We start from the raw sequence: 83788 nt of genomic DNA, 5'->3' as shown, positions 1-83788 counted from the left end.
CCACAACCTGGCACAACCCATGAACTAACACGCACCTGAACGGGACGTCCTCTGAGGGCTCCGCAGGGCAGGGAGCGGTCCCGGACGCGGGGACGCCCTTCGCGGGCGGGGAACCGGGGGGGGCGTAGTGCCCGTGGGCAGTGGGCGTGTGCGAGGTGGCGGCCCGCTCAGGTGCCGGTGCGGGCGTCAGCGAGAACGGCGGTGAGGACGGTGCGGAGCCGTTCGACGAGCGGGTTGGGGTCGTCGGCGCGCCAGACCAGGTGCAGGGTGGTCGAGGTGCCGGCCAGCGGCCTCGGGGTCACGCCGACGCGGCGCAGCGCACGGTGCGAGTCGGCGAGCACCGCGGCCCCGAACTTGGCCGCGACCAGGGCCAGCAGTGTCTGCACACTGCGCCCCTCGGCGCTGATCTGCGGCACGATGCCGGCGCCGTTGCAGAGCGCGATGATCTCGTCGTAGGAGCGGGGGGAGACCTCCCGCGGCCAGATGACCAGGGGGATCTGGCCCAACGCGGTGAGCGGGGCGGCTTCGGAGGGGTGGGCCAGGGGGTGGCCCGCGGGCAGGAAGAGGGTGAGCGGTTCCCGCCACCAGACCTGGGTGGCCAGCCGGGCGTCGCGCATCGGAAGGCGCTGGACCGCGAGGTCGTAACGGCCCTCCAGCACGCCGGTGGACATCTCGGCGTCGTTGAAACTCTCCTCCAGTTGGAGGTCCACCCGGGGTAGTTCGCGGCGTACGCGGCTCAGTGCGCCGCCGAGCGGTCCGTTGATGCCCGACCCGGCGAAGGCGACCGTCACGCGCCCGGTGATGCCTTGCGCGGCCAGCCGGACGTCCTTCAGGGCGGCCGCCGCCTCGGCGAGCACGGTGACCGCTCGCCGCACCAGCACCTGTCCGGCCTGGGTGGGCGCCAGCCCGCGGCCCTCCCGGACGAACAGCGTGACGCCCAACTGCCGTTCCATCTCGCGTAGTTGGCGGCTCAGCGTGGGCTGCGTCAGATGCAGCCGCCGGGCCGCGCCGCTGATACTGCCCTCTTCGGCGATCGCGACCGCATAGCCGAGCAACCGCAGCTCCATCCATACCTCCCAGGCATGGCAAGTATAGCCAGTCATGCCCACGGAGCAGCGTCGGACGCTTTCCGCGCCAGGCTGGAGTCATCGCGGATCGCACCGGCCGACCGGAGCGACCGTCCACCCCAGAGGGAGAGAACCATGAACCGCGCGGAGCGCTACGAGTACGGCATGAAGGTGCTGGAGCAGGTGGACGGCGAGGCGGGACAGCGCATCGTGGACTCCCTCGCGGACACCTCACCGGAACTGGGGCACCAGGTGGTCGCCTGGGCGTTCGGCGACATGTACGCCCGGCCTGAACTGGCGCCGCGGGACCGCCAGTTGGTCACCCTGGGCGTGCTCGCCGCGCTCGGCGGCTGCGAGATCGAGCTCGACGTGCACATCAACGCGGCCCTCAACGTCGGCCTGGCCCCCGTCGAGATCACCGAGGCCCTGCTGCACTCCGCCGTCTACTGCGGTATGCCGCGCTCGATCAACGCCACCCTCGTCGCGAAGAAGGTCTTCGCCGAACGCGGCCTGCTCCCCCTCACCAACCTCGGCTGAGCGCCCGCGGCGGCACCGGCGACATCCGCGGCACCGGCGCCACCGGCCCGCGTCGGCCGCCCCGGCAGCACCGTCCGGCGTCGGCCGCCCCAGCGACGCCCCCCCAGGCGCGGTGCACCCACCGGCCAATCCCTCCGCCCAACCCACCCCGCCCCTCCCCCCCCCGCGCCCATTCCACGGATCAGCCCATGCCCCCCATCCATCCCGCCGCGTCCAGGCGGAACGCCCCGGGGGCGACCACGGCCCGCAGGTCGTCCTCCATCGCGGCCAGGCGGTCCTCGCCCAGTGTCGCGGCCCACTCCGCACGCAGCCGCTCGAAGATCGCGGCAGACCGGGCCAGCACGTCACGCCCCCGCTCGGTCAGCCGCACGATCCTGCGCCGGGCGTCGGCGGGATCAGCGGCGCGTTCGGCATAGCCCAGCTCGACCAGGCGCTCGACGGTCTTGCCCGCGGCCTGCTTGGAGATGCCCAGGCGGCGGGCGAGGTCACTGGCGGCGGCCCCGTCGCGTCCGATCGCCTGGAGGGCGAACCCGTGCGCCGGGCGGACGTCCGGGTGCCCCTGCGCGGCGAGTTCGGCATGTACCGCGTCGATGAGCGTGCGGAACCCCGCGAACAGCAGCAGCGGAAGGTCATGGCCGGCCCTGGGCCGGCCGGCGTCCCGGTCCTCCACATCTTCCCGCTTCCCTCGAAAGACAACCTGGTTTACCATCTCATCGTCAACCACGTTGACCATCTTAGGAGGATCCATGTTCGCTGCACACAGCGTGGAGAGCGCTCCGCCCGCGTCGCGCCCGGCGATGCGGGCCACCGCCGAAGCCTGGGGCGGCACGGTGCCGGACGCGGTGGCGCGGCTGGCCACGTCGCCGGAGCTGCTCAACGGTTTCCTGTCCCTGAGCGCGAGTTTCGAGCGCTGCACCCTGGACCCGCTGTCCAGGGAGGTCGTCATCATGACGGTCGCGGCTCGCAACGAGTGCCACCTCTGCCTCACCCTCCACACCGGCAAGCTCCGCGCACTCGGTGCGGAGACCGCACTCATCACCGCCCTCCGCGAGGAGCGCACACTCCCCGACGAACGGCTCGACGCGCTCCGGACGTTCACGCTCGACGTCCTGGCCACCACCGGCGCCGTGCCCGACGACTCCCTCGACGCCCTGCTGACCCACGGATACACCGAGCGCAATGCGTTGGAAGTCGTGATGGGGATCGGCACCTACACCCTGTCGACGTTCGCCAACCGCCTCGTCAGGGCGGCGTGACGGCCGAGCCGCGTCCGCGCGCGGCGAGCCGGCACCTCGCCGCGCCACACCCTGGCCGTCGCGCCGGACCCTTCAGCCACAGCCGGGGCTCTGCCGCGAACCCTCCCACCGGGCCGGTGAATCCCTGCGGGCAGGGGCCTCGTAGACGAGTTCGAGGCCGTCCTCCTCATCCCACTGCTCTCCGACCCGGGCGAACCCGAAGCCGGAAAGCGTGGCCAGTGACGCCACGTTGTCGGGACTGATGGTTGCCCGCACGGTCACGACTGCGGGTTCGGCCGCCGCCCGGCGAAGCAACTCGATCAGCGTGGACCGGGCGTATCCCCGACGGCGGAAAGGCGGAGCGATGGAGTAACCGATCTCGACCGTGCCGACCTCATCGGGCGGCCCGTGGAACCCGGCGTGCCCGACGACGAGGCCCTCGTCGCCGACGACCGCCTGGCGCGCCATCCATCGCGCACGACCGGGATCGGCGGCCATCTGACCGAGCCGGAACCGCCACAGCCATCGAGCTCGGTCCGTCACGAAGTACTCGGTCAGCGTGACCCCGGCCGTCGTGCCGGCTGCGGCCAGATCGCCGTCCAGCAATGCGGACATCACCTCCCCGGAGAGCTCGACAAAACGCACATTCCGCGGGCTCCGCGTGAGCGGCCTCAGGCGCTCGGTCTCCTCTGTCACCCGCGGATGCTCGCCCACCGGCCTGAGGAGTGTCCAACGATTTCGCTGCAACGGGACAGTCGGTCACGGCTTCGGTGCCCGGCAGGACGAGCGGGCGGGGGCGTAGCCCCGGGAGAATGATCCAGTCGAGGACGGCCGGGTCCCAGAGGGTCAGGGTGGCGAAGGCGAGGGCCGCGCAGGCCACCGCGGGCAGGGATGCCAGGCCGTGGGGCAGTGCGCCGTCGGGGCCGATCACGGCCGCGGTCAGGTTCCAGGCAGGTCCCATGCGGCAGCGAGGGGGCCGGCCGGGCGCCCGGGGGGGGCGGGTTGGTGACGAGGTTCATCCGCGGGACCGGGTCCTGCCCCGCCGAGCCGGCGGCCGGCCGTCGGCGGTCGGTCTGCTGCTTTCGCCGGCGTCGGTGACGACCAGTTGGACGGCGCCGCCCTGGCCGTGGTTGACCGTGCGGTACGGGGAGACGCGGGCGAAGGCGCCGGCCACGTGGCCGTCGACGAGGAAGACCGAGAGGTCCCCGTAGCGGCCGTCGGGCAGTGTGCGCAGCCGGCACCGTTCCTGGACGATCCAGGCATCGGGGGACGCGGTGTGGAGGCCGGCGAGGTGGTCGGCCCAGGCGGCGTCGGTGAAGTCCGCGCCGTAGGCGACGCCGTCGCCGCGCATCCGGTGGGCGGGTTTGACGACCGCCCGGGCGCGGGTGATGCCTGCGGTCTCGCCGTTCAGGTAGCGGGGCAGCGGCACGGTCGCGGGCACGACGGGCCGGGGGCAGTGGCGCTGGACCTCGCTGAGGAAGGTCTTGTCGTCGGCGATGAAGAGGGACGGGAACTCCGGCACCCGCGGCAGCGGCAGACCGGCCAGCCACCGGATGAGGTCGGCGTGGCGGACGAGCAGTTGCGGGTCGCAGACCTTGAGCAGCAGCCCGGAGGGGGCGAAGGCGCGCAGGCGGGCGCCCCCGTCCGGCAGCGGGTCGATGATTTCGGCGGCGGCGCCGCGGCGGGCCAGTCGCCCCGCCAACTCCTCCAGTTCCGCCAGGACTTGGGAGCCCGCGGCGATCAGGGCGATGCGCCGGCCGAGCCGGTGGAGGAGGTGGGACACCAGGCGTTCCGGGTCGGGGGCCAGGGAGTGGTCCTGCCGGGACGGCAGGGTGCGGGCGGCCATCGGTTCCAGGCTGAACCAGCCCCACTGCGTCCAGGCATTGAGTTCCAGGGTCCGCGGCTCGCCCTCGTCGGTCCAGCCGAGGTCCAGGCGCATGGTGTCCAGGCGGGGGTCGGCGCCGGCGCCGTGCCACAGATCGCGCAGGGCGCCGTACTGGTCGGTCATCCAGGCCGGCAGGTCGGCGGCGGGGGTGCGGAGGTGGGCGGCCAGCGCGTCCGCCGTGGCCTGCCACACGGCGGCCGCGAAGCCCTTCAGACGCTGCCACTCGGCGGCCGGGAGCTCCAGCGGGGTGTCGAGACAGGGCGGGTCACCGGCCATGCGGGGCTCCGATCCGGGGGGGGCGGCGGGATGCGGGGGCGTGGGGGTCAGTGGTCGGGTTGCAGGATGGCCGAGAGGTCGCGGCACAGTTCACCGGCGGCCCGGTCGGCGCGCGGCGCGACCGTTCCCATACCGAAGAAGGCGTGGACGAGGCCGGGGTACTCCCGGTAGAGCACGGGGACGTCGGAGGCCGCCAGCGCCTCGGCGTACGCGCGGCACTGCGGGCGCAGGGCATCGTGGCTGCCGACCCCGATCACCGCGGGCGCGAGCCCGGCCAGGGTGGGGGTACGTAGCGGGGAGACCCGGGGGTCCGCGGCCTGTGCCGGGTCGCCGCCGAGGTAGTGGAGCCAGGCCCAGTGCTCCCCTGGGGCCACGGGTCCGGCGCGGTCGCCGTCGGGGCCACAGTCAGGATCGCCGCCGGGGTCACAGTCACGGTCGCCGTCGGGGGCGCCGTTGAGGGCGGGGTACAGGTCGAGCGGTGGGTGGACGAGCAGGTGGGCGGCGAGCGGGAGGCCGGTGTCGCGGCAGTGGACGGCCACCGCGGCCGCGAGGTTGCCGCCCGCGCCGTCGCCCGCCAGCGCGAGGTGCCGCCGGCTGCCGCCGAGCGCGTCGAGGTGTTTCCACACCCACTCGGTGGCGGCGACGCAGTCGTCGTAGGCGGCGGGGAAGGGGTGTTCCGGGGCATTCCGGTAGCCGACGTGGACGACGACGGCGCCGGTGGTGTGCGCCAGGCGCCGGGCGTGGCTGTCGTACGCGTCGAGGTCGCCGAGCACCCACCCGCCGCCGTGGAAGTAGACCACCGTGGCCTCCGGCCGGCGGTCGCCCAGCGGCCGGTACACGCGGACGGGCAGGTCACCGGCCGGTCCGGGCACCGGCACCGTTTCGATGGCGGCGACCGGGTGGCTCGCCGGGCGGTAGTACTTCTCCCGGACGGCGGCCTCGCGCGCCCGTGCCTGGTGGACGGAGACGCCGTCGAAGGACGGCAGGCCGGGATCCTCGCGGATGGCCCGCAGCACGGCGTCGATTTCAGGATCGATCATCAGTTGTTCCCTGCGGTTGCGGGACCGCCGCGGATCAGGGCTGCCGGGGTTCGGGGCGCGCTTCTCCCTCACGCCGGCGACGCCTTCGTCGCGTCGGCGCCATCGGCCGCGCCGGGCCCGTCCGGTCCCGGGCGGAGCCGCGCGAGACGGTGGCAGGAGGCGATGCGGAGGTCGGGGGTCGGGGTGGACGGGACGGCCGTCGCCCGGTCCGGGGCGGTGCGGCGGAGGGTGAGCGGCAGGCGGGGTGGCCGCGGGCGCGGTGACGAGGTGTGGCGGGGTGACGCGGTCCGCGGGCCGAGGCCCGGCAGGTGGTCGTCGCCGTCGGCGGCGGCGCGAGGGAGCGTCACGGCGGCGACCTCCGGCTGGTGGGGTGGTGGTGGACGGCGCCCAGTCTGGCCGAGGGCGGCTGGGCGGCGGCCGTACGGCGCGGACCGGCCGTTCCGTGTCATCCCAGTGGTGGAGGGGCACGGTCCGGAGCGCGGGGGTCGCGTTGAGCCGGACGGGTGAGGCGCGCCCAGGCGGCGGTGCGATGCGGTGCGGGGGCGGCGGCGCGGGACCGCCAACGCTCTGCGGCCTGCTCCTGCGGGGGCCCGCCCCGGCCCGGGCATCCACCGCCCGGGCGCTCCACTCCCGCTGGCTGCCGCTGGGCAACGACTTCGCGGACCGGTGCGGGCGAGGGGTCGCGGCGCCGAACGCCGGAGGGGGCCCAATGAGTCAGCGACTGCCGACGTAGACCGACAAGGCGCACCAACTACCTTGACGCGGCGGCCGGTTGCCCCCTTTCAGGACCCAAGGGGCACACCCCGTCCACCACTCTCGCGCCAGCGCACCACCATTCGCTGAACCTGCGCGCCGGTTCGAGGCCGGTCCGCCGGGCAGGCGACGGCGTCGGCGGGACCGCCCGCGCACCCGGCCCACCCGGAGCCGCGCCGCGCGCCCGATTCGGCGCTGGGCGGCGCTGGCCGTCCTGCTCGCCGGCACCTTCCTCGCCAATCTCGACGTGTTCATCGTCGTCGTCGCGATACCCGCACTCCAGCACGGTCTGCACACCACCACCGGCGAGGAGCAGCTCGTCCTCGCCGGGTACCAACTGGTGTACGGGCTCGGGCTGATCGCGGGCGGGCGCCTGGGGGACGCCTTCGGGTGCTTCCGGGTCTTCGGCGCCGGTATGGCGGTCTTCACCGCCGCGTCGATCGGCTGCGGCCTCGCGCCCTCGGCGCCGGTCCTGGTGGCGTCCCGCCTGGCCCAGGGCGCCGGTACCGCGCTCCTGGTTCCCCAGGTCTACCTGGCCGCGCAGACGCTCTTCCCGGACGAGGCGGAGCGGCGCACCGCGTTCGCGGCGACCGGTGCGGTGATGGGGATCGGTGCGGTGTCCGGGCAACTGCTGGGCGGCTGGCTGCTGGCCGCCGATCTCGCCGGTCTCGGGTGGCGCGCGGTCTTCCTGGTCAACGTCCCGGTGGGGGGCGCGGCGCTGGCACTGCTGCCGTGGGCCGCCGCGCGCCGGTGCCACTGGCCGGCGTTCCGGGACGCGCCGGGCGCGGAGGGGCTGGACCCGCTCGGCACCGTCCTGGCCGCCGGGGCCCTCGCACTGTTCACCGTCCCCCTGGTCATCGGCCGGGCGCACGGCTACCCGCCCTGGAGCCTGCTCTGCCTGGCCGGGTCGTTCCTGGTGGCGGCCGGCTTCCTCCGGTACGAGCGGGGGCTGCGGGCGCGCGGCGGCGCGCCGCTGCTCCCCCCGGAGCTGTTGCGGCTGCCCGGATTCCGCCGCGGACTGGCGTTGGTGGCCCTGCTCAACTGCGGTCTGAACGCCTTCGTACTGATCCTCGGGCTGCTGCTCCAACAGGGCCTGCACTGGGGTCCGTTGGCGACCGGCGCCGGCATACTGCCGTGCGCGGGCACCTTCGCCGTCACCTCGCTCCTCGCTCCGCGGCTGCTGCGGCGGCTCGCGGACCGGCTGGCGCTCTGCCTGGCCGCCGCCCTCGCGTCGGTGGGGTACGCAGGGTGCGTGCTGAGCGCGTCCTACGGCTCGGTGCCGTGGTTGCTGGCGGCCCTCGGGGTGGCCGGTGCCGGGCTGGGGCTGTTCGTCACCCCGGTGCTCGCGGTGACCCTCCGCACCGTCCCCCAGGCCGATTCCGGGGCCGCGTCGGGGGTGGTCTCCACCGTTCAGCAACTCGGTGCCGCGCTCGGCGTGTGCGGTTTCGGGGCGGTGTTCTTCGCCCGTGTCCAGGCAGGCGACCCGCACGGCCGGGCGTTCGCCGTCACGACCGGCGCCATCGCGCTCACCTCGGTGGCCAGCGGCGCGCTCGCCCTCTTCATACCGCCGGCCGCCGAACCGCCCGCCGCCGCGCCAGGCACCCCCGCCGCGGCCACCACCCACGCACCCGCGGACCCCAGCGCTTGACCCGCCCCGGGCCACCCCCCGACTCCGCCAACCACCCGCCCCGGCACCACATTTCGGAGACCAGATTGTCCCCCAATCCCCCCAATCCCCCCAATCCCCCCACTCCGCAGACTCCCCCCACCACCCCTGCTTCGCCGTCCTCACCTGACGAGAGCGCCCGCACCACGCCCCCTCCGCCCCCGCCCGGTCAGCAGTCCGAGCCGGCCGGCCGGGACCCCGAGGAGCACATCCGCAGTCTCTTCCCCCACGTACGGCGCCACCTGGCCGATCTCGTCCAACGGCACTACGGGGCGCGGCACCCGGTGCTCCGCACCTCCCTGGCCGCGCTGGTCGAGCACGGGCGGCGCGACCCCCAGGAGGCCGCCCTCCCGCTCCTCGTCCACGCGGCGATCAGCGGCCGCGCCGCGCCCGCGGTGCCGGTCGCCGCGGCCCACGCCCTGTGGTGGCGGTCGGCCAACACCTTCGACGACGTGGCCGACGGCGACGCCGGCACACTGATGTACGGCATGGACCGCGGCGCGGCCATGACCGCCGCCCTGGAGTGCGGGTACGGGCTACCGCTGCGCGCCCTCGCCGAGCTGCCCGTCCCCCAGGCACTGTGCCGGGCCCTGAGCGCCGATTACCTGGACGCCTGGGCCGCCGCCAGCGATGGGCAGATCCGCGACCTCCTCCACGCGCCGCAGCAGGTGGGACCGGAGGCCGTGTACGAGGTGTACCGGAAGAAGAGCGGCGCGGTGTACGCGATGGCCTGCGCCATGGCCGCCCGGTTGGCACACGGCACCGGCGCGGGGCCGGACGGCGTCGCGGCCTGGCAGGAGTGCGGCGAAGCGGTCGCGGCCTGGTACGCATTCGGCGAAGTGCTGGGCGCCCTCGCGCAATTCCGCAACGATCACGACGACTTGTGCGGCGGCCCGGGAGCGGATCTGCGCAACGGTACCGCCACCTACCTGCTGGTCCACCTCCTCACCCAGTCAGCCCCCGCCACCCGGGAACGTGCGCTGCCGCTACTGGAACAGGCCGCCCAGGCGGAATCGCCCCGCCGGCAGCTGACCGACCTGCTGCTCAGCCCGCCCGTGCTCGACCCGTACAACCAGGTCCTGGCGGAGCTGCGCCGCCGCGCCCACACCCTGCTGGACACCCTCGCCCCCGCTTCCCCGTACGCCGAACCACTCCGGGCCCGGGTGGACCTCAATGCCCGGCCGCTCCGGCCCCGCGCCGTCAGCCTGGCTTCGCAAGGCCGCGCGCCGCACGGTTCACTCGCCTGAACGTGCACGGATCGGGTGCGCGCGACCGGTCGGCCGCCCCCGGCGCCGACCGGCAGGCCGGTGCTGACGGGCCACTCCTGGCCGTAACCCGTCGCGAGTCGGCCGGTGTTGGGCGCCTTGCAGGAGGCCGGTGCTTCGGGGCGGTCGCCGAGGGGCAGCCTCACCGGCGGGCGGGGACGCGCGGGGCTCGGGGTGGCGCGGGACCGGACAGGGCCAGCCCCCTAGGCATCGCGTGCCCACTGCGGCCCGGCAGCCGACGGCCCGGGCGTGCATCGAGAAGGAGGGGACATCGGCATGCGGCAGGATCAGGGAAGCGGAAACGGAAGCGTGAGCGACAGCGGCGGCGACGGGACCGGCAACGGGAACGGCAACCTCGACATCGGCAGCGGCACCGACACCGACACCGACAGCAGCGGATGCGGTCACGGCTGGAGCGAGGGTGAGGGGGCGTCAGGACCGGCGGATGGCCCCTCCCCGGCGGACTCCCCCTCGGACTCGCCCTTCCGCCGGTCGGCCGCCTTCCTCGTGGACGAGGTCCTCGGCTTTCTCTATCCGGCCGCTCTCCGCGCGGCGGCCGACGTGCAGGTCGCCGACCACCTCGCCGACGGCCCCCGCTCCCCCGCCGACCTCGCCGCCGCGACCGGCACCGATGCCGGCAACCTCTACCGGGTGCTGCGCCTCCTCGCCACGCGCGGCGTACTGGCGGAGGACGAGCAGGGCCGGTTCCGGCTGACGGAGGCCGGGCAGGCGCTGCGCAGCGACGCCCCGTACTCCGCCCGTACCGCCATCCTGATGCTCACCGACCGCACCATGTGGCTGCCCGCCAACGACATGAGCCGCTGCCTGACCGAGGGCGGCTCGGCGTTCGCCGGCATCTTCGGCATGCCGTTCTTCGACCACTTCGCGCAGGCCCCGCGGACCGCCGCCGTCTTCCACGACGGCATGGCGGCGATGTCCGACGCGGAGAACGGGCCCCTCGCCGCCGCCTACGACTTCCCGGCGGCCGGAACGGTCGTCGATGTCGGCGGTGGACACGGCGGCCTGCTGCTGGAGGTCCTGCGCCGCCACCCCGGCCTGGAGGGCGTCCTCCACGACCGGTCGCACGTCCTGGCCGGACACCGCCTGGGCGGCGAGGAAGCGGTAGCCGGGCGGTGGCGGACGGCGGACGGCGACTTCTTCGCCTCCGTACCGGCCGGTGACCTCTACCTGATCAAGCGGATCCTGCACGACTGGGACGACGAGCAGAGCGCGGTCATCCTCAGCCACTGCCGTCGGTCGCTCCGGCCCGGCGGCCGGATCCTGGTCCTGGACGCGGTGGTGCCGCCGGGCAACGCGCCCCACCAGGCCAAGGCACTGGACCTGATGATGATGGCGTCCTTGACCGGCCGGGAGCGTACCGAGGCGGACTTCGCCGCGCTCTTCGAGACGGCGGGCCTGCGCCTGTCCCGTGTGGTGCCCACCAGCACGGTCCTCTCGATCGTGGAAGCGGTGGCTGCCTGACAGGCGGGGGCCGTGGCGCTCGGCTCGCTTTCCCCCCGGCCCGGCCCCCCAGCTCCCCTCCCCTGACCTGCGGCATCGCCCCGGAACCGGTGACCGGCCGCGCCCTCGCATCCCGACCGGACATACTTCTCGGAGCCGGTCGGCCGGAGTCGGCCGACCGGAGCCACTCGGACCCGCCGGTCGCACCGGTCACACCGGTCGCACCCGGTCGCGCCGAGCCGGTCGGCGACGCGGACGGGGATCGCCAGGGCGGCCCGCCTGCCGCGCGGGGCGCGTCGGGGCGACGCCCGCAGAGGAGAGGGAGACAGATGAGCAAGGCCACGAGCACAGGCACGAGCACGGGCGCGCAGTCGCCCGGGTCGCACGTCGCCGACAGTCACGAGGTGATCCGCGTGCACGGCGCGCGCGAGAACAACCTCAAGGACGTCAGCGTCGAGATCCCCAAGCGCCGGCTGACGGTCTTCACCGGCGTCTCCGGCTCGGGCAAGAGCTCGCTGGTCTTCGACACGATCGCCGCCGAGTCGCAGCGGCTGATCAACGAGACGTACAGCGCCTTCGTCCAGGGCTTCATGCCGACACTGGCCCGGCCCGAGGTGGACGTGCTCGAAGGGCTGACCACCGCGATCATCGTGGATCAGCAGCGGATGGGCGCCGACCCCCGTTCCACGGTCGGCACCGCCACCGACGCCAACGCGATGCTGCGCATCCTCTTCAGCCGGCTCGGCAAGCCCCACATCGGTCCGCCCGGTGCGTTCGCCTTCAACGTGCCCTCGGTCCGGGCGAGCGGCGCGATCACCGTCGAGCGCGGCACGCAGAAGGCGGAGAAGGTGACCTTCACCCGCGCCGGCGGTATGTGTCCGCGCTGCGAGGGCCGGGGCACGGTGTCCGACCTGGACCTCGGCCAGCTCTTCGACGACGCCAAGTCACTGGCCGAGGGCGCGCTCACCGTTCCCGGCTACAAGCCGGGCGGCTGGAACTACCGGCTCTACAGCGAGTCGGGCTTCTTCCCCGCGGACAAGCCGATCCGTACGTTCACCGAGAAGGAGCTCCAGGACTTCCTCCACCGCGAGCCGACCCGGATGAAGATCGCGGGCATCAACATGACCTACGAGGGTCTGATCCCGCGGATCCAGAAGTCGATGCTCGCCAAGGACCGGGAGGCGATGCAGCCGCACATCCGGGAGTTCGTGGACCGCGCGGTGGCCTTCACCGCCTGTCCCGAGTGCGACGGGACGCGGCTCAACGAGGCCGCCCGGTCGTCCCGGATCGGCGAGCTCAACATCGCCGATGCCTGCGCGATGCAGCTCAGCGACCTGGCCGACTGGGTCCGCGGCCTCGCCGACCCTTCGGTGGCGCCGCTGCTCACCGCGCTGCGGCACACCTTCGACTCGTTCGTGGAGATCGGCCTCGGCTACCTCTCGCTCGACCGGCCCTCGGGCACCCTGTCGGGTGGCGAGGCGCAGCGCGTCAAGATGATCCGCCACCTCGGCTCCAGTCTGACCGACGTCACCTACGTCTTCGACGAGCCCACCACCGGTCTGCACCCGCACGACATCCAGCGGATGAACGGCCTGCTGCTGCGGCTGCGGGACAAGGGCAACACGGTGCTCGTGGTCGAGCACAAGCCGGAGGTGATCGCGATCGCCGATCACGTCGTGGACCTCGGACCCGGTGCCGGTACGGCGGGCGGCACCGTCTGCTTCGAGGGCACCGTGGCGGGGCTGCGGGCCGGCGGCACCCTCACCGGCCGCCATCTCGACGACCGGGCCGCCCTGAAGGAATCGGTCCGCAAGCCCACCGGCACACTGCCGATCCGCGGCGCGACGACGCACAACCTGCGCGATGTGGATGTCGACATCCCGCTCGGGGTGCTCACCGTCGTCACCGGCGTCGCCGGGTCCGGTAAGAGTTCGCTGATCCACGGGTCGCTGGCGAACGGTTCGGCGGGCGCCGACGCGGGTGTGGTGTCGATCGGCCAGGGGGCGATCCGCGGTTCGCGGCGGAGCAACCCGGCGACGTACACCGGGCTGCTGGAGCCGATCCGCAAGGCGTTCGCCAAGGCCAACGGTGTCAAGCCCGCGCTGTTCAGCGCCAACTCCGAGGGTGCCTGCCCCACCTGCAACGGCGCCGGCGTCCTCTACACCGACCTGGCGATGATGGCCGGTGTCGCCACCACCTGCGAGGACTGCGAGGGGAAGCGGTTCCAGGCAGCGGTGCTGGACCACCGCCTCGGCGGGCGCGACATCAGCGAGGTGCTCGCGATGCCGGTGACCGAGGCGGAGGAGTTCTTCGGCGCCGGCGAGGCCCGCATTCCGGCCGCGCACAAGATCCTGACGCGGCTGGCCGATGTCGGGCTCGGCTACCTCACGCTCGGCCAGCCGCTCACCACGCTGTCCGGCGGCGAGCGCCAGCGGCTCAAGCTGGCCACCCACATGGGGGAGAAGGGCGGGGTGTACGTCCTCGACGAGCCGACCGCCGGCCTGCACCTCGCCGACGTCGAGCAGCTGCTCGGCCTCCTCGACCGGCTCGTGGACGCCGGCAAGTCCGTGATCGTCATCGAGCACCACCAGGCGGTCATGGCGCACGGCGACTGGATCATCGACCTCGGCCCGGGCGCCGGGCACGACGGCGGCCGAGTCGTCTTCGAGGGCACCCCCGCCGAGCTGGTCGCCGCCCGCTCCACCCTCACCGGCGAGCACCTGGCCGCCTACGTCACCGCCTGACCCCCAACGCCCCACCGCTGCCCAGCCGTTGCCTGGCCGAGCCGCGGTGGGGCGATCGGCGTGGTGCCGGGCGGGGGCGGCTGGGCAGGGGCGGCTGGGCGGACGCGCCCCTCAGGTGGCTCGGACGCCGGGGCCGCCAAGGGGCAGCTCGCCGCCCGCTTCACCAGTTCGGCGATGCGCGCCTCGTCGGCGGCGGACAGCTTGGTCAGTTCGGCAGGCGGCGGACTCGCTTCAGCTCGCGGTCGACGGCCCAGGCATCGGCGACCGGCCCCAGGTGACCGAGCTTCTCGGGGTTGATCACCGCGCGGATGGTCTGGATCTGCCCGTCGAGCACGTCCAGGGCCATGATGTGGAGCACCTTGCCGTCCCGGCCCCGGAAGACGGCGCCGGGCTGGCGGTTGATCTCCCGCGGCTCGCAGGTCACGTCGATCCGGTCCAGCCAGGGGAAGACCGTACCCAGCAGCCGCGCCACCCTCTCCGCGCCCACCAGCGCCTTGGCCAGTTGCGGTGCCTTGCCGCCGCCGTCCCCGACGAACTGCACATCGGCGGCCAGCAGGCTCTGCAAGCCACCCACGTCACCGTCCTTGAGCGCCTCGAAGAACCGCGTCGCCAGTTCCTGCCGCTCCTGCCGGTCCGCCGCGAAGCGCGGCCGCCCGTCCGCCATGTGCCGCCGCGCCCGCACCACCAGTTGCCGGCACGCCGCCTCCGACCGTCCCACCGCCGAGGCGATCTCGTCGAACCCGAACGCGAACACCTCCCGCAGCACGAACACCGCCCGCTCCAGCGGACTGAGCCGCTCCAGCAGCAGGAGCGCCGCCATCGACACCGAGTCCGCCAACTCCACCGACCGGGCCGGATCCTGGTACGGATCGCTGAGCAGCGGTTCAGGGAACCACGGGCCCGCGTACTCCTCCCGCCGCACTCGTGCCGAACGCAGCACGTCGATGGAGATCCTGGTCACCGTGGCCGACAGGAACGCCTTGGTGGACGTGGGCCGGGTCGCCGAGGCGTCGTAGCGCAGCCACGTCTCCTGCACCGCGTCCTCGGCCTCGCCGACACTGCCCAGGATCCGATAGGCGATCGAGAACAACAACGGCCGCAGTTCCTCGAATTCCTCGACCTTGCTCACGCCGAACCCCTCCCCCTGAAACGATGCCGACCGGCCGTACGCACCGGCGCGGACCGCGGACGGCGATCAGCCGCGCCACCGGCACGTCAGAGTAGCGCCGCCGGTGGCCGGGCCGAGGTCCGGGCGGCCGGGCACCGAGGCCCAGGGCCCGCGACCCCCACGTCCCCGACTGTGGTGGCTCAGTGGAACTGCCCCGGCTCGTAGTCACCGGCCGGCTGCCGGGTGAGGACGTTGAGCCGGTTCGCCGCGTTCATGAAGGAGACGAGGACCACCAGGGCGGCGAGCTGTTCCTCGTCGTAGTGCTGGGCGGCGTTGTCCCACACCTCGTCACTGACGCCACCCGCCGCATCCGCCGTCCGGGTCCCCTGCTCCGCCAGCTCCAACGCGGCCCGCTCCGCGTCGGTGAAGACCGTGGCCTCCCGCCACACCGCCACGAGGTTCAGCCGCACCGAGGTCTCGCCGGCCGCGGCGGCCTCCTTGGTGTGCATATCGATGCAGACGGCGCAGCCATTGATCTGGCTGACGCGCAGGGCGACCAGTTCCTGCGTCGCGGCCGGCAGCGGCACGTCCCTGAGGGCCTTGCCGGCCGCCATGAAGTGCTTGAGCGCCTTGCCGGCGGTCGGGGTGGCGAAGTAGTTCAGTCGTGCGTCCATGGTCTGCTCCCTACGGGCCGCTCAGTGCCTACACCCCTTGAGACGAGACAGCCCGGCCCCCTGTGACACGTACGGATGTGACCTGCGTCGCCCACTGACCTGCGTCGCCCACTCCAACACCACTCGCCCGAGCGGCCCTTGCCCACCAACCGGAGCACCGCTCACCTCACGGAGCAGCAAATTCCCAGGATCTGGCGCCAAACATCCTTGGCTGGTGCATGGTGATCAAGTGAGGAGCCGCCCGGGCTCCCCGGCTCCCCGGCGGCCCGTTCCGGCGCCCCGCCCACGCCGTACCGACTTCCCCTCAGGAGACACCATGACCGACCCGCACAGCGCCCTTCTCGTGATGGACGTCCAACAGGCCGTCGTGGACATCGCCCACGCCGACTCCGCGTACCTGTCGCGCCTGCGCCGGGCGATCGCCGGGGCCCGGGCCGCGGACATCCCCGTGATCTACGTGGTCATCGCGCTGCGCCCCGGCTTCCCCGAAGTCGGCACGCGCAACAAGGCACTTGCCGCCATCGCCCAGGCCGGCCTCTTCGTCGAGGGGGAACCGGGCACCGAGATCCACCCCGATATCGCGCCCCGGCCGGGCGATGTGGTGGTCACCAAGCGGCGGGCGAGCGCGTTCTCGGGCAGTGATCTGGACGCGGTACTCAGGTCACGCGGTATCGACCACCTCGTCCTCACCGGCATCGCCACCAGCGCCGTGGTGCTGTCCACCCTGTGCCAGGCGAACGACCTGGACTTCGGCCTCACCGTCCTGGCCGACGGCTGCCTGGACCTCGACCCCGAGGTCCACCGGGTCCTCGTCGAGCGGCTGTTCCCGCAGTGGGCGGATGTCCTGCCCACCGACGACTGGCTCAAGACCCTCGCACCCCAGTAGCGGGCCGGTACAGGGGGAGCGCCGCCCCGACGGCGCGCCCCAGCCCCTCCCAAGCCCAAGACCCTATGCACAACCACGCTTATGAACGACTCGTTTACAACAACTAGTTGACAGGGTTTCATGTACTGCCTCATGCTGCTCTCATGACATCGACCAACTCCGCCCAGGACACCGACCCCTTCACACCCCCGCACCCGGAGCAGGCGCGCGCACATCGCGTGTACGCGTCACTGCTCCACATCGCCGAGCGGCATGCGGCCACCGATGAGCAGCGCCGCCGGCAGGTGCACCCCTCGATGCTCGGGCCGCACGAGGCCGTCCGACTGGTGTCGTTCCTGCTCAGCGGTGCGGCACGGCCCGCGGAGGGCGAACCGGAGGTTGACCACGCCGACATCACGGCCGCGCTGAGCCTCGTTCCGCTGGTGCGGGGGGAGTTGGACGAACTGGAGGCCGGGCTGCTGGAGATGGCCCGGGGACGCGGTATGACGTGGCAGGAGATCGCGTTCGGCCTCGGCCTGGGCACGCAGCAGGCAGCCAGGCAGCGCTACGAACGCCTGGCGAGCCGTGTCAGCACGGACGCGGAAGACCAGACGTAGGCAAGTCGGCCATCAGGACAAAGGGGAGGGCCGTGGTGCGACGAAGCACCACGGCCCTCCCCTGTGCGCGCGCCGGTCAGCCGCGGCTGAGGCGGCGGCTCTGCCACTCGACGGCGGCGACGGTCAGCGACAGGCCCCACGCCGTGCCGGCGAAGCGACCCAGCGCGTCCACGTACGTCTGCTGCCCGTCCAGGTACATCTGGAGGGCCATGGCGAACAGCACGGCACCCAGCGCGGCGAGCGCTATCGCAACGGGCCCGGAGGAACGGCTCTCGGACAAGTGATTCTCCCCTGTGAGCGGGCCGGGCGTCACCGCCCGGCAGCGGTCATCACCACCAGCAGCGGCACGACCCGGTCGGCCGGGATCTCGTACCGGCCGCGGGCGGTCGTGTGCAGCCAGCCGGCGGCGGTCAGCTGCCGCAGATGGTGATAGATCTGGCCGGTCGTACCCGTGCCGTCGAGCTCGGTGAGTTCGGCGGCGGTGCAGCGACCGCCGAGGATCTCGCGCAGCAGCCGCAGCCGCACCGGCTGGCCGAGCGCCGCGAACACCTCGGACGCGTCGGACCAGTCACCCTCCAGTACGGTGTCGGTGGCCAGGCCGTACTGCCACTCGTAGCGCAGTCCCGCCGGCGTCCGTACGGCACCGGTGAACAGCACTCCCCCGTTGGCCGCGCCGAGCTCGGCGAAGCGCTCCTTCAGGCCGTTCAGGGCCCACAGCGCGTCGCCGGGGTCCCCTTCGGGTGCGGGCGGCCGAGCGGGAGCCGGCCGGTCGGGGCCCGCTTCCGCGGCGACCCCCGCCGCCCGCTCCAGGGCGGCCAGCCGGCGCTCCAGCTCGACCACCCGCCGTTCGAGATCCATGCCGGTAGATTACGTAATTACGTAATCACGAGCAAGTGGACGGGCGGCGAGCCGCGGGGCGTTCGCTCACCCGGCCGTCCGGCCGAAGCAGCGCTCCAGTTCCCGCAGGTCGTAGAAGTGACTGTGCCGGGCAACGGGCCGGCAGCCTGCCTTGAAGGGGGTTTCCCGCTCGTTGTAGAGCATGCGGACGAGGAAGGTGCCGCCCTTGCGGTACATGTCCCACTGGATATTGGTGGCCATCGGGGCCACGGTCGCCCCGCGCCACGGGTTGTCGGCGTAGGTGTAGGGCGTGCCGGGGGCGGCCGCCTCGGTGCTGCCGGGGAGTCCCATCAGCGCGGCGAGCGGGATGATCTCTTCGGCGTGGGTGAACCGCAGTTCCGCGCCCAGGGTGCTGGTGCCGTCCCGCTTGGCCTCGGCCTGCTGGAAGAAGTCGTCGAGGAGGACCTCGGCCATGCGGTAGGTGATGTCGCTGCCGGCGAAGCTGGGGCCCTTCTCGTAGAACTCCTCCGCGTCGTTCAGGTAACCGAACCGGTCGGCGTCGCGCTGCGCGAGGTACCGGTCCAGGCGCCAGCCGCCGTCACGGCGCGACGCGGCGTGTGAGCCCTGCTCGCGCGGGCTTTCGTCGCTCATCGCCGGGGCGGTGCTGTAGAGGTTGTAGACGGCCCGGGCGGCGCTGACGTCCGTGCCGAGGGCGGCGAACTCCCCGTCCGCGACGCGCCGTACGAACGCCGGCCGGAAGAGCTTCGCCAGCACCCGCCGGGCGGCGGCGCGGGTGGCGGGCTGATCGTCGAGCTTCTTGAGGGTGTCCGCCAGGCGCTGGTCGTGGGCCAGCCAGTCACGGTACGCGGCGCCGCCGGCGGACTTGTGGAAGTAGAGCAGGTCCTTGTCGGTCCGGGCCCGGCCGATGTGCGGGGTGAGCGCCGGATCGGCCTCGGTGAGGGCGTCGGTGAAGACGGTCCCGCTGTCGACCGCGCGCCCCTGGCCGGAGCTGACGACGTCGACGGACTCGCCGTCCTCAACGATGGTCGTGAACAGCTGCGGCAGCCGCTGCACCATCCGCAGGGCCGTGCCGCGCAGCTCCCGCTTGCCGCGCCCGCTGAGCTTGCCGTAGCCGGTCTGCCGCACGGCGTCGAGCAGGGCCCGCACGTCCGGGCCGAACTCCCGCCCGAGCGGGGTGAGTTGGCCCTCCTTGCGAGCCTCTTCCCAGAGCCGGAGGATCATGTCGCCGTCATCGCTGTCGGTGGCGGACCGGGACCCGTGGCGGGAGACGATCTCGGTGAAGACCGGGACGAAACCGTCGGGTGCGGGTTCGTAGGTCCGCGGGTTCTGCCGGGGCTCGTACGGCGTCTTGGTGCTGTAGGCGGCGCCGGCACCGGCGGGGGTGCGCGCGTCGCGGGCGCTGCCTGCCTGGGCGGGAAGGGCGGTGGCCGTGGTCGCGGCGAGCACGACGCTTAAGGACAGGGCGAGGGCGGAAACGGTTCGTCGCATGGGCCCATGGTTTGCAACGAACTTGAACGGCGGGTGACCGGGGGTCTACGGGGGTTCCCCCGGTGGGGCGGGCGGGGGGCCCGGGCCCGCCCTCCGCACCGCTCTCCCCCCTTCTCCAGAAATGGCATACCAAAATCTCCCGTCGAGCCCCCTCTTGCAAGCGTCGAGCCCCCCTCTTGCATGCCCCACAGGCAAGAACCTTGTCCCGGCCTCGCATTTTGGTATACCAATTTGGCAGTCGGTCGGCTGGTGGCGGTGATCTGTCGGCCCTGGCCGGCCGTCCGCCGAGCAGCGTTCAAGCGTTGAGGAGTCCGCCATGTGTGTCGAATCCGTGCCGCCCCCGCCCAGCCGGGTCACTCGCCGCGGGGTCCTCGCCGGGGCCGCCGCCCTGGCCGGAACCGCCGCCCTCTCCACAACCCCCGGCGCCGCGGCGGCGGCCCCGGTGCGGGGCGGTGCCGACCCCGACCGGGGCCCGCGGCACGGCGGTGACCTGGTCGTCGAGGGCGGCACGCTGCTCGATCCGGCGACCGGCGAGGTGACCGAGGACGCGGTCGTGGTGATCCGCGACGGCGTCGTACGCGCCGCCGGGGCCCGGGCGCAGGTCACGGCGCCGGACGGTATACCGCGGCTGGACGCCCACGGCCGGTGGGTGCTGCCGGGCCTGATCGACGCGCACATCCATCTCAACACCGCCGCCGAGGCGCGTGACGCCGTCCGCAAGGGGGCCACGAGCGCCCGCAGCGGCTCCACCAGCTTCTACCAGGACATCGCCGTCCGCGAACTGGCCCGTCAGGCTCCCGGACTGGCGCCCCGGCTGCGCGCCGCGGGCGTGTTCGTCACGCCCGACCTGGGCGACACGGTGCTCGCCGATCCCGACCTCACTGCACTCGCGCGCCTGAAGGACGGGGTGCGCTCGGCGGAGGCGCTGCGCCGGGTCGTGCAGGTGAACCTGGCCCGCGGTGCCGACGTGATCAAGACCCGGGTCAACGAGCGCGCCGGTCTGCCGGAGCAGGATCCGCTGACGCAGGTCTACTCGTACGAGCAGCTGTCCGAGGTCGTGGCGGCGGCGCGGCGCGGGGGCAAGGGCGTGCTGTGCCACAGCTACAGCGAGCGGGGGTGCGACGACGCGGTGCGGGCCGGGATCAGGTCGCTGGAGCACGGGGTGTTCGTCGGGGAGCGGACGCTGCACGACATGCGGCGCAGGGGTACGTACTTCACGCCGACGCTGACCGCCATCGCGGGGCTCGTCGACGAGACCGATCCGGTGCTCGCCGAGCGCGGCCGCCGGTATCTGCCGGTCCTGAAGGAAGCGGTGCGCGCGGCGCACGAGCTGGGCGTTCCGCTGGCGGCGGGTACGGACTCCTCGGGCGGTGCAGTGGAACCCATCGGCCGGGAGGTGGAACTGATGCGTGCGGCAGGTCTGCCGGCGCTCGACGCGATCCGCACGGCCACCACCCAGGCGGCCCGGCTGCTGGGGCTGGAGCGAACGGCGGGGCGTCTGGTGCGCGGCTTCGCGGGAGATGTGATCGTGGTGGACGGTGACCCGCTCGCCGAGGTGTCCGTGCTCAAGCGGCCGGTTCGCGTGGTGCGCGCCGGGATGCCTGTCTAGCTAGGGGGTGTCCGCAAAGTCGCGTCGTTCGCCCGGAGGGCGGCCGGGCGCCGGACGGCAGACGGGACTTTGCGGACACCCCTTAGGGCTGCGGGTCCGCCGCGACCCGCACTCCCGGCGTGCCAGGCAGCCTCTGGGCACTCTGTCGGCCACGGCTCCGCTCCCCCGCTCCTCCCGGTCGAAGCGCCCGCGACCACACGCAGCCCACCACACGCCCGCCGCAACGCAGCCCCGCACGTGACATCCGCTCAAGACACGTCCCCTCAAGACGCGTCCCCTCAAGACGCGTCCCCTCAGGACGCGTCCCCTCAGGAACGCCTGCTCAAGACGCGCCCGCTCAAGACGCGCCCGACGCCCACCCGAGGAAGACCATGACCCCCTCCCGTTCGCACCTGCCCCCGGCCACGGTCACGGCCACGGACCCGGCCACCGCGTCAATGCCCTCGGCCCCCGCGCCCTCCCCGGCGCAGGCCGGGTCCCCGGCGCGGGCTGCACGTCCCGTGGTCTTCCGCGACGTACGGCCCTTCGGCGCGGAGGACCCGGTGGACCTCACCGTCGTCGACGGCCGCATCACGGACCGGCCGGCGCCCCGCGACGCCGAGGTGATCGACGGCGGCGGCCGGATCGCCCTGCCGGCGCTGGTGGACGCCCACATCCACCCCGACAAGACGACGTGGGGCGGCCCCTGGGTGTCACGGGCCCAGGCGAGCGGTATCGCCGACTTCGCGGCCCAGGACGTGGAACTGTTCCGCGGCCGGCAGCGGTCCGTGGCCGAGCGGGCGTACGGGCTGATGGCGCACGCCGTCACGCGCGGGACGCGGGCCATGCGTGCGCACGCCGACATCGCTCCCGCCTATGGCCTGACCTGCCTGGAAGGCGTCGCCCAGGCACGCGACCGGTTGGCGCACGCGCTCGATGTCCAGCTCGTGGCGTTCCCGCAGCACGGCGTGATCCGCGCGCCCGGTACGGCGGAGCTGCTGCGGGAAGCGGCCCGCAGCGGGCTCGTGGACCTCATCGGCGGGATCGACCCGACGGGCTTCGACCGGTCGCCGGACGCCCACCTCGCCCAGCTCGATCTGGTCTTCGACCTCGCCGACCGCTACGGCGTCGGTCTGGACATCCATCTGCACGACCGGGGCGAGCCGGGCCTCACGGCGCTGCGCGGCATCATCGACCGGACCCGCGCGCTGTCCCTGCGGGGGCGGGTGACGGTCAGTCACGTCTTCTGCCTCCCCGGCCTCACGGAATCACAACTGGCCGACGTGGCAGCCGATGTGGCGGACCTGGACATCGCCCTGACCACGGTGGCGCCGAGCGCGTCCCTGGTCCTGCCGGTCACTCGCCTGAAGGAGCACGGCGTACGGGTCGGACTGGGCTCGGACGGGGTGCGCGACGCGTGGAGCCCGTTCGGCAACGCGGACATGCTGCACCGCACCCATCTGCTCGGCTGGGTCCGGGACGTCCGGCTCGACACCGAGCTGGCCGGCTGTTACGAGACGGGGTCGCACGGGGGCGCCGCGGTGCTGGGCCTGCCGCGCGCCGACCTCTCCCCCGGCTCGCCCGCCGATTTCCTCCTGGTCCGCGGCGAGTGCGTACCGCAGATCGTGGTGGACCTGCCGGCGCGGGACATGGTGGTCCACGGCTGCCGGGTGGTGGCCCGCGACGGCGCACTGACCTGTTGACGACGGACGCAGCCACGGCTGCGCGGCCCCGCCCCCTCTCTCCGGCACACGGAAATGACCATGTCTGCCCGTCCCCACCCCATGTCTCCCGGCCACGCCCCGCCAGCGCATCCGCGGCGGTGGTGGGCGCTGTGCGTACTCGGCTCGGCCCAGTTGATGATCTTGCTGGACAGCACCATCGTCAGCGTGGCGATGCCCTCGCTCCAGACCGAACTCCGCATGGCGGACGGCGACCGCCCCTGGGTCGTCACCTCGTACACCGTCGCCTTCGGCGGGTTGCTGCTGCTCGCCGGGCGGATCGCCGATCACACGGGGCGCAAACGCGTCTTCGTCTCCGGGCTGCTCGGCTTCGCCGTCGCCTCCGCGGCGGCGGGCGCGGCCCCCACGGCGGCGGCGCTCTTCGCCGCGCGGGCCGTGCAGGGCGCCTGCGCGGCGCTGCTCGCCGCGTCGGCCCTCGCCCTGGTCACCACCAGCTTTCCCGATCCCGGAGAGCGCCGCCGGGCGATCGCCGTCTTCGGTGCGCTCGGTGGCGCGGGGGCGTCGTCGGGAGTCGTCCTCGGCGGGGTGCTCACCCAGTGGTTCGGCTGGCGTTGGTGTCTGCTGGTCAACGTGCCCATCGCGCTCGCCGCGGTGCTCGGCGCGGCGGGGATGCCGCGGGACCGTGCGCCGCGCGTCGAGGGCCGCATCGATGTCTGCGGGGCCGTACTGGGCTGCGGCGGGCTGATCGCGCTCGTCCACGGTTGCAGCCGCGCGGAGGCGGACGGGTGGTTGGCGCCCCCGGTGCTGGGCACACTGCTCGGCGGCGCCGTGCTGCTCGCCGCGTTCGCCGTCCGGCAGACCCGTGCGGCGGTGCCGCTGCTGCCGCCGGTGCTGGTCCGCGACCGGGGCAGGGTGGCCGCGCTGCTGGCCGGCGGGGCGCTGATGATGGCGCAGCTGTCGGTCTCGCTGTTCCTCACGTACTACCTCCAGACGGTGCTGGGCTGGTCCGCGCTCGCCGCCGGGCTCGGCTTCCTGCCGATCAGCCTGGTGACGACCGCGACGGCCACCCAGCTCGGCACCCGCTTGCTGCCCCGCCTGGGCCCGCGCGTGCTGATGACGGCGGGCCTGTGCCTCGCGGCCTGCGGGTTGTGCCAGCTCACCCTGCTGGGGCCGGACTCCGCGTACGCGACGCGCGTCCTGCCCGCCCTCGCCACCTTCGGCATCGGACTGGGCGGGAGCTTCCTGGCCATCATGAACGGTGCCACGGCCGGGGTGCCCGACCGGGACTCCGGTATCGCGTCCGCGGCCGTCAACTCCGTTCAGCAGGTGGGGGGTTCGATCGGCTCGGCCGTCTTCAACACCGCCGCCGCGAGCGCGGCCGCCGCCTTCCACGGCGCTGCCGGCGACAGCGTCCGGGCGGCCACCCTGCACGGGTTCACCACGGCCGTCCGGTGGCCCCTGGCCGTCCTGCTCCTCGCCGGTGCCACCACCGCCCTGCTCGCCCGCGCCCCCGACCGGCCTCGGCCGTCCCAGCCCCGGCCGCCCGTCGCAAGCGGCCCGCCCAGTCATCCCTTCTCCCCGCCCCGACAGCCGGGAACCTGAATCCAGGAGCCGACAGCCGGGAGTCGGAAACCAGTGGCCGGGAGCCGCGAGGCGGGAGTGTCCGCCGCCGCGCAAGCCGGTGAGAGAATGAGGTCATGACAGGGTCTGGAGGGTTTGAGCCCGAGTCGGAACGCATCACACGGCAGCTGCGCGACGAGATCATCGACGGCGTCCGCGAGCCGGGCAGCAGACTGGTCGAACGCGACCTCGCCGCCGAACTGGGAGTCAGCCGGCTGCCGGTCCGGGACGCACTCAAGGCACTGGTGACGGAGGGCCTGGTCACCCCGCGCCCCCGGACCTGGGCCGTCGTACGGGAGTTCACGCCCTCGGACATCACCGATCTCAACGAGGTCCGCTCGGCGCTGGAGACCCTGGCCTTCCGCCTCGCCGCACAACGGCGTACCCGCGCGGGACTGGCCAGACTCCGCGCGGACCTCGACGCCGAACTGGCCGCGGCGCGTGAGGGCGACGCCGTACGCGCCCGCCGGGCCGCGGCGGACTTCCACGAAACGGTGATCTCCCTGGCCGACAACGAGCTGCTGAACGAACTGGAGCGCACGCTGCGCAGCAGGATGCGCTGGCTCCTCGGGCAGCACGACGACCTGATGGCGATGGCGCAGGAACACGAACAGCTCTACGGGGCCCTCGCGGACCGGGATGTGGCGCGGGTCGAGGAGCTGGTCAGCCAGCACTTGGCGAGCGGCCGCAGCGCGGTCACCGCGCACCGGACGCAACACCGGGCCTGAGCCCCGGGCCGGCCCCGCACCGGCTCCCCGGGCATGAAGGCGCGGGTTTGAGACTTTCCCACCCCTCCAGCGGCGGCAGCCGTCCCGACCTTCAACGAGTGCTTCAACGATACGATTGAGGCACATGAGCCAGGACATCGGAGGCTTCCTCCCTCCCTCATGCCAACTTTTGGCCGTCGGTGAACCCACCCATCAGGAACCGGCCTTCGGGCATCTCCGCAACGCGCTCTTCGCTCAACTGGTTGACCGCGGATTCCGGTCCATCGCCCTCGAAACGGACCGCGTGGCCGCCCTCCGCGTCAACGAGTTCGTCCAAGGCGGAGCCGGAGACCTCGACACCGTGCTGAGCGACGGTTTCACCCACAACTTCGGAGACCTGGAACCCAACAGGCAACTGGTCGCCTGGATGCGCCGCTACAACCGGAACCGCCCGCCGGAGGAACGCCTGGCCTTTCACGGCTTCGACGCGCCGACGGAGAACACCACCGCGCCCAGCCCGCGGCGCTATCTGGAATACGCCCGCGACTATCTGCGCCTCGTCCCCGACCTGGGCTTCGCCCTCGACGTCGACCACGATCTCGACCTCACCGGCCTCCTCGGCGAGGACGAACGCTGGCACCGCACGGAAGCGATCATGGATCCGGCCAGGTCGGTCGGGGCCACCCCTGAGGCCGAGCGGCTGCGGGTGTTCGCCGACGACCTGCTCACCCTGCTCCACGCCCGCGCGCCGCTGATGATCGCGGCCACCTCGCGCGCCGAGTGGCGGCAGGCCAAGACGTACCTCACCGCTGGTATCGGCCTGCTCCGCTACCACAAACAGGCAGCTCAGCAGGTGGACCAGACCGCACGGATCTGCCGTCTGCTCGCCACTCGGGACACCTTGATGGCGCAGCACCTCCTCGACATCCGAAGCGAGGAGGCAGACCGGGGGCCCACCCTGGTCTCTGCCCACAACCTGCACCTTCAGCGCAACCCCAGCACCTGGCAGATGGGAGAGAGCGACATCACCTGGTCCGGCGCCGGCTCCATCCTGGCATCCCTGATGGGCAAGCACTACGCCTTCGTCGCCGGCACGCTGGGACGCAGCGAGGCCCTCGACCTGCCCGACCCCGCCCCGGACACCTACGAGGGCACCCTCCAGACCCGCGTCCCCACGTGGGGCCTCACGGAGAGTGCCACTTCCGCGCCCGCCCGCACCCGGACCGACACCACCCCGCAACAGGGCTACTTCCCCCTCGACCGGGCACTGCTCGACACGGCTGACGCGCTGCTCCACATCCACGACGGCGCGGCCGTTACCGCCACCCTGCTCCCTGCCGACAGCTGACCGACTACGACGAGGAGGAGGGAGGGGCGGGGGTGGCGCAGGGGGCAGGCGCCACCCCCACCCTCACCCCTCTTCCTGAGGGGCGTCGAGGCCGACGCTGCCGGCGAGTTGGCGGACGGCCTGGTGGAAGAACGGATCGCGGGCCTCGACGACCCGGTTGAACTGGCCGAACACTTCGAAGCTGAGCAACCCGAACAACTGGGCCCAGGCACCGACCGAGCGGGCCAGTACGGTGGGCGGCAGTTCCACCCCCAGCTGCGCGCCGAGGGCCAGCGCGTCGGCCACCACGTCCTCGGGCAAGGGATCCGCGGGCTCCGTGAGCAGCCCGGCGGCGTGCGCGTCGCGCAGCACGCCGATGAGCGCGAGCCCGACGCGGGCGGCGGGCTCGGTGGTGGTCCGGGGCGCTTGGTACCCGGGCACGGGCGACCCGTAGATCAGCGCGTACTCGTGCGGATGAGCCAGGGCCCAGTCACGGACGGCCGTGCAGATGGCGCACCACCGGGTGACGGCCTGTTCGACGGTGGCGGGTGCGGGGCGTGCGTCGCGGGCGCGCTCGGCGGCCCGGCCGACCGCGTCGTAGGCATCGACGATCAGGGCCGTGAGCAGCTCGTCGCGGCTGGGGAAGTAGCGGTACAGGGCGGACGACGCCATGCCGAGTTCCCGTGCGACCGCGCGCAACGAGAGCTTGGCGGCGCCCTCGGCGGCGAGCTGTCTGCGCGCCTCCACCTTGATGGCCTCGGTGATTTCGCTACGGGCTCGTTCCCGGGCTCCCCGGATCACTGTCATGAGAGCAGTGTGCCAGCCCCCGGAGCGCCGAACAAAAAAGAGAGCAGTGCTCTTGCTATGGAGTGCCGCGCTCGTGCACACTGAGCACCCAGCAAGCGAGAGCACCGCTCTCGTTTCGAGGCGGCGCTCATGTACGCGTCGGCCACCAGGGGCGCGCAGTGCGCTTCTCCCGCCACCACAGAAACCGAGGCCCCCATGTCCCACTACCTCAAGCCGCGCCGATTCGCCGCCCGGCTCAACGGAACGATCGGCTGGCTCGCCCGTCGCGGCATCAGCCTCGCCGGCTCGGCCGACCTCGCGGTGCGCGGACGGAAGAGCGGCACCTGGCGGCGCGTGCCGGTCAACCCCATGCCGTACGAGGGTTCCCACTACCTCGTCTCGACGCGCGGCGAGTCGGAGTGGGTGCGCAACATGCGGGCAGCCGGCGGCGGGGAACTGCGCGTCGGACGCCGTACCCGGCCCTTCACGGCGGTCGAACTCCCGCCGGCCGAGACCCCGCATCTGCTGCGTGCGTACCTGGACCGCTGGGAGTGGGAGGTGAAGTCCTATTTCGGCGGCCTGACCGCCGGCTCCACGGACGAGGAGTTCCTCGCCGCAGCCCCGCGCCACCCCGTCTTCCGGATCATCGAATCCTGAGGGCCCCGACCCCGACCTCGGCCCCGCCGGCCGGAGGCGAGCAGCTGTCAGCGGAGGACGACGTCCACGCCCCGCCTCTCGAAGGTTTCCACGAGGATGCCGAACAGCGCCATCTCCTCGCCCTCGCCGGTGGGCACGCGCTCCGCCAACCGCGTCCTGCTCCCGGCCGAGGAGTCCCAGCACAAGGTGAACGGAGTGGTGGCGCCCCAGCCGCCGGCCAGGCAGTCGTCCAGCGCGTTGAGGTTCCAGCCGAAGTAGCCGCCGGGCCCGTTGACGGCCTCGCCGAGCGCACAGTAGAAGCTGTCCAGGTCAACGATGTGCCGACCGTCCAGGGCGAAGGTCCGGCCTGCGGGAGCGGCGGGCTTCCCCTGCTGCCGGTACTGCCGGGACCACAGCGCGACCGACAACCAGGCCCGCCTGTTCTCGGGGTCGAGTGCGTGCCACATGCCGGTGCGCTGAAGGCGGCCCGTGCGGACCAAGTCCCATACGGCTTCCGCTCCGGGCAGCGCGCTGTCGCACCACAGGGTCATCGTGAGGTCGGCCAGGCCGGGCCCGCGGGTGGAGGGTTGGACGTCGATGACGGTGACCTCGTTGACGAAGTAGGAGCCCATGGTGGCACCGTCGGCGTCGAGGAGGTCGAACCAGGCATTGCCCGCCACGGCGCGGCGAGTGCCGACGCGCTCAACGCTCCTCAGCAGACCTCCCTGCGGGCGACAGCCCGTGAGATGTACGCGGCGCGCGCCCACGTCCTCCGGCAGCGGCGTGAACAGCCCCTCGGTCTCGTGAGCCGCGCCCCAGAAGTCGGCGTCGTCCTCGTCGGAGGTCAGCGCGCACTTCCGCCCCTCGCCGCCCTGCCCTGATCTTCGTGGCGCATTCCCCATGAGAGCAGCGATCTTACTGGCGTCCTGTGCTCTTCCGGGCGGACGGCCGGGTGAACGGGACAGGTGAACGGGACAGGTGAACGGGCAGGCGAGCGGAGGGACGGGCGGGCAGTCAGGCGGAGGGACGGGCGGCGGTTTCGGGAGGGGTGGCACGGCCCCGCGCCGCCCGCGCGACGGGCCGAAAACGCCGTGACGGTGGGGCGGGCGCGGTTTAGGGTCGGTTGTCATGCTTTCCCGTCCTTCCTTCGTCACCGACGACGACATCGCCCACGCGGTCGCAGCGCACTGGCTGCCGGACGTCGCCCAGGTCAGCGAGATCACCTATCTGCCGGTCGGTTTCGGCGCCCACCACTGGCGGGCGGTGGCGGGCGGCAGGGCCCTGTTCGTGACACTGGATCAGTTGGCGCCCCGGCACACCGAAGAGTCGTTGGAATCGGCCTATGCGGGAGCGGCCGCGCTGGCCGCCGCGGGGCTGGACCTCGTGTGCCCGCCGCTGGCCACTCCGTCCGGACGCCTCACCGTGCCCTTCCACGGCGGTGCGCTCAGCGCGACGCCGTGGGTCGTGGGGCACACGCCCACGGAGGAGGAAGCCGCCGCGCCCGGCCACGTCCGCCAGGTCGTCGCCGGGCTTGCCGCGCTCCACGGCGCCACCCCGCCGGACGGGCTGCGGCCCTGGTCCCCGCGGGTCGGGCCCACCTTCGCGGAGGAGTTGGAGCGCCTCACCGCCCGCCCCTGGGCATCCGGCCCCCTCGGGGAACAGGCCAGGACCGCAATGGCCGCGCGCAGCAGGGCGATCCACCGGTGGACGGCCCGGTACCACGAGCTGGCGCGGCTCGCCGACGCACATCGCGACCAGTGGGTGCCGACCCATGGCGAACCGCACCACGCCAACCAGATCGTCACCCCCGGCGGACTGCGGCTGGTCGACTGGGAGTCCCTGGCGCTCGCACCCCGCGAGCGGGACTACGGCGATCTGCTCGAAGCCGGCACCGGCACCGGCCCGAGCCCTGGCCAGGGCACCGCCCCCGGCATCGACACCGACACCGACACCGACACCAGGCATCTCGTTCGTTACGACCCGGCCATGGTCGAATTGTTCGCCCTGGACTGGCGGCTCTCCGAACTCGACGAGTACGCACGGTGGTTCTGCTCGCCGCACGGCGGGACGGACGACGATCACACGGCGCTGGAGGGGCTGTACGAGGAGTTGGCCGCGGCGGACTGAGCCGGCCGGCGCGGGGCGAGAGGAGCGGATGCTCGAACCGGCCGATCGCCCCCTGGTGCACAGCTCCATGACGCGCTTCACTCCTGTCCCATGAGACGACTGCTTCTCACCCTGTGCGCCGCTGTCGCCGGCCTGGTGCTGGGCGCGGTCCCGGCCGTGGCCGCGCCGCCGCCCGCCGAGTTCGGGACCCAGTGGCACGATCCGCTGACCGCGGGGCCACCCGTACCCGTCCCGGACACCCCGTCCTGCCGCGTCACGGTCGCCGACACCGAGTTCCGTGACTACACGCCCTACCAAGGCACCTACCGTCCGCCCCAGGGGTGCGGACAGCGTTGGAACAAGGTCGTGCTCCGGCTCGAAGGGTCGGTGGCCGGGCGGCAGTTCGACCGGTTGGGCTATCTGCACATCGGCGGGGTGGAGGTCCTCCGCACCTCCACCCCGGAGCCCTCCCCTCAGGGCATCACCTGGCAGGTCGAGAAGGACGTCACGCGGTACGCCGCCACGCTGCGCGCGCAGCAGCCCGTGGAGATGCTCATCGGCAACACCGTCGACGACACCTACACCGGTGTCCTCAAGGTCAAGGTCACGCTGACCTTCTACGCCGCGCAGGGCCGGGCCAAGGAGGCCGCCACCCCGGACACGGTGCTCACGCTGGCGAACGCTCACAGCGAAGGCGGTGCGTACGAGGGGCAGTTGACCACTCCGCGCAACAGTGAACGCATTGTGGCCGAGGTGTATGCCACGGGTTCGGGCGGCGGCTGTGAGGAGTTCTGGTACCTGACGGTGCCGGACGCGGTGCCGTACTCGTGCAAGGCCAAGGACGGCCCGTACCGCGAGGTGCAGGTGAGGGTGGACGGCCAGCTGGCCGGGATCGCCGCGCCGTACCCGACGGTGTGGACGGGCGGATGGTCCAATCCGTTCCTGTGGTACGTGATCCCCGGTCCCCGGGCCTTCGACGTGCGGCCGGTGGAATACGACCTCACGCCCTTCGCCGGCCGGCTCAACGACGGGCGTCCGCACCGGATCTCGGTGGCGGTCACCGGTCTGCCCGCAGGCCAGGCAGGCTGGAGCACGCCCACCAACGTCCTCGTCTGGCAGGACGCCAAGGCCCGGCAGGTCACCGGCGGGCTCCTGGCGGACCGGGCGGGCGACCTCGTCAACAAGACGGCCTACGAGCCGGGCGCCGAGCGCAGGCTGACGGCCCAAGGCGGGCACCGGCTGACCGTATCCGGCTACCTCGACACCTCCCACGGCCGGGTCACCACGACCGTCACCCGCGCCCTCACCGCCCGCTCCACCCACCGCTGGAACGCCGACGAGACCACCGACGCGCTCCAGGCACGCTGGAACGATGACGAGACGGTGACGGTGCACGGCCCCGGGGCCGGCCCTCGGAGCGGCCCCGGCACCGCCCGCCCCGGCGACGGGACCCCGACCACCACCCGGGCCCACCGCACCTACACCATGAACGGTGCGACCACCGTGGACTCCGCCAACCGGCTGCGGACGACCATGACCATGGCCGACCGCGCGGACACCAGCGTGCGGGGCGCCCGGGTGGCCGACTGGTCACGGCTGGACGACACGTACACGGGCGACGCCGCCTACAACCAGAACGTGCCGCGTGATCAGCGGCATGCCACGGGGGTCTCGCGCGAGCGCTACCGCCTGTACGGGCCTGGTTCCTGCTACGACCGGACGCTGGCCACCGCGCAGGGCGCGCTGACGGAGGACCGGTACGGCTGCTGAGCGGCCGGCATTCGCGGCGTGGTGGTCCGGGCCGCCGCCCGGGCCACCACGTTCGCACCCCTTCCCCCCATGCCGTCCTCCGCATCCCTCCCCTCCCCCTCCACATCCTTTCCTTCGCGGCCCTTCCTTCCGCGGCCCGCGTACCGCAGAATCCGGCGGTGGACCGGCCGCCCTCCGGCCGTCCGACCAGGCCGCTGCCAACGGGAGGCTGGACTGTGATGCAACCGGGCCCGCACGTGCGCCGACGTCCGCACCCGCGTCCACGACGGCCGGCGCGCCCGCTCCCGTGGGTGCGTTCGCGTTCGCGGGCGCGTCCGGATGGACATGCGGGTGCGCTTTCGGGCCGTCGTGCCATGGCGGTTCTCGCGCTGGTGGCGAGTCTGCTGTGTGCCGTACCCGCGGCTGCGGCGTCCGGTGCCGCCTCGGTGGCGCAGGCGCCGGCGCGGGCGGCCGACCGGGCCGTGCCACCGGACCCCCGGGAGGATCCGGCGGCCGGCCACGACGGGCGGGCAGGTGGCTGGCCCGTCCCCACCGGCACGGTCACCTCGTCCGACGGCCGGACGCTGTTCACCGACCGGCACGGCCGGGTCCTGCGGCTGCGCGGGCTCAACCTCGGCAAGACCGGCACCGTGACCGAGCAGCACCTCGCCGAACTGGTCCGCAGCGGCTTCGACTTGGTGCGGCTCAACGTGCAGTGGGAGAAGGTGGAACCGCGCCGCGGGCAGTACGACACCGGCTATCTGCGCTACCTCGACCGCGTACTGTCCTGGGCCGACCGCCACCGGGTCCTGGTCCTGGTCGACTGGCACCAGGACGTCTTCGGTCCGGCCTTCGGGCACAACGGGCTCCCCGCCTGGACCACCCGCACCGACGGGCTGCCGTTCGAGCCGAATCCCGATGACTGGTTCGCCGACTACTTCCAGCCTGCCGTGCAGGCCGCCTTCACCCACCTGTACGACGATGCCGACCTGCGCGCCGCCCAGACCGCCGTCTACACCAAGGTCGCCACCGAACTGCGCGGGCACCGTTCCCTGTTCGGCTACGACCTGTTCAACGAGCCCTCCGGTCCGATCCCCGGCGATCCGGCGAACCCTGCGGACCAGGTCAAAGCCTCCGCCGCCCTGGAACGCGGCCGCCTGGCGGGCATGTACCGCCGGCTGATCACGGCGGTCCGCGCCGCCGACCCGGATGCCTGGCTCTTCGTCGAGCCCACGGTCCTGGTCGGCCAGGGCGTCCCCACCCGTCTGCCCGGCTTCCGCGACCCGCGGCCCGGCGCCGCCCGCCTGGGCTACGCCCCGCACTACTACGACACGGCCGTCGAATCAGGCGCCGACTGGGACCCCGGGAACCGCTTCATCGAACGCTACGAGGCCGCCATCGGCGGCTACCCGGCCGCGCACCGGCTGCCGGTACTGGTCGGCGAATGGGGACCGCCGCAGGCCACCACCCCCGGCAACGCGGAACTGATGCGCCGCCAGGTCGCCTCGCTGGACCGCTTCGCCACCGGCTGGGCCCTCTGGTACGACTGCCACGGCAAGAACGGCGGCGGCTACTGCGCCTACGATCCGGACGGCAATCCGGCTCCGGGCAAGGAACCCGCCTTCGCCCCGTACGCGCCCGCGGTGGCGGGCGTCCCGGGCACCGAGTCCTACTCCCCCGCCACCAGGACCTACACCCTCACCATGACCGCCAACGGCACCACCCGGCGTGCCTGGACGCTGCTCTCGCTGCCCGCCACCGCCTTCCCGCACGGGGCGCGGGTGGCGGTCACGGGAGCGGGCGGCCCGGTGCGGGTGGTCGTGGTGGGCGCGGGCGGTGGCCGCCAGGCACGGCTGCTGCTCCCGGCGGCGAAGCCGGGGGCCACGGTACGGGTGACGGCGACCGCCCGCTGACGGACCCGTCCCGCCCGCCCCGGTGCGTCGGGGCGGGCGGGACGGGCGTGCCGGACATGGTGAGCGCGACGGACAGGACGGACACCCGAGCGGCCGGTCCGCCGTGGGCACCGTTCAGGCCGCTCGGGACGCGGTCAGTCGGCTGCCTGGCGGGAGGCGGCCGGGCGGCGGCGGAGGGCCGGGGTGGCGAGTGCGGGCGGGGTCCAGACACCGTCCGGCGGGTAGACGTCGGTCCCGGGCGGCACGATGGCGTCGATCCGGTCGAGGGCCGCGTCGTCCAGCACCACCGAGCCGCCCTTGAGGGTGTTCCGCAGCTGCTCCATCGTGCGCGGGCCGATGATCACCGAGGTGACGGCCGGGTGGGCGAGCGGGAAGGCGATGGCCAACTCCGGCAGCGTGCAGCCCAGTTCGTCGGCCACGGCGACGAGCTGTTCGACCACCTCCAGCTTCGCGGCGGTGAGCGGTGCCGACGGATCGAAGCGGCCCGGGTGCAGGGTCGGGCGTCCGCTGCTCAGATCCATCGCCCGGCCCTGGCGGTAGCGGCCGGTCAGGAAGCCCGAGCCCAGCGGGCTCCAGGTCAGCACGCCCATCCCCAGGCGCTGGGCCACCGGCAGCACGTGCTTCTCGATGCCGCGGGCCAGCAGCGAATAGGGCGGCTGCTCGGTGCGGAACCGCTGGAGCCCGCGGCGGTCGGCCACGTGGTACGCCTCCACGATCTCCTCCGCGGGGAACGTGGAGCAGCCGAACGCCCTGATCTTGCCTTGGCTGACCAGGTCGGTGAGGGCGGAGAGGGTCTCCTCGATGTCGGTCGTGTGGTCCGGCCGGTGCACCTGGTAGAGGTCGATCCAGTCCGTTCCCAGCCGCCGCAGGCTGTCCTCCACCTCGCGGATGATCCAGCGCCGGGAGTTGCCGCCCCGGTTGGGTCCCTCCCCCATGGGGAAGTGCACCTTGGTGGCCAGCACCACGTCGTCCCGGCGGCCCTTCAGCGCCTTGCCGACGATGGTCTCCGACTCTCCGGCCGAGTACATGTCGGCGGTGTCGACGAAGTTGATGCCCTCATCGAGCGCGGTGTGGATGATCCGTACGCAGTCGTCGTGGTCCGGATTGCCGACGGAACCGAACATCATGGTGCCGAGGCAGTAGGTGCTGACCTCGATGCCGGTACCGCCCAGAACGCGGTAGCGCATGCAACTCTCCTTGACTGTCACCCCGTTGGGACCGCGAGCATACGAGTTCGAGTGCGCTCAAGGGCAAGCACCACGGGCCGGGGGCCGGGCCACGGGACGCGGGCCTCGCTCCCCCCGGCCCCAGTCCCGGCCCCGGCCCCGGCATGGTCCCCGCTCAGCGCAGGCCCCCGATCAGGGCGGGGACATCGGCGAACGCGGCGTCGGCCGGCTGTCCGCAGACCTTGCCCGCGGTCTCACCGGCGAAGCTGAACACGCCGGCCAGTTCCGGTCCGCGCCGCCCCCGGACGACCAGGGGGCTGCCGCTGTCCCCGAAGCACATGGTGGTCCGCCCGGTCGGTACGTCACGGGCGCAGAACACCGATGCCTCGTCCACCACGGCCGGTGTCTGGGCGGCGCACTGCGCGTGGGTGCGCACGGTGAGGTCGCCGCGGCGCAGCACGTCCCCCCGGATCTCCCGGTCCGGATGGGCCGGGTCCGGCACGGCGATGGTGCCGTGGCTGAAGAGGGAGACGTGCGTGCCCGGGGCGGGCCGGCGGTCGGCGAGGGGCAGCGGCCGGATGCCCGGCACGGGGGCGCTGAGCCGGATCTCCGCGAGGTCGCCGGCCGCCGAGGACAGCTCGGGGCTGCCCGGGTCGACGGGGGACGGCAGCAGCCGGTACGCGGGGTGGAGGGTGACGGTACGGACCCCGCGTACGGTGCCGGGGTCCTGCGACAGCACCGAGGAACCGAGGTGCACCTCCAGCTGCCTGGCGTCCTGGCCGTCCAGGCAGTGGGCCGCGGTGAGCACCCGGTCCGGCGCGATGAGCGCCCCTCCGCACGAGGCGCGCTTCAGCAGCGGCCCGTCGCCCCGCACGGCCAGGGTCGCCAGCCAGGGAGCCGCACCGGGCTGCGGCAGTTGGGTGCCGCCCGACATGGCCTGCGCCGTACCGGCCGCGCCCAGCGTCCCGGCCGCGCCCAGCACGGCGGCGCTGAGCACGGCCGCGCCGAACGCGACTGCGGCGCGCGCCCGCCCGCGGCGCCCTGTCCGGCTCCACCGGCCCACCACCTTGCGTTCCGCCGCACCGACTGCCGGCGCCGCGTCGATGTCCATCCGTCGTACCCCCGTACTGTGCTGTCCCACAGATCGCCTTCTTCTCCGCTACGGTCAGTTCACTCTCACGCTCACCCGCCCACGCCCATGCCCACGCCCGTCGGCAACCGCTCGTTGACAACTGCTCATCGGCAACCGCTCAACGGCGAAGACGCAACGCCATGCGCTCGAAGGCATGCGCTGGGAGGCACGTGCTCAAGGCCCGAAGGTAGTCGGCAAGTTGGCGGCGATCGTCAGACCACGGTCGCGTCCGCGGTCATCCTGTGGGTTGACACCGCGGCAGCCGCCCAGGCCAGTCAGCCCTGCGCGACCGGTACGACGCCCGGTGGGGGCCGGAGGGGGCCCACGGCCGCCTTCCGGCCTCCTGCTTCCGGCTCCCCGCTCCCGGCTCGATCCCGACCGGATCGCCGAACACCGCCTGCGGCGGGGCCCGGGTCAGCGGTCCTGGGCGGGCAGGTCGCGGAGGAAGTCGCCGAGGAGGGCGTTGAAGAGGTCCGGCCGTTCCATGTTGGGGTAGTGGCCGGTGCCCGGGACGGTGGTGGCGCGGCCGTTGGCGACGAGGCCGACGAGGCGCTCGGCCATGCCGATGTGGTCCGCCGAGTCGCTCCCGCCGTTGATGGCCAGCACCGGCACCGTGATCTTCACCGCGCGGTTCCAGGTCTCGGTCACCGGCACCCGGTGGTCCGGCTCGTCGGGTGTGTGCTTGGTGATGGTCCGCCAGGTCATCTCCCGCACCCGGCGCACCACGTCCTGGTCGAGGTCGGCGAGTGTGCGCCGCGGTCCCGTACTGAGCCGGGTGAACGCCTCGACCCAGCCTTCGATGTCGCCGGCGGCCAGCGCGCTGGCCTCCTCGTCCCGGATGCCGCCCAGCCAGGGGTCCTGGAATTCCGGTTCGCTGGTGCCGACGCCGCTGACGACCAATGCGCGTACCAGCTCGGGGTGTTCGAGGGCGGTGTCCACGGCGATGGCGCCACCCATGGAGAGGCCGACGAGGACCGCCGGGCCGGTGCCGAGGTGGCGCAGCAGCGCGGCGAGGTCGTCGGTGAATCGGAACGGCCCGGTCGCGTTGGCCGAGGCGCCGTGCCCGCGGACGTCCGGTGCGATCACCCGGTAGTGCGGCGCCAGGACCGGTATCTGGTCGTCCCACATGCGGTGGTCCAGGAAGCCGCCGTGCAGCAGGACCAGCGGCTGCCCGCTGCCGGTGTCGAGGTAGGCGAGGCGGCCGTCGTCGGTGTCGAGGAAGCACATGCCGGAAGCATCAGTCATGACAACCAAGGTGCCATCTTCTTGGAATGTTGGCAACCAAGGTGTCATCCTGGTGGGGTGACCGACCGCGATACCCCTCTCCCGCCCGACGACCTCGCCCGCCGGCTGACCGAAGTGTTCGACCTGGTGGGCCCGTTGTACCGGCGCGTACAGCGCAAGGTGGAACAGGCCGCGCCCCTGGAGGGCCTGTCCGTCGGCGTGCGGGCCGTCCTGGTGATGCTGCTGGAGCACGGGCCGATGACCGTGCCGCAGATGGGCCGCGCCCAGAGCCTGAGCCGGCAGTTCGTGCAGCGCATGGTCAACGACGCGGCGGCCCGCGGCCTGGTGGAGAGCATCCCCAACCCGGCCCATCAGCGCTCGTCCCTGATCCGGCTGACCGCGGACGGCAGGGCGGTCATCACCACCGCGACCGCGCGCGAGAGCGCCCTGCTCCGGCAGGTCGGCGGCGATCTCACCGACGCCGACCTGACCGCGTGCGTGCGGGTGCTCCGGCAGATGCTCGAACTCTTCGACCATGTCGACGTGAATTGACGGGCGAGGGGGCGGCCCGCCGGGCGGGCTCAGCCGGCCAGTTCGCCGAGGAGTTGCCAGGTGCGGCGGCGGTCGGCGTCGCCGGCGGTCTCGGTGCCCGAGAAGATCACTTCGGTGGCGCCGGCGTCGCGGTAGCGGCGGACCTCTTCGGCGACCGCCTTCTCGTCGCCGATCACCGCCACGTCGGCGGCCCGCCGGCCTCCGGACAGTTCGATCACCCGGGCGTACGAGGGGATTTGCTCGTAGAACGCCAGGCGTTCGGTGACGGTCGCACGTACCGCGTCGACGTCGTCGGTGACCAGGCCGTGGACGAGGGCCACGATCCGGGGAGCGGGGCGTCCGGCGGCCTCGGCGGCGGCGGTGACGGCCGGGACGATGTGGTCGGCCAGGGCGCGCGGCCCGGCGAGGTAGGGCAGGATGCCGTCCGCCAGCTCGCCGCTGGCCCGCAGCGCCTGGGGGCCCATGGCGGCGACGAGGAGCGGAACACCTGCTTCCGCGCCGGGCACCCGGGCGGGGATCGGGGTGGTGGCGGTGAGCAGTTCGCCGTGGAAGTCGGCGCTGCCCGTGTCGGTCAACTGGCGCAGGGCGGTGAGGAATTCCCGCAGGCGGGCGACGGGGCGGGTGAAGGGGATGCCGAAACCGCCCTCGGTCAGCAGCTTGGTACCGAGGGCGAGACCGAGGTGGTAGCGGCCGTGGGTGGCCGCCTGGGCGGTCTGGGCCTGGCTGGACACGGTCAGCGGGTGGCGCCCGAAGACGGGGACGGCGGACGTGCCCACCTGAAGCTCCGGCACCTCGCGCCCGACGATGGCGGCGAGCAGTGGCGAGTCCGCGCCGAAGGTCTGGCCGAACCAGGCGGACCGCAGGCCCGCGGCCGCGGCCTCCTTGGCGAGGCGCACGCTGGCGTCGATCTGGTTGGCGGGGTCGAGCGGATTGAGTGCAACTCCAAGGGTCATGTCCGCTGGGAACGTGGGGAGTTGGCCCGCTATTCCGGGTGGGTTGCGTCGGGTTGGTGTCGGGAGTGTTGCGGGGTGCGCTGCCAGGGGCTGATCCGGCCGGCGCCGCTCGCGCCACCACCCTCCCGGCCTGGGACGGGCCACCGGCACGATTCCGTCCCCCTTTCGGGCTAACGTGACCCCGTCGGCGGGTAACCGCTCCCGGGAAGGGGAAAGCGTGCTCTTCGGAACGCGCGGACGCACGCGGACGCACGCGGACCCACTGCCCGCGCAGCCGCACGGACGCGGTGACGAGCCTTGGTCCGGCGCTTCGTCCGGCAGAGGGGGCAGGACAGATGAACCTTCGCAGGGGCACGGTCTCCGGCATCACCAGTGCGGTCACGCTCGGCACCCTGGCGTTCCTCGCTCCCCCGACGCAGGCCGTTCCGCCACCGGCGGCGGGCACCTGCGCGGAGGCCGTGCGGACGGCCAGGCAGCATCTGGCGTCGGCCGGTGCCCCGACCAACTCCAACGACTGGCGGTCCGTACGCGACGCCGCGCAGGACTTCGTGAACAGCCACCCGCACGGCGGCTCCGGCACCGAGGCCCTCAAGCGCGACATCAGCGAGCTGAACAGGCTCTGCGCGCCCTGAGCCGGGCCGGGTCGCCCTCGGTCAGGCCGGGGCGCAGGCGGGCAGCTCCTCGCCCCGCCCCTGGCCCTGGGCGGCCGGGGCGCCCCGTACCGGGTGATCTCGGACGCCGGAGCCGGGTCAGCCCAGTTCGCCGAGCAGGGCGGTCAGGAAGGCGCTGGTCTCCTGCGGGGTGTCGGCCTCGGCGCACAGCCGGTCCATCACCGCGGTGTACTGGTCGACCGACTCCTGCTTGTCCAGATACAGCGCACTGGTCAGCTGCTCCAGGTAGACCTTGTCGGGGAGTTCGGGCTCGGCGAAGCGCAGGATGCTGAACGGCGCCCCGGCCGCCGCGTTGGCCCCGACGCTGAACGGCGCGATCTGGAGCGTCACGTTCGGCATCTCGACGGCCTCCAGCAGGTGGCGCAGCTGGGCGGCCATCACCGCGGTGCCGCCGAACGGGCGGCGCAGTACGGCCTCGTCCACCACGGCCCACAGCCGCGGCGCTTCCGGCCGGGTCAGCAGCTTCTGGCGCTCCATCCGCAGCTGCACCAGGCGGTCGATCTTGGCCTCGGGGGCGTTCGGGTAGCCGATGCGGGTGACGGCGTAGGCGTACTCCTCGGTCTGGAGCAGGCCGGGCAGGAACTGCACCTGGTAGGTGCGGATCAGCGCGGCGGCTTCCTCCAGCCCGAGGTGGAGTTCGAACCAGTCCTCCAGGACGTCGCTGTACTCGTGCCACCAGCCCGGGGAGTTGGCCTGATCGGCCAGCTCGGTGTATTCGGCGCGGCGGTCGGGGTCCAGGACGCGGTAGAGGGTCAGGAGATCGGCGAGATCCTGTCTCTTGAAGCCGACCTGGCCTCTTTCCAGGCGGGTGATCTTGGCGTGAGAGCCGCGGATGGCCTTGCCCGCGTCCTCGCGGGTGATGCCGGCCGCGGTGCGCAGCTTCCGGAGCTGGGCTCCCAGCACGATACGCGCGGCCGTGGGCCCGACCTGCGACTCCTTGAGGTAGCGCGTTATCGACCGTTCGCCTTCCGGCCGCATCATCGCGGTCATCCCAACTCCCGTGTGCGACAGTGTTGATACACCCAGTGTCGCACTTACCGGCCGACAGGTACAGAATCGAGCCATTGTCCGCCAGGGACCGCGGACGGGCCCGCCGCGTGGCGCGGCGGGCCCGGTGCGGGTGTGCTCAGCCCAGCATGGCGTCGAAGTCACCGTCCTTGGCGCCGCCGACGAACGCGACCATCTCCGCACGGGTGTAGATCAGCGCCGGCCCGTGCGGATCACGGGAGTTGCGGACGGCGAAACCGCCGTCGGCCAGCTTGGCGACCTCGACGCAGTCGCCGCCGGGTGCGCTGCGCTGACTCTTCCTCCACTCCGCCCCCTCGATGAGATCCGCGGCCACACCGTTGTCGAACTGCTGCATACCGCCCACTCCTCTGCTCTCCGCGCAGGTGTCCCCTGGGCATCGGGCGCCGCCGCACGTGCCGCTGCACTTACCGATGCAATTACGTTCGCTCCGAATGTAATTGCAGATGCACTTGCAGCGCTACTGATCGCCGGGGGATAGTGGGCGCGGATCACCGTTCGTGACGAAGGTCGAAGAGGCGCCGCGGAGTTCGTGATGACCATTCGCCCGGCAGGGCTGCCTGCCGTTCCCTTCCCCACCCAGCCCCTCGGGCAGTGGCTCGCGCAGGCGCCCGGGCACCTTCCGCCCGATGCCGGCGGCGGTGCCGCCCGACCGGACGGCCTGGCCGCCCGCGCCCTCACCGCGGACGGGCGGGCGGCCGCCGAGGCCCGCCGGTTCACCGGCACCACCCTCAGCGGCTGGAATCTCGGCCCGCTGGTGGACAACGCCGTCCTGGTCGTCACGGAACTGCTGTCCAACGCGCTGCGCTACGGGCTCGCCAGGCCCGCCGCCCAGCCCCGGGGCGGCGCGGCGCATCCGCTCTGGCTGGGTCTGCTGCGCTGCCGCGACCTGGTCCTGTGCACGGTCTGCGACCACAGCAGCGACGTCCCGGTGCTGCGGGAGCCCGATCACTTCGCGCAGAGCGGGCGGGGGCTGCACATCATCGACTGCCTCAGCGCGTCCTGGGGCTGGACCACCCCCACCGCCGCCGGGAAGGCGGTCTGGGCGGCGCTGCCGACCGGCACCTGACGGCCCTGCCAACGGGCCCGCCAACGGGCCCGCTGCGCCGCCCCGTTCGCGTACCGGCTCCGGTCAGCCCTTGCGGCCGAGGCCGGCGTAGAGCGGGATGTCCGCGTCGGACAGCGCGGTCGCCCCCAGGTCCACGGGGTCCGGGCGCCAGCGGTGGACGACGGTGAGGCCCGGGTCGGCCAGCTCCAGGCCGTCGAAGAAGCGCAGGACTTCCTGCTTGCTGCGCGCGTTCACGTGGGAGCCCTTGGCCTGGAAGTTGTCGGACACCTCTTGCAGGGCCGCCGGTTCGAAGTCGCCGGTGACATAGGTCAGTGCGAGGTAGCTGCCGGGCGCGAAGGCGTCGAGGAGTTCCCGGACGATGGCGTAGGGGTCGTGCGTGGCCGGGAGCCAGTGCAGGACGGCGATCAGGGTCAGCGCCACCGGCTGGGAGAGGTCCAGCGTCCGGCGCAGGGTCGCATCGCGCAGGATCTCCTGCGGGTGGCAGAGGTCGGCCTGGATGTAGGCGGTCCGTCCCGCGGGGTGACTGGTGTGCAGCGCGCGGGAGTGCGCCAGCACGATCGGGTCGTTGTCGGCGTAGACGATCCGGGAGTCCGGGGCGATCGCCTGGACTATCTCGTGGAGGTTGGGTGAGGTCGGGATGCCGGTGCCGATGTCGAGGAACTGCCGGATGCCCTTCTCGGCGGCGAGGTGGCGGGCGGCGCGCTGCATGAAGGCGCGGTTCTGCCGGGCGATCATCGCCGCGTTGGGGAGCGCGACGAGGGTCTGCTCGGCCGCCTCGCGGTCCGCGGGGTAGTTGGTCTTGCCGCCGAGCAGTACGTCGTAGACCCGGGCGGCGTGCGGCCGGTCCGTGTGCAGTTCGACCGGCTGCTGGGGCCGGGCACCCATCCAGTCCTCCGGCACCGCCATGTCCATCCCTTCCCTTCCGTTCACCGTTGCGCGGTTCCGCAACTTCCGTGCGTACCTTAGTCCGTTGGCCAGGGGCTTACCGCACTTCCGGCGGGCCGGGGCGGTACCGGAGGCCGGGGACGCGCCCCTGGCGGGCCGGGGCCGGAGCGGGCATGGCAGAGTGGCCGCGAGGGGGTGCGCGTCCGGTGTCTGCTGCCGTGTCCGGCCGGGGCCGGTCCGCCCTGTGGGCCCTCCTTGCGGCCGTGGTCCTCCTGGTGCCCGGGCTCACGGCCCGCGCCCCGGCCGCCGCCGCTGCCGCGCCCCGCACCGTCTGCGCGCACCACTGCGCTCCCCAGGACGCCGCCGGGCCCGGACTCCCGCACGTCACGGGCCACGTCGCCCGCCACCTGCCCGCCCCCGTCCCGGTGTCCGGCACCCTGCCCGCGGCGCGCGCTGCCCGGCCGTCGCGGCGGGGCCGGCCGGCCGGGCCGCCGGGGACCGCCGAGGCGGACTCCCTGCGCTACGCCGGCCGGTGCCGGGACCGGGCCCCGCCGCTGCCTCCAGCTGACCCGCGACCTCGTCCACCGGGGCCGCACCCGCGGCCCCCGCCTGCCTGCTGGAGGCACCTTGACCCGCGCCACAAGGGTGCGGGCGCTGTTCGCGCTCGCGCTCCTCGTCCTGTCCGCCTACCTCGCGCTGACCCGGCCCGTACGGCTCGGTCTCGATCTGCGCGGGGGCACCCAACTCGTCCTGGAGACCCGCGACTCCCCCACCGCCAGGGCCGACCGGGACGCCACCGACCGCACGCTGGAGGTGCTGCGCCGCCGGGTGGACGCCCTGGGGGTGAGCGAACCGCACCTGGCCCGCGCCGGTGAGCACCGCATCGTCGTCGAGCTCCCGGGCCTGGACGACCCCGACCGGGCGGCCGGAGTGCTGGGCCGGACCGCCCAGTTGACCATCCACCCGGTACGGGGCACCGCAGCCCCGTCCGCGGCCGCCGACCCGGCCGGTGGCGGCACCGTCCTCCCCGATGCCTCGGGCACCCCGCTGCGGCTCGGCCCGGCCGCCCTGACCGGCGCCGAAGTGCGCCACGCCACGGCGGAGTTCGACGCGCAGAGCGGCGACGGCTGGTCCGTCGGGCTCACGCTGCGGGGCGCCGGTGAGCGGGCCTGGGCCCAGCTGACCGGCCGGGCGGCCTGCGCACCGGCCGGCGACCCGGCCCGCCGGGCGGCGATCGTCCTGGACCACCGGATCATCTCGTCGCCCCAGGTGGAAGCCTCCGTGGCCTGCGGTACCGGTATCACCGGCGGCGCCACCCGGATCACCGGCGGTTTCGACCAGCGCACCGCGCGCGAACTGGCGCTGCTGCTCAACGGCGGGGCGCTGCCGGTCCCGGTGGACATCGTCGAACAGCGCGCCGTCGGCCCGACGCTGGGCGCCCTGGCGATCACCTCCAGCGCCCGGGCCGCGGTCCTCGGGCTCGCGCTGACCGCGGTGTTCCTCACCGTCGTCTACCGGCTCCTCGGCGCCCTGGCCACCCTCGCCCTGGCCTGCTACGCCCTGCTGTCCTACGCGGCGCTGCTGGCCCTGGGCGCCACCCTCACCCTGCCGGGGCTGGCCGGCTTCGTGCTGGCGGTCGGGATGGCGGTGGACGCCAACGTGCTGGTCTTCGAGCGCGCCCGGGAGGAGTTCGCGGCGGGCGGCACGGCCCGGCCGCGCACCCTGCGCAGCGCGCTGGCGGCCGGTTTCCGCCACGCGTTCAGCGCCATCGCGGATTCCAACGTCACCACGCTGCTCGCCGCGGTCCTGCTGTTCTTCTTCGCCTCCGGTCCGGTGCGCGGCTTCGGTGTCACGCTGTGCATCGGGGTGGCCGCGTCGATGGTCAGCGCCCTGCTGATCACCCGGGTGCTGGCCGACGTCGCACTCGTACGCGGCCCGGTGCGGCGGCGGCCTGGTCTGTCCGGGCTGGCGGGCCCGGGCCGGATCCGCGGCCGGCTGGCCCGGCGCGGCCCGGACCTGATGCGGCACCGGCGCCGGTGGCTGGCGCTGAGCGGCGCCGCGCTGCTCCTCGCGGTCTCCGGTATCGCCGTCCGCGGCGTGGACTACGGCGTGGAGTTCACCGGCGGCCGGATGGTCGAGTACACCACCGCCGCGCCGGTGGACGCCGAGCGGGCCCGGGCCGCGCTCCGCACCGCGGGCCTCGACCGGGCCCAGGTCACCGCCTCCGGCGACCGCGGCCTGACGGTGCGCACCGAGCGGCTCTCCGCGGAGCAGCTGCGCACCGCGGACGCGGTCGTCGGCTCGCTCGGCGGCGGCGCGGAGAAGGTGCGGGACGAGCTGATCGGGCCGAGCCTGGGCGGCGAGCTGCGGCGCGGCGCGGCGCTGGCCCTGGGCCTCGCCCTGACCGCCCAACTGGCCTACCTCGCGGTGCGGTTCCGGTGGACGTTCGCGGTGTCGGCCGTGGCCGCGATGGCGCACGACGTGCTGCTGCTCATCGGGGTGTTCGCCTGGCTGGGCAAGAGCGTCGACGGGGTCTTCCTGGCGGCGCTGCTGACCGTCATCGGCTACTCCGTCAACGACTCGGTGGTGGTCTTCGACCGGATCCGGGAGCTGCGGGCGACGGTCCGCGGCCGCGCGTTCGGGGACCTGGTCAACGCCGCGGTGCTGCAAACCGTGCCGCGGACCGTCAACACGGGGATGGGTGCGGTGTTCGTGCTGGCCGCGCTCGCCGTGCTGGGCGGTGCGGCGCTCACCGACTTCGCGCTGGCGCTGCTGATCGGGGTGGCGGTCGGCACCTGGTCGTCGGTGTTCACCGCGGCTCCGCTGGCCGTCGTCCTGGAGGGGCGGTGCGGTACGCCGCCGCCGCGGACGGCCGGCGGCGCCGGGCGGCGGGGCCGGCCGGACCCGCGGGAGCGCGGCGCCCGGGTCTGAGGCCCGGCCGCCGAAGCCCCGCTCCTACCGCTCGGCGCTCAGGAAGCGGCTGTGGGCAGCGGTGCGCGCCATGAGTCCGGGCAGCTCCCGCCCGTACTCGGCGGCGATCTCGGGTGCGGGGGCGGAACGGACGTCCCAGCCGGCCGCGGTGAGCAGCCGGCTGGGATGCTCCTTGCCCTCGAAGTGCCACAGGGTGGCGATGTCGACGCCGAGCTGCCGGGTGGCGTCGCGGTATTCCGGGTCCTCGATGACCGGGCGGACGTCCGGCTCCAGGTGTTCGGCGGCCAGCCGGCTCCCGGGGGCGGACAGCTGCCCGATCCGCTCGAAGAAGCGCCGCTCGGCGTCGGCGGGCAGGAACGGCAGCAGCCCTTCGGCCAGCCACACGGCCGGCCGGTCCGGGTCGAAGCCGGCGTTCCGCAGTGCGGTGGGCCAGTCCGCGCGCAGGTCGGCGGGGACGGGGTGCCGGCCGCACCGGGGCCGGGCACCGCACCGGCCGAGCACCTCGTCCTTGAAGTCGAGCACCGTCGCCCGGTCGATCTCGAACAGCTCGACGCCCGGCGGCCACTCCAGCCGGAAGGCGCGGACGTCCAGTCCGGCGGCGGCCACCACCACCTGGCCGATGCCGCCGAGCGCCGCCTCCATGAGGTACTGGTCGAAGAACCGCGAGCGGACGCCGAGGTAGGCGGCCAGCGAGGTCCACAGGTCGGCCGCGGCGGCGGACAGCCGCCGGGTGTCGCAGAACCGGCCGGGCACCGGGACCGGCGCGTCCGCGGCCGCCACGAAGGCGCCGGCGTACGGGTCGCTGACCAGGTGGTCGGGGCGTTCGGTCTCCAGTGCCCGGCCGGCCGCCACGCCGAGCGCGGTCAGTCCGACGCCCGTGACGATGTCCCACTCCTCGGACTGCGGCATGCGCTGCTCCTCCACCGGCGGTACGGGTGAGAACGGCTCGGGACGAGATCCCGTTCACTGTGGCCGGGACGGCGGTGCCCTGCAAGCACCTCGGGCCGGGCGGGTGCTGCTCACCCTTCCGGAGGTGCGGCTGTGCGCCTCGGTGACCGGGCCGCAGAACCTGCTCTTCACGGTGTGGCTGCGCACCGTGGCCGACGTCCAGCGGCTGGCGGCCCAGCTCGGTGAACGCCTGCCGCAGCTGGTGCTCCGCGACCGGTCGGTGGGCCTGCGGCAGACCAAGCCGAGGGGCCGGCTGCCGGACGTCGGCGGGCGGATGGCCGGTGTGGTCCCGGTGGACCCCGGGGCAGCCGCCCGCGCCGGCCCCGACACCGCTACTCCGTAAGGGCGTTGGCCTTTCCGTCCGCCCCCTGCTCCCGGAGGAACTCCAACACCGGCCCGGTCTGCCCGAGGAGGGCGTGCCCGGCCTCGGGCAGCAGCCGCACGGTCGCGCCGGGTACGCACTCCCGCACCCGGCGGGCCGTCCCCGCGGAGTCGAACAGCGCGTCACGGCCCCCGGCGATCACCAGCAGCGGCGCGGCCAGGCGGCGCAGCGCCTCGTCGGGGAACACCGGCAGCCGTTCCGTACGCGGCCGGAAGTGGGCGAAGGTCAGCGCGACGGTCTCCAGGACCGGTTCCAGTTCCGCCGCTTCGGGGCCCATGACGGTCCGCACCGACCGGCCCGCGCCCCGCCGCCCGAGGGCACGCAGCAGCAGTGCCTTGAACAGCCAGGCCACCTTCTGCCGGCCCACCCCGCCCGGGCAGAGCAGGGCCAGGCGGGTCACCCGCTCCGGCCGCCGGAGCGCGTAGTCCAGCGCGCACCATCCGCCGAGCGAGATCCCGACCAGTGCGGTGCGGGTGATGCCGAGGCCCGCCAGCACCTCGTCCAGCCACTGCGCGGGGGCCTCGGAGGCCAGGACCGGACGGGACGGGGCGCTGTGGCCCGGTTCGCCGACGAGATCGACGGCGTAGGTGCGGAAGTGCCGTGACCAGGCGGCGATATCGCCCTGCCACGTGGTGGCGTTGGCGCCCGAGCCGTGCAGCAGCACCAGCGGGGGCGCGTCCGGTGGTCCGGAGACGACCACGAAGGTCTCCCCTTCCCCGGTCGGCACCCGGACGTGTTCGGCGGGCACCGGCCAGTCCGCCAGCGCCTTCCGGTAGCGCCGCAGGATCTCCTCCGCGCCGGCCCGTGTCTTGTAGATCCCACCCGTCCCGGCAGCCGGGTCGGTGCCGCTTCGCGCCCCTGTGTCCGCGTTCATGACGCGAGTACCCCCTCGATGTAGTCGAACAGCCTGGCCGTGTCGGCCAGGCCGCCGAGAACGATGACCTTCATCCGTGCCCGGTCCGGGTCGTAGACCGTCTGGACCCGCAGGGGCCGCTCGCCGAATCCGCGGGCGGCGGCCGCCGACGTCAGCAGGGTGGACAGGCGGTCGGCCGTCCTGGCGTCGACGCCCTCGACCTCCACGATGCTGGACGCCTCGGTGTGCCGCGCCGGCCGCTCCGCGCCCTCCTCCGGGGCGCTCATCGGACGCCCGGTGAAGGTCTCCAGGTCCTCGCGGGCGATCCGGTACTGCTTGCCGATGCGCACGGCCGGCAGCCGGCCGTCCCGTACGTAGTTCCGCACGGTCCGCACATGCAGCCCCAGCCGCTCAGCCACCTGTTCCACGGAATAGAAACGTTCTCGATCACTCATGAAGATACCTTAACCTTCCCTACCTTGCGAGCCAATAGGGAATTTTGCGGAATACAGGGAGTGTAAGGCTTTCCCTGGAGGCGCTCGGGCCGTTGGGGCGCGTCGCGGCAGGGTCAGGGGATATTTCGGATATCGGTGGGCGGATGGTTGTTGCCGGTGCGGATGGCGGGAAAGGGACGAGGAGTGCGTGACGTAACCGATCCCCTGCTGGACCTCGTCCGGCGGCACAGCGAGCCCGTGGTGGCCCAGACCCTGCGCTCGACGGTCGCCGCCGTCCTCGCGTACGTGGTCGCGCTGCTGCTGAGCAGCGAGCCGGCCCCGCTGACCGCTCCCCTGACCGCACTGCTCGTCGTCCAGGTCACCCTCTACACCACGCTCACCACCGGGGTGCGCCGGGTGAACTCGGTGGTGGTCGGCGTGGTCATCGCCATCGGCTTCAGCTCGCTGGTGGGACTGACCTGGTGGAGCCTGGGCCTGATCATCCTGGCTTCGCTGGTCATCGGCCGGTTCGTCCGGGCCGGGGAGTTCGTTCCGGAGGTGGCGATCAGCGCGATGCTGGTGCTGGGCGTGACCACGACCCGGGTGGCGGCGACCGCCTGGGACCGGGTGCTGGAGACGCTGATCGGCGCGGTCGTCGGGCTGCTGTTCAACGTGCTGTTCGTGCCGCCGGTGTGGGTGCAGCCGGCCAGTGAGTCCATCGAGCACCTGGCGGGGCGGATGCGGGACCTGCTGCTGCGCCTCGGCGACCAGGTGCTCGGCCAGGTCCCGGTGGCCGAGGCGGCGGCCCGGCTGCACGAGGCGCGGCAGCTGGACCACGACGTGGTGCAGGTGGACGCGGCGCTGCGGCAGGCCGAGGACAGTCTGCGGATGAACCCCCGCGTCAAGGAGGGCCTGCTGTCGCGGGTGGTGCTGCGCACCGGTCTCGACACGCTGGAGATCTCCGCGGTGGTGCTGCGCACGGCGTGCCGCACGCTGACCGATCTCGCCAAGGCCAGGACCGGCGAACCGCTGTTCCGGGGGGACATCGCCGGTGCGCTGCGGGAGTTGTTCGGCCATATGGCGCGCGCCGTGGAGAGCTTCGCGGTGCTGATCACCACGCAGGTCAGTGCCAGTGCGGAGGAGGCGGAGGACCGGCTCGTCCAAGAGCTGGCCGCGAGCCGCGCCAGCCGTGAGGTGGTGGCGCACCTGCTGCTGGACGGCGTGCGGGAGCACCCGCGCCAGTGGCAGCTGCACGGTGCGCTGCTGGCCGAGATCGACCGGATCCTGGACGAGCTGGACGTGGCGAAGCGCTCCGAACGGCTGGTGGAGGAGCTGAACCGCCAGTCACGGGAGCAGCGGGAGAAGTACCCGTGGGTGGCGAAGCTGCGCGCGCGGCTGGGGGCTGCCCCGGAACACCGCCTGGACGCCCTCCGGCTCCCACCGGAGTAGTCCCGGGCGCCGTCGCGCGGAAGGTGTCCGCCCCGGCCCGGACACCGCCGTCCGCCGGGCCCACCACGCCCGTCGCGGCGTCCGTTGCCGCGCCGGGGCCGTCCGGTCCTCTACAGTCCTGTCCCATGCTGCGGAAGCACATCATCGTGTCCGGGCGGGTGCAGGGAGTCTTCTTCCGCGACACCTGCCGCGAGAACGCCCTGGCGCGCGGGGTCGCGGGCTGGGTGCGCAACCTCCCCGGCGGGGAGGTCGAGGCGGTCTTCGAAGGCGCCGAGGCCGAGGTGGCCGGAATGGTCGACTGGGCGCGCCAGGGGCCACCGGCCGCGCAGGTGGACACCGTCGACGTGCGCGACGAGGCCCCGGAGCGCCTGGCCGGCTTCGAGGTGCTGCCCACCCCGCGCGGCTGACCCGGCCGCCCCGCTGCCGTGCGGGGCCGGGTGCCGTGCGGGGCCGGGTGCCGTGCGGGGCCGGGTGCCGTGCGGGGCTCACCCCGGCCCGTCGGTCTGCGCGGCCCGCCGCCGGGCCTCCCCGATCTCGGCGTATGCCTGGTCGCGGCCTTCCCAGTGCGAGCCCTCCACCGACTTGCCGGGTTCCAGGTCCTTGTAGACCTCGAAGAAGTGGGTGATCTCCAGGCGGTCGAACTCCGGTACGTCGCCGATGTCCTGGAGCCCGCCGTAGCGCGGATCGTGCGCCGGCACGCACAGGATCTTCTCGTCCGGCCCCTGCTCGTCGCGCATCACGAACATCCCGACCGCCCGGCAGAGGATCACGCACCCCGGGAAGGTCGGCTCACCGACCAGCACCAGGGCGTCCAGCGGGTCGCCGTCCCGGCCGAGGGTGTGCTCGATGTAGCCGTAGTCGGCCGGGTACTTGGTGGAGGTGAACAGCAAGCGGTCGAGCCGGATCCGCTCCAGCGTGTGGTCCATCTCGTACTTGTTCCGCGACCCTTGGGGGATCTCCACAGTCACGTCGAATTCCACCACTACCTCCTCGGCGACCGCGGCGGCCGCGGTTGGCGGCGACCGCCTGCCCGGCCGGGGCTACGGCCGCAGCAGCGTCTTGACCATGCCGTCCTCCTTCGCCTGGAACGTCCGGTACGCCTCCGGCCCGTCCTCCAGCGGGAGTTGGTGGGTGGCGAAGCCCTCGACGCCGAGCGGGTCCTCGTCGGTGAGCAGCGGGAGGATGTCGTCCACCCAGCGCCGGACGTTGGCCTGGCCCATCCGCAGCTCGATCTGCTTGTCGAACAGGGTGAGCAGCGGCATCGGGTCCATCGCGCCGCCGTAGACGCCGACGACGGAGATCGTGCCGCCCCGGCGCACCACGTCGATCGCGGTCTGGAGCGCCGCCATGCGGTCCATCCCGATCCTGGTCATCAGCTTCTCCGCGACCGCGTCCGGCAGCATGCCGACGGCCTGCTGGGCGGCCCTGATGAGGGGCGCGCCGTGCGCCTCCATGCCCACCGCCTCGATGACCGCGTCGGCCCCGCGGCCGCCGGTCAGCCGGCGGATCTCGTCGCCCAGGCCGTCCCCCAGCTCCTTCAGGTCCAGGGTGTGCACCCCGCGCGCCCGGGCCCGGGCCAGGCGTTCGGGCACCAGGTCCACGCCGATGACCTGCTCCGCGCCGCGGTGCAGGGCGACCCGGGCGGCCATGTCGCCGATGGGGCCGAGCCCGAGGACGACGACGTTGCGGTGCTCGGGGACCTTGGCGTACTCCACCGCCTGCCAGGCGGTGGGCAGGACGTCGGAGAGGTAGACGAAGCGTTCGTCCGGCGGCCCGTGCGGCACCTTGACCGGCAGCGTGTTGCCGAACGGGACCCGCAGGTACTCGGCCTGGCCGCCGGGGACCTGGCCGTAGAGCTTGGTGTAGCCGAACAGCGCGCCGCCGGTGCCGTGCTCCTTGACCTGGGTGGTCTCGCACTGGGAGTGCAGTCCGCGGTCGCACATCCAGCACGAGCCGCAGGAGACGTTGAACGGCACCACCACGCGGTCGCCGGCCGACAGGGCCGTGACCTCGGGGCCGGTTTCCTCGACGATGCCCATCGGTTCGTGGCCCAGGATGTCGCCGGGTTCCATGAACGGCGCCAGCACCTCGTACAGGTGCAGGTCGGAGCCGCAGATGCCGGTGGAGGTGACTTTGACCAGGACGTCGGTCGGCTCCTTGATGGTGGGATCGGGAACGGTGCTGACGCGGACGTCCCGTTTGCCCTGCCAGGTCAGTGCCCGCACGGTGATCTCCCCTTCGGTTTCCGTGTCTGCGTCGCGCGGCGCGGTCCTCCGCCTCGTGCGACGCTCCTGTGCCACGCACCGCTTTTCCGCACCTCGCGGGTGTCACACACCGCACCTCGCGGTTGTCACACGCCTCGTGCGCGCCGCGCGGCGCGGGAGGGGCGGCACGCGGGGGTCGCGAGATGCCGGGGGAAAGGCGTCTTCGCGCGCTCAGCGGGCGCGCACGGCCTCCCCGCTCGGCCCTCCGGGGCCATTCCCTCAACGATAGGTTCGGCCGCCGGAGCTCGCATGGCATCGGGCGCTGACCTCGGAAAACGCCCGGGTGGCGGGCTGCGGCGGCCCGGACCGGCGGGGCGCCTGGCAGCCGCCCCGGGCGCGGGCGGCGCCGCCGTCGGTGCCTGGCGGGCCCGAGTCGCCCGCCGGCGCCGCATCGGGTGGAGTGGAGGGGAGGGAACGGGGGAGCGGAACCCGCAGGAAGGAGGTTGCGATGCCCAGTTCCGACACTCCGGACGAACCTCCGAAGGTGAACAACCCGCCGCCGACAGCCGGCCCGCCGGTGCCGCCGTACGCCGACCGCGGTACGGACGACGCCGGTCGCGGCTCGCGCGGCCACGACCACGGTTCGCTGAAGTTCGCCGAACTGGCGCGCCGGAAGGCCCGCCAGGCCATGGAGAAGCTCCGGCCGCATCCGCACGACGGCGGACGGAAGCCGCCGGGGAAGTCCGCGCAGGACTGACCCCGCGGACCCCGCGGGAGGCCGCCGGAGCCGGCGGGACGCCCCGGGCACGCGCTACGGCCGCGTGCCGTCGGGGCGTCCGCGCTGGTTGAAGCGGTCGGCGGCCCGCTCGTTGAAGACGCCCAGCATGCCCCGGAGGCGCGGTGCCGGCGGCTGGTCCTGGCCCTGGATCTCCGCGCCCTCCGACGTGCCGGGCCCGCCGCCGCTGGGCAGCAGGCGGCCCACGACCGTGGTGAGCCGGGTGGTGGCGGCCGGCGCCACCCCGTGCGCCAGGGCGCCGAGCTTGGCGGCCGGGGTCAGGACGATCCGGGCCCGCCGCCGCTGCACCGCGGTCACGATGCGGTGCGCCGCGCGTTCGGCGTCCATGGACAGCACCGGAGCCCCGGCCAGTGCCTGGAACCACGCGTACTCGCGGCGCCGGTCGCCGCCGAACCGCGCGTGCAGATGCGATCCGGTCCGCATCAGGCCCGGGTGCACCCCGGTCACCGACACCCCGTGCGGTGACTCCTCGGCGTGCAGCCCTTCGGCCAGCGCGGCGACCGCGGCCTTGGCGCAGGAGTACGGCAGCAGGTGCGGTACCGCCAGCAGCCCGCCGACCGAACCGACCAGCGCGAGCCGGCCGCCCGCCGGGCTGCGCCGCAGGTGCGGCAGGGCGGCGAACGCGGTGTTGAGGGAGCCGTTGAAGATGGCGTCGAGCGCGTCGTGGAAACCCTCGGTGCCGAGCGCGTCCGCCGGTCCCACCTGGATGATCCCGGCGTTGGCGATGACGATGTCCAGTCCGCCGCGCTCCGCCACCACCTCGTCCAGGCACCGCTGGACCGCGTTCTTGTCCCGCACGTCGCAGACCGCGCTGCGGACCGAGCCGCCCTCCGCGGGCGTGAGCCGGCCGACGGCGCGGTGGAGTTCGGTGTCGTCCCGCGCGAGCAGCACGACATGGCAGCCGCGGGCCATCAGTTCGCGGCCCATCAGCAGGCCGAGTCCGCGTGACCCGCCGGTGACGACGGCGGTCAGCCCCTCGATCGAAGGCGGCGCTGGAAGAATTCCCATGGCGTTGACGTCCCTTTCCGCCGGCCGTCCCGGCTCGCGTCGGTGTGCTCGCAGTCCGGGCCGCGTTGCCTCCTCCGGCGCCGGAAGGCCCGGCGCCGGTGCGTCCGGCCCGTGTCCCGTGGTGTGCCCGGCCCGTTCCCCGCGGTGCGTGGCCCGTTGCCCGCGTGCCGGGCGGTGTCAGCGGTCGTCCGGGCTCCGCAGCCGCGACCGCCGGCACACCAGCCGGAGCAGGCAGGCCAGGGCCAGTCCCGACACCGACGCGCACGCCGATACCAGGGCCGTCGCGGAGGCCGTGGCGGCCGGGATCAGGACACCCCGGGCCACGGCTCCCAGCGCGCGCACGGCCAGGCAGCCGTCGCGCCGCGGTGGGGGGTGGGGGGTGGGCGGTGCCGGTGGCGGCGGGGCGTTCCAGCGCATCGTCGTCAGGCGGCGGTCCAGTTCCGCGTCGTCCGCACGCAGGTCCTGCTCGATCTGCGCCAGGAGGTAGCGCTCCCGGCGGGACAGTGCCTCAGTCATCGCGGTCGCCTCCGTGAGAAAGCGCCAACGCCTCCCGTCCTCCCTCCACTCTGGTCCCGGGCGGCCCGCCCGGCAATCGCTGACCCGCGGGCCGGCGCGGGCCCGGTGTGCCGGGCGGGCCGGGCGCCCCGCGTGCGGACGTCCGCGAACGTTCGTACGGTCGAAGGCGAAGAGGCCGGGCACCTCCCCCACTCACCCCGCTCGGTCCACGTCCCCCGCCTTCCCCGGCACACCGGCCCCAACCGGTTCGCCCCGGCCCGGACCCGGCGCGCCGCCCCTCCCCCACCCCGCCCCGGAGGCCCCATGCCCGACTACGGCTACTTCCTCTCCTGCGAAGAGCACGCACCGGCCGCTCTGGTCGAGCAGGCCAGGATGGCCGAACAGGCCGGTTTCAGCTCGCTGTGGATCTCCGACCACTTCCACCCGTGGAACGACGCGCAGGGCCAGAGCCCGTTCGTCTGGTCGGTGATCGGGGCGCTCTCCGAGGCCACCTCGCTGCCCGTGGAAACCGCCGTGACCTGCCCCACCGTGCGGTTGCACCCGGCGGTCACGGCCCAGGCGGCCGCCACCGCCGCGGTGCAGACCGGGGGGCGCTTCCGCCTCGGGGTGGGCAGCGGTGAAGCGCTCAACGAGCACATCCTCGGGCACCGCTGGCCCCAGGCGGCGGTCCGCCTGGAGATGCTGGAAGAGGCCGTGCAGATCATGCGGCAGCTCTTCACCGGCCGGGAGGTCAGCCACCACGGCAAGCACTACACCGTGGAGAACGCCCGGCTCTACACCGTCCCCGCGAAACCGGTCCCCATCGACGTCTCGGGATTCGGTCCGGCCGCCACCGAACTGGCCGGCCGGATCGGCGACGGCTTCGTGACCATGGCGCCGGACGGCGAGGCGGTGGAGCGCTTCCGGCGCAGCAGCCGCGGGACCAAACCGGCCATGGGCGGACTGAAGGTGTGCTGGTCCACCGATCGCGAGGCGGCCGTGCGGACCGCCCACCGGCTGTGGGCCAACGAGCAACTCCCGGGCGAGCTGCCGCAGATCCTGCCCACACCGCGCCACTTCGAGCAGGCGGTCACGCTGGTCACGCCGGAGCGCGTCGCCGAGCACGTGCCCTGCGGCGACGACCCCGAGGCCCACCTGGCGGCGATCAACGCCTACACCGCGGTCGGCTTCGACACCGTCTGCATCAACCAGATCGGCCCGGACCAGCAGGGCTTCTTCGACTTCTACCGCACCAAGGTGCTGCCGCAGCTGCCGGGCTGACGCGGCACCGCCCGCGCCCTCCACCCTGGAAGCCCGCCCCGGGAGCCCACCCCGCGAGCCCGTCCCGCCGCCGTCACCGCCGCGTCACCCGGCCGTGACGGCGGCACCGTACGCGCTGGCGCCTCGGCGGGCGCGGCGGAAGCATCGGCGGTGGGACCGTTGTGCCGCCTCCCGCGCGCACCGTCACGGAAGGGGATGGGCATGACCACGGACCTGCCGGTGGCCTCCCACGAAACCCGGCTGGCGCTGGTCCTGAACGGTGGCGTCAGCCTCGCCGTGTGGATGGGCGGGGTGACGCACGAGATGGATCTGCTGCGCCGGGCCTCGGCTGCCGCCCCGGATGCGGACGGGACCGCCGACGGCATCGGCGAACGGGACCGGGCCATCTTCCGGATCTGGCAGCGGCTGGCCCGCAAGGCCGGCACCAAAATCGTCATCGACATCATCTCGGGGACGTCGGCCGGCGGGATCAACGGGCTGATCCTGGCGGCGGCGATCGCCCGCGGTGCGAAACTCCCGCCGCTCAGCGACCTGTGGGTGAACGCGGCGTCCTTGCGCAAGCTGCTGGACCCGCCGCCCGAGAAGAGCGTGCTCAACGGTGACACCTTCACCGCGGAGGTGGACAGGGCGGTGCGCGGTATCGAGGGGGGCGCGGGCCGCAGCCGGCACCCGGTCACCCTCTTCGTCACGGCGACGGCGCTGGACGGGCGCAACCAGACCTACCGGGACGGCTTCGGAACAGAATTCCAGATCCGCGACCACCGGCGGCTCTACCGCTTCCAGCAGGAGGACATCCAGATCACCTACGAGACGAACGACCTGCGGAACTGGGAATTCGCCCAGCGGCCCGTCTCGCACTTCACCAACGGCGATCTCCCGGCGCTGGTCCGGGCCGCCCGGGCCACCGCCGGATTCCCCGTCGCGTTCCCGCCGGTTTCGGAATACCCGATGCTGGACCGCAGGGTCCTGCCGGACCCCGATCTCGATTTCCCGGCCAGCTGCGTCATCGACGGCGGTGTCCTGAACAACGCACCGTTCGGCCCGGTACTCGCGGAAATCACCCGGCGGAAACTCGACCGGCCCATGAAGCGCGTCGTGGTGTACGTCGTCCCGTCCATCGGGCGGCTGGCGCAGGAGAGCACAAAGCAGGAGCTGTGCGGGGAGATCAGGTGGCACACCGCGGCGCTGAACGCGATCCGCTACCCGCAGGAGGTGAATCTCCGGTCCGGAATGGAGGACCTCGCCGCACGCCTCGGGTCGAGCATCCGGGACCAACAGCTCGATCTCTTCCAGCGGTTGAGCGACCCGCGGAACCACGGCGACGGAAAGCTCTACGCACACATCCGGAGCGTCGCCGGGAACCTCACCAACGAGTACCGCCGCAGCCGGGCCGCCGCCCTCCTCTACGACCTGCGCAAACGGATCAGTGAAAGCAGCGACATCAGCACCCTCATCGTGACCCCGGAACTGGACAGCACACGGATCGACGGCGTCCTCGGCGCACACCGGAGCGGCGACGGCGGCTGGCGGCACCCCAGCTGGATCCCCTGCTACGACCAGCCGCTGGAATTCACCGCCGACCAGCCGTGGAACTGGGGGATCATCGCGGCGGAACGCGTCATCCAGTGCCTCATCGGCCACCTCCTCGAACTGCTCGGCCACCAGGAGGACGAAGCCGTGCAGCAGGCGCTGTCGGAGGGCGGGCAGCGGATCAGCAGGTGCTTGCGCCAGGTACTCGCCGTCGGGGACGCGCTCGACTCCGAACTGCGGGCGACCGCCGACCCGAACGACCTGGCGGAGGAAGGGGCCGCCCACCTCTACGACGAGGTGTTCACCCGGCTCGGCGTACCGGAATGCCTGCGCCGCATCGTCGTGGCGGCGAGCGAGAGCTATGTGCGGGCGATGTCGTCGGCGGGACTCCACAACGGCTGGAGCGCCGAGGACGTGGTCACGGCCGGTCTGATCGTGGAGGTCCTCACCCGGGTCTACGCGCCGCCGTCGAAACTGGTGGAGCCGCTCTCCCCGAAATTCGCGTTTCTGCGGCTCGGGCCGGACACCATGAGCCCGCTGTTCCACGAGGATCACCTGGACGACTTCGGCGACCGCAAACTGTACGGGACGCGCCTTTCCCACTTCGGCGCCTTCGCCAATCCCGACTGGCGGCAGTCCGATTTCACCTGGGGCCGCCTGGACGCCGCCCACCACCTGCTCGGCCTGCTCAGCGGTCTGGGGAAGGACGAGCGCAAACAGGCGGAGCGCGAATTGCACCGGGCCATCCTGGCCGCCGAGGCTCCCCCGGACCAGGCCACCGGAAAACGGCGCACCGCGGAAGAGGCCCGGGCATGGATGGCCGAGCACCTCCGGGAACTGGGCGCGAAGGACAGTGAACTGCTCCTGCGGCACGCCAGGACGCCGGAGGGAATACGGAATGCCGCCCAGATCGGTGATGCCGTGATGCGGCTGCTCAATGACGCGGGGAATCCGGACACCCCCGGAATTCCCGGCTGGCTCAGGGTCTGGCGGAGGGCGGTGGAATACGGCCGGTCCACCTTCGCCGAACCGGCCGATCTGGAAGGCCCCGACCGCAAACTGACGCGCCGTCAGCGCAGTCCGGTGCGCCGGGTCCCGACCGCCTACGTCCGCTACCGCGCCCGCGAAGCCTACCGGCGCGACCCGCTCCAGGTGCCGACGGTGGTGAAGCAGGCCGGCGAGCAGACCGCCGGGGCGCTGCTCGGGCTGTGCTTCGTGTGCGGCGGCCTGGCCGGGCGGCTCCGCAGGCCGGTCGGGGCCGGGTGGCTCAACGGCCGCGCCGGGCCGGTCAGGGGGCCGTCGGCGGGCCGGTGAGCGCCGGCAGCCGCCCGGCGCGGGCGAGCGCGTCGAGTTCCTCCAGGGCGCTGCGGGCCCGGGCCGCCGCGGCCGGATCGCGCTCCGCGATGCCGCTGTCCGCGAACTCGTCCTCGTCCAGCCGGAGCACCGGCCCGCCGTCCGGCGCACACCACAGGTCCAGGTCCAGGTCCTCCACCGCGATCCCGTCCGCGCCGACCTCGGCGGGCCGGGTCACGTCGCAGTACCAGCCCTTGAGCGTGCCGTCCGCGGCCCTGACCTCCTTCACCGCGTACCAGCGGTCGCGCCAGTAGTGCTCGGTGAACAGGTCCCCCGGCTCGAACCGCACGAACCCGAAGTCCCGTACGCCGGGCCGCGCCCAGGGGGCCCGCACGACCGCCCGGACGCCGTCGTCACGCACCACCGTCGCGGGGTAACGCACCTTGGTACGCCCCGCCTTGACCAGGGTGACGTGCACCTCGCCGCCGGTCGTGAGCACCGTGCCGTCCGCCATGTCCGCCCCTCTCCACGCCACCGTTCCGTCCGGACACCAGCCGCCCGATGGCCGACCGTCCGATCGCCGACCGACCGTCCGATCGCCGACCGTCCGGCCGCGAGCCGTCTGGTGCCGAGTGCACCTTCTCCCGGGCGGGACGGGTGGGGCCACCGGATTTCGCCACGGGCCCAGGGGCGCAACCGGCGGCACCCTGGGCGCGACACCGGCGCCGCACGGCAGCCGGGGCCGGGGCCCGGAGGCCGGGGCCCGGGGCCCGGGGCCCGGGGCCCGGGGCCCGGGGCCCGGGGGCTCTCGCCCGGCCCGCCCGGGCGCCCGCCGCGCACCGGGGCCTCGCCCCCGCCCGGTCCCGGCTACGCACCGCGGGCGAGCGCGCACACCGCGTCCGAGAAGCGGTGCGATGCGGCCCCCCGCACTACCGTGGGGGTGTGGCCGGGCGCGGACCCCGGCCGCGGCGGAGGTCCCGTGGGCGAGAATCCCGGACGGACGGACGGCGCGCGGCCGCTGCTGCACGCGCTGCCGCGGGAACTGCTGGAACGGCTGCGCACGGTGCAGGAGCCCTCGGGCCGGTCGCAGCATCTGCTGCTCGAAGCCATCCTGTCGGTGGGCGCGGGGCTGGACGTGCAGCAGGTCCTGCGCCAGATCGTCGAGGCCGCCGTGGTCGTCGCCGACGCGCGGTACGGCGCGCTCGGGGTGATCGGCCCGGACGGCAGGCTCCGGCAGTTCCTGCCGGCCGGCCTGTCCGAGGAGCAGTTCAAGGCCATCGGCGACCTGCCGGCCGGCCACGGCATCCTCGGCGAACTGATCCGGCACCCCGTTCCGCTCCGGCTCGACGAACTGGGTGAGCACCCCGCTTCCTACGGCTTCCCGCCGCACCACCCGGCGATGCACTCGTTCCTGGGGGTCCCGATCCGGGTCCGGGACGAGGTCTTCGGCAATCTGTACCTGACCGAGAAGCGCGGCGGCGGGTCGTTCACCGAGGACGACGAGACGCTGCTGACGACGCTGGCGGTGGCCGCCGGCGGCGCCATCGAACACGCCCGGCTCTACCAGGAGGCCCGCAACCGGCAGGAGTGGCTGGAGGCCAACAGCGAGATCGTCGCCGGGCTGCTGCCGGGGGCCCGGGAATCCGACGTGCTCGCCACCATCCTCGATCATGCGGTGCGCATCCTCTCCGCCGATCTCGGGGTCCTGGCGCTGCCGGCCGAGGGCGACCGCCTCCGCATGGCGCTGGCCTCCGGTGTCGACGCGCACGCCCACCGCGGTCTGGTCCTCCCCCGCCACGGCTCGTTCGCGGGCGCCGCGCTGGCCGCCGAACGCCCCCTGATCAGCGACGACATCGAACACGATCCGCGCGTCACGACCGGCCCGCCGCGCTGGTGGGGGCTGGGGCCCGCGGTCGCGGTGCCGATGGCCACCGGCGACCGGATCCGCGGTGTGCTGCTGCTGGCCCGGTTGCGCGGGCGCGCCCCGTTCACCGAGCCGGAGACCGCACCGCTGCTGACGTTCGCCGGTCAGGCCGCGCTCGCCATGGAGCTCGCCGAGCAGCGGGCGGCCGCGGACCAGGTGACCCTGCTCAGGGACCGCGACCGGATCGCCCGCGACCTGCACGACCTGGCGATCCAGCGGCTCTTCGCGATCGGGATGACCCTGCAGAGCACCGTGCGCTTCGTCGATCACCCGGAGGCCGGCGAGCGGCTGCTGCGCGCGGTGGACGACCTGGACGAAACCATCAAGATCATCCGCTCCACCATCTTCGGGCTGCGCACCCGCGACACCGCACGCGACCGGCAGGGCCTGCGCTCCCGCACCGTCACCGCGCTGGAGGAGGCGTCCCGCACCCTGGGCTTCACCCCCGCCCTCCACATGGCCGGTCTGCTGGACACCGACGTCCCGGAGGAGCTGGCCGGTCACGTGCTGGCCGTGCTCGGCGAAGCGCTGAGCAATATCGCCCGGCACGCCCGGGCCGGCGCGGCGGACGTCTCCCTGGCGCTCCACGACCGCCGGCTGACGCTCACCGTGACCGACGACGGCGTGGGCATCCGCGGTGCCGGCGGCCGGCGCAGCGGACTGCGGAACCTCGCCCGGCGCGCCGAGGACGCCGGCGGCGAACTGACCGTCGAGGCACCGCCCGACGGCGGCACACGCCTCATCTGGTCGGCACCGCTGCCCGATGACGACCACCGCTGAGGGCCGCGCGCTCGCCGACGATCACCGCTGAGGGCCGCCGCGCTCGTCGACGTCAGGCCGCCGGGCCGGTCAGGTGGTCCCGGGGGCTCGCGTCCACCGCAGGGTCACCGCGAAGTTCACCTCGGCGGTGCCCTTGGCCACGATCACCGTGCCGCTGCCGCCCACCTTCAGTCCGAAGGTGATCAGCGTTTCGTCCGGCTCCATCTCCCGTACCGTGCGCGCCACTTGGGTCAGCGCCGGGCGGACCTGCGCCAGCGCCTCCTCCAGGGAAACCTTGGCCCGGGCGATGCCCCCGTCCTGGCCGGCGACGCTTTCCACACCAGGGGGAACAGCTCCGGTGGGGAGGAGTGCGGCGTCGGTCTCGAAGACCACCACCCGTCCGTCGCCCTCACCGTCAACCGGAACGGCTACCAGGTCCGCCACATCGGTCTCCCAGGGATCGTCGCTTCCGCCCCGCCGCGCGCGGACCACCCCGGCACGCCCGCGGCGTCACGGTGTGCGTGGTGGTCGCGGTCGCCAGCGTAGGCGATGGCCTGGCGCGACGGTCAGCCGTACATCCCCGCCCAGGCCGGCTCGTCGTGACGCCGCCACACCACCACGGGCCACCGGTCCGGATCCGGGCCGTCCATCAGCCAGCCCAGCTCGTTGGCGTTGCAGCCGGTGCCCCGGGCCAGGACCGCCTCCGCGCCGTAGGAGCGCCCCGGGACGCCACCGTCCAGTGCCCACAGCCCGCACAGACCGGGTATCTGCTCGGCTAGGGACACGCTCCGGGCCCGCCCCCTGTGTGAACGGCCGCGCCCGGCCTGCCGCTTCGTCCTGCTCGCCCGGCTGCACGCCCGGCTGCTCGTCCTGCCGATCGTTCTGCCGGCAACCATAACGGTGGCCACTGACAAGGCCCGGCGACCAGCCCCCTGCCGCCTGCCGTGACAGCGCAACCACGGGAAACGGCAGGCCCGTTGACGACGGACACCGGGCGGCGGACCGGCCGCGGGAGCGCCCCGAGGCCACCGACCCCCGAGGTAGGGTCATGACCATGACGAACGGACCCCAACCCACCATCCTCGCGACGTCCGGAGGGCACCGGGCGGGCGGCCGCACCATGGTGACGTTCAACTCCTTGGTGCACCACGCGGTCGAACTCTCCGGTGCGCACGGCCGGCGCCCCCGCGTGCTCTACGTCGGCACCGCCATCGGGGACGCCGAGCACTTCACCTCCCGGATGACCGAGGCCGCCCGGGTGGCGGGCTTCGACCTGACGCCGCTGCACCTGTTCCCCATGCCCAACGTGGCGGACGTCGAGGAAACCGTCCTCGCGCAGGACGTGGTCTGGGTGATGGGCGGCTCGGTGGCCAATCTGCTGGCCGTCTGGCGGGTCCACGGACTGGACCGCATCCTGCGCCGCGCCTGGCAGGCGGGGGTCGTGCTGAGCGGGGTCAGCGCGGGATCGCTCTGCTGGTTCCAGGGCGGTGCGACCGACTCGTTCGGACCGGAACTGCGTCCGGTCACCAACGCGCTCGGCTTCCTCCCGTACGGCAACGGCGTGCACTACGACGTCGATCCGGGCCGGCGGCCGCTGATCCACCGGATGGTCGCGGCGGGCGCCCTGCCGTCCGCGCACTGCACGGACGACGGGGTGGGGCTGGTCTATCGGGGCACCGAGCTGGTCGAGGCGGTCAGCGAAGTACCCGGCAAGGGCGCCTACGTGGTCACCCGGGACGGCGACGCGGCGGTGGAGGAACGCATCGAGCCGCGTCGGCTGCCGCCGGTGCCGTAACCTCCGCGCGCCCCCTCGGGCGCTCCCGCCACCGCACCCCGCGCGCCACCCACCCGCCCGTCGCCCGGGACGCCGCCGACCTGGAGGCGTCAAGGTTCTCCTCCACCCAGTCGCGCAGCGCCCCCAGCGGTACGGCCTGCCCGGCCCGCCGCCATGGCGTTCGAGGACGTGGTGGCGCCGGTGGAAGTGGTGCGGACCTGGTGGGCGGTGCAGCCGGTGGTGCGGGTCGCCGGCTGACCGCGGCGCCGGCCGCGCTCGTGCACCGGGGCCCGGGCCGGGCCCGGTGCCGCCCCGCCTTAGAATCGAAGGGTCTCGCAGTTCGCCTTCGTCTCTTCGGCGTCGGGTACGAGCCGGCCGCGCCCGCCCCGCCCCACCCGGCAGCACCCAGAGGGCAAGAGAAGCAAGGACGAGAGAAGCACCGCCATGACCGACGTCCACACCGCAGACCGTCCCGCCCCGGACACCGCCGACTCCGCGGCCGACGAGCCGTCGTTCGGCGGCGGCATGTCCGAGGCCCGTAAGTAACGGGGCGCGTCCTGGCGGGTGTTCATCTACGTGGCCGGAAGCCATCTGCTGCTCGGTTTCCTGGCCCTGCTGTTCTACCTGGGCTCGCACGCGCAGAAGTGACGCCTCGCGCGCCGGCCCCCGCCGCGTCGCGGAACGAAACGATCACGTGAGGAAGACGTGACGGGGTGAAGAAGAAGTGACGGAGTGAGGTCCGCATCGGGGCGGATGGGTGCGTAATGGGGTCGTCATGAGGACGGAGTGAGCGCATCGCGGCCGGTTCGCCCGGCCGCGCCCGTCGTACGCACCCCGGACGCCTACCCGGGGTAGGTATCCGGGTGTCGCAGGCAAGTGAGAGGAGTTGACCGGCGGTGATCGCCGTCGTTGGGCACAGTGACCTCACCGCGCCGACGCTGAAGCTGCTACAGGAGGACGTGCGGGAAACCCTCCGGCGGATCGCCCCGCCGGGCGCCACCGTGGTCGTCCGCGCGGGCCGGGGGCTGCCGCTGGCCATCGGGCGGGCCGCCCGGAGGACGGGCGTGCCGATGGTGGCGGTGCTGCCGGCCCAGGAGTCCGAACCCGCGCTGCTCCCGGAGGCCGACCGGGCGGCGGCCGGGGAACTGCTCTACCTCTCCGCACACGTCCGGCTCATGACGTACGACCCGGCCGACCCCGCCGAGTGCGTCGCGGCGGACGAGCGCCTGATCGCTTCCTGCGCCACGCTCCTCGCGGTCTGGGACGGCTCCCCCGACGGCTCCTGCGACGACGGGCCGGACGCCATGGGGCACCTGGTCGAGTACGCCCGCCTGCGGGGCGTCGCGACCGAGGTCCTGTGGTCACCGGCGTACGCCCGGGGCGGCACGCCCACGCTGTCCCCGTGACCGGGCGCCGGGGCACGGCTGCCGGGAGGACGAGGGGGCTCATGGGTAGGGTCCCGTTGATGGATGACTGTGCCGAGGGAGCGTCCGCCGCGGCAGCGGCCCGCCGGGCGCCCGCACCGCCGGCGGCGACGCCCGGGGCCGCCCGTCTGATCGTGCTGCGCCATGCGAAGTCGGCCTGGCCGGCGGGCGTGCCGGATCACGAGCGGCCGCTCGCGGGGCGGGGCCGCCGGGACGCCCCCGCGGCCGGGCGGTGGCTGCGCGCAGCGGGCTGCGAGCCCGAGGTGGTGGTCTGCTCGACGTCCCGGCGGACCCGGGAGACGTGGGAACGGGTCGCGGCGGAGCTGGGCCCCGCACCAGAGGTCGTCTTCGAACCGCGGGTCTACGGGGCGAGCGCGTCGGTCCTGCTCGACGTGGTGCGCGGACTCCCCGACCGGTGGCGGACCGCCCTGCTGATCGGCCACCGGCCGGCCGTACAGGAGCTGGTGCTGATGCTGGCCGGCGCGGGCGAGGCGGAGGCGCTGGAGCGGGCCCGGGAGAAGTTCCCGACCTCGGGGGTGGCGGTGCTGACCGTGCCCGGCGGCTGGGCCGGCCTCTCCCCCGGTGCGGCGGTGCTCACCGCGTTCGCCGTACCGCGGGGCGCCCCGGACCGCCACTGACGGTGATCCGACAGCCGTACCCTCCGGGAAGCGGCTCCCCGTCGGCGCCCGGCCGAGCACCCTGCCCCAACGGCTCCCGGGCTCTGGCCCGTCCGGCCCTTCCCCACCCGGCCGCCAGGGAGGATAACGAAACTGATCGCGGGAGAACGACAGGGACCGCGATCGTCATCAGACTCTGGCGTCATCAGACTCTGGGAACCACCGCTGGTAACCGGTAGGAACGAATGGCCGGTAGGGAACGGGTGACCGGCATGGCGGATCGCCTCCGCGCCGACGCCCGTGCGGGCGGCGGGGGACGGAAGCGGGACGGGGCGGCGCGGGCCGACTACGGGGGCGCGGTCTACGGGTCGTTGCAGGCCGCAGCCGTGGTGGCCGGGACCGCCACCTTCGGCCCGTTCCCCCGGCTTGGGCTGATCGTGCTGCTGCTCGTCACCGGGCTGGTGCTCTGGGCCGGACACGTCTACGCCCACCTCGTCGGCGCGCTGGCGTCGTACCGGGACCTGACGTGGGGCGCGGTCCGCCGGGTGGCGGGGCATGAGTGGCCGATCGCGCAGGCGGCGGTGGCCCCGGCCGCCGCGGTGGCGGTCAGTCCGCTGCTGCGGCTGGACCTGGCGGGCACCGCGTGGTTCGCGCTGTCCGTCGCCGTGGCCCAGCAGATCGGCTGGGGGACGACGGCCGCGGTCCGGGCCGGTGCGTCCCGGCGGCTGGTCGTGGTGTCCGCCGTGGTCAACCTGGTGCTCGGGCTGGCCATCGTGGTGGTCAAGGCGGAGTTGCACTGACGTGGCGGGCAGCGAGGGCGCAGGCGGGAACTCCACCGGGTAGCGGGTATCGCGGTGCGGGCCCGGGGCCGTCGAACCGGTCAAGCCGGTGGCGGCGGCGCGCCGCCCCGCTCCCCACCCGGACCCGCCGCCTCGCCCGGACCGCCCGGACCGGCCGGCTCGCCCGGTCCCCGGGGCCCTCCTGGTGCCCCCGGTCCTCCCTCCCCGCCGCGCCCGGCCCAACCGCGCGCGGCGCCACCGCTCCCGGTCGCCCCCCGCTGCGCGCCCGCCTGCGCGGCGGTGCGGAGGACGGCCAGCCGCCGGTGGTACTCCTCGTCCTCGATCTCGCCGCGGGCGTAGCGCTCGGCGAGGATCTGCTCGGCGCCTGGCCCGGCGCCGGGGTGCCGGCCCGGGGAGCCGCGGCCCGGCTCGTCGCCGCCGTGCGGCCCCGGGCGGGCCAGGGCGCGGAAGACCAGGATGCCGACCGTGATCACCAAGGCCCAGAACAGCACCATGCCGAGCATCGCGGCAGGCCATCCCCAGCCCCCGCCGTGGCCGTACCAGAACATCATCGGGCGTCACCTTCCCTGCTCAGGGGCGATGCGGGGCCCTGCGGAGGGCCGCCGTCGCGCACCCGCCCTCTCCTCGATTCTCGCTCGCCGCGGGCCGGGTGGGGGCATGCTGGAGTGGAGGGGCGGCGGCGCCCGCGCGGGGCCGGTGAGACGGCGCCCGGCGGGCTGTTCCGCCCGCCGGCCGTCCTGGTGGTGGCGATGCGACTGTCCTTCCTGGAACCGCTCTACCGGCAGCCGGGCCCGTTCGCGTCCGTCTACGTGGACACCTCGCGGGCCGGCGCCCCGGGCGATCCGGACGCCGCCCTGGCGCTGCGGTGGCGGCGGTTGCGCGACGCCCTGGTGGCCGAGGGCGCCGACGAGAACTCGCTCGCGGCGCTGGCCGGCACGGTGGGCAGCGATGCCGAGGTGCCGGGGCTGCACGGCCAGGCGGTGTTCACCGCGCACGGCGCCCTGGTGCTGCAAGGGGAACTTCCGGTTCCGCCGGTACGGGACACCGCCCACTTCGGCGCGCTGCCGGACACCATGCCGCTGATCGCCCAGCACGCGCCCGAGATCCCGTACGTGGCCGCCTACGTCCACTACGCGGGGCGGCATTCGACGGATGCCCGCGGCCGGGTCCGGATCGAGTCCGAGGCGGGCAGGTGGCCGCTGACGAGGGTGGCGCCCGGCGAGCGGTGCGAGGAGCGCATTCCGGTCGCCGAGTGGCCGCGGGCGGCGGAACGGTGGGGCCGGCGGCTCGCGGCGCAGGCCCACCACCTCGGTGCGGACACCCTGGTGCTGGCCGGCGACACCTGGGCCCGCGGGATCCTGGCCCGCCGGCTCCCGGCCAGGCTGCGCGGGCGGCTGACGGCCGTGGGGCCGGGCGGGGCGCCGCGACCGGGCCGGGCGCTGCTGGAGCACCGGCTCGACGAACTGTTCAGCGGCCGGCTGGCGGCCCGTGACGAGGCGCTGGTGGACGCCTTCCTCACCCAGCGGGCACTGCGCGGGGCGGCCGCTGAAGGGCTGCCGGCCACCCTGGCGGCGCTCCAGCGGGGACAGGTCGGCGCGCTCTTCGCCTCCGAACGCCGCGCGCCGCCCCCGGACCTGTGGGTGGGCCCGGAGCCGGCCCAACTGGCGCTCACCGAGGGCGAGCTGCGGTCGTACGGGGTCGGTCCGGTGCGGCGGGAGCACGCCGACGCCGCGCTGGCCCGGGCCCTGGTGGGCACGGGTGCGGAGCTGGTCCTCGTACCGGAGCGGCGGCTCCGGCTGCGGGACGGGGTGGGCGCGCTGCTGCGGTACGCGGACCGGCCCGGGGCCGGGCGGCCCGGGTCCCGCGGCCGTCAGCCCTCCTGAGGCCCGGCGCGGTCGGCGGGCCGCCCGGGTGGGCCGCCGGGGGCGCCCTCCCCCGCGGCGCCCGTCCCGGGCAGGCCCGGGCCCCGCAGGACGTCGAGGACCACCGAGCCGTCGATCGTCTCGCGGGTGGTGAGCAGGTCGGCGAGGCGGTCCAGGGCGGGGCGGTGGCCGCGGAGGAGGTCGGTGGCGCGGAGTTCGGCCTGGCGGACCAGGCGGGTGGTCTCCTCGTCGATGAGGCGCTGGGTCTGCTCGGAGTACGGGCGGTGCAGGGTGTCGTCGGCGGGCTCGTCGCCGAAGCGGTGCGGGAGGCCGGTGCTGGCGTAGCCGACCGGGCCGAGGGCGGGCGAGAGGCCGAATTCGCGGACCATCCGGCCGGCGATCTGGGTGGCGCCCGCCAGGTCGTCGGCGGCGCCGGTGGAGCCTTCGCCGAAGACGACGAGTTCGGCGGCCCGGCCGCCGAGCCGGACGGTGAGCAGATCGGTCAGGTAGCCCTCGGTGTAGAGGCGCCGCTCGGCCTCCGGGAGCTGTTCGGTGGCGCCCAGCGCGGGCCCCGAGGGCAGGATGGTCACCTTGGCGACCGGGTCGGCGTGCGGGCACAGCGCGGCGACCAGGGCGTGGCCGGACTCGTGCACGGCGACCGCGTGCCGCTCCTCGGGGAGCAGGGCGTTGGAGGTCTCCCGCCGCCCGAGCAGGACCCGGTCCCGGGCGCTGTCGAGGTCCCGGGCGGTGATGACCGTCCCGCCCGTGCGGACGGCGTGGATGGCGGCCTCGTTGACGAGGTTGGCGAGGTCGGCGCCGGAGAAGCCGGGGGTGGCGCGGGCGGCCACGTTCCAGTCGACGTCGGTGGCGAGTTTCTTGCCGCGGGCGTGGACGGCGAGGATGGCCGCCCGCTCGGCCTGGTTGGGCAGCGGGACGGTGACGTGCCGGTCGAAGCGGCCGGGCCGCAGCAGCGCCGGGTCGAGGGCCTCGGGGCGGTTGGTGGCGGCGAGGACGACGATGCCGGTGCTCTGGTCGAAGCCGTCCATTTCGGCCAGCAGCTGGTTGAGGGTCTGCTCGCGTTCGTCGTTGCCGCCCAGCCGGACGCCGCCGCGGCGGCTGCCGACCGCGTCGATCTCGTCGATGAAGATGATCGAGGGGGCGCGTTTGCGGGCCTCGTCGAAGAGGTCGCGGACGCGGGAGGCGCCGACGCCGACGAACATCTCGACGAAGGCGGAGCCGGTCACCGACAGGAACGGCACCGCCGCCTCCCCGGCCACCGCCCGGGCGATCAGCGTCTTGCCGGTGCCCGGCGGCCCGACCATGAGCACTCCGCGCGGGCCGGTCGCGCCGACCACCGCGTACCGCTCGGGGTGCCGCAGGAAGTCGACGACCTCGCTGATCTCCTGTTTGACGCCGTCGTAGCCGGCGATGTCGCCGAAGCGGGTGGTGGGGCGCTCGGCCTCGATGATCCGGGCCTTGGAGCGGCCGATTCCGCCGAGGCCGCCGGTCAGGGTGCGGGCCGCCTGGCGTCCGGTCCACAGGAACAGCGCCCCCAGCAGCACCAGCGGCAGGAGCAGCGCGGCGAGCGCCCCGACCCAGCCGGCGCCGCCCCCGCCCCCGGAGGCGGTGATGTCGACGTGCTGGGCGCGGAGCTGCTGGGCCAGGCCGGTGTTGCCGAGCGCGGTGGGGATCCGGGTGGTGAACTTCCGGCCGTCCTTGAGCGTGCCGTCGACCCCGCCCTTGTCGTCGATGTCGACGGTCCTGACCTGCCCGGCGCCGACCTTGCCCAGGAAGGCGCTGTAGGTCAGGGCGGTCCCCGAGGGGCTGTGGGTCCGGCTGAGCAGCAGGACGAAGACCGCGAGCAGGACGACCGGCAGCAGCCAGGGCCGCCAGGCCGGCGGGCGCGGTCCGCCGGCCGGCGCCTTGGGCGGCTCCCGGGGCGGCCCGGGCTTGGCCGAGCGCGTGGCGTGGCGCCCCGGCAGGCGGACTGCGGTGATCACGTCGGCTCCTGGGGTTCTCCTTCCACGATCCGCGTTCCGGGCGGGTTCCGCAGGGCGGGGCGGCGGCGGTGGCGTGGGAGCGGAGGGGGGAGATGTGCGACGCTCGAAGTGCAGGCGAAGGGGGTGCGTGCGTGATGCCTTTCGGGAAGCTCCGGCCGCCCTGGCGGCGCGGTCCGCTGCGGCGGGGCACGGATGTGGCCCAGTCGTGGATGGCGCTGGTCGCGGGGGCGCTGATCGCCGTGGCGGCGCCGGCGGCGGGCGTGCTGACCGCGGACGCGGTGGACGCGGCGGCGCACCGGCAGAGCGCCGGGTGGCACGCCGTCCCGGCGGTGGTGGCGAAGGAGCCCGCGGCCCGGATCGGTGTCGACAGCGGGAGCAGCACGGGCGGCCGGGCGCAGGCGGTGGTCCGCTGGAGCGCCGCGGACCACTCCGTACGGTCCGGTGAGACGACGGTGCCGACCGGGGTGCACGTCGGGGACCGGACGACCGTCTGGCTGGACCGCGGCGGGGCGCTCGTACGGGACCCCGGCAACCCCACCGACTCGCTGGCCGAGAGCGTGGTGGCGGGCAGTGTGGCCGCGTCCGGCACCGGTCTGCTGGTGTTCGGCGTGCACCGGGCCGGCGTCCGGCTGCTGAACCGCCGGCGCTACGCCCAGTGGGAGAAGGAGTGGGCGGAGGCGGACGACGGCTGGCGCCACCGCCAGCAGTGACGGAAGCGGTGGCGGCCCGGGACCGTCCCTGCGACGCTGAAATGGACGGCTGCCCCGAGTGACGTGCCCGGTCCGGGCGTACGGAGGCGCGACGGTCCGGCGCGGCGCGCGCGGACGCGCCCGTCCCGGCCCGGTCGGCCCCGCGCCGGAGGCGGCGCAGCCCTCGACCACGGAGGTTCCCATGACTTCAGCGACCGGCCATCCGTCCGGTACACCCCACCCGGGCTACGGGAGAGCGGCGGCACCGGCCGCCGGGGGCGAGCCCCACGGACTGGTGATGTTCGCCGGGGTGATGCTGGCGCTGCTGGCGCTCTTCAACGGCCTCGACGGCATCGCGGCGATCGTCAACTCCCGCATTTTCGTGGGCAATGCCCAGTTCGTCCTGGGCGATCTGCGGTCCTTCGGCTGGCTGATGCTCGCGCTGGGGATCCTGCAAGGCGCGGCCGCGGGCGGCGTGCTCTCGACGGGATCGGAGGCGGCCCGCTGGTTCGGCGTCGTGGTCCTGGGCCTCAACGCCTTCGCCCAGATGTTCTTCCTCCCCGCGTACCCGGTGTGGTCGGTGCTGATCATCGCGCTGGACGTGCTGGCCATCTACGGCCTGAGCGTCTACGGAGGGCGCGCCCCCGGCACGGCGGAGGAGCAGCCTCCGGCAGCGTGACGCCGTACGGGTCGGACGTCCGCCGCTTCCCGCCCGGCACCGCCCCGCGCCCGCCGCACGCGCCCCGCACCGGCGGCTCGCCGAAAATGCCGTGCGGCCGGGGCCGGGCGGTCCGCATCATGGCGATCATGAACACCTATGTCACCGCCCCCGCCCGCCTCGGTGAAACGCCCCTGCCCGACGGCCGGTTGCTCGGCTGGGCCGAGTGGGGCCCGGAGGATGGCATTCCGGTACTGCTGTGTCCCGGTGCGGCAACGAGCCGGTGGCTGGGCTGCGGCCCGGACGCGGTCGCGGCCCTCGGCATACGGCTGGTGTCCGTCGACCGCCCGGGCCTGGGAGCCTCCTCACCGCTGCCCGGCCGCGGCTTCGCGGATTTCGCCGCCGACCTCGCGCACCTGGCGGCCGTACGCGGTCTGGGTCGCCCTCCCCTGATCGGCAACTCCCAGGGCGCGCCCTTCGCGCTGGCCTGCGCGGAAGCGGGGGTGGCCGGCGCGGTGGCGCTGGTCTCCGGAGCCGACGAGGTCGCCGCACCGGAGTTCGCCGCCGCGCTGCCACCCGAGATACGAGCGCTGGTCGAGCGGACGGCCACCGACCCGGCCGGTGCCGAGACGTTCTTCGGGGGCTTCACGGCGGACGCGATGCGGCACCTCGTACACGGGAACAGCCCCGACTGCGACCTCGCCGTCTATCGGGAGCCGCACTTCGCGGCCGCCTACCGCCGCGCACTGGACGAGGGCTTCGCCCGGGGAGCGGCGGCCGGTTACGCCCGGGACACCGTCCTGGCCATGGGCCGCTGGCCGTTCCGGCTCGACCGGATCGCCGTCCCGGTGGACCTCTGGTACGGCACGCACGACACCAGCCACTCCCCCGACCACGGCGCGCTCCTGGCCACCCGTATCCCCGGCGCCCGCCGCCACCTGGTACCGGACACCGGCGGCGCCCTCCTCTGGACGCACACCGGGCCCGTCCTCACCACCCTGCTCCGCCGGGCGGCGGGGACGGCCTGAACGGGCGCGGCGGGCGGAGCAGTCGGATACGGGGCAGGGGCGCGGCCCGGCCCCTGCCCGGCCTCCTCAGCGCGTGGTGTAACCGCCGTTGACGAAGAGCGTCTGGCCGTTGAGCCACCAGCCGTCCGTCAGCAGGAAGAGCACGTGCGGAGCGATGTCCTCGATCTTGGTCAACTCACCGTTCATCGACGAGGACTTGTGATAGGCGACGGAGTCATCGGTCTCGGCCGGATAGAAGAACGAGGTGTCCATCGGCCCCGGGGCGATGTTGTTGACGTTGATGTTGCGCCCGAAGAGTTCCCTGGACAGCGCGCGGGTGAAGTGCTCGACGGGTGCCTTGCTGCCGGCGTAGACCGAGTACAGGCCGGTGTACGCGGCCAGCAGGGAAGTGACGACGGTGATGATCGAGCCGTCCCGGTCGATGCGCTTGGCGGCCTCGCGCATCATGAAGTAGGCGGCCTTGGAGTTCACCGCGAACATCCGGTCGTACTCGTCCTCCGCGGTCTCGGTCACCGGCTTCTTGATCACCATGCCGGCGGTGTTCACACTCGCGTCCACCCGACCGAACGCGTCCACGGCCGCGTCGAAGAGCCCCTCGACCCCGGCCACCCGCGTCAGATCGGCCTGGTGGGTCACCGCGTCGCCGCCGCCCTGCTTGACCGCGGCGGCCGTCTCCTCCGCGTCGGCGCGCGAGGAGTCGCTGTTGTAGTGGACGACGACCTTGGCCCCGTGCTCACCGAGCTGCCGGCTGATCAGGCCGCCGAGGTTCCGGGAGGCGCCGCCGACCACGACGACCTTGTCCTTGAGCGTACGAGCGGGCATGGCAGAACTCCTCATCAGCGGCGAAGGCGATCCCCGCGCGGGCCCGGCGGCGCACGCCCGCGCCCGCCCCGCCAGGACATGCCTCCGCGTGCGACGCGCGGCCACCCCGACGCTAAGAGTTCCTAACGCGACGTGTTTTGCAGGCGTCGCCAGCAGATCAGTGAACAGGCGAGTTTGAGGAACGCCTCGTGGATGTCGTCTCGAGTTTCCCAACGGATGCGCAGGCGGCCGAACCAGTGCAGGAGCGCGATCGTTTGTTCCACGACCCATCGCTTGGTTCCCAGGCCGGAGCCGTGTTCGGTGCCGCGTCGGGCGATGACCGGCTTGCCGCCCTTTGCCCAGACCTGGCGGCGGTAGCAGTCGTGGTCGTAGCCTCGGTCGGCGTAGACCTCCTTCGGTCGCTTGCGGGGCCGGCCGCGTTTGCCGCGGATGGACGGGATCGCTTCCAGCAGGGGCATCAGCTGGGTGACATCGTTGCGGTTTCCCCCGGTCAGCGTCACAGCCAGCGGAATGCCTGTGGCGTCGCAGATCACGTGGTGTTTGGAGCCCGGCCGACCTCGGTCGACCGGGCTCCGTCCGGCTTTGGGCCGCCCTTGAGCGCCCGGACGTGGGAGCTGTCGATCACCGCCCGCGACAAGTCCAGGCGCTCGGTGGCCCGCAGTTCGTCCAGTAGCACCTCGTGCAGCCGCTGCCACACTCCGGCGTTGTTCCAGTCCCGCAGCCGCCGCCAGCAGGTCATCCCCGAGCCGAACCCGAGCTCGCCGGGCAGCCATTCCCACTGGATGCCGGTGTAGAGGACGAACAAGATGCCGCACAGCACCTTGCGGTCCTCCAACGCCTTCTTCCGCCCCGGCCGCCGCTGACCATCGGGTTTCGATGGCAGCAACGGCTCGATTCTCGACCACAACTCATCGTCAACCAGCCAGGGTTGAGGGTTCCGCTTGCCCATACCCAAGCAACCGGCGCATCCGTCCGGAGGACACGACTACCAATGTTGCGTTAGGAGCTTTAAGTGGTTGGCTTCGTAAATCCTTCGGGGGTTGATCATGCTGCGGCGGCGGAGGATTCTTCTGGGTGGTCGGCGGTGTGCTGGTCGAGCCTGGCCAGCAGATCGTCCAGGTCGGAGGTGGTGAACTTCCACTGGAACGGCTGTGCGTGGCGTTGTAGCGGTCTTCGAAGGCTCGGAGCCGGTCGGTGACCTGGGCCAGGTCGGTGAAGTCGTTGGGTGAGACAACCTTGCGCTGTACTACGGAGAAGTAGATCTCCACTTGGTTCAGCCATGAGGGGTGCACCGGGGTGTGCACGAGCACCGCGTTCGGGAACGCCGCGGCGAGTCGGTCGGCGGCCTTCTGCCCGCGGTGGGAGGAGCCGTTGTCGACGATCCAGAACACGCGCTTGGCGCTCGCGTACGGCTCCTGGCCCACGACCTGGGCGACCAGGTTCATGAACGGGTTGATGCCGGTCCGGGGCTCGGTGCGGCCGGACACCCGCACGGCGTGGACGTCGTAGGCGGCCAGGTAGGCCAGCGCGCCGCCGCGGCCGTAGGTGTGGTTCACCCGCATCGCGCGGGCCTGGCCCGGGGCGAGGGTGGGGTGGCAGCGGCAGCGCGCCTGGATCGAGGTCTTCTCATCCGCGCTGATGACGTACTCGTCGGCGCCGAGCGGGACGCCCTGCCAGGTGCGGGCGTACAAGTCCAGCACACGCCCGGCTTTGGCACGGAAGCCGGGGTCGGTGATGAAGATCCAGGAGCGGTGCTGCCAGGGCTTGAGCGCGTCGTCCCTCAGCCAGCGGCGCACGGTGGAGGCGGAGACGGGGCCGGTGATGCCGCGCGCGGCGAGCTCGGCGGCCAGCTCCGGGCACGACCAGCGCGCCAGCGGTACCCCGGTCTCGGCAGGCAGCCGGCAGGCCAGCGCCTTGGCCTCGGCCACCTGCAACGGCGTGTACGACGGCGGCCGCCCGGACCGCTCACGGTCGCTCAGAGCGGCCAGACCGGGGGCTGAGGAACATCGGAACGAAAACCGGCGCTAAGCCCTGTCTGCTCCCCGGGGCCCGTTGACCTGCGGTTCTGAAGTGGTTGAACCTTCGGCGGTCGTGTTGATCAATTGCCTGGAGGTCCGGGGTGCCGGTCGAGTTTCTGACAGATGAGCAGGCTTCGGGGTATGCGGCGTCCCGAGGAGCGCCGGCCCGCGCGGAGCTGGAGCGATTCTTTTTCCTGGACGACGTGGACCGGGAGTTGGTGGAGTCGAAGCGGCGGGTCCACAACCGGCTCGGGTTCGCGGCCCAGCTGACGACGGTGCGCTACCTCGGGGTGTTCCTGGACGACCCGGCCGACGTTCCTGTGGAGGTCGTGGAGTACCTGGCCGAGCAGCTGGGGATCAAGGACACCTCGGTGCTGAAGGCGTACGGGGAGCGGGAGAACACCCGTCTCGACCATATGCGGGAGCTGCGGCTGCTGCTGGGGTACCGGGAGTTCGCCGAGGCGGAGGCGGAGCTGCGGTCGTGGGTTGACGCGCGGGCCTGGACGACCGGCGAGGGCCCGAAGGCGCTGTTCGACGCGGCGGTGGGGTAGCTGCGGGAGCGTCGGGTGCTGCTGCCAGGGGTGACGACTCTGGCCCGGCTGGTGGCGTCGGTGCGCGAGGCGGCGAACCAGCGGCTGTGGGACACGTTGTACGGGCTGCTGACCGTGGGCCAGCGCGGAGTGCTGGACTCACTGCTGATGGTGCCGCCCGGGGCCCGGGGCTCGGAGCTGGACCGGCTGCGGCGCGGCCCGGCGCGGGTGTCGGGGCCGCAGATGAGGACCGCGTTGGAGCGGGCGGAGGAGATCATCGCCCTGGGCCTGGGCGCGCTGGACGTGTCCGGGATCCCGCCACGGCGACTGGCGGAGCTCTCGCGGTACGGCGTGGACGGGAAGGCGTCGCTGCTGCGGCGGCACGGTGATTCCCGGCGTCTGGCCACGCTGCTGGCCACCGCGATCTACCTGACGTCGCGGGCCGTCGATGACGCCCTGGACCTGCTGGAGGTGCTGATCTCCACCAAGCTGCTGGCGCGGGCGGAGCGGGAGAGCGCGAAGGAGAAGCTCAAGACGCTGCCGAAGGTCGAGCGGGCCGGCGCGAAGCTGGCCACCGCCTTCGCGGTGGTGTTCGAGGTGACAGCCGAGCAGGTCGACACCGACACCGGGGAGATCACCGGGCCGAAGGTGGAGACCCTGGAGGCGATGTGGGAGCAGATCGAGGCTGTCGTCCCGCGCCAGGAGCTGGCCGCGGCGATCGCCGCACTGTTCGAGCTGACGCCGCCGCTGGACTCGGACGCGGACGAGGCGTGGCGGGCGATGCTGGTCACCCGCTTCGGCACGGTGCGGCCGTTCTTGAAGCTGCTGGTGGAGGTGGTCGACTTCGGCGCCACCCCCGAGGGCCTGCCCGTGCTGAAGGCGCTGCGCGCGCTGCCGGACCTGATGGGTCGCAAGAAGGTCGGCGCGGCAGAGATCGACACCGAGTTGCTGACGGGCTCGTGGAAGCGGCTGGTCCTGGCGGCGCCGCACCTGGAGCGCGGCGAGGTGGACTGGAAGGCGTACACGTTCTGCGTGCTGGAGCAGGCCCACTCGATGCTGCGGCGCAAGGAGGTCTTCGCGAAGAACTCCTCCAAGTGGGGTACCCCCGGGCGAAGCTGCTGGCCGGCGAGACGTGGGAGCAGGCCAAGCCGACGGTGCTGGCTTCCCTCGGACTGCCCGGGACCGCGGGCGAGCACCTGGCCGCCCGCGCCGCGCTGCTGGACGGCACCTACCGGGAGGTGGCCTCCCGGCTCCCTGCGAACACGCAGATCGTCTTCGACGACGAAGGGCGGCTGCACTTCGCCGCGCTGGAGCCGCAGCCCGAACCGGCCTCGCTGACGGCACTGCGGGCGGCGGTGAACGCGATGCTGCCCAGGGTAGACCTGCCGGAGGTGCTGCTGGAGGTGTTCTCCTGGACCGGGGCGGACCAGGCGTTCACCTCGGTCACCGGCGGCGAGGCCCGCCTGCGGGACCTGCACGTGAGCATCGCCGCGCTGCTGGTCGCGCACGGCTGCAACGTCGGCTACACCCCGGTCATCAGCGGGGCTGACGCGCTGAAGTACGGCAGGCTCTCCCACGTCGACCAGACCTACCTGCGGCTGTCGACCTACCGGCAGGCCAACGCCGCCCTGATCACGGCGCAGGCCCAGATCCCGCTCGCCAGCGCATGGGGCGGGGGCCTGGTCGCCTCGGTCGACGGGATGCGGTTCGTCGTTCCGGTGCCCTCGGTGTACGCGCGGCCGAACCCGAAGTACTTCGGGACCTCCACCCGCGGCGGCGGCACCCGGGCGGGCGCGACCTGGCTCAACCTGGTCAACGACCAGGCCGCCGGACTCGGCGGGAAGGTGGTGGCCGGCACCCCGCGCGACTCCCTGTACGTCCTGGACGTCCTCTATGACCGCGACGGCGGCCGCCGCCCCGAGATGATCGTCACCGACACCGCCAGCTACAGCGACATCGTCTTCGGCCTGCTCACCCTGACCGGCTACACCTACGCGCCGCAACTGGCCGACCTGCCCGACCAGAAGATGTGGCGCATCGACCGCACCGCCGACTACGGCCCCTTCCAGAACGCGGCCCGCGGGCGGATCGACCTCGCGCGGATCGAGCGCCAGTGGGAGGACATCCTGCGGATCATCGGCTCCATCCACACCGGAGCGGTCCGCGCCTACGACGTGATCCGGATGCTGTCCCGCGACGGCCGACCGACCCCGCTGGGCGACGCCATCGCCCACTACGGACGGATCTCGAAGTCGCTCCACATCCTGCGCCTGGCCGACGAACCCGGCTACCGGCGCCCGATCAAGACTCGGGCCAACCTCCAGGAGGGCCGCCACGCCCTGGCCCGGAAGATCTTCCACGGCCGGTCCGGGCAGCTCTACCAGAACTACCAGGAAGGCATGGAGGACCAGATCGGCGCGCGGCCTGGTCCTCAACGCCCTCGTTGCTGTTCAACACCCGCTACATGGACGCCGCCCTCACCCAGCTGCGCGCCGACGGCTCCGAGGTCCGCGACGAGGACGTCGAACGCCTGTCCCCGTTCGTGCGGCACCACATCAACATGCTGGGCCGCTACTCCTTCCAGCTGCCCGAGATGCCCGGCGGCCTGCGGCCCCTGCGCGACCCCGACGCCCCCGAGGAAGCGTGAGCCCGCCCCGGCCGGTGGTCGGCTCCGTCGGTTACTGAACTTGAAGGCGTGATGTCGGGTCTGGTCGTGGTCAGCTGTCCATGATCAGGCCGGCGCTCGTGAGGCAGCTGTCGATCAGGTGGGGGCGGTACTGGATCTTCTTGAGGCGTCGCTTGACGGCCTTGGCCAGGTGGTCGACGTTGACGACCGCGAGGTTGCCGATCCCTCGCAGCGCCCAGATTCCCTCCTGCGGATTGAGATCCGGTGCGTACGAGGGGAGTTGGAAGACCGTCAGCCATTCGCTGTTCGCGGCGATGAACTCCCTCATCGGTGGCATCAGATGGGCGGAGAGATTGTCCCAGACCAGCACGATCGGGCCGCCGAGCTGGGTGCGGGCCCGCATGATCAGGTCCCGGTAGTCCTGCCTGGTGAATGCCTTCGGCTCGCCTTTCCGGCCCCGGTGGACGCGGAACTTTCTGGCACGCGGCGGTCTCAGCGTCTGCGCGGCTTCGTCCTCGAAGACCAGCCACGCTCCGCGAACCGCCGCGGCGCTTTTACCGCGGGCCACACCTCCTCCTTCCGCAACTCGACGGCCCCTCGTCACGTTCGATCGCCCGCCGGGTCGGCTGCTGCCACGACCAGCCGTGGCGCTTGAGCAACGCCCACGTGCCCTCCACGGTGTAGCTCACATGGAACATGCGCCCGATGAGGGTCTTGATCCTGGCCAGCGTCCACCGCTGGTCCTCCCACCCGTGTGCCGGCGGCCCACGCTCCAGCTCCCGCTCAAGTCTCTCGACTTGCGTGGCACTCAGCCTCCGGCGCCCCGGCGATCCCTTCGAGACGACCCCGGCCTCACCACGCCCCCGCCGCTGCCGGCGCCAGCGCTCCACCGAGCGCTCCGAAACCCGCGATGCGGCAGCGATCTCCCGATTCTTCTCACCAGCCTCGAACCCGGCCACGGCCTGCCTATCAAGCGGCGATTGTGTCGCATCGGAGGCCGGGCGGTGCGGGCATTTCCGCTCCGCTCGGCCTCCGGCGCCAGGCAGTTGGTGGCCCCCAATTGCGGCGATGTCGCCCACGAGGTCCACTGAAGAGGTGACCGCTCGCGCCGGCTCCGGTGGAACGAGCCCGCCGAGCGGAGCTCCTGCTGCACCAGGAACGGTGGTGAATGATGACGACGGTGACGCCCCCGACGCATCAGTTCTTCTACATCGCGAGCCAGGCCGAGGAGTTGGAAGGGCTGAAGCACCCCCAGGAGCAGCCCTTCGTGTTCGGCTTGGAAGCCGACGACCCGGGCCCCGGCACCCCGATCATCCTGCGGCCGATGGAAGGCACCGATGCGCGGAGTCAGCTGTGGTGCATGACCGGTGACGGCCGCCTCATCAGCGGGCTGAACGGGTACGCGATCGCCTGGGACGACTCGCAGAACCGGATCACGACCGCCGTCGCCGGGGACCGCGCCCATCCCCACCAGTTCTGGAGCGTGACCGGTGACGGTCACATCGCGAACCGGGCGAACGGCGGCGTCCTCACGACGCTGGCACGCACCAACGGCCGCTTCGGCGCCGTGCTCAGCCCGGAAGGGGACGATCCGTGGCGCCTGCAGCACTGGACCCTTCTGGCACCCCCGGTGTCGGGCAGCACGACAGCGCCCTCCTGGGTCTGCTTCCAGAGCGCGCTCCCGGACACCGGCGGTGCCGACTGCCTGATCAGCGTCGACGCGAACAGCACCGACCCCGGCGCGGTGCTGATCATCTGGCCGTACACGCAGCAGACCGCTGCCGCGTCCCAGTTGTGGCAGATCACGCCCGACGGGCGGATCCTCAGCGCCCAGGGCGACAATCTCGTCCTCACCCTGGGCGGCCCGAGCGACGGGGACGGCGGCAACTACGTCACCGTGGACACGCAGCGGGACCCCCTGCCGCTGACCCAGGTGTGGGACCTGAGCAGGCCTAACCAGATCCGCAGCGCCTCCTCGGGTGACTTCCTGTGCCCGTCCGGAGGAACCGGAGGTCCGGTCACCCACGACGCCGGGGACCCCGTCGTGGCAGCACCCGGCACTCCGAGCGCGAGCTACACCTGGTACACCACCCCGGCCACGCCGCTGCAGGCGATCCTGCAGCAGACGCCTGAGGACTTCCCCGAGTTCACCGACGACAAGGAAACCGCGTACACCTGCATCGAGAACCGGCTGGGCGTCCCGTCGCTGCGCGCGACGTACGTCGACCTGAGCGCCGACATCGACAGCTACGGCAACAAGATCGCCTCCTGGAACCAAGCACCGGACGGCATTTCCCAGGGGGACTGGGACGCGGTCCGCAATCAGCTGCTCACCGAGATCTCTTACGCGGGCAACACCCGCTACGTGTTCAGCCAGTACGCGACCTTCCAGAACACGCTCTTCGGAGCCGACAGCGCCGCGCTCAACGCCTACATCGAGGCCGCCGGACTGACCGTGGGATCGGACCAGGAGAACGTCGCGGGGATCATCCTGGCCATCCTCGGCGGCGTCGCCTACACCGCGATGAGCGCTCAGTCGGCGACGCCGGGGTGGCCGGTGCTGGGGAACCTGATGGAGACGGGGATCAACATCGGGCTGGCCGCCTCCTCCGGCGGCGGCAGCATCTCTCCCGACCCGTTCCAGGTCACGGTGGTCGACCTCTGGACCGAGCTCGACAACAACTACCAGGGCCTGCTCGGCGCGATGGGCACGCTGGAGACCGCGATCCTGCAGGACTGGGGAATGCTGCAGAGCGTCTACCCGCTGACCCTGGACCCCGATCGGCCCGACACGCTGTACTGGGGTCCGGAGACGGCGGCCGACCTGATCGCTGCGGCGACGCCCGGCTACGACGTGTCCATGATGCAGATGCTGCTGGCCGCCAAGTACCAGATCTACGTCGCGGAGACCACCGACCCCGACTACTACCCCTCCGACCTCCCGTCGTGGGCGATGTGGCAGTCGGGCGGGTGGACGTACTGGATCGCCGAGATCACCAACGCCGAGGTGTTCCCGGCCGAGCTGACGATGCAGAGCTACGTGTGGGGCTACGGTGTCAGGCCGGAGCAGTTCTTCCGGTCCGGCGGCGGCTGGGCCTTCGCCACGAACAGTCAGGTCTACGACGGCTGGCTCACCTTCACCAACCTGACGCCCGATCTGCTGCGCCTCAGCGGTCCCACGGGCGACAGCTACCTCGGCGCCTACCAGAGCTGCGGGGTCGGCTTGAACTCGGGCAGCTACGGGTTCCAGGTGACGGACCTGAACGGCTCCCAGGGCTCGAACCAGGTCGCGCAGTTCACGGCCGAGGTGCACAGCCCGTTCTTCGGCAGCCCCACGATCTCCGTCACCTCCCCGAGCAGTGGCACCGGCTACCGGCTCACGTCACCTTTGTGCACGCCGACCAACGGCGGCAACTACGGGGGCTACGCGGCGGCCCAGATCGGCCTGGCCATGGTGCCGACGTAGCCTCCGCCCGGGGTAGCCCCGTCCGCCGGTCTGGCCGCCCGTCGAAGGAGACCAGCGCCCGATGATCCACTTCGACTTCCAGGTGGGCGACCTGGACACGGCCGTGCCCGAGGCGGTGGCTTTGGGAGCCACCGTCGCGCGAAGTCCAGCCGCAGGAGCACGTCCGGGTGCTGTACGATCCTGCCGGCTCCCCTTCTGCCTCTGCTTCGACGGAGCCTGACGATCCCCCGGCCACGCACGGCACCGGCGCCCCGCTGGTCAATATGATCAACCAGACTCCGACATCAACAGTTCAACCTCAGTAGCGTGTGCAACGTGATCAACTCATACGCGGTGTCTGTCGCGCACCCCCTTCAGCGTCGGCTGTCGCCGGGCGCGAGCAGGCTGGTCACCTCGGAGATCGACTCCGGGGAGGGCTTGAAGTAGCGGCGGACGTTGTCCGCCTTCTTGTGCCGGGACTTGGCCATCAGCATCAGCTCGGACGCGCCCTGCTCGCCCAGATGCGTCAGCCCAGAGTGTCGCCATTCGTGCAGGTCCCACCCGGAGCCCGGTCCGCGCACGGCGGTGTGCTGGTCCAGCAGCGCGCGGGCCTGCCCGTAGGACAGGCGGACCAGGCCGGTGTCCGGGCACATGTCACGCGCGGAGAGGACCTTGCCGGGGCCGGGGCGGCGGTGGGTGGTGAAGACCGGCCCGCGGGTGCGGCCCTTGAGCAGCCGGGGCAGCAGCCGGGCGGTGCCGGCATCCCAGTACACCGTCTCCAGCACGAAGTCGGAGCGGGCGCCGCCGCGGCGGCGGACCTTCGGCCGGGCACCCTTCGACTTCACCAGGCAGCGGCGCCCGGCCAGGTCCAGCTCCTCGATGTTGACGTCCAGGACCTCCTCGGAGCGGGCGCACGTCTCGTAGAGCATCCGCCACAGCGTCTTCTCCCGCACATGGACGTCCCGTCGGGCGATCAGCCGGTCGATCGCCATCTTCGAGTGCACCGGGGTGTCGGAGTCCGGGGGCGGCAGGCGCTTCGCCCAGGCCGGGACCGCCGGCCCTTCGTATCCGCGCTCGGCGCACCAGCTCGTCCACGAGAGCACCGCACCGCGTCGGGCGTTCCAGGTATTCACCGCCGAGCTGCCCCACAGCAGCTCCAGTACCTCGCCGATCTCGTCGTCCGCGACGACGGCGAGCGGGCGGCCCTCGCCGATCCGCTCGGCCGTCTTCCCGACGGCGATGCCGTAGCTGCGGACAGTGTTCGGATTGCCGAGCGAGCCGAGGAAGGCGTCGGCCGCCGCCCGGACGGTCACCGCCTTCCCGGCCGGCAACTGGACGACGGTCGGCACCGCTTCTCCCTTGCCACAGATAACAGGGCCGCTTCGCGCAGCGTGCGGAAGACGTCCCCGCAGGTCGCGCTCAGTGATACCGCAGATAATAGGGCGTTATCTGTGGGAGAACTTCACCACCGCCCCAACGCCGACGACCCGTCAGCCGCCCACTAGCGGCGATCGAGGCTTAGCGCCGGTTTTCGTTCCGTTGTTCCTCAGCCCCCAGACCCCGATCGGCGAACCGGTCGCGCCAGCAGCGCACGGTATCCAGATGCAGGCCGGTCTCCCGGGCGATGCGCGCGTTGGAACGGCCGCGTGCGGCATGCAGCACCACCTGCGCGCGCATCCGCAGCCGGTACTCGGTCTTGTGGCCGTAAGCCATCTTCTTTAGCCGCTCGCGCTCGGCGGCACGCAGAAAGATCGGACGGGCGCAGGCAACGGGCAAGGCAGACAAGCCGATCAAGAGAAGTGGATCACGACAGGCCGTAGCCTGCCGCACCCGGCAGCCGACCCCTCAGGACGCGCAGCCCGGCCAGCCCGTACGCCTTCGGAAACGTGAGCATCCGGGCGGGCAGCCCGCAGCGGTGCCCCGGTCGGCGTCGGGAGAGCCTGGCCGGGGCACCGCTGCGGCATAACGGGGTCACGGGGTGACGGTTTGGGTGTCTACGGGTGAGGTGGTGGTGTTGAAGTTGCCGCTTCCGTTGTAGACGGCGGTGAGGGGGTGGGTGCCGATGGCGAGGGTGGAGGTGGTGAAGGTGGCCACGCCGCCGCTGAGGGTGCTGGTGCCGAGGAGGGTGGCTCCGTCGAAGAAGCTGACCGTCCCGGTGGGGGTGCCGGCTCCCGGGCTGACGGCGGTGACCGTGGCGGTGAGGGTTTTGGCCTGGCCGAAGACGGACGGGTCGGGGGCTGAGGTCAGGGTGGCGGCGGTGTTGGCTTTGTGGATGGTTTGGTTGCTGGTGGTGGAGGTGGAGGTGTTGAAGTTGGTGTCGCCGTTGTAGGTGGCGCGGATGGTTCGTGTTCCGACCGGCAGGTTGGAGACGGTCAGGGTGGCCACGCCGCCGGAGAGGGTGACGGGTGCCTGGGGGATGCCGCCGATGAAGAACGTCACGGTTCCGGTGGGGGTGCCGGCTCCCGGTGCCACGGGGGTGACGGTGGCGGTGAGGGTCACCGGTTGTCCGAAGACGGACGGGTTGGGGGCTGAACTCGCGGTGGTTGTGGTGTTTGCCTTGGTCACCGTCTGGGTGTCCACCGGTGAGGTGGAGCCGGTGAAGTTGGTGTCCCCGCTGTAGACGGCGGTCAGCGAGTGCGACCCCGCCGCCAGGTTGGAGACGGAGAAGGTGGCCACGCCGCCGCTGAGGGTGCTGGTGCCGAGGAGGGTGGCTCCGTCGAAGAAGCTGACCGTCCCGGTGGGGGTGCCGGCTCCCGGGCTGACGGCGGTGACCGTGGCGGTAAGGGTCTTGGCCTGACCGAAGACGGACGGGTCCGGCGCCGAAGTCAACGCGGTCGTCGTGGCTGCCTGATTGACCGTCTGGGTATCCACCGGCGA

General features: G+C 73.1%; 75 protein-coding genes and 4 pseudogenes. 40 read left to right on the top strand and 39 right to left on the bottom strand.

All coding sequences use genetic code 11. From position 1 onward, the window contains the following. Positions 1-167 precede the first annotated feature (167 nt). Positions 168-1067: a LysR family transcriptional regulator gene (locus MUU72_RS26610; protein ID WP_248015944.1), complete on the bottom strand. Its 900-nt coding sequence runs from the start codon at positions 1065-1067 to the stop codon at positions 168-170. Positions 1068-1202: 135 nt separating this feature from the next. On the opposite strand from MUU72_RS26610, the gene MUU72_RS26605 reads away from it, so the two are divergent. Then, entirely contained in the window at positions 1203-1604 is a 402-nt protein-coding gene (locus tag MUU72_RS26605) for a carboxymuconolactone decarboxylase family protein (RefSeq protein WP_248015943.1), read from the top strand. Between the two features lie 181 nt (positions 1605-1785). On the opposite strand, the gene MUU72_RS26600 is transcribed toward MUU72_RS26605, so the two are convergent. Continuing rightward, entirely contained in the window at positions 1786-2337 is a 552-nt protein-coding gene (locus MUU72_RS26600; RefSeq protein WP_248015942.1) for a MarR family winged helix-turn-helix transcriptional regulator, read from the bottom strand. A gap of 13 nt (positions 2338-2350) precedes the next feature. Between MUU72_RS26600 and MUU72_RS26595 the strand changes: the two genes are divergently transcribed. Then, positions 2351-2860 carry a carboxymuconolactone decarboxylase family protein gene (locus MUU72_RS26595; protein ID WP_248015941.1) on the top strand — a complete coding sequence of 170 codons (510 nt, stop codon included), beginning with the start codon at positions 2351-2353 and terminating at the stop codon, positions 2858-2860. A 72-nt stretch (positions 2861-2932) separates the two neighbouring features. Here MUU72_RS26595 and MUU72_RS26590 read toward each other — a convergent pair whose 3' ends face one another. The 4 genes from MUU72_RS26590 to MUU72_RS26575 form a co-directional block, all read right to left on the bottom strand. Then, a complete protein-coding gene (locus tag MUU72_RS26590) occupies positions 2933-3454 on the bottom strand; it encodes a GNAT family N-acetyltransferase (RefSeq protein ID WP_248015949.1) in 522 nt (173 codons plus the stop codon). 400 nt (positions 3455-3854) lie between these two features. Continuing rightward, positions 3855-5000, bottom strand: a complete 1146-nt coding sequence (locus MUU72_RS26585) for an ATP-grasp domain-containing protein (protein WP_248015940.1) — start codon at positions 4998-5000, stop codon at positions 3855-3857. 47 nt (positions 5001-5047) lie between these two features. Continuing rightward, a complete protein-coding gene (locus MUU72_RS26580; protein WP_248015939.1) occupies positions 5048-6040 on the bottom strand; it encodes an alpha/beta hydrolase in 993 nt (330 codons plus the stop codon). Positions 6041-6108: 68 nt separating this feature from the next. Beyond that, positions 6109-6387 carry a hypothetical protein gene (locus tag MUU72_RS26575; RefSeq protein WP_248015938.1) on the bottom strand — a complete coding sequence of 93 codons (279 nt, stop codon included), beginning with the start codon at positions 6385-6387 and terminating at the stop codon, positions 6109-6111. A 425-nt stretch (positions 6388-6812) separates the two neighbouring features. On the opposite strand from MUU72_RS26575, the gene MUU72_RS26570 reads away from it, so the two are divergent. The 4 genes from MUU72_RS26570 to MUU72_RS26555 all read left to right on the top strand — a co-directional run bounded on the left by MUU72_RS26570 (position 6813) and on the right by MUU72_RS26555 (position 13929). Continuing rightward, positions 6813-8441, top strand: coding sequence for an MFS transporter (locus tag MUU72_RS26570; protein ID WP_282504672.1), 1629 nt, complete (start codon positions 6813-6815; stop codon positions 8439-8441). A 65-nt stretch (positions 8442-8506) separates the two neighbouring features. Beyond that, entirely contained in the window at positions 8507-9706 is a 1200-nt protein-coding gene (locus MUU72_RS26565; protein WP_248015936.1) for a polyprenyl synthetase family protein, read from the top strand. 525 nt (positions 9707-10231) lie between these two features. Continuing rightward, positions 10232-11206, top strand: a complete 975-nt coding sequence (locus MUU72_RS26560; protein WP_248015948.1) for a methyltransferase — start codon at positions 10232-10234, stop codon at positions 11204-11206. A gap of 308 nt (positions 11207-11514) precedes the next feature. Continuing rightward, positions 11515-13929: an ATP-binding cassette domain-containing protein gene (locus MUU72_RS26555; protein WP_248015935.1), complete on the top strand. Its 2415-nt coding sequence runs from the start codon at positions 11515-11517 to the stop codon at positions 13927-13929. A 205-nt stretch (positions 13930-14134) separates the two neighbouring features. Here the strand turns inward: MUU72_RS26555 and MUU72_RS26550 are convergent, their stop codons facing one another. Both MUU72_RS26550 and MUU72_RS26545 read right to left on the bottom strand, forming a co-directional pair. Then, positions 14135-15058 carry an RNA polymerase sigma-70 factor gene (locus tag MUU72_RS26550; protein ID WP_248015934.1) on the bottom strand — a complete coding sequence of 308 codons (924 nt, stop codon included), beginning with the start codon at positions 15056-15058 and terminating at the stop codon, positions 14135-14137. A 179-nt stretch (positions 15059-15237) separates the two neighbouring features. Beyond that, entirely contained in the window at positions 15238-15711 is a 474-nt protein-coding gene (locus MUU72_RS26545) for a carboxymuconolactone decarboxylase family protein (RefSeq protein ID WP_248015933.1), read from the bottom strand. Between the two features lie 316 nt (positions 15712-16027). Here MUU72_RS26545 and MUU72_RS26540 point away from each other — a divergent pair, with 316 nt between their 5' ends. Both MUU72_RS26540 and MUU72_RS26535 read left to right on the top strand, forming a co-directional pair. Further along, complete coding sequence (locus tag MUU72_RS26540; protein WP_248015932.1) at positions 16028-16597, top strand: cysteine hydrolase family protein; 570 nt, start codon at positions 16028-16030, stop codon at positions 16595-16597. A 143-nt stretch (positions 16598-16740) separates the two neighbouring features. After that, positions 16741-17193 (top strand): DNA-binding protein, encoded by a 453-nt coding sequence (locus tag MUU72_RS26535; RefSeq protein ID WP_248015931.1) that lies wholly within the window; start codon positions 16741-16743, stop codon positions 17191-17193. A 76-nt stretch (positions 17194-17269) separates the two neighbouring features. On the opposite strand, the gene MUU72_RS26530 is transcribed toward MUU72_RS26535, so the two are convergent. The 3 genes from MUU72_RS26530 to MUU72_RS26520 form a co-directional block, all read right to left on the bottom strand. Next, entirely contained in the window at positions 17270-17473 is a 204-nt protein-coding gene (locus MUU72_RS26530; RefSeq protein WP_248015930.1) for a hypothetical protein, read from the bottom strand. Positions 17474-17502: 29 nt separating this feature from the next. Next, on the bottom strand, positions 17503-18051 hold the full coding sequence (locus MUU72_RS26525; RefSeq protein ID WP_248015929.1) for an ArsR/SmtB family transcription factor: 549 nt from the start codon (positions 18049-18051) through the stop codon (positions 17503-17505). 66 nt (positions 18052-18117) lie between these two features. After that, the gene (locus tag MUU72_RS26520) at positions 18118-19539 is read right to left on the bottom strand and encodes a histidine-type phosphatase (protein WP_248015928.1); all 1422 of its coding nucleotides are present in this window, start codon (positions 19537-19539) and stop codon (positions 18118-18120) included. Positions 19540-19855: 316 nt separating this feature from the next. Here MUU72_RS26520 and MUU72_RS26515 point away from each other — a divergent pair, with 316 nt between their 5' ends. The 5 genes from MUU72_RS26515 to MUU72_RS26495 all read left to right on the top strand — a co-directional run bounded on the left by MUU72_RS26515 (position 19856) and on the right by MUU72_RS26495 (position 26484). Then, on the top strand, positions 19856-21148 hold the full coding sequence (locus MUU72_RS26515; RefSeq protein ID WP_248015927.1) for an amidohydrolase family protein: 1293 nt from the start codon (positions 19856-19858) through the stop codon (positions 21146-21148). A gap of 437 nt (positions 21149-21585) precedes the next feature. Then, positions 21586-22830: an amidohydrolase gene (locus MUU72_RS26510; RefSeq protein WP_248015947.1), complete on the top strand. Its 1245-nt coding sequence runs from the start codon at positions 21586-21588 to the stop codon at positions 22828-22830. A gap of 60 nt (positions 22831-22890) precedes the next feature. After that, positions 22891-24411 (top strand): MFS transporter, encoded by a 1521-nt coding sequence (locus tag MUU72_RS26505; protein WP_248015926.1) that lies wholly within the window; start codon positions 22891-22893, stop codon positions 24409-24411. Positions 24412-24506: 95 nt separating this feature from the next. Continuing rightward, positions 24507-25157, top strand: a complete 651-nt coding sequence (locus tag MUU72_RS26500; RefSeq protein WP_248015925.1) for a GntR family transcriptional regulator — start codon at positions 24507-24509, stop codon at positions 25155-25157. 124 nt (positions 25158-25281) lie between these two features. Then, positions 25282-26484: an erythromycin esterase family protein gene (locus tag MUU72_RS26495; protein WP_248015924.1), complete on the top strand. Its 1203-nt coding sequence runs from the start codon at positions 25282-25284 to the stop codon at positions 26482-26484. A gap of 63 nt (positions 26485-26547) precedes the next feature. Here MUU72_RS26495 and MUU72_RS26490 read toward each other — a convergent pair whose 3' ends face one another. After that, positions 26548-27270 carry a TetR/AcrR family transcriptional regulator gene (locus MUU72_RS26490; protein WP_248015923.1) on the bottom strand — a complete coding sequence of 241 codons (723 nt, stop codon included), beginning with the start codon at positions 27268-27270 and terminating at the stop codon, positions 26548-26550. 195 nt (positions 27271-27465) lie between these two features. On the opposite strand from MUU72_RS26490, the gene MUU72_RS26485 reads away from it, so the two are divergent. Continuing rightward, a complete protein-coding gene (locus MUU72_RS26485; protein ID WP_248015922.1) occupies positions 27466-27906 on the top strand; it encodes a nitroreductase family deazaflavin-dependent oxidoreductase in 441 nt (146 codons plus the stop codon). 47 nt (positions 27907-27953) lie between these two features. On the opposite strand, the gene MUU72_RS26480 is transcribed toward MUU72_RS26485, so the two are convergent. Beyond that, positions 27954-28787 carry a barstar family protein gene (locus tag MUU72_RS26480; RefSeq protein WP_248015921.1) on the bottom strand — a complete coding sequence of 278 codons (834 nt, stop codon included), beginning with the start codon at positions 28785-28787 and terminating at the stop codon, positions 27954-27956. A 226-nt stretch (positions 28788-29013) separates the two neighbouring features. Between MUU72_RS26480 and MUU72_RS26475 the strand changes: the two genes are divergently transcribed. From MUU72_RS26475 to MUU72_RS26465, 3 genes are all read left to right on the top strand, one after another. Beyond that, the gene (locus MUU72_RS26475) at positions 29014-30012 is read left to right on the top strand and encodes a phosphotransferase (RefSeq protein ID WP_248015920.1); all 999 of its coding nucleotides are present in this window, start codon (positions 29014-29016) and stop codon (positions 30010-30012) included. A 90-nt stretch (positions 30013-30102) separates the two neighbouring features. Then, a complete protein-coding gene (locus MUU72_RS26470; RefSeq protein ID WP_248015919.1) occupies positions 30103-31761 on the top strand; it encodes a peptide-N4-asparagine amidase in 1659 nt (552 codons plus the stop codon). 353 nt (positions 31762-32114) lie between these two features. After that, positions 32115-33653 carry a cellulase family glycosylhydrolase gene (locus MUU72_RS26465; RefSeq protein ID WP_248015918.1) on the top strand — a complete coding sequence of 513 codons (1539 nt, stop codon included), beginning with the start codon at positions 32115-32117 and terminating at the stop codon, positions 33651-33653. 134 nt (positions 33654-33787) lie between these two features. Here the strand turns inward: MUU72_RS26465 and MUU72_RS26460 are convergent, their stop codons facing one another. The 3 genes from MUU72_RS26460 to MUU72_RS26450 form a co-directional block, all read right to left on the bottom strand. Then, positions 33788-34840 carry an aldo/keto reductase gene (locus tag MUU72_RS26460; RefSeq protein ID WP_248015917.1) on the bottom strand — a complete coding sequence of 351 codons (1053 nt, stop codon included), beginning with the start codon at positions 34838-34840 and terminating at the stop codon, positions 33788-33790. 154 nt (positions 34841-34994) lie between these two features. Next, positions 34995-35960 carry a S1 family peptidase gene (locus tag MUU72_RS26455; RefSeq protein WP_248015916.1) on the bottom strand — a complete coding sequence of 322 codons (966 nt, stop codon included), beginning with the start codon at positions 35958-35960 and terminating at the stop codon, positions 34995-34997. A 405-nt stretch (positions 35961-36365) separates the two neighbouring features. After that, on the bottom strand, positions 36366-37196 hold the full coding sequence (locus MUU72_RS26450) for an alpha/beta fold hydrolase (protein ID WP_248015915.1): 831 nt from the start codon (positions 37194-37196) through the stop codon (positions 36366-36368). A gap of 57 nt (positions 37197-37253) precedes the next feature. On the opposite strand from MUU72_RS26450, the gene MUU72_RS26445 reads away from it, so the two are divergent. After that, positions 37254-37727: a MarR family winged helix-turn-helix transcriptional regulator gene (locus MUU72_RS26445; protein ID WP_248015914.1), complete on the top strand. Its 474-nt coding sequence runs from the start codon at positions 37254-37256 to the stop codon at positions 37725-37727. Positions 37728-37756: 29 nt separating this feature from the next. Here MUU72_RS26445 and MUU72_RS26440 read toward each other — a convergent pair whose 3' ends face one another. After that, positions 37757-38680, bottom strand: coding sequence for an LLM class F420-dependent oxidoreductase (locus MUU72_RS26440; protein ID WP_248015913.1), 924 nt, complete (start codon positions 38678-38680; stop codon positions 37757-37759). 335 nt (positions 38681-39015) lie between these two features. On the opposite strand from MUU72_RS26440, the gene MUU72_RS26435 reads away from it, so the two are divergent. Further along, positions 39016-39312: a hypothetical protein gene (locus tag MUU72_RS26435; RefSeq protein ID WP_248015912.1), complete on the top strand. Its 297-nt coding sequence runs from the start codon at positions 39016-39018 to the stop codon at positions 39310-39312. Positions 39313-39429: 117 nt separating this feature from the next. Here the strand turns inward: MUU72_RS26435 and MUU72_RS26430 are convergent, their stop codons facing one another. Both MUU72_RS26430 and MUU72_RS26425 read right to left on the bottom strand, forming a co-directional pair. Next, positions 39430-40341 (bottom strand): Sco1979 family transcriptional regulator, encoded by a 912-nt coding sequence (locus tag MUU72_RS26430; RefSeq protein WP_248015911.1) that lies wholly within the window; start codon positions 40339-40341, stop codon positions 39430-39432. Positions 40342-40477: 136 nt separating this feature from the next. Then, positions 40478-40714, bottom strand: coding sequence for a DUF397 domain-containing protein (locus MUU72_RS26425; RefSeq protein WP_248015910.1), 237 nt, complete (start codon positions 40712-40714; stop codon positions 40478-40480). Positions 40715-40912: 198 nt separating this feature from the next. On the opposite strand from MUU72_RS26425, the gene MUU72_RS26420 reads away from it, so the two are divergent. After that, positions 40913-41446 (top strand): ATP-binding protein, encoded by a 534-nt coding sequence (locus MUU72_RS26420; RefSeq protein WP_248015909.1) that lies wholly within the window; start codon positions 40913-40915, stop codon positions 41444-41446. A 63-nt stretch (positions 41447-41509) separates the two neighbouring features. On the opposite strand, the gene MUU72_RS26415 is transcribed toward MUU72_RS26420, so the two are convergent. Further along, entirely contained in the window at positions 41510-42352 is an 843-nt protein-coding gene (locus MUU72_RS26415) for an SAM-dependent methyltransferase (protein WP_248015908.1), read from the bottom strand. 606 nt (positions 42353-42958) lie between these two features. Here MUU72_RS26415 and secD point away from each other — a divergent pair. After that, positions 42959-45262, top strand: a complete 2304-nt coding sequence (gene secD / locus MUU72_RS26410) for a protein translocase subunit SecD (RefSeq protein WP_248015907.1) — start codon at positions 42959-42961, stop codon at positions 45260-45262. A 24-nt stretch (positions 45263-45286) separates the two neighbouring features. Here secD and MUU72_RS26405 read toward each other — a convergent pair whose 3' ends face one another. Next, positions 45287-46171 (bottom strand): SAM-dependent methyltransferase, encoded by an 885-nt coding sequence (locus MUU72_RS26405; protein ID WP_248015906.1) that lies wholly within the window; start codon positions 46169-46171, stop codon positions 45287-45289. 103 nt (positions 46172-46274) lie between these two features. Here MUU72_RS26405 and MUU72_RS26400 point away from each other — a divergent pair, with 103 nt between their 5' ends. After that, on the top strand, positions 46275-46553 hold the full coding sequence (locus MUU72_RS26400; RefSeq protein WP_248015905.1) for an Lrp/AsnC ligand binding domain-containing protein: 279 nt from the start codon (positions 46275-46277) through the stop codon (positions 46551-46553). Here MUU72_RS26400 and MUU72_RS26395 read toward each other — a convergent pair. Then, complete coding sequence (locus tag MUU72_RS26395) at positions 46543-47466, bottom strand: alpha/beta fold hydrolase (RefSeq protein WP_248015904.1); 924 nt, start codon at positions 47464-47466, stop codon at positions 46543-46545. The genes MUU72_RS26400 and MUU72_RS26395 overlap by 11 nt on opposite strands. Continuing rightward, entirely contained in the window at positions 47463-47900 is a 438-nt protein-coding gene (locus MUU72_RS26390) for a helix-turn-helix domain-containing protein (RefSeq protein WP_248015903.1), read from the bottom strand. Before MUU72_RS26390 ends, MUU72_RS26395 begins: the two co-directional genes overlap by 4 nt. A 162-nt stretch (positions 47901-48062) precedes the next feature. Here MUU72_RS26390 and MUU72_RS26385 point away from each other — a divergent pair, with 162 nt between their 5' ends. Both MUU72_RS26385 and MUU72_RS26380 read left to right on the top strand, forming a co-directional pair. Next, complete coding sequence (locus MUU72_RS26385; RefSeq protein WP_282504679.1) at positions 48063-49328, top strand: FUSC family protein; 1266 nt, start codon at positions 48063-48065, stop codon at positions 49326-49328. Positions 49329-49453: 125 nt separating this feature from the next. Continuing rightward, on the top strand, positions 49454-49735 hold the full coding sequence (locus MUU72_RS26380) for an acylphosphatase (protein ID WP_248015901.1): 282 nt from the start codon (positions 49454-49456) through the stop codon (positions 49733-49735). A 78-nt stretch (positions 49736-49813) separates the two neighbouring features. On the opposite strand, the gene MUU72_RS26375 is transcribed toward MUU72_RS26380, so the two are convergent. Next, on the bottom strand, positions 49814-50308 hold the full coding sequence (locus MUU72_RS26375; RefSeq protein WP_248015900.1) for an inorganic diphosphatase: 495 nt from the start codon (positions 50306-50308) through the stop codon (positions 49814-49816). A gap of 60 nt (positions 50309-50368) precedes the next feature. Beyond that, positions 50369-51553 carry a zinc-dependent alcohol dehydrogenase gene (locus MUU72_RS26370; protein WP_248015899.1) on the bottom strand — a complete coding sequence of 395 codons (1185 nt, stop codon included), beginning with the start codon at positions 51551-51553 and terminating at the stop codon, positions 50369-50371. Between the two features lie 487 nt (positions 51554-52040). Between MUU72_RS26370 and MUU72_RS26365 the strand changes: the two genes are divergently transcribed. Then, positions 52041-52289 (top strand): hypothetical protein, encoded by a 249-nt coding sequence (locus tag MUU72_RS26365; protein ID WP_248015898.1) that lies wholly within the window; start codon positions 52041-52043, stop codon positions 52287-52289. Between the two features lie 54 nt (positions 52290-52343). Here the strand turns inward: MUU72_RS26365 and MUU72_RS26360 are convergent, their stop codons facing one another. After that, positions 52344-53336 (bottom strand): SDR family NAD(P)-dependent oxidoreductase, encoded by a 993-nt coding sequence (locus MUU72_RS26360; RefSeq protein WP_248015897.1) that lies wholly within the window; start codon positions 53334-53336, stop codon positions 52344-52346. A 177-nt stretch (positions 53337-53513) separates the two neighbouring features. After that, complete coding sequence (locus MUU72_RS26355; RefSeq protein ID WP_248015896.1) at positions 53514-53852, bottom strand: DUF3040 domain-containing protein; 339 nt, start codon at positions 53850-53852, stop codon at positions 53514-53516. A gap of 303 nt (positions 53853-54155) precedes the next feature. Here MUU72_RS26355 and MUU72_RS26350 point away from each other — a divergent pair, with 303 nt between their 5' ends. Further along, positions 54156-55112 carry a TIGR03557 family F420-dependent LLM class oxidoreductase gene (locus tag MUU72_RS26350; protein WP_248015895.1) on the top strand — a complete coding sequence of 319 codons (957 nt, stop codon included), beginning with the start codon at positions 54156-54158 and terminating at the stop codon, positions 55110-55112. Positions 55113-55313: 201 nt separating this feature from the next. Next, positions 55314-57956 carry a DUF3376 domain-containing protein gene (locus MUU72_RS26345; RefSeq protein ID WP_248015894.1) on the top strand — a complete coding sequence of 881 codons (2643 nt, stop codon included), beginning with the start codon at positions 55314-55316 and terminating at the stop codon, positions 57954-57956. On the opposite strand, the gene MUU72_RS26340 is transcribed toward MUU72_RS26345, so the two are convergent. Continuing rightward, positions 57931-58449, bottom strand: coding sequence for a ribonuclease FAU-1 family protein (locus MUU72_RS26340; protein WP_248015893.1), 519 nt, complete (start codon positions 58447-58449; stop codon positions 57931-57933). The two genes, MUU72_RS26345 and MUU72_RS26340, sit on opposite strands and share 26 nt — an antisense overlap. A 465-nt stretch (positions 58450-58914) precedes the next feature. Here MUU72_RS26340 and MUU72_RS26335 point away from each other — a divergent pair, with 465 nt between their 5' ends. Continuing rightward, the gene (locus MUU72_RS26335; RefSeq protein WP_248015892.1) at positions 58915-60639 is read left to right on the top strand and encodes a sensor histidine kinase; all 1725 of its coding nucleotides are present in this window, start codon (positions 58915-58917) and stop codon (positions 60637-60639) included. 69 nt (positions 60640-60708) lie between these two features. Here MUU72_RS26335 and MUU72_RS26330 read toward each other — a convergent pair whose 3' ends face one another. Then, a complete protein-coding gene (locus tag MUU72_RS26330) occupies positions 60709-61062 on the bottom strand; it encodes a CU044_2847 family protein (RefSeq protein WP_248015891.1) in 354 nt (117 codons plus the stop codon). Between the two features lie 122 nt (positions 61063-61184). Further along, positions 61185-61403, bottom strand: a complete 219-nt coding sequence (locus MUU72_RS26325) for a hypothetical protein (RefSeq protein ID WP_248015890.1) — start codon at positions 61401-61403, stop codon at positions 61185-61187. Between the two features lie 269 nt (positions 61404-61672). Between MUU72_RS26325 and MUU72_RS26320 the strand changes: the two genes are divergently transcribed. The 5 genes and pseudogenes from MUU72_RS26320 to MUU72_RS26305 all read left to right on the top strand — a co-directional run bounded on the left by MUU72_RS26320 (position 61673) and on the right by MUU72_RS26305 (position 65233). After that, the gene (locus MUU72_RS26320; protein ID WP_248015889.1) at positions 61673-62413 is read left to right on the top strand and encodes a Type 1 glutamine amidotransferase-like domain-containing protein; all 741 of its coding nucleotides are present in this window, start codon (positions 61673-61675) and stop codon (positions 62411-62413) included. A 537-nt stretch (positions 62414-62950) separates the two neighbouring features. After that, a pseudogene (locus tag MUU72_RS35430) lies at positions 62951-63040 on the top strand (DUF6126 family protein); the annotation flags it as partial. 248 nt (positions 63041-63288) lie between these two features. Beyond that, complete coding sequence (locus tag MUU72_RS26315) at positions 63289-63798, top strand: hypothetical protein (protein ID WP_248015888.1); 510 nt, start codon at positions 63289-63291, stop codon at positions 63796-63798. Between the two features lie 59 nt (positions 63799-63857). Then, the gene (locus MUU72_RS26310; protein ID WP_248015887.1) at positions 63858-64454 is read left to right on the top strand and encodes a SixA phosphatase family protein; all 597 of its coding nucleotides are present in this window, start codon (positions 63858-63860) and stop codon (positions 64452-64454) included. A 251-nt stretch (positions 64455-64705) separates the two neighbouring features. After that, a complete protein-coding gene (locus MUU72_RS26305; RefSeq protein ID WP_248015886.1) occupies positions 64706-65233 on the top strand; it encodes a hypothetical protein in 528 nt (175 codons plus the stop codon). Between the two features lie 80 nt (positions 65234-65313). Here the strand turns inward: MUU72_RS26305 and MUU72_RS35705 are convergent, their stop codons facing one another. After that, positions 65314-65784, bottom strand: coding sequence for an SHOCT domain-containing protein (locus MUU72_RS35705; RefSeq protein ID WP_308403874.1), 471 nt, complete (start codon positions 65782-65784; stop codon positions 65314-65316). Positions 65785-65982: 198 nt separating this feature from the next. Between MUU72_RS35705 and MUU72_RS26295 the strand changes: the two genes are divergently transcribed. Beyond that, entirely contained in the window at positions 65983-67116 is a 1134-nt protein-coding gene (locus tag MUU72_RS26295; RefSeq protein WP_248015885.1) for a baeRF2 domain-containing protein, read from the top strand. Here MUU72_RS26295 and ftsH read toward each other — a convergent pair. After that, the gene (ftsH, locus tag MUU72_RS26290) at positions 67104-69095 is read right to left on the bottom strand and encodes an ATP-dependent zinc metalloprotease FtsH (RefSeq protein ID WP_248015884.1); all 1992 of its coding nucleotides are present in this window, start codon (positions 69093-69095) and stop codon (positions 67104-67106) included. The two genes, MUU72_RS26295 and ftsH, sit on opposite strands and share 13 nt — an antisense overlap. 134 nt (positions 69096-69229) lie before the next feature. Here ftsH and MUU72_RS26285 point away from each other — a divergent pair, with 134 nt between their 5' ends. The 3 genes from MUU72_RS26285 (at position 69230) to MUU72_RS26275 (ending at position 71470) form a co-directional block, all read left to right on the top strand. Continuing rightward, a complete protein-coding gene (locus tag MUU72_RS26285) occupies positions 69230-69805 on the top strand; it encodes an Rv1733c family protein (RefSeq protein ID WP_248015883.1) in 576 nt (191 codons plus the stop codon). A 181-nt stretch (positions 69806-69986) separates the two neighbouring features. Then, positions 69987-70463 (top strand): DUF7144 family membrane protein, encoded by a 477-nt coding sequence (locus MUU72_RS26280; protein WP_248015882.1) that lies wholly within the window; start codon positions 69987-69989, stop codon positions 70461-70463. Positions 70464-70591: 128 nt separating this feature from the next. Further along, positions 70592-71470 (top strand): alpha/beta fold hydrolase, encoded by an 879-nt coding sequence (locus MUU72_RS26275; RefSeq protein WP_248015946.1) that lies wholly within the window; start codon positions 70592-70594, stop codon positions 71468-71470. A 66-nt stretch (positions 71471-71536) separates the two neighbouring features. Here the strand turns inward: MUU72_RS26275 and MUU72_RS26270 are convergent, their stop codons facing one another. The 3 genes from MUU72_RS26270 to MUU72_RS26260 all read right to left on the bottom strand — a co-directional run bounded on the left by MUU72_RS26270 (position 71537) and on the right by MUU72_RS26260 (position 74271). Beyond that, positions 71537-72292, bottom strand: a complete 756-nt coding sequence (locus MUU72_RS26270) for an SDR family oxidoreductase (RefSeq protein ID WP_248015881.1) — start codon at positions 72290-72292, stop codon at positions 71537-71539. A 122-nt stretch (positions 72293-72414) separates the two neighbouring features. After that, a protein-coding gene (locus MUU72_RS26265) for an IS5 family transposase (RefSeq protein WP_248015880.1) occupies positions 72415-73241 on the bottom strand; the annotation gives its coding sequence in 2 pieces (ribosomal slippage) (positions 72415-72878 and positions 72878-73241; 828 coding nt in all). Beyond that, complete coding sequence (locus MUU72_RS26260) at positions 73207-74271, bottom strand: IS630 family transposase (protein ID WP_443743066.1); 1065 nt, start codon at positions 74269-74271, stop codon at positions 73207-73209. The genes MUU72_RS26265 and MUU72_RS26260 overlap by 35 nt, the downstream gene beginning before the upstream one ends. A gap of 140 nt (positions 74272-74411) precedes the next feature. Between MUU72_RS26260 and MUU72_RS26255 the strand changes: the two are divergent. Then, positions 74412-77487 (top strand): annotated as a pseudogene (locus MUU72_RS26255) (Tn3 family transposase). 70 nt (positions 77488-77557) lie between these two features. Here the strand turns inward: MUU72_RS26255 and MUU72_RS36030 are convergent. Next, positions 77558-78512 (bottom strand): annotated as a pseudogene (locus MUU72_RS36030) (winged helix-turn-helix domain-containing protein). Positions 78513-78634: 122 nt separating this feature from the next. On the opposite strand from MUU72_RS36030, the gene MUU72_RS26240 reads away from it, so the two are divergent. Together MUU72_RS26240 and MUU72_RS35700 are read left to right on the top strand one after the other, a co-directional pair. Then, the gene (locus MUU72_RS26240) at positions 78635-80932 is read left to right on the top strand and encodes a ricin-type beta-trefoil lectin domain protein (RefSeq protein ID WP_248015877.1); all 2298 of its coding nucleotides are present in this window, start codon (positions 78635-78637) and stop codon (positions 80930-80932) included. 58 nt (positions 80933-80990) lie between these two features. Next, positions 80991-81152: pseudogene (locus MUU72_RS35700) on the top strand (VOC family protein); the annotation flags it as partial. Between the two features lie 133 nt (positions 81153-81285). Here MUU72_RS35700 and MUU72_RS26235 read toward each other — a convergent pair. The 3 genes from MUU72_RS26235 to MUU72_RS26225 form a co-directional block, all read right to left on the bottom strand. Then, a complete protein-coding gene (locus tag MUU72_RS26235) occupies positions 81286-82260 on the bottom strand; it encodes a site-specific integrase (RefSeq protein WP_248015876.1) in 975 nt (324 codons plus the stop codon). A gap of 169 nt (positions 82261-82429) precedes the next feature. Beyond that, the gene (locus MUU72_RS26230) at positions 82430-82705 is read right to left on the bottom strand and encodes a helix-turn-helix domain-containing protein (protein ID WP_248015875.1); all 276 of its coding nucleotides are present in this window, start codon (positions 82703-82705) and stop codon (positions 82430-82432) included. Positions 82706-82882: 177 nt separating this feature from the next. Further along, the coding region (locus MUU72_RS26225) for an Ig-like domain-containing protein (protein ID WP_248015874.1) at positions 82883-83788 on the bottom strand (906 nt) is incomplete at its 5' end.

It is taken from the genome of Streptomyces rhizoryzae (assembly GCF_023155275.1).
In the GTDB taxonomy this organism is placed as follows: domain Bacteria; phylum Actinomycetota; class Actinomycetes; order Streptomycetales; family Streptomycetaceae; genus Streptomyces; species Streptomyces rhizoryzae.
The sequence above is the reverse complement of the archived record's forward strand: the minus strand, read 5'-3'. Positions and strand labels throughout refer to the sequence as shown.

Bases quoted from the DNA above. Each gene is read 5' to 3' on its own strand.
- MUU72_RS26610 (WP_248015944.1), bottom strand. From the start codon at position 1,067: ATGGAGCTGCGGTTGCTCGGCTATGCGGTCGCGATCGCCGAAGAGGGC.
- MUU72_RS26605 (WP_248015943.1), top strand. From the start codon at position 1,203: ATGAACCGCGCGGAGCGCTACGAGTACGGCATGAAGGTGCTGGAGCAG.
- MUU72_RS26600 (WP_248015942.1), bottom strand. From the start codon at position 2,337: ATGGTCAACGTGGTTGACGATGAGATGGTAAACCAGGTTGTCTTTCGA.
- MUU72_RS26595 (WP_248015941.1), top strand. From the start codon at position 2,351: ATGTTCGCTGCACACAGCGTGGAGAGCGCTCCGCCCGCGTCGCGCCCG.
- MUU72_RS26590 (WP_248015949.1), bottom strand. From the start codon at position 3,454: ATGTCCGCATTGCTGGACGGCGATCTGGCCGCAGCCGGCACGACGGCC.
- MUU72_RS26585 (WP_248015940.1), bottom strand. From the start codon at position 5,000: ATGGCCGGTGACCCGCCCTGTCTCGACACCCCGCTGGAGCTCCCGGCC.
- MUU72_RS26580 (WP_248015939.1), bottom strand. From the start codon at position 6,040: ATGATCGATCCTGAAATCGACGCCGTGCTGCGGGCCATCCGCGAGGAT.
- MUU72_RS26555 (WP_248015935.1), top strand. From the start codon at position 11,515: ATGAGCAAGGCCACGAGCACAGGCACGAGCACGGGCGCGCAGTCGCCC.
- MUU72_RS26545 (WP_248015933.1), bottom strand. From the start codon at position 15,711: ATGGACGCACGACTGAACTACTTCGCCACCCCGACCGCCGGCAAGGCG.
- MUU72_RS26540 (WP_248015932.1), top strand. From the start codon at position 16,028: ATGACCGACCCGCACAGCGCCCTTCTCGTGATGGACGTCCAACAGGCC.
- MUU72_RS26535 (WP_248015931.1), top strand. From the start codon at position 16,741: ATGACATCGACCAACTCCGCCCAGGACACCGACCCCTTCACACCCCCG.
- MUU72_RS26525 (WP_248015929.1), bottom strand. From the start codon at position 18,051: ATGGATCTCGAACGGCGGGTGGTCGAGCTGGAGCGCCGGCTGGCCGCC.
- MUU72_RS26520 (WP_248015928.1), bottom strand. From the start codon at position 19,539: ATGCGACGAACCGTTTCCGCCCTCGCCCTGTCCTTAAGCGTCGTGCTC.
- MUU72_RS26515 (WP_248015927.1), top strand. From the start codon at position 19,856: ATGTGTGTCGAATCCGTGCCGCCCCCGCCCAGCCGGGTCACTCGCCGC.
- MUU72_RS26510 (WP_248015947.1), top strand. From the start codon at position 21,586: ATGCCCTCGGCCCCCGCGCCCTCCCCGGCGCAGGCCGGGTCCCCGGCG.
- MUU72_RS26505 (WP_248015926.1), top strand. From the start codon at position 22,891: ATGTCTGCCCGTCCCCACCCCATGTCTCCCGGCCACGCCCCGCCAGCG.
- MUU72_RS26500 (WP_248015925.1), top strand. From the start codon at position 24,507: ATGACAGGGTCTGGAGGGTTTGAGCCCGAGTCGGAACGCATCACACGG.
- MUU72_RS26495 (WP_248015924.1), top strand. From the start codon at position 25,282: ATGAGCCAGGACATCGGAGGCTTCCTCCCTCCCTCATGCCAACTTTTG.
- MUU72_RS26490 (WP_248015923.1), bottom strand. From the start codon at position 27,270: ATGACAGTGATCCGGGGAGCCCGGGAACGAGCCCGTAGCGAAATCACC.
- MUU72_RS26485 (WP_248015922.1), top strand. From the start codon at position 27,466: ATGTCCCACTACCTCAAGCCGCGCCGATTCGCCGCCCGGCTCAACGGA.
- MUU72_RS26480 (WP_248015921.1), bottom strand. From the start codon at position 28,787: ATGGGGAATGCGCCACGAAGATCAGGGCAGGGCGGCGAGGGGCGGAAG.
- MUU72_RS26475 (WP_248015920.1), top strand. From the start codon at position 29,014: ATGCTTTCCCGTCCTTCCTTCGTCACCGACGACGACATCGCCCACGCG.
- MUU72_RS26470 (WP_248015919.1), top strand. From the start codon at position 30,103: ATGAGACGACTGCTTCTCACCCTGTGCGCCGCTGTCGCCGGCCTGGTG.
- MUU72_RS26465 (WP_248015918.1), top strand. From the start codon at position 32,115: ATGGCGGTTCTCGCGCTGGTGGCGAGTCTGCTGTGTGCCGTACCCGCG.
- MUU72_RS26460 (WP_248015917.1), bottom strand. From the start codon at position 34,840: ATGCGCTACCGCGTTCTGGGCGGTACCGGCATCGAGGTCAGCACCTAC.
- MUU72_RS26450 (WP_248015915.1), bottom strand. From the start codon at position 37,196: ATGACTGATGCTTCCGGCATGTGCTTCCTCGACACCGACGACGGCCGC.
- MUU72_RS26440 (WP_248015913.1), bottom strand. From the start codon at position 38,680: ATGACCCTTGGAGTTGCACTCAATCCGCTCGACCCCGCCAACCAGATC.
- MUU72_RS26435 (WP_248015912.1), top strand. From the start codon at position 39,016: ATGAACCTTCGCAGGGGCACGGTCTCCGGCATCACCAGTGCGGTCACG.
- MUU72_RS26430 (WP_248015911.1), bottom strand. From the start codon at position 40,341: ATGACCGCGATGATGCGGCCGGAAGGCGAACGGTCGATAACGCGCTAC.
- MUU72_RS26425 (WP_248015910.1), bottom strand. From the start codon at position 40,714: ATGCAGCAGTTCGACAACGGTGTGGCCGCGGATCTCATCGAGGGGGCG.
- MUU72_RS26420 (WP_248015909.1), top strand. From the start codon at position 40,913: ATGACCATTCGCCCGGCAGGGCTGCCTGCCGTTCCCTTCCCCACCCAG.
- MUU72_RS26415 (WP_248015908.1), bottom strand. From the start codon at position 42,352: ATGGCGGTGCCGGAGGACTGGATGGGTGCCCGGCCCCAGCAGCCGGTC.
- MUU72_RS26405 (WP_248015906.1), bottom strand. From the start codon at position 46,171: ATGCCGCAGTCCGAGGAGTGGGACATCGTCACGGGCGTCGGACTGACC.
- MUU72_RS26395 (WP_248015904.1), bottom strand. From the start codon at position 47,466: ATGAACGCGGACACAGGGGCGCGAAGCGGCACCGACCCGGCTGCCGGG.
- MUU72_RS26390 (WP_248015903.1), bottom strand. From the start codon at position 47,900: ATGAGTGATCGAGAACGTTTCTATTCCGTGGAACAGGTGGCTGAGCGG.
- MUU72_RS26385 (WP_282504679.1), top strand. From the start codon at position 48,063: ATGGCGGGAAAGGGACGAGGAGTGCGTGACGTAACCGATCCCCTGCTG.
- MUU72_RS26380 (WP_248015901.1), top strand. From the start codon at position 49,454: ATGCTGCGGAAGCACATCATCGTGTCCGGGCGGGTGCAGGGAGTCTTC.
- MUU72_RS26365 (WP_248015898.1), top strand. From the start codon at position 52,041: ATGCCCAGTTCCGACACTCCGGACGAACCTCCGAAGGTGAACAACCCG.
- MUU72_RS26360 (WP_248015897.1), bottom strand. From the start codon at position 53,336: ATGGGAATTCTTCCAGCGCCGCCTTCGATCGAGGGGCTGACCGCCGTC.
- MUU72_RS26355 (WP_248015896.1), bottom strand. From the start codon at position 53,852: ATGACTGAGGCACTGTCCCGCCGGGAGCGCTACCTCCTGGCGCAGATC.
- MUU72_RS26350 (WP_248015895.1), top strand. From the start codon at position 54,156: ATGCCCGACTACGGCTACTTCCTCTCCTGCGAAGAGCACGCACCGGCC.
- MUU72_RS26345 (WP_248015894.1), top strand. From the start codon at position 55,314: ATGACCACGGACCTGCCGGTGGCCTCCCACGAAACCCGGCTGGCGCTG.
- MUU72_RS26340 (WP_248015893.1), bottom strand. From the start codon at position 58,449: ATGGCGGACGGCACGGTGCTCACGACCGGCGGCGAGGTGCACGTCACC.
- MUU72_RS26320 (WP_248015889.1), top strand. From the start codon at position 61,673: ATGACGAACGGACCCCAACCCACCATCCTCGCGACGTCCGGAGGGCAC.
- MUU72_RS26310 (WP_248015887.1), top strand. From the start codon at position 63,858: ATGGATGACTGTGCCGAGGGAGCGTCCGCCGCGGCAGCGGCCCGCCGG.
- MUU72_RS26305 (WP_248015886.1), top strand. From the start codon at position 64,706: ATGGCGGATCGCCTCCGCGCCGACGCCCGTGCGGGCGGCGGGGGACGG.
- MUU72_RS35705 (WP_308403874.1), bottom strand. From the start codon at position 65,784: ATGATGTTCTGGTACGGCCACGGCGGGGGCTGGGGATGGCCTGCCGCG.
- MUU72_RS26295 (WP_248015885.1), top strand. From the start codon at position 65,983: ATGCGACTGTCCTTCCTGGAACCGCTCTACCGGCAGCCGGGCCCGTTC.
- MUU72_RS26285 (WP_248015883.1), top strand. From the start codon at position 69,230: ATGCCTTTCGGGAAGCTCCGGCCGCCCTGGCGGCGCGGTCCGCTGCGG.
- MUU72_RS26280 (WP_248015882.1), top strand. From the start codon at position 69,987: ATGACTTCAGCGACCGGCCATCCGTCCGGTACACCCCACCCGGGCTAC.
- MUU72_RS26275 (WP_248015946.1), top strand. From the start codon at position 70,592: ATGAACACCTATGTCACCGCCCCCGCCCGCCTCGGTGAAACGCCCCTG.
- MUU72_RS26270 (WP_248015881.1), bottom strand. From the start codon at position 72,292: ATGCCCGCTCGTACGCTCAAGGACAAGGTCGTCGTGGTCGGCGGCGCC.
- MUU72_RS26240 (WP_248015877.1), top strand. From the start codon at position 78,635: ATGATGACGACGGTGACGCCCCCGACGCATCAGTTCTTCTACATCGCG.